Below are 115343 nucleotides of genomic sequence, written 5' to 3' on the forward strand. Positions count from 1 at the left end.
GTACAGGAACCCGGCGCCATCTTATTAATGGTGCGCGACAGCATGGTAGCGATTTCGAGATCGCATTTTGCTTCATACATCGGCTTAATCGCCGGCTGATTAATGGAAAGCCAGTAGTGCCAGTAAGAAGCATCCACGTTCCACTCTTCAAACGCGGTGGTAACGGGCAGCACGATATCAGCGTGTTGCACCGTTTCGTTGAAGAACTGATCGGCGCAGACCACCATTTCCAGTTTTTCAAACGCTTTCTTCATCTTGCTGCGATCGAAATCCTGGGCAAACGGGTTTTTACAGGCGACCCACAGCATACGAACCGGCGGATCGTTGGCCTCCAGAATCCCCTGCGCCGTCTGGTTAATATTCAGAGAGCGATCGGAGTACTGCACGGCGTCGCTGCCAGCGGCAGCCCAGAATTCACTGGTGGTGCCCGCCGCTCCCGGTATGCCAATAGCGCCCACCGGCGGCTTCTGCAGCATGGCGTTATAGTTAAAGCCCCAGGTATGCAGATGGCCATAACGCGCGCCGCCGCCTTCGACACCGATGTTGCCGGACATAGCGACAAAGGCATCGATAGCGCGAACGTTGGCGCCGCCGTTGACATGACGCTGCATCCCGTAACCAATCCAGACCGTGGCCGGCTTAACCGCCGTAAACTCTTCTGCCAGCTGGCGAATGACATCCGCAGACAGGCCGCAGATTTCTGCCGCCCATTCCACGGTGACGTTATTGCGCAGATAGGCTTCAAATTCCGGATAGCCATGAGCATCGTTGTTGACAAAATCCTGATCCACCAGGCCTTTATCCACCAGATGACGCGCCATCCCCAGCGCCAGCGCGCCGTCTGAGCCAGGCCGTACGCGCAGGTAGAGATCGGCTTTGGCGGCAGTTTGCGACAGCAGCGGGTCGATAACCACGACCTTCGCCCCTTTCTCGCGCGCCTGATAGATGTACTTCATGCTGTGCATTGAGCACCAGGCCGGGTTGGCGCCCCAGATAATGATGTATTTCGCTTTCACCATATCTTCCGGGTCGTTACACCACATGTCGCCCATGTCGTAGTTTTGCGCGTCGATACCGGCAGGCCAGCACGGCGTACCGGCAAAACGGGTGGTATAGCCAAGCGAGGACATCATCCCTTCAACGGCATAGTTCAGCACGCCAAACTTACCGGAATATTTGGTCAGCGCCAGACCGAGCATAGAACCGTCTTTTTTCTTAATCTCCAGCATCCTGGCGGCAATGCGCTGCATCGCCTCTTCCCATGAGATGCGACGCCAGTTGCCGCTACCGCGAACGTCCTGCGCCATGGGATATTTAATACGATCGGGGCTATAAACCCGGCGCGGATAGCTTAACCCTTTGACGCAAGGGGTACCGTGAGTAAATGTTGATTCCGGCGCGCCTTCCACGAAAGTAATGACCCCGTCCTTTACCCATGTCTTGAGGCTACAGGTGTCATAGCAGTTACGCGGACACGCGTTACGATAAATTTTGTACGTTTTAGGGTTAAAGGGAACAGGCGGCTGCGCAAGCGCGCATCGGGAGGTCAGTAATCCTCCGGGTAAAGCCGCAACGGCGCCCAGTGCCACTATCCCCTTTAAAAAAGAACGTCTGTTCAGATGTCCTGTCTCATTACTCATATTGATACTCTCGTTTTAATTCATCAAGCCAATAAAATAAGATGTCCGCCACCGTATATAACGTGGTCGTTTGCGCATGAGTTTTTATTTTTTCGATATATAATGGCACCCACTTTGTTAAATAGTTATTGATATATTGAGTGAGAGTAGTTCGGTATTGTGACGTTTGCCGGATATTAGCCAGTAATAGTGTGGTCAATTCCAGCACGCAGGAAATATGATCGTCAGGGATATTGCTCTCCTGATTAACCGATAATCCCAACGCTGCCATAAAATCCCGTATCTCCAGCGTCGCCTTTCCCATCACCAGCGCATCGTCCTCCAGATACACTGAAGCGAAAGGCGCAGCCAGCAGCTTGCCAGGACCAACGAATAGCGCATTAAAGTCATACTCCGCCTCCAGCCACGCCCGATCGGTAAGGTTTACCGCAGCAGTGGGATTTAATCTCACGTAGGCAGATTTCAGTGAACGACTATCATGAGAATTAAAAAAATCACGCAATGTAAGCCCTGTTTTTTCTAATTCCGTCAGTGATTCATAGATTGAATCCATGAATAAATAACCTCACATACAAATGCAATATAAATCAAGAAAAAAGAATGGGCATGTTAACGGAAGCGCTTAATCTTTCTTTGATAAAAAAACAGAAAAATTCCCGTTAAATCCGTAGAAGAGGTTTTTATTGTTTCAAAGTTTAAAAACAGAAGACCGTTGAAATAAAAAACCGTCTGTTATTAACAGACGGTTTCAGAGTATTGATAATGAAGAATGTGTTTTAGCTGGCGGCGTGCCCCAGGCATAAACAGCGCAGGCCCGAATAGCTTACACTATCGGGCCATTTACGATGGCCAGTTAACTGACCTTGCAGGTGTGCTTACTTCTTTTTATGCGATTTTGGTGCGAATCAGATAATCAAAGGCGCTCAACGAGGCTTTCGCCCCTTCGCCTGTGGCGATGATAATCTGTTTGTAAGGAACGGTGGTACAATCGCCTGCGGCGAAGACGCCCTTAACACTGGTTTCACATTTGGCGTCAATAATGATCTCGCCCATGCGGTTACGCTCAAGCGCGCCTTCCAGCCAGTGGGTATTCGGCAACAGACCAATCTGCACAAAAATCCCTGCCAGCGCGACGCTATGAATATCGCCGCTGACACGGTCACGATACTCCAGCCCCACCACTTTCGAACCGTCGCCCTTCACTTCTGTCGTTTGCGCATTCAAAATGATATCGACATTTTTCAGGCTACGCACTTTGTCCTGTAGCACCTGATCCGCCTTCATCTCCGGCGCGAACTCCAGCAACGTAACGTGTTCTACAATACCTGCCAGATCGATAGCCGCCTCAACGCCGGAGTTGCCGCCGCCGATGACCGCCACACGCTTCCCTTTAAATAGCGGACCGTCGCAGTGCGGACAATAGGTGACGCCTTTGGTGCGATACTGATCCTCGCCCGGCACATTCATATTGCGCCATTTCGCGCCGGTGGCGATGATGATACTGCGCGCTTTCAAGACTGCGCCGGACGCCGTTTCAATCTGATGCAGGCCACCTTCTGTCGCGGCCGGAACCAGTTTACTTGCGCTCTGGCTGTCGATAACGTCAACGTCGTAATCGCTAACATGCGCTTTCAGCGCGCCCGCCAGTTTCTGACCTTCGGTTTTCGGCACCGAGATATAGTTTTCGATATCCACGGTATCCAGCACCTGACCGCCGAAGCGCTCGCCCATCAGACCGGTACGGATACCTTTGCGCGCCGAGTAGACCGCCGCCGCCGCGCCCGCCGGGCCGGAGCCGACAATCAGCACGTCATACGCATCGCGTTTGTTCAGCGCTTCCGCCGCACGTTTTTCTGCGCCAGTATCCACTTTAGCGACAATCTCGGTCAGAGTCATACGTCCCTGGCCGAACTCTTTACCGTTGACAAACACCGCCGGAACGCCCATCACGTTACGTTCGGTAATTTCGTTCTGGAAGGTGCCGCCATCAATTGCCGTATGTTTAATACGCGGGTTCAGCACCGCCATCAGGTTCAGCGCCTGCACGACATCCGGGCAGTTATGGCAGGAGAGTGAATAATAAGTTTCGAATTCAAAATCGCCATCAATATCGCGAATCTGCTCCAGCAGCGACTGCGCTTCTTTTGACGGATGACCGCCGGTCCACAGCAGCGCCAAAACCAGCGAGGTAAATTCGTGGCCCAGCGGAGAACCGGCAAAGCGCGGCCCCTGCTGAGAACCTGGATTCGTAATCAGGAAAGACGGCTTGCGCACCGGCAGAGTATTGTCTTCTTTAAATGTGACTTTGTCGGACAGCTCGGCGATTTCAGCCAGCAGTTCCTTGATTTCCGCCGATTTAGCGCTGTCATCCAGCGTGGCAATCAGCTCAACAGGTTTGGTCAGTTTCTCAAGGTAAGCCCTGAGCTGGGTTTTCATATTTGTGTCGAGCATTCTTCTTCCCTCTCTGAAAACATCATCATGCAAGCCGACTTCGCGGGACTGCATTAATACAACTTGCGTCATGGTGCTGAAATGAAATGGGCGCGGGTGCGCCCATGACTGAAACAATTTCCAAAGTATTTCACGTCAGAGTAAGGCGGCTAGCCTGAGAATCCCCGGGAGCTTACTGAAGTAAGTGACCGGGGTGAGCAGGCGACGCCAACGCAGCTATGGCGTGAAAGACGACGGAAATTTAAATTTTACCGACCAGGTCTAAAGATGGAGCCAGAGTCGCTTCACCTTCTTTCCATTTCGCCGGGCATACTTCGCCTGGGTGAGCGGCAACATACTGTGCTGCTTTAATTTTACGCAGCAGGTCAGACGCGTCACGGCCGATACCTTCAGCGGTAACTTCGATCGCCTGGATGATACCCTGCGGGTCAACAACAAAGGTCGCACGGTCTGCCAGACCTTCATCTTCACGCATGTTGTCGAAGTTACGGGTCAGGGCGCCAGTCGGGTCGCCGATCATCGCATATTTGATTTTTGCGATAGTTTCAGAGCTGCTGTGCCATGCTTTGTGCGTGAAGTGAGTATCGGTTGAGACGGAATAAACGTCTACGCCCAGCTTCTGCAGTTCTTCGTAATGGTCGGCAACGTCACCCAGTTCAGTCGGGCAAACAAAGGTAAAATCGGCCGGGTAGAAGAAGAAGACGCTCCAGCGGCCTTCGGTATCTTTCTCGGTGACTTCAATGAACTCACCGTTTTTGAACGCCTGGTTTTTGAAAGGTTTGATTTTGGTGTTAATTAAGGACATCTATACTTCCTCCGTGTTTTCGTTGAGGAGTAAGTTAACGAAATTTTGCTGATTCGGCTAATGCGTTTCCATTATCAAATCAATAAGCGTTAACTAACAACCCGATTCGGGCGACATTGTGAACACTGCGCCCTGTCAGCCATCTAAAGTAAAAAGGCCGCCTGACAGGCGGCCCCATTACCTGAACTACCCGCAGGTAACTTCAGAGCCAGTACGACTCGTCTTGCAAATTACAGGCGTATTGTCTGCAATTCGAAATCCATAGCGTATATGCTGGCTAAGTGTTGCGCTCTACATTACCTTAACAAAGGCTGTAACAGCGAAAAGGATTACATCACCCCAGCACAGAAAGGGCAATCCTGCCACGCCAGCTCTTACCTATGTCTGCGATAGGCATCATCATTAATACTCTTTTCGCTTTGATCTTAAAAGGAAAAAATATGATTAAACGTACATTGCTGCTTGCTATGCTGCCCATTCTCGCCCACGCGGAAGAACTGCCTGCGCCGGTTAAAGCCATTGAAAAACAGGGCATAACAATCCTGAAATCCTTCGAGGCGCCGGGGGGCATGAAGGGCTATCTCGGAAAGTATCAGGATATGGGCGTCACGATTTACCTGACGCCGGACGGCAAACACGCGATTTCCGGCTATATGTATAATGAAAAAGGTGAAAATCTTAGCAACGCCCTGATAGAAAAAGAGATCTATGCGCCGGCCGGACGAGAAATGTGGCAGAAAATGGAAAAGGCGTCATGGATACTCGACGGTAAAAAAGACGCGCCGGTGGTGCTGTATGTCTTCGCCGACCCTTTCTGCCCCTATTGTAAGCAGTTTTGGCAGCAAGCTCGCCCGTGGGTCGAATCCGGCAAGGTACAATTACGTACGTTACTGGTCGGCGTGATTAAACCGGAAAGCCCGGCCACAGCCGCAGCGATTTTAGCCGCGAAAGACCCGGCGAAAACATGGCATGACTATGAAGCCTCCGCAGGAAAGATGAAGCTGGAGGTTCCGGCGTCCATCCCCCCGGCGCAGATGAAAGTCATTAATCAGAATCAGCAGTTAATGGACGATCTTGGCGCTAACGCGACGCCAGCAATTTATTACATGAATAAAGATAAGACGTTGCAACAGGTTGTGGGTTTACCGGAAAAAGCGCAACTGGACGCCATGATGGGGCAGCCTTAACGCAGAAATTAGCAAGGCAGAAGCTTAACCGTACCACGCCCGATAGCGCTGCGTTTGTCGGGCCAACCTCCTCCTGGCATTAACGCGACGCCAGACCAGCATATCATCCGGCACAGCTTTTTTAGACTAACGGCGTGATTATAAAAGTGTAAGTTATGTTCGTCTTTACTGTGATTATTTACTCGCTAAAATATTCATAACTGTGGTATTTTAGTTTAAATAAAATCTACATTAAGTTTAATAAACATAATTCTGGTAAATTATTGAGATTAAGTCATAATCATGGAAGATACCATGATTATGCCTGGAAGATACTATGGCTAACCTTTACGACCTTAAAAAATTCGATCTTAACTTGTTGGTTATATTTGAATGTATTTATCAACATTTAAGCATTAGCAAAGCGGCAGAAACTCTCTATATTACACCTTCTGCCGTAAGCCAGTCATTGCAACGCCTGCGCACGCAATTCAATGACCCTTTATTTATTCGTTCAGGTAAAGGAATTACGCCTACCGTAACAGGCATTAATTTACATTATCATTTAGAAAATAACCTTAACAGCCTGGAACAAACTATTAATATAATGAATCAGTCCAGTCTGAAGAAAAAGTTTATTATCTATAGCCCACAGCTGTTGATCACCCAATATGTGATGAAATTAGTTGAATATATTCGCAAAGATTCACAGGTTGAAATTGAACATCACGACATTTTGACCACTGACGAACAGCCTGAAGATCTTCTTGCCTACCGCAAAGCAGATATTGTGGTTTCAATGGCCCCGCTCAATAATCGTTCTATTGTTTGTACTCACTTTAATAAGGTGGAATGTATCCTGGCTTGCAGTGAAAACCATCCCCGGCTAGGTGAAACCGCAACTATCGACGAAATTCTACAAGAGTCATTTACGCAATTCGTCGCCCGGAAAAACGATATAAAAGATCATCATTCAGTTATCCATGATATGCTGGGGGAAAGAATAATTGGTTTCAGAAGCAAATCGCTGATAACCATCGCCAACGCCATCAGCGCCACGGAGCTTATTGGTTTTTTACCACAATCACTTGTTGACTATTACTCATCCACTATCAAACTTAAAAAAGTCTCCATACCTTTTACCATTGCTCCTGTACAACTCTATCTTATGTATAATAGAGCTTCGATGAATAATAGCGGATTTACTGAGCTCATTGAGTACATTACAAAAAAGCATGAATAAAAAGGTCAGGTAACGGGCATTAACATAAATTCAATCTATATATTTATAGAATGCATTTATTTAGTAAATATAATAAAGCATTGCAAGTTCATCTAATCTGCTTATCCTTTATGTTAATTATTTCGAATATACTGTAGTTAACACATCGGAGACTATCCAGAGATGTCGGTTTATAAAGTTCCGCTTGAGCAAAATGTTCTGGAAGCGGCTCAAGAGCGTATAATGTGGACCCTGGAAACCTTACCCCGGGTCTGCGTCTCATTTTCCGGTGGTAAAGATTCAGGACTTATGCTGCACCTGACGGCAACGTTGGCGCGCAAAATGAATAAAAAGATCCACGTTCTCTTCATTGACTGGGAAGCGCAATTCTCCTGTACCATCGCCTATATTGAATCATTACGTGAATACTACGCGGACGTTATCGAGCGTTTTTATTGGGTCGCATTACCCTTAACCACACAAAATTCCCTTTCACAATACCAGCCGGAGTGGCAGTGTTGGCAGCCGGGTGCCGACTGGGTACGACAACCGCCAGAAGATGCGATTACCGATCCGGCCTTTTTTTCCTTTTATCAACACGGCATGACCTTTGAACAGTTCGTTCGCGATTTTGCCGACTGGTTTTCAGAAAAGCGTCCTGCCGCTATGCTGGTCGGTATTCGTTCCGACGAATCCTATAACCGATTTGCCGCTATCGCTAACTCGCATAAGCTGCGCTTTGCCGACGACAAGCCCTGGACCACGTTAGCCCCTAAGGGTCACACCTGGTATATCTACCCCATCTATGACTGGAAAACCGCAGATATCTGGACCTGGTTCGCCAAAACAGGTAAACCATGTAACCCTTTGTATAATTTGATGTATCAGGCTGGCGTACCGCCCCGTTACATGCGTATTTGCGAACCGTTCGGCCCGGAACAACGACAGGGGTTATGGCTGTATCATGTTATCGAACCTGAGCGCTGGGCGGCCATGTGCGCCAGAGTCAGCGGCGTGCTCAGCGGAGGTATCTACGCCGGACAAGACAACCATTTTTATGGCCACCGGAAAATTTTAAAACCCGATCACCTTAACTGGGAAGAGTATGCGTTGCTCCTGCTACACAGTATGCCTGAAGTCACTGCTGAACATTACCGTAATAAAATCGCCGTTTATTTGCAGTGGTATAAGAAAAAAGGCATGAACACCATCCCACAGACGCAGCAGGGCGATATTGGATCGCGGGATATTCCGTCGTGGCGACGGATCTGCAAAGTTTTACTGAACAATGATTACTGGTGCCGGGCGCTGTCATTCAGTCCGACAAAACCTAAGAATTACCAGCGTTATAACGAACGTATGAAAGCTAAACGCCAGGAATGGGGGATCTTATGCAACACCGAATCACAGCCGAAATAACTCACTTTCTCTCTGAACTGCCTGAAGAAGAGAGAATCGCCGCCATTAATGAATTTAGAATGGCGATACATAACGTTAGTCCTTTTCGCGATGAGCCTGTCGATTGTGTCCTGTGGGTGAAAAACGATCATATTTCGCCTAATGACTACAACCCGAATAACGTTGCGCCGCCGGAGAAAAAACTGCTGCTTAAATCGATTGAACAAGATGGGTTTACTCAGCCGATAGTGGTGGTAAAGGCCGATGCCGAGGAGTACGAGATTGTGGACGGTTTTCACCGTCATGAGCTGGGCAAAGGAAAAACGGTCCTGAAAAGGCGTCTGAAAGGCTACCTGCCGATAACGTGTCTGGACAGAGAACGTCACGAACGCATGGCGGCAACCATTCGGCATAACCGCGCGCGCGGACGCCACCAGATCCACGCCATGTCAGAAATCGTGCGCGAACTTTCTCTGCTAGGCTGGGACGAAAGCAAAATCGGCCAGGAGTTAGGTATGGACGCCGATGAAGTCCTGCGCCTGAAACAGATCAACGGCCTGCAGGAGCTTTTTGCAGACCGTCGATTCTCCAGAGCGTGGACGGTTAAATAACTACAGTTTACACAGGCGCTCTGCGGCGGCCAGCAGCGTTGATTCCTGTTTAGCGAAACATAAACGTATAAGCTGATGCGGGAAAGGGGCGGCGCAAAAGACAGAGAGCGGAATAGCGGCGACGCCGACTTCTTCGGTTAGCCACTGACAAAACTCAACGTCATTTAGCGTCGACACTGCGCTGTAATCGATTAAAAGAAAATAGGTACCTTCACAGGGCAGCACTTTTAATCGGCTTTGCGCCAGCGCGTTAACCAGCACATCGCGTTTTTTCCGGTAAAAATCGGGTAACGCGCGATAGTGTTCCGGCGCGGCGCGCAGCATATCCGCCAGCGCCAGTTGCGCCGGCGTATTGACGCAAAACGTCAGGTACTGGTGAACTTTGCGTATTTCGGCGCTAATGGCCGCAGGCGCAACGCAGTAACCAATCTTCCATCCTGTCATATGAAAGGTTTTACCAAACGATGAAACGGCAACCGCCCGCTCTCGTAACTGAGGGTGCGCCAATACGCTGGCATGACCTTCGACGGCAAAACAAATATGTTCGTACACTTCATCGCTTAACACATAAATTTCCCGCTCGCCGATAGCCTGCCACAGCGCCTCGATATCCGCCTGACGCCAGACGGTAGCGGTGGGATTATGCGGCGTATTGAGGATCACCAGCCGCGTGCGCTCGCTAAGCAACGCCGAAAACGCCTGCCAGTCGACGCGAAAATGCGGCGGCGTGAGCGCTATGCGTTTTAACACGCCGCCGGAAAGCGCCACGGCCGGGGCATAGCTGTCATAACTGGGATCGAAACAGATAACCTCATCCCCTGCCCGCACCAGCGCGGTAATCGCCGCATACAGCGCTTCTGTCGCGCCCGCCGTGACGGTGATATCACTGACGTCATCGGGTCGATAACCATATATTTCCGCCGTTTTATCGGCAATGGCCTCCCGCAGCGCCTGCGCGCCCGTCATCGGCGCATATTGATTCGCGCCCTGCGCGACATGATAAGCCAACCGCTCGTGCAAATAACGAGGACCATCAAAATCAGGGAAGCCCTGCGATAAATTTATTGCCTGATGTTTCTGCGCCAGCGCGCTCATTTGCGTAAAAATCGTGGTGCCAAGATTGGGCAATTTGCTTTTTGGAATCAGTGGGTTATTTCTCATTATCTTCATACCCGCCAGTGATGTGGTTGTTGACACACTATCACAGGGTGTTAGTATTTGGCAATCAAGACGTTTAGATGTCTAAATATAATAACAACGGTGAGAAGACCCTAAGGACAACACAACATGAACCACACTGAAATCCGCGTCGTTACCGGCCCGGCGAATTATTTTTCCCATGCTGGAAGCCTCGGAAGACTGACAGACTTTTTCACGCCGGAACAGCTTTCCCACGCCGTTTGGGTGTACGGCGAACGCGCGATTGCCGCCGCCCGGCCTTACCTGCCGGAAGCGTTTGAACGTGCTGGCGCAAAACATCTGCAGTTTACCGGCCATTGTAGCGAACGCCATGTTGCCCAACTGGCGCACGCCTGCAACGACGATCGTCAGGTGGTGATAGGCGTCGGCGGCGGCGCGCTGCTCGATACCGCCAAAGCGCTCGCCCGCCGTCTGGCGCTGCCGTTTGTCGCTATCCCGACCATCGCGGCGACCTGCGCCGCCTGGACACCGCTTTCCGTCTGGTATAACGACGCGGGACAGGCGTTACAGTTCGAAATTTTTGATGATGCCAATTTTCTGGTGCTGGTCGAACCGCGCATTATTCTGCAGGCGCCCGATGACTATCTGTTAGCTGGCATTGGCGATACGCTGGCGAAATGGTATGAAGCCGTTGTGCTTGCGCCGCAGCCTGAAACGTTGCCTTTGACCGTAAGACTGGGCATTAACAGCGCGTGCGCTATTCGCGATCTCCTGCTGACCAGCAGCGAACAAGCATTAGCGGATAAACAGCAGCGTCGGCTGACCCAGGCATTTTGCGACGTGGTGGATGCGATTATCGCTGGCGGCGGTATGGTCGGCGGCCTCGGGGAACGCTATACCCGTGTCGCCGCCGCCCATGCGGTACACAACGGTCTGACCGTCCTGCCGCAAACGGAAAAATTCCTGCACGGAACGAAAGTGGCTTATGGCATTCTGGTGCAAAGCGCGCTACTGGGACAAGATGACGTGCTGGCGCAATTGATTGCAGCGTACCGGCGATTTCATCTGCCGGCCCGACTTAGCGAACTGGACGTGGATATTCATAACACCGCCGAGATCGATAGGGTAATCGCACATACCCTGCGCCCGGTCGAATCCATCCACTATTTACCGGTGACGTTAACGCCTGACACCCTGCGTGCGGCGTTTGAAAAAGTTGAATTTTTCAGAATATAGCCTGGTGACGTTGCGCTTATCAGGCCTGGCAACACTCAGCAGCAACGCGCGCCGCCTTTTCCACCATAGCGCGCATCCTGCCGCTCGCGGAAAAATTCTTCATAGGTCATCGGCGTCTGATCCGGATGCGTTATGCGCATATGTTCCACATAGTTGTCGTAGTCTGGCACGCCAATCATCATTTTTGCGGCCTGTCCCAGATATTTTCCGGCTTTCGAAAGCGTATCGAACATCGTTGTCACCTGTCATCCAAATGCCCTCTCCTTATTCTGGAGAGGGCTATTGATGTAAAAAGATTAGTGCGCGCCTTTCGCCTGCGTCACGATCTCATCCACATTTTCCGGCATCGGCTCATACGGCGTTTCATTCGCCGTCGGTTTATCAATCTTCAGAGCGGCCAGCGCCGTCTTAATAGAGAAGACCGCCAGCACCACGACCACCACCATAAAGAAGATGGTTAGCCCGGCATCCAGACGGTTATTGAATACCAACTGCGCAAGCTGCGATTCGGTGTACTGCGGCGGAATATTGCCGCTGTCGATCATCGCCTGGAACTTATTGGCAATGGCCAGGAAGCCGATTTTCGCATCCGGACTAAACGCTTTCTGCCAGCCCGCCGTCAGCGTACAAATCAGCAGCCAGGCCGTTGGCACCAGCGCGACCCACGCATAACGCTGACGCTTCATTTTGAACAGTACCACGGCGCAAAGCATCAGCGCCATCCCCGCAAGCATCTGGTTAGCGATGCCAAACAGCGGCCACAGGGTGTTAATACCGCCTAACGGATCGACCACGCCCTGATGGAGGAAATACCCCCACGCCAGCACGCACAATGCCGTAGCAAGCAGGTTCGCTGGCAGCGAATCGGTACGTTTCAGCCCTGGCGACACTACGCCCAACAAATCCTGCAACATAAAACGCGCCGCACGGGTACCCGCATCCACCGCCGTCAGAATAAACAGCGCTTCAAACAGAATGGCAAAGTGATACCAGAACGCCACATCCATCATGCCGCCCAACGCGCCATGTAAAATGTAGGCCATCCCTACCGCCAGCGTTGGCGCACCGCCTGCGCGGGAGATAATGGATTGTTCGCCGACTTCATTGGCAATCTGGTGTAACGTATCCGGCGTGATAGCGAAACCCCAACTACTGACCACCTGCGCGGCAGAAGCCACGACATCCGCTGTCCCCGCTGGCGCCAGTACCGCCATCGGGCTATTCATCGCAAAGTAAACGCCCGGATCGATAATACAGGCCGAGACCAGCGCCATAATGGCGACGAAAGATTCCATTAACATCCCGCCGTAGCCGATAAAGCAGGCCTGGCCTTCGTTGGCCAACATCTTCGGCGTCGTGCCGGAGGAGATGAGCGCATGGAAACCGGATACCGCGCCGCAGGCGATGGTGATAAACAGGAACGGGAACAGGTCGCCTGTCCAGACCGGTCCTGTACCATCAACAAATTTGGTCAGCGCCGGCATAGTCAGCGTCGGACGCATGATCAGAATCCCGACCGCCAGACCGACAATCGTACCAATTTTCAGGAAGGTAGAGAGGTAATCACGCGGCGCGAGCAGCAGCCAGACCGGCAGTACCGCCGCGACAAAACCATACCCCACCAGCATCCAGGTAAGTTGCACGCCAGTAAAATCAAAGTACGGCGCCCAGGTTGGGCTTGCCGCCACCCATCCGCCGGAAATAATAGCGAAAATAAGGAATACCAGCCCAATGACCGACACCTCGCCGATGCGCCCCGGACGCAGATAACGCAGGTAGATGCCCATAAAAATCGCCAGTGGAATGGTGAACGCAACAGTGTACGTTCCCCACGGGCTATGGGTCAGCGCTTTCACCACGATCATCGCCAGGACGGCCAGAATGATCACCATGATCATAAAGCAGGCCACCAGCGCGATCACCCCGGCCGTCGCGCCCATCTCCTCTTTAACCAGCTCGCCAAGCGAACGCCCATCACGCCGGGTCGAGACGAACAGCACCATAAAGTCCTGCACCGCTCCCGCCAGCACAACGCCCGCCAGCAGCCAGATCATCCCCGGCAGATAGCCCATCTGCGCGGCCAGTACCGGCCCAACCAGCGGACCTGCGCCAGCAATGGCCGCAAAATGGTGACCAAAAAGCACTTTTTTATCGGTCGGGACATAATCCAGACCATCATTATGACGTACCGCGGGCGTCATACGCGTTGGGTCAACCGCCAGCACTTTTTTGGCGATATAGAGCCCATAAAAACGATACGCAATAAGATAGACACAGACCGACGCCACCACGATCCATAGCGCGTTGATCTGTTCCCCACGATTTAACGCAATATAGCCCAGGGCAAACGCACCCAATACTGAGAGCGCTGTCCAGACGAGGTATTTCCCTGATTTATTCATAGTTGTTGTCCGTTTGGGTGTTCCAGAGAGATGTTACATTTTGTTTCTATAACACCTTTACCGTAATTAACAACACAACAACATGATAAAACCGGATCGTTACCCATTTTTTACATTACAGTGTTAACCAGATCACTTCCTTTCTTCGTTAACGCTGCAATTGCATTTTACTTTGCCAGAACTATCCCATTACCGCCGTTCCCAGGCGACAGGTGCAGCAGCGCCTCCCCTGCTCGTCAAAGAGCGTAATTTCCCAGCTTTGATTCTGCCGCCCCAGATGCAGCGGCAGGCAAACGCCGCGTACTTTCCCCTGCGAGACGGCGCGGTGGTGGGTGGCGTTTAACTCGGTCCCGACCACGCACTGCCCGTCGCGGGTCATCAGATAACCCGCCATTGATCCTAACGTCTCCGCCAGCGCTGCCGATGCGCCGCCGTGTAGCAGACCAAACGGTTGATGAGTGCGAGCATCGACGGGCATTTCCGCCTCCAGCACGTCATCGCCCAGACGGGTGTAAACAATGCCCAGATGCGCCACCAGCGTGTTCTGACTGGTAGCGTTCAATTCATCCAGCGTTAAATGCCGTTTCCAGATCATCGTCAGGCTCCCAATGTTGAACCACCGTCCACCACGATATCCTGCAAGGTAATGTGGCTGGCCAGATCGGAGGCAAGAAACAAAATGGTATTGGCTATCTCCTGCGGACGGGCGATTTTACCGAGCGGAATACCGAGCTTAAACTGTTCGCCGAAACCGCGGATACGCTGCTGTTCGGCATCTTCACTCACCCATAAAGTGCGCTGCATATCGGTGTCAGTCGAACCGGGCGACACCACATTACAGCGCACCCCGCAGCCCGCCAGCTCCAGCCCTACGGTTAGCGCCAGGCTTTTCAGCGCCGCTTTAGAGGCGCCGTAGGCGCTCATACCGATACGCGGCGTATGCGCCGCATCTGAGGCTACGGTAACAATCGCCCCTCCCTGCTGACGGCGAAACTGCGTCATCGTCTGCGAAAACAGGTTAAATGCCCCGCCCACATTGACCGCAAACGTCTGCTGCCAGTCGTCGACGCTAAGCGCATCGGTCGCTCCCATACGCAAAATACCGGCGGCGTTGACCAGCACATCCAGCAGCGGCGTTTTTTGCAACACACGCTGACACACCTGCGCAACCTGTGCGGCATCCGCCACATCCATGACTTCGGTAGCAAAGGGATAATTCTCTTGCGTAAATTCGCGATCGAAGCCGATCACCCGCGCCCCGGCGTCAACAAACGCCAGCGCCGTCGCATAACCGATCCCTTTCCCCGCCCCGGTCACCCATACCGTTTTGTCTGAAAAATCAAAGCTGGCCATTACTCTACCCCGCGAGAAAGCAGCGCCCACCAGGCGTCAATGGTCGGATTTTTCGCCAGCATCACGAAGTCGATATCGCCGTGTACTTTACGCCAGCGCGCCGCCAGCCCCATCATGCGTACTGAATCCAGGCCATAATCAATCAGGTTTTCATCATCCAGCGGCTCGTCAGTCTCATCCAGCAACGGCAGAATCAACGCCCGCAGCGCCGCTTTACTGGCAGGAACCGGCGTCGGCAGCAGCGATTCAGTCATGACGACGCGACCGGAACGCCCCGCCACATAGTTCAGCGCCATCAGATGCTCTTCCCGGCTGAAATCCGCCAGCGCATCCGCCACCATAAACGGCTTAATGTCGCGCATAAACGCATCGGTAGCGGTGGTCATACAGCCAATATGCGCATACACACCGGTAATGATGAGCTGATTGCGTCCGGTATCTTTTAACATCTGTTCCAGCGGCGAGCGGTGAAACGCGCTATAACGCCACTTCACCAGCACCGTATCCGCCTCATCCGGCGTTAAGGCTTCTACCACCTTCTGCTGTTCCGGAGAGCGCGTCAGTCCCGGTCCCCACATATCATTGAGTAACGCGCGATCTTCATCGCTTTGCTCTTTCGGCTGAGCGGTGTAATAGACCGGGATATGATGTTCCTTACAGTACTGGCGCAGAGCGGCGATATTGGCAATCACCTGGTCCATCATTGGGCAGTTGCGGCCCCAAAAGCTGACAAAGTAATCCTGCATATCGTGGATGAGCAGCGCCGCGCGCTCCGGCTCAAATGCCCAGTTCACTTTGTTGGTCGGGATATCCAGTGCGGTGGGCAGCGCGTAAGACTGTAGTTTCGGAATGGCCATCTCTCTTTCTCCTTCAGAGCGGTGAACGTGACGCCAACCGCTGGCGTAATTGTTTTTTATCGACTTTACCAACCGGCGTCAGTGGCAGTGACGCAACGCACTCCACGCGATCCGGTAATTTAAATTCCGCCACGCCCTGCTCTCGCAGGAAACGGCGTACCTGTACCGCTCGCAGCGGCTCTTTTACCACCAGATATGCGCAACTTTTTTCCCCCAGCAGTTCATCTTCCATGCTGACCAGCGCCGCATGGATCACCGCCGGGTGGCGCAGTAACAGGTTTTCTATCTCTTCGGCGGCTATCTTCTCGCCGCCCCGATTGATCTGATCTTTTTCACGCCCGTGAACGGTGATGTAGCCGTCTTGATCAATGGAGATCAGATCGCCGGAGCAGTAAAAACCGTTGGCGTCAAAGGCGCTGGCATTGTGTTGCGGACTGTTGAAATAGCCGCGAAAAGTATAGGGGCCGCGCGTCATCAGACGACCAATCTCGCCCGGCGGCAGTGGATTCCCGTCGGCATCCGCCACCCACACTTCGTCGTCCGGACACATGGGTCTTCCCTGGGTATTGATAATCCGTTCCGGGCTATCGTCCAGCCGGGTATAGTTCACTAACCCTTCCGCCATACCGAAGACCTGCTGCAACTGACAGCCAATTTCAACCGGAATACGGGCGGCCAGCGTCGCAGAAAGCCGCGCGCCGCCAACCTGCAATAACCTTAATGACGCCAGCGGCGCATTGCCGCCCCACTCCTGGATAGCCTGTAGCCATAGACTGACCGCGGGCGGCACCAGCGCCGTGGCATTAATCTGGTGTTTTTCGATCAGCGGGAAACAGAGCGTGGCGCTGGGATCGGTCGCCAGCACTACCGTTCCTTTGGCGAGAAAAACGCCCAGCGCGCCCGGCGAACTCATGGCGTAGTTATGCGCGGCGGGAATCGCGCACAGAAAACGCGTCTCCTCGTTGAAACCGCAAATCTCATTGCTGCGGCGCACGCTGTAGTAATAGTCGTTATGGGTACGGGGAATAAGCTTTGGCGTGCCGGTAGTACCGCCGGAAAGCTGAAAGTAGGCCACTTCGTCAGCAGGTGATGGCGTGGCGGTGAAATCTTCCGCCGCCTGCCGCATCGCCGCGTCCAGGCTGTGATCGCCGTCGTCGTTGCGCAATAACACCACCCGCACAGAGCGGTGTTCAGCCACAAACGTGTTGAGAAAGTCCTCCCCGGCGAACAGCGTATGTTGGCGATCGGCAATCACCAGCGTCGGCGCGATCTGCATCGCATAGGCGTTAAGTTCGGTACGTTGATGGCTAAACAGCGCCAGAACGGGCGCTACGCCAAGCTTCAACAGGGCGAAAAAGGTGATATACAGTTCCGGTACATTCCCCAGTTGCACCAGAGCGGTTTCGCCAGGTTTGATGCCCTGACGGCGTAAACTGCAGGCCAGATTATCCACGGCCTGGTTGAGCTGGCGATAGCTGAATGCGCGCTCGCCTTCAATGACCGCCGTCTTGTCGCTGTCAGCGTGGCGGGTCAGAATATCGGTCAACGGCACGTCTTGCCAGTAGCCTTTTTCACGATAACGGCGGGCAAATTCATCCGGCCAACGGGTGAAAGGTATACGCATCATCGTTCCTTAATGCAGTCCAAAAACGTTCAACATCGTAGAGAGCTTGACGCCGGTTTCCCGCCACTCGCCGACTGGCGAAGAGGCAGGGACAATCCCGGCGCCGGCGAACAGGCGCACCTGATTACCTTGCAATTTCGCACAACGAATCGTCACTACCCACTCGCCGTTTCCTTCGGCGTCGCACCAGCCGACAATGCCGCCAAACAGTTCACGATCGAACGGTTCCAGTTCAGCAATCAGCTTTTTCGCGACCTGATGGGGGAAACCGCTTAACGCAGGGGTCGGATGCAGCAGACAGGCCAGCGTCAGCGCGTTTTCTCCGGCGTTGGCCTTGCCCTCAAACGGCGTACCGAGATGCCATAGCGTCGGCGTGGTGATCAACTGCGGAGAGGAAGGTAATTGCAGTTCCGTGCTGCGATCGCGCAGGATCTGCTTCATCGCCTGCGTCACCAGCTCATGTTCATGGCGATCTTTTTGTGAAGCCAGCAGTCGGTTTCCCGCCTCGCGATCCAGAACGTCATCCGGCTGTCGGCGTGCCGAGCCTGCTAACGGCAGCGAACTAAACCGCTCGCCCTCTTTGCGTAGCAACAATTCGGGGCTGGCGCCCAGCAGAACGCCGCCATCCGCCAGTGGCACATGGAAGTTGTAACTAACTGGATTCTGCGCAACCAGCCGCTCCAGCAATGCTCCGCTATCCACCGCCACATCAGTGGTGATATCTATTAGCCGGGAAAGCACCACTTTATCGACGTCTGGCGTGGCGGTCAGCATAGCCGCGCGTGCGACCATTGCTTCAAAAGCATCCTGCTCCGGAATCGCCTTTCGCGCCGTCACCGTCAGTGGCTGATGGTCAGTAAAATAACGCGCCGTGCGCTGCTTTTGCTGGCGGGAAAAGGACTGCCACGCCATCGGGATAAATAGCGACGACGGCTGACGGGTATCAAAGGGGATCGCCCCCACCAGGATAGGGTTGGCGATGCCCTGCGATTTGGCCTCGGCAAACTGCTGGCGCAATTTCTGCTGGAAAGGGCTATCCGGCGAATCTCCGGCAACCGCAGGCTCGGTATAACGGGCGAAGCACCCGGAAGTGGTAAAACTGCGATACGGCGACATGAAGAAAAAGCGATCGGGAGCAAGCGTTGCCATTGTCTCCTGATCGTCCTCGGCCAGTGACATATCCATATCATCCTCCAATGATAAAGGCTTATATACACTTCATCTTTCAAGCTGCCTCTTTGTTGGCTGCGCTCAGAAACCCCGGTCACACAGTTATCTATGCTCGCGGGGATTTCTTCCCTTGCCGTTGCGATGCTTCTTGAATGATTTTGTGTATAATAATGATTATTATTTCTATTTTTAGTGCGCTAACCTAAGAGTAAAACGTCGCTCTGTCAACTCTGGTCATGAGTTAAATAGCACTAAGGCTTGCATCTCGCTGCTGCTGACATGAAAATGAGAAGCATTAACTTTATTAATAACAGGACGCTATTGTGAGACTCCCCGCCTTTTATCGTTGGCTGCTTTTAGTGGTTGGTTTATCAATTTCAGGAATATCCTTAGCCCAGGACGCCGGTTGGCCCCGGCAAATCCAGGACAGCCGCGGCGTTCATACTCTGGACCACAAACCCGCGCGTATCGTCTCTACCAGCGTGACGTTAACAGGCTCGCTGCTGGCGATTGATGCGCCCGTCGTCGCCAGCGGGGCCACTACGCCGAATAACCGCTTTGCTGACGATCAAGGGTTTATGCGTCAGTGGAGCGACGTAGCAAAGGCTCGCCATGTCGCCCGGCTGTATATCGGCGAACCGAATGCCGAAACGGTCGCCGCGCAAATGCCGGATCTCATTTTGATTAGCGCCACCGGCGGCGACTCCGCGCTGGCGCTTTACGATCAGCTCTCCGCTATCGCGCCGACGCTCGTCATCAATTATGACGATAAAAGCTGGCAGAGTTTGCTCACGCAGCTTGGCGAGATCACCGGTCAGGAGAAACAGGCCGCCGCGCGAATAGCGGAATTTGAGGCGCAACTGACGACGGTTAAACAGCGAATCGCCCTGCCGCCGCAGCCGGTTAGCGCGCTGGTGTATACCCCTGCCGCGCATAGCGCCAATCTGTGGACGCCAGAATCAGCACAAGGCAAGCTATTGACGCAGTTAGGCTTTACGCTGGCGACATTGCCCCGAGGGCTGCAAACCAGCAAAAGCCAGGGTAAGCGCCACGATATCATTCAGCTTGGCGGTGAAAATCTGGCCGCCGGGTTAAACGGCGAATCTCTTTTCCTGTTTGCCGGCGACAACAAAGATGTCGCGGCCCTTTACACCAATCCGCTGCTCGCGCACCTGCCAGCGGTGCAAAATAAGCGCGTCTATGCCCTGGGCACGGAGACGTTCCGTCTGGATTATTACAGCGCAACGTTGCTGCTTAACCGGCTGGCCGCCCTGTTTTAGCCTTATCGGAGTCTTATCCGACTGACCAGACCGATTTTGTCAGTCGGATAAACGCCTCTTCATCAGCCAGCATCGCTAACCGGCGGCGTCTGGCGAAAACGACGTAGCTCGCCCAGCACTAACAGCAGCAGCAAACCAATAATTACCAGCCCGAATCCACTCACGCTCGCGGAAGCGACCGGCGTCATCATTGCGCCAAGACCGCCTAACAGCGCCGCGCCGATAGCGTCTCCCGTGACGTTTTGCGCGGTCCACAAGCCATTCATTCGCCCCAGCATATTTTCCGGCGTCTGGGTTTGCAGCAGGGTATATTGTAATAACGAACTGATGGCGCTAAGCCAGCCAAACAGCGCCAGACAGATAACACCTGCGATCCAGACCGGCATGATGGCGAACAGCCCCACCGCCAGAAAAGAACCCACTGTCGAAACCAGCATAATGAGCCCCGGACGAACGCTATGCGCCAGTTGTCCGCTGGTCAGCGCGCCAATGGCCGCCCCCAGCGGAATTGCCGCATACAGCAAACCGATTTGCGCCGCCGACATCTGCCAGCTCATCGCCAGCGCCGGATAGAGGACGCGTACCGCGCTTGCCATCGTCACCAGGCCGCCAAGCAGCGCAATACCGCCGATAAGCGGACTGGCGAGCAAAAAACGAAATGCCGCCAGTAACGCGATAAATGGATTTTCCCGCGGCTGCGGAGGGACAGGCAGTCGCGGCAGCGTCAGTAACGGCAATAGCGTAATAAACGTCCCGGCGGCCGCCAGCCCATAGTTCCAGGCTACACCGCCGCTGGCAAGCAATATGCCCCCCAACATCGGCGAAATAACCGATCCCAGACGTACCGTCAGCATGGTAATCGCGCCGGCCTGCATCAGATTTTCTCTTCCGACCAGCGCTGGCGTCGCCGCCAGTAACGCGGTCACGCCCAGAGACGCGAAAAAGCCGTCCCACAGGCCAAGGAGATATATCGCCAGCAATGATGGTTCCGGCAGCAGCGCGTTCACGCACAGGCCAATAAAGCCAATACCGCAAGTACCGCGCGCCAGCAGAATCACCTTTTTACGTTCGTAGCGATCGGCCAGTACGCCGCCCACCATTAAGCCAATAAACATGGCGCCGCCGGTTAACGTTACCGACAGCCCTACCTGCCAGGTGGAGTGCGTCATCATTTGGATCTGTACCGGAACCGCCACGCCAAGCAGCCCCAGCGAGACAATAGAGATAAAACGGGCCAGAAATACTGCGCGAAATGCAGGGTGCGTCTTCAACAGGCTGAGATTGAGCAGCCAGGATTGTCGATTCATTACAACGCCTTAATGCGAGTTTTTTTAAATATCCATTCAATGGCTGCACATGCTAACATAACCAAATAAGATAGATAACGATAATTACTATCATTATCAGGGAAGTTACTATGTCATGCTCATTTTCCGTGACGCGCGCGTTTGCCGTGCCCGGATTGTTGTTATTACTGAGTCTCGCCGCGGTTTTAAGCCTGGTCATTGGCGCGAAACCGCTGCCCGCCGCCGCCGTGCTGGAGGCGTTCACCGGCGTATGCCAAAGCGCCGATTGCACCATCGTCCTGGATGCGCGTTTGCCGCGTACGCTGGCCGGATTACTGGCAGGCGGCGCGTTGGGTCTCGCCGGGGCGCTCATGCAAACACTTACTCGCAACCCGCTCGCCGACCCGGGGATTCTGGGCGTTAACAACGGTGCCAGCTTCGCCATTGTACTGGGCGCGGCGCTGTTTGGTTTCTCCACGCCGCTGGAACAGCTTTTCATGGCATTTAGCGGCGCGCTTATCGCATCGCTGATTGTCGCCTTCACCGGTAGTCAGGGCGGCGGCCAGTTAAGCCCGGTCCGCCTGACACTGGCGGGCGTGGCGCTTGGCGCGGTACTGGAAGGACTGACCAGCGGCATCGCGCTGTTAAATCCAGAGGTCTATGACCAGCTTCGCTTCTGGCAGGCGGGATCGCTGGACATTCGCAGCCTGCAAACGTTGAAAGTCGCGCTTGCGCCCGTGGTTATCGCAGGGATCGTGGCGCTATTTCTGAGCCGAGCGCTGAACAGCCTGAGCCTCGGCAGCGATACCGCGACGGCGCTGGGGAGTAAAGTGGCGCGCACCCAACTTATCGGTTTACTGGCGATTACCGTCTTGTGCGGCAGCGCAACGGCGCTGGTTGGCCCTATCGCCTTTATTGGTCTGATGATGCCGCATATGGCGCGTTGGCTGGTGGGCGCAGACCACCGCTGGTCGCTGCCAGTGACGCTACTGGCAACCCCTGCTCTGCTGCTTTTTGCCGATATTATTGGTCGTCTGTTGGTGCCGGGCGAACTCCGCGTATCGGTTGTCAGTGCATTTATCGGCGCGCCGGTACTTATTTTTCTGGTACGCCGTAAATCGAACGGAGGCGGCCTGTGATGTTTCTTTCTCGTCGGCTTATCGTAAGCTGCCTGCTTCTGGCGGCTGGCTGCTTCGCCATTGGTTTATGGAGCCTGCAAAGCGGCGCCGTGCCTCTTGAGACCGGGCAGATTATTGCCGCGCTGTTGGGCGACGCGCCGCGTAACATCACCCTTGTCGTAACCGAATGGCGACTACCGCGCGTATTAATGGCGTTGCTGATTGGCGCTGCGCTTGGCGTCAGTGGCGCGATTTTTCAGTCGCTGATGCGTAACCCGCTAGGCAGCCCTGATGTGATGGGCTTTAATACCGGCGCCTGGAGCGGCGTACTGGTCGCAATGGTCCTGTTTGGCCAGCATCTTACCGCGATCGCGCTGGCGGCAATGGCGGGCGGTATCGTCACGTCATTGATTGTCTGGCTGCTCGCCTGGCGTAACGGGATTGAAACTTTCCGGCTGATTATCATCGGTATCGGCATCCGCGCGATGTTAGTCGCCTTTAATACCTGGCTTCTGTTGCAGGCGTCGCTGGAAACGGCGCTCACCGCCGGCTTATGGAACGCCGGGTCGCTCAACGGTCTGACATGGGCAAAAACCTGGCCTTCGGCGCCGCTGATTATTGTGATGCTGACAGGCGCCGCGCTGCTGGTGCGTCGTATGCGGCTGCTGGAGATGGGCGATGACAGCGCCTGCGCGCTGGGTGTTAGCGTGGAGCGGTCACGCCTGATGCTGATGCTGGTGGCGGTGTCGCTCACCGCTGCGGCTACGGCACTGGCTGGCCCCATCTCGTTTATTGCCCTTGTCGCGCCGCACATCGCCCGCCGCCTTAGCGGCACAGCGCGCTGGGGATTAACCCAGTCAGCGCTGTGCGGCGCGTTATTACTACTGGCCGCCGATGCATGCGCGCAGCAACTGTTTATGCCTTATCAGCTTCCAGTGGGCGTGGTCACCGTCAGCCTCGGCGGTATTTATCTTATCGTCTTGTTAATTCAGGAGTCCCGCAAAAAATGACCGAATCCGTAGCCCGTTTGCGCGGCGACCAGTTAACGCTGGGTTATGGCAGCTATACCGTCGCAAAAAACCTTAATGTTTCGATTCCGGACGGCCATTTTACCGCCATCATCGGCCCTAACGGCTGCGGCAAGTCAACGTTGCTACGCACGCTAAGCCGTCTGATGACGCCTGTTGACGGCCATGTCTGGCTGGATGGCGAACAAATACAGCGTTACGCCAGTAAAGAGGTGGCGCGGCGCATCGGATTGCTGGCGCAAAACGCCACTACGCCGGGCGATATCACCGTACAAGAGCTGGTCGCCAGAGGGCGTTATCCGCATCAGCCGTTATTTACCCGCTGGCGCAAGGAAGATGCCGACGCCGTCGCCAGTGCCATGCGTGCAACAGGTATCACCTCACTGGCGACGCAAAGCGTAGATACTCTGTCCGGCGGCCAACGTCAGCGGGCGTGGATAGCCATGGTGCTGGCGCAGGAAACGTCCATCATGCTGCTGGATGAGCCGACAACGTGGCTGGATATTAGCCATCAAATTGATTTGCTGGAGTTGTTAAGCGATCTCAACCGCGAAAAAGGTTATACGCTCGCCGCCGTCCTGCACGACCTGAATCAGGCCTGCCGATACGCCACGCATTTGATTGCATTACGCGAAGGTAATATTGTCGCACAGGGCGCGCCGAAAGAGATTGTTACCGCAGAGCTTATCGAAAAAATCTATGGGCTGCGCTGTATGATTATCGACGATCCGGTTGCCGGGACGCCGCTGGTGGTACCGCTGGGGCGGCGATAGTCGTTCACACAGATGACAAAGCCGGATAATCGCTATCCGGCTTTTCGTTTAAATCAGACTAACCGTTCATCTATCGCCAGCGCGTTTTCCATTTTACGCGAGACCATCGCGTGACGCAGTAATACGCCGCCGCAGGCCATCATACCGCCAATCAACGCCGCCAGAATAATAATGATCGCTTTACCCGGGCCATCTTTTTTCACTGGCAGAGACGGCGACAGTTGATATTTAAACGGGGTAAACTTCACGTCGCTCACATTCATTGCCGCCAGTTGTTCAACATGGTATTGACGGTTACGCAAATCACCGTCGATCTCGGCCACGTCCGTTACCCCTTTTTCAATTTCCAGTTTGCGGGAAATACCATCCGCGCCGAGAGAAATAGAAAAATCCGGATCATCTTTTACCGCCTGACCATTACTGTAAACCGGTCTCTTAATGCCGGCGGCGTTGGCGATTTCCAGCGAATAATGGAGACGTTGAATATTGGCATCAAGCTGGTTTTTGAGACGCACCCGATCCATCGCCAGCTTTTCCTGCTCATAGCGGGTTTTGATTTCCAGCTGGTTACGAATATTTTCCAGCGTCTCTTCCACGACGATATCAGAGATGTACTGAATATAGCCAGCCAGCACTTTTTGCGCTTCTTCCCGCGTCGGCGCGGTAAAACTCAACGTCCACGACGTGAATAATGATGTTTCATTTTTCTTGCTGGCATTACTGTCCACTGCTTTCATTTTTTCGCTCAGCACGACAATCGCCCGGTGAAGATCCTGCTCGTCTATTTGCGCGCCTTTTAATTGATCCATGACATACGGAGAAGAACGAAGATATTCTTCCAGCAGCGAGGGCGAGCTAAACTTTTTAATAAACAGATTAAAGACGCTGGCCCGATCAACGCTTACCTCCATATCCAACACGCGCAGCGCGGTCAACGTTCTCTCCAGTCCCTGCCACTGTACCGACTCCGCCGGTGTGACAATCGCCTGGCTGGTCCATTTTTGCGGCAGCAAAAAGGACAGAAGTAACCCCACGCACGCAAAGGCGAAAACGGTAGCAAGAATACGACGTTTCGCCTGCCATAACACCTCTATAAGGCTAAACAAATCGATTTCATGACTGTTGGCGGGCGGCAGTGAGTAACCTGCAAGTGACTGATGTTTTTCTTGTTTTACATTAAGAGATGGCATGCCGTATGACCTGAAAACTTTATCCAATGAAAGAACACATTCCTGTCAGAGATTCTAACAGCAAGTCAGAATTATCCGAAACACTCTTTGCGCGCCAGTGCCCGAAAAGCTAAATATTCGGAATTAAACTTGCCTGTAGCATGTATCACTTATGTTAAAAGAATTAATCGTTGCAATAAAAAACCCATAATAATTAGTAATTATTATGGGTTTCAGGATTTAATTTGTTAAAGGCAGAAACAACGCCCGTTATTTATTAATGAGCTCGCTGATGATGGGCCCGATAGTTTCAAAAGCGGAGGGAGAAATAATATCTACATGCGCGCACGGCTGGTGATAAATAGCCAAAGACGCTATCCACGGCGACCAGCTCTGTTCAGGCGATACGCCTTCCGGCACCGTTTTATCCGCCACAAAGAGCGTAGCATGTCCATCAAACGGTACGCTATGCGCCGTCGTCAGCAAACGGACGGCATCCGCATAATTGCCTTCAATGGCGGTAAATAAGGCTTCGGAGGCATTTCCCTGCTGAGCGGCGACAAACGCTGCGCGTTCACGTTCAATTTCCGCCAATACGTCCGGATTGAGGCCATTCGCCTCTTTTTCCCGCCAGTTTTGCGTTTCCGGCGGCCAGGTGTCCAGTAACCCCAAAAACGCTACGGTTTCGCCGCGCGCGCGCAACCGGGCGGCGATCCCTTGCGCCAGCGTCCCGCCCAGCGAATAGCCTAATAAATAATAAGGGCCATGCGGCTGCCGGGCGAGCAAAGTCGCCAGATGATGTTCACATACCTCATCAAGGGTGGTTGCGGTTTGCATAGGGCCAGCGGGGCGCGGCGACTGAATCCCCATAATCGACCACGACGGGCTAAGATAGCGTGATAATACGCTAAATTGCCAGGCGAACCCCGACGCCGGATGGAAACAAAATAACGTTGGACCATCGCTTTCACGCAGCGGCAACAGCGGCCCGAACCCCAGATTGCGCGAGCGTTCGTCATCGTCAGTATCGAGCAGCTTACTCAACTGCGCCACGTCAGACGCCACCATCACCTGACCCGGCGTCACCTGACGGTTAAACGTCTGGCTTAGCTGCGCGGCCAGTTTCATCGCCAGCAGCGAGTGTCCGCCCAGCGCAAAGAAATCACTTTCAACGTCGTTAATCTCACAGCCCAGCAGGCGGGAAAACGCCGCGGCGACAGCAATCTCCGTTGCGGACTGCGGCGCACGCCCTTTCACGCGTGGCGTCAGGTCCGGCAGCGGCAGGGCTTTGCGATCCAGCTTGCCATTAGCGCTAAGCGGCAAGCTGGCCAGTTGCAACAGCACAACTGGCACCATATGCGCGGGAAGTTTTTGGCGTAATTTTTCCTGCAGCGCCGGTAAATCCAGCGGCAAACCGGAGTGCGACACCAGATAGCCGACCAGTTGCCGGGCATCCCCGCCCGTCGCCGCCGCCTGATTAAAGACGCAGGCATGTGCTACCGCCTGTTCAACATCCGGCAGCGTTTGCATGACGCGGTCAATCTCGCCCAGTTCAATACGTTGACCCCGAATTTTGAGCTGATCGTCGCTGCGCCCCAGGTACTCCACCGCGCCGGAATCCAGCCAGCGCGCCACATCTCCGGTACGGTACATCCGTTCGCCTGGCGCAAAAGGATCGGCGATAAAACGGCTGGCGGTAAGATCCGGACGCCCCAGATAGCCCTGCGCCAGTTGGATACCGGTAAGATAGAGATCGCCAGCCACGCCCGGCGGCACCGGCTGCATATGCGCATCGAGAATACGTAAACCGGTATTCCAGACGGGATAACCAATCGGGATGCTGTTGCCGTCAACAGCCGCCAGCTCATCGCCACAGGCCGGATACCAGCTCACATCCACCGCGGCCTCCGTTGGCCCGTACAGATTGTGTAGCGGCGCGTTGGTTAACGTCTCCCATTCGCGGCACAGCGCCGTCGGCAGGGCCTCGCCGCTACAGAAAACGCGCTTTAAGGAAGCGCAGCTTTTCCCAGCCGACGCTGGCGTGAGCGAGGCAATAAAGGCCGCCAGCATCGACGGCACAAAATGGGTGGTCGTGACGCCGTATTGCGCAAAGAACCGCTGCATCGCGAGCGGGTCGCGGTGCGCTTCCGGTTCAGCCATCACCAGTTTCGCCCCGGCGATAAACGGCCAGAAAAACTCCCATACTGAGACGTCAAAACTGCACGGCGTTTTTTGCGCTACTACATCATCCGCCGTCAACGGATAGTGATCCTGCATCCACAGCAACCGGTTGACTATCGCCGTTTGTCCCACCATCACCCCTTTCGGCCTGCCCGTCGAACCAGAGGTGAAAATGATGTAAGCGGTATGATGCGGTAACGACAGCCCCAGCGGAGTGGCGTCACTGACCGGTAGCGGTTGGCTATAACACAAATATTCCATCCCCGGAATATCGTGAAAGCGCGCCAGCTGCGCCTGAGTCGTAATTAACAGTTTCGGCTGCGCATCTTCCAGCATCATTCGCAGCCGATCGTCAGGATAACCGGTATCCAGCGGCAGCCAGGCGGCGCCCGCCTCGACAATGCCATGCAGCGCTAAGGTCAGGAAAACCGACCGCGGCAACGCCACCGCCACGCTATCGCCAGGCTGAACGCCGCGTTCCCGCAGCGCGTACGCCAGCGCCACAACCTGTTCGCGCATTTCACGGTAGGTAAAGTGATAATGCGCATCTGCCAACGCGGAAGCCTCTGGCGTTTTTTGCGCCTGCTGCGCCACCAAATCGCTAAGCGTGGCGGCGGGAATCGTTACCGCCGTATTATTAAGGTGTGCTAATTGCGTTTGTTCTTCCGCCAGCAGCATTTGCGCATCGCCGCAGCGCAGCGCCGGGTTATCCGCAAACTGCGTGATAAGCGCCATCAATCGTAAGGCATGGCGGGAGAGCGTGGCGTCATCGTAACGCTGTGCATTCGCCAGCAATTCAATATCCAGACCGCCGTTTTCATCCGGAAAAAGCGCCAGTTCAAGATCGTTAACCGGCCCCGTCGCCAGGGTATGGGTTTGCGCCTGTATGCCAGGAAGATCCAGATGATAATCAAACACTTTTATATTGAGCACCGGGCCAAATAGCGGCGTCTCCCCTGCGGCTCGCCCGCTATCGCGTACAATCTGTTCGGCGTCGTAACGCTGGTGGCGGCGCATCTTCTTTAACTGCGCCGCAAGACGCTTCGCCAGCGTTGGCAGATCTTCCGTCGCATGAAGGTTAACCGCCAGCGGCAACACGTTAAGGACAGGCCCGGTCGCCGTTAACGCCGCCGAGCCCATCCGCCGCATAAAGATAAATCCGGCGGCATAATCCATTCGCCCGCATAATCGTCCCAGCCACAACGTCACCAGCGCCAGGGCAAGATCCGCTCGCGGTATCTCAGGCATGTGCGCCGCCAGTTGGCGAAACGCCCCCGCCGGCGCGCTCAATTTCATACGCAGAATATCCGCGCTCGCCGACCGCCCCGGCAGCGGCGCGGCAGAAATTGACGCCGGCGGCGGCAGCTCGCGGCGCTGCTGCGCCCAGAAGGCGCCGTCACGCTGCCAGGCCTCGCTCTGGCGATAGCGCTGATATTCCTCGACCACATCCGCAAAGGGGGTAAAAGGCGACTCCGGCGTAGGGGCGTCGCTCTGCCAGGCGCGATAAATCGCCGCAATCTGGCGGGTTATCGCCGGGAAGCTAAAGCCATCCACCAGCAAATGGTGATAGCGCTGATACCAATACCAGCGGGTATCATCAATGCGGATTAACTGGTGAAAAGCCAGCGGCTTACCGCTATCTGCGCGCAGGTTTTGCCGTAAATCCGCCTGCATTAACGTCAGCGCCGCGTGATGCGGATCGGGCTGGTCGCGTAAATCGGCAATCGGGGGCTCGCCGAAGGTGCGCTCAGGATCTATCCATTGCCAGACCTCGCCGTTCTCTTCGGTAAAACGCATCCGTAGCGTATCCGCCTGTTGCATCCCTACCGCTACCGCTTTTGCCAGCAAGGGGGCATCCAGCTCGCCATTCAGTTCCACGTAGTGCGCCACGCTCCAGGCGGAGGGTAAATCAGAGAGTTTTTCCGCCATCCAGATCCCCGGCTGAGCGGCGACTAATGGTAAACGCTGCGTCATTTCGCCTCCTGCTTATCGGCATAATGCGCCGGATTCAGTGTTGTCCAGCGCGTATTAAGCCACTGCTGGCACGCGTCCTGCGATTGCGGTTCGCATACCACGTCCCATCCTGCGGGAAGCGCGCACGCCGCTGGCCAAAGGCTGAATTGACGCTGCGTATTTTGCAGGATGTAAAACTGTCCCTGCGGATTATCGAAGGGATTACTGAATTCCATACTCAACTCCTGTCATAGACATGTGCCCGGTTAAAGCGTGTCGATAAGCGGCTGCCAAAGCAGCATCAGCCCTTGCGTTAGCCCGCCGCGCCAGCAAAGCGCATCGTGTCCGCCGTCAACCTGACGCCAGAAAATGGACTGCTGCGAGGTATTCAGTTGGGCATAAAGCGCCTGATTCGCCTGAAACACGATCGGCTCACGCACGCCGGCTTCCAGTACGATACGCAGTCCGCGCGCGCATAATGCGCCGGTTTTCAGCCGGGTAATGACTTCCCCCTCCGGCGGGGTGATGCGATGGGGCCACCAGAACGATCCTGACTGGCTTAGTACACAGCCAAAACGCGTCGGCCAGTTCAGGCCGGCATACAGCGCCGACAGGCCGCCAAAACTCTGTCCGGCGACCACCGTTCGCCCGGCATCATCGCTAAAAGGCGTCACGGCTCTGACTTGCGGCAACAGTTCCTGCTGCACCGCCAGCCAGAAATCGGCATTGCAGGGCAACTCCTGGCTGCGGTGTTGAGTATCAATCGCGTCAATCAGCAGATAGACGGCACCGGGAAGCAAGCGTTGATGAGTCAGCGAGGCGAGCGCGGGCCAGACGGGCATATTTTCCGCCCAGAATTGACCGTCCAGCAGAATAGCCAACGGTCTTTCCTCCGGCGCCTCGTCTCCGGTCGTCAATATCCATACGCGGCGGGAGTTACCCAGACGTTCGCTATGCCACTGCATCATCAAAGGCGGCGAGTACGGCGTTTCAGGACGATCCCATCCCGGCTGAAGGGGCACATCCGGCATTTCCAGCGCTGAAACCGAATGACCACGTCCTCCCCGCCAGCTTTGCGAATTAAGCGGGTCGGCAATCGCCTGCGGTAATAGCTGTCGCCAGCCTTCACGCAGTGCGTTCCGATCGGGCGTTTCGCCCGTCACAAAAGCGGCAAAAACGTCATCGCGTTCGGTAGGAATAAAACAGTAGCTGCCGCGCCAGTTAGCGCTAAGCGCCGTGCTCCAGCGCCAGACATCCGTTCCGGCAATACGCGCCATCGTCTGAGGCTGCGCGTTTTGATGATGATCGGTTACGCCAGTGATGTAGACCCAGACACGCCGTATCGGGGAGTGTGTTTCGTTTCCCTGCGGGTCGCGCCACCAAAAAGTGACCCGATAATTTCCGTCTTTTTCCCGTATCCATTCCGGCCCGGTTTTCGTCCTCCACCAGGCCTCACTTCCCGTTGCCAGCGCCTCTTTCATTATAACCCTGTGTTTATTATGAATTTTGTATATAAAAGGTGAAATATATTGATAATATTATTGATAACTATTTGCATTTGCAATAGCGTATTGTCGCGCTATGGGACGCGCGAACACAATTTCACCACCCGGCCAATGCCTTTGACGGGCGCTTTGGCTTATGTGGCTAAAGAAAAGCAGGATATACAATGAACAAGAAGATTCATTCCCTGACCTTACTGGTCAATTTAGGGATTTACGGGGCCGCTCTGCCCGTGATGGCGGAAGAAAAAACCGATAGCGCTGCGCTCACCAATGAAGACACCATCGTGGTGACCGCTGCCCAGCAAAACCTACAGGCGCCAGGCGTATCCACCATCACCGCCGATGAGATCCGCAAAAATCCGCCCGCGCGCGACGTGTCAGAAATCATCCGCACCATGCCAGGCGTAAACCTGACCGGCAACTCCACCAGCGGTCAGCGCGGGAATAACCGCCAAATCGATATTCGCGGCATGGGGCCGGAAAACACCCTCATCCTGATAGACGGTAAACCCGTCACCAGCCGTAACTCGGTGCGCCTGGGCTGGCGCGGCGAACGCGATACCCGTGGCGATACCGCGTGGGTGCCGCCGGAGATGATCGAACGCATTGAAGTGCTGCGTGGCCCTGCCGCCGCACGCTACGGTAACGGCGCGGCGGGTGGCGTGGTCAATATCATTACCAAAAAAGGCGGTAGCGAGTGGCACGGTTCCTGGAATACCTATTTCAACGCGCCGGAACATAAAGACGAAGGCGCGACCAAACGCACTAACTTTAGCCTGAACGGCCCGCTGGGCGGGGATTTCAGCTTCCGTCTGTATGGCAACCTCGACAAAACGCAGGCGGATGCGCGTAATATTAACCAGGGGCATCAGTCTGAACGTACCGGGAGTTACGCCGACACGCTACCGGCAGGACGCGAGGGGGTCATTAACAAAGATATCAACGGCGTGGTTCGTTGGGATTTTGCTCCGCTTCAGTCTCTGGAGCTGGAGGCCGGTTACAGTCGCCAGGGCAACCTCTATGCCGGTGATACTCAGAACACCAATACGAACCAACTGGTGAAAGATAATTACGGAAAAGAGACGAACCGCCTCTATCGGCAGAACTACTCTCTGACCTGGAACGGCGGCTGGAATAATGGCGTAACCACCAGTAACTGGGTGCAATACGAACATACCCGTAACTCCCGGATGCCGGAAGGCCTGGCAGGCGGCACCGAAGGAATTTTCGATCCCAAAGCATCGCAAAAATATGCCGATGCCGATTTGAATGACGTCACCCTACACAGCGAAGTGAGCCTTCCTTTCGATCTGCTGGTCAATCAAAACCTGACGCTGGGTACCGAATGGGCCCAACAGCGTATGAAAGACGAGCTCTCCAACTCGCAAACCTTTATGGGGGGAAATATCCCGGGTTACAGCAGTACCAATCGTAGCCCCTATTCAAAAGCGGAAATTTTCTCTCTGTTTGCTGAAAACAACATGGAACTGACCGACAGCACCATGCTGACGCCGGGGCTACGTTTCGATCATCACAGTATTGTGGGGGATAACTGGAGCCCGTCGCTGAACCTGTCGCAAGGTCTGGGGGATGACTTTACCCTGAAAATGGGGATCGCCCGCGCTTATAAAGCCCCGAGTCTGTACCAGACTAATCCAAACTATATTTTGTACAGTAAAGGTCAGGGTTGCTACGCGACTGGCGCGGGTACCGGCATCGGCTGCTATATGATGGGTAACGATGATCTGAAAGCCGAAACCAGCATCAATAAAGAGATCGGTCTGGAATTTAAACGCGATGGCTGGCTGGCCGGCATCACCTGGTTCCGCAATGATTACCGCAATAAGATCGAAGCGGGTACGGTGCCGTTGCAGCGTATCAACAACGGCAAAACGGATGTCTATCAGTGGGAGAACGTACCGAAAGCGGTCGTTGAAGGTCTGGAAGGCACGTTAAACGTACCGGTTAGCGACACCGTCAACTGGACGAATAACGTTACGTATATGCTGCAGAGCAAAAACAAAGAGACCGGCGAACGCCTGTCGATTATTCCACAGTACACGCTTAACTCAACCCTGAGCTGGCAGGTACGTCAGGACGTTTCTCTGCAATCGACCTTCACCTGGTACGGCAAACAAGAGCCGAAGAAATATGATTATCAGGGCAACCCCGTTACCGGAACAGATAAGCAAGCGGTCAGCCCATACAGTATTGTTGGCCTGAGCGCGACCTGGGACGTGACCAAAAATGTCAGCCTGACCGGTGGCGTGGATAACCTCTTTGACAAACGTCTGTGGCGTGAAGGTAACGCGCAAACCGTCAGGGATACTCAAACTGGCGCTTATATGGCGGGCGCTGGCGCGTACACCTATAACGAACCGGGACGTACGTGGTATATGAGCATTAATACCCATTTCTGATGGCAACCTTCCCTCCCTCATTCGGGGAGGGAATTAGCAAAAAACGATGCGGACATCTCATTTTCCTCTTCCCTTTGCCGGACGCAGGCTGCATATCGTCGACTTTGATGCGAGCAGCTTTCACGAACACGACCTGTTATGGCTGCCTCATCACGATCGGCTCCGGTCTGCCGGACGCAAGCGTAAAGCTGAACATCTGGCAGGCCGCATCGCCGCCGTTCATGCGCTACGCGAGGTGGGAGTCAGGGCGGTGCCCGGTATTGGCGACAAGCGACAGCCGCTATGGCCGGACGGCCTATTTGGCAGCATCAGCCACTGTGCGTCAACGGCGCTGGCCGTCATATCCCGACAGCGTGTCGGCATTGATATAGAAAAAATCATGAGTCAGCACACGGCGACAGAGCTGGCGCCGTCCATTATCGATAGCGATGAGCGCCAAATTCTCCAGGCGAGCTCGCTCCCTTTTCCACTTGCCCTGACGCTGGCTTTCTCCGCCAAAGAGAGCGTTTATAAAGCCTTTTCAGACCGCGTCACGCTCCCGGGATTCGATAGCGCAAAAGTTACCTCGCTTACCGCCACGCACATCTCGTTACATCTGCTGCCAGCCTTTGCCGCCACGATGGCTGAACGTACCGTCCGTACAGAATGGTTTCAACGTGGCAATAGCGTTATTACTCTTGTTTCTGCAATAACGCGCTTTCCCCACGACAAGAGCGCTCCCGCTTCTATACTTAGCGCAATACCCCGATAAATGAGATCACTATGGCGCTGAATGATTTTCACGTTTCTGAACCTTATACGCTTGGTATTGAGCTGGAGATGCAGGTGATCAATCCACCTGGCTACGATTTAAGTCAGGACTCTTCTACACTGATCGACGCCGTTAAGCCCCAACTTACTGCGGGAGAAATTAAGCACGATATCACCGAAAGTATGCTGGAGATGGCCACGGGCGTCTGCCGCGATATTGACCAGGCGGCGGCCCAACTTTCTGCCATGCAGCACGTTATTTTACAGGCGGCGTCGGAACACCATCTCGGCATTTGCGGCGGCGGTACGCACCCTTTTCAAAAATGGCAGCGTCAGGAGGTCTGTGATAATGAGCGCTATCAACGCACGCTGGAAAATTTCGGCTACTTAATTCAACAGGCGACGGTTTTCGGCCAGCATGTCCACGTCGGCTGCGCGAACGGCGACGATGCGATTTATCTTTTACACGGGCTGTCGCATTTTGTGCCACACTTTATTGCGCTCTCCGCCGCGTCTCCCTATATGCAAGGATCTGACACCCGTTTTGCCTGCGCGCGCCTGAATATTTTTTCCGCTTTTCCCGATAACGGTCCCATGCCGTGGGTCAGTAACTGGCAAGAGTTTGCCGGACTATTTCGTCGTCTGTCTTACACCACGATGATCGACAGCATCAAAGATTTGCACTGGGATATCCGCCCCAGCCCGGCCTTTGGCACGGTAGAAGTTCGGGTGATGGATACGCCGCTCACCCTTGATCATGCCATCAATATGGCAGGGTTGATTCAGGCGACCGCGCACTGGCTGCTGACCGAGCGTCCCTTTAAACCGCAGGAACAAGACTATCTGTTATATAAATTCAACCGTTTTCAGGCTTGCCGCTATGGTCTGGAGGGCGTGCTAACCGATGCCTATACCGGCGACCGCCGTCGCCTGGCAGATGATACGCTGCGTCTGCTGGACAACGTTACCCCCTCTGCGCGCAAGCTGGGCGCCGACAGCGCCATTGACGCACTACGTCTGCAGGTGAAAAAAGGCGGTAACGAAGCGCAATATATGCGGGAGTTTATTGCCGACGGCGGATCGCTGATAGGCCTGGTACAAAAACATTGTGAAATCTGGGCGGGACAATAGACAGCATATTTGCCTTACCAGGCGATATCCCGGACAATGGCGTTTTAACTTACGTTTAACAAAGCCATGAAACACCCGCTTGAATCATTGATGACCGCTGCCGGTATTTTGCTGATGGCGTTGCTCTCCAGCCTGCTGCTGCCCGCCCCTTCGCTCGGCCTTGCGCTGGCGCAAAAACTGGTCGGGATCTTTCATCTTATGGATCTCAACCAGCTTTATACTTTGTTGTTTTGTTTATGGTTTCTTTTGCTCGGCGCGCTGGAATATTATGTTATTCGCTTTATCTGGCGGCGTTGGTTTTCGCTGGCCGATTAAACATTTCAATGCGTACGGCCATGCTTTTCTTTACGATAAGCGCCTGGCGGCAGGTTGAACGTGCGGGTAAAAATGCGCGTAAAGGTTTGCTGCGAATCAAAACCATACTTTAGACAAATATCATACACCTTCTGGTCGGTGTCGCGCAGGTCGCGCGCCGCCAGTTTTAGCTTACGTTCACGCACGTAGCGCCCCAGACTCTCCCCTTTGTACTGCATAAAAAGGCGCTGCAGGTGCCACTTGGAATACCCCGCATGACGGGCAATATCATCAATACGTAACGGCTGATTCAAATTATCATCAATCCACTCGACAATCGTGTCGATAACCTGAGCGGAAATGGTCATCGTGCTCTCCCCTCTATCAAACTCGTCAGCGGCTCCCGCACCGCACATTTACGGCAACAGCAATAAGCATAGTAATAACCACACAAATTGTGAGACGGCTTATCGCATGGCCTGCAATATGCTTTTCTACCACTTCATGCGGCAGCCCTTGATTATGAGTGAGTAAGCACTCATTATAGAAAGCAAAGATACGCCGTCAAGGTACTTTTCAAAGGTTGACATTCACCGTTGCGACGCGACAACGGGCATGATTCAATCATGTTTTTCCAGACATAAGGGTAACGTGTAGTGGCTCGTCCGAAGAGTGAAGACAAAAAACAAGCATTACTGGAAGCGGCAACCCAGGCGATAGCGCAATCCGGCATCGCTGCCTCAACGGCGGTGATTGCGCGTAACGCAGGTGTTGCAGAAGGAACATTGTTTCGCTATTTCGCGACCAAAGATGAGCTGATTAACACGTTGTATTTGCATTTAAAGCAGGATCTCTGCCAGTCAATGATAATGGAGCTGGATCGATCCATTACCGATGCCAAAATGATGACTCGTTTTATCTGGAACAGTTACATCAGTTGGGGTCTGAACCATCCCGCGCGCCATCGGGCGATCCGTCAACTGGCCGTCAGCGAAAAGCTCACCAAAGAGACGGAACAACGGGCCGACGATATGTTCCCCGAATTGCGCGATTTATGTCATCGTTCCGTTTTGATGGTGTTTATGTCGGATGAGTACCGCGCCTTCGGCGACGGCCTTTTTCTGGCGCTGGCTGAAACAACAATGGATTTCGCCGCGCGCGATCCCGCTCGCGCTGGCGAATATATTGCGCTGGGATTCGAAGCCATGTGGCGCGCGCTGACTCGCGAGGAGCAATAATGGACGGTCAAACACTGCACGCCTGTGCAAAACGCTTTGCGCTGGAACTGCCTTTTACCGAACACTGCTGGCCTTTCGGCCCACAGTACGATGTGTTTAAAGTCGGCGGCAAAATATTCATGCTTTTCACTGAACATCACTGCCGTCCAGTGGTGAACCTGAAGTCGGATCCCCAAAAATCCCTGGTAAATCAACAAATTTACCCCAGCATTGCGCCTGGCTATCACATGAATAAGAAACACTGGATTTCAGTCTATGCGGGCGAGGATATCACCGTCTCGCTACTCAACGATTTGATAAATGACTCATGGAATCTGGTCGTAGACGGGCTGCCTAAAAGAGAGCAACTGCGCCTGCGGCCGCGCTGATGCAATAACCGTTTCCGCATTTTCCTCCCTTATCTTTTTACCGATAACCCGGTACCCTGCTGATACAAAAGGGTACTAAACCAACCAGGAGCATTTATGGATATCGTTTCTGTCGCCTTAAAGCGCTACTCCACTAAGGCGTTCGATCCCAGCAAAAAACTGACCGCCGAAGAAGCGGATAAAATAAAAACACTACTACAGTACAGCCCCTCCAGCACCAATTCCCAGCCGTGGCACTTTATTGTCGCCAGTACGGAAGAGGGCAAAGCGCGTGTCGCAAAATCCGCCGCCGCCAATTATGTGTTTAACGAACGTAAAATGTTAGACGCCTCCCATGTGGTGGTCTTCTGCGCAAAAACCGCAATGGATGACGCATGGCTTGACCGCGTCGTCGATCAGGAAGAAGCCGATGGCCGTTTCGCTACGCCGGAAGCTAAAGCGGCAAATGATAAAGGTCGCCGCTTTTTCGCCGATATGCACCGCGTCTCGCTGAAAGATGACCACCAGTGGATGGCGAAACAGGTCTATCTGAACGTCGGTAACTTTCTGCTGGGCGTCGCCGCGATGGGTCTCGACGCCGTCCCCATTGAAGGTTTCGACGCCGAGGTGCTCGACGCTGAATTTGGTCTGAAAGAAAAAGGCTATACCAGTCTGGTCGTGGTGCCGGTCGGCCATCATAGCGTCGAGGATTTCAACGCCGGGCTGCCGAAATCACGTCTGCCGCTTGAAACCACACTGACGGAAGTTTAATCCCCTGCCTAAGCCGGACGCCCGTCCGGCTTTTTTCACCTTTCTGCCAGGTTCCTCAATGATCAATGGCGCGAAGTGCCAGGTTTTACATCGCTAGTGTTAACTTCCTCTTTCAACCTATTGAAAATAAATAATATTTAAAACTGGCACGCCGTTTGCCATATCTGGATACCCCTATCTGGATGAAGGAGAAAACGGCGTGACACCGGTTTGCGCCTACGATGGCGATATTGTCACCACGGGGTTGGTCCTCCCTGGCGTGTCATCAAAATCGGGCGCTAAACCCAACGTTATAACGGGTTTGATTGCCATCGCTTAACCCTGCCGTTTGCGACAGCCCGGCGAAAGCGGACACCGTTGCCGACAGCGGAAAATCTGCGCCAATCGCGATATCAACCCAGTTTTTATCCTGCGCTTTTCCGTCGCGGCTAAACGTCAGCGCGGTCGATTTAAGGCCGCCGTTCGCCACATACGTATCATCGCCAAACTGACGGCGATAATTAATCTGCGCCCAGGAGTGAATGATGCTGTGGCGGAGATCCAGACGCCAACCAGCGCTACCCACCTGCGAATGGGCGTTTTGGTCGCCAAAACGCATTGATGTACTGGTATTGAGCTTCTCGCTATAACCATTAACGTGGCTGTAATCCCATGCATATTGCAGCATCGGTCCGGTCGTTAACCACGGCATCATGACAAAATCATAACCGCTGGTTAACCTCGCGCCCCACAGCCGACCGTTGGTTTCGCCCTCTTCCACCCGTCTTAGCGCACCGAGCGTTATACTGCGCTGGATGTTACTGAATTTAGCGGACAGATAGTGTAAATCGCTATCCAGCCACGCCTGACCAGCGCGTAAATGGCTGAATACGGCGGCCTGAAAACCGCGGGCATCATAACGATAATTATCGTCAGGATGTTGCTTATCCAGAGAACCGGCTATCAGCCCTCCCAGCAGTACCTGCTCGTTAAGCTGATAATCGACGCCAACCGTCAGATTATTATGATTACCGTTCCCGTCGGCCTCATTATTATCATAACGTTGATATCCCCCGCTGTATCCGCCGAACATGCCCAGTGAACCAACAGGATTTTCCCCCTGGCGAAGCTGCTGATAACGGCTGTCAAGCGTGGTACGACTGCCTTGCGCCATCGACTGAACGCTTTGGTTCAGGTATGTCGCCTGTACCGGCGCGGCAATGATCGACTGGATATATTGCGCAATAATGGTATGGACCTGCGGACCGGGATGTAAATGATCGGCAAACAGATAGTCCTGCGACGCATTAAATCCAGGCATTGCCGAGGAGCACGCCGAAGCGGATACGCCCGGCGGGCAGGCCATACCTACGGTATTTGTCAGACCAAACGCCTGCGGGTTGGCAAGAATTTCCTTAAAGAGGCCGTTGATATCGGCACGGGCTATATTGCCGCCGTGTTGCTCCAGCCCCTTCTCTTCCATCTGATTATAATAATCGGTCAGAGCTGACGCCTGCTCTGCCGCCGTTTCATAGCCCGCCAGCAGTTGCTCAACGAGCAGTTGCTGAATAAACGGATTGCTGCTTACCGTTGCAGCCGCCGCCAGCAACGCCTTGCGGATCGCCTGTTGTCGACTGGCGAAATCGGGCGTAGCACCCTCCGCCAGCGCGTCTAACGCCGCTTTTAACGCCGGAGGCGCCGCTGCGCCCAGCCCGGCGGTGATTACCGCCTCCAGAAGCATTGGCGTCGCACTAATATCCGGTACGTTTGGCACCACAACCAGCCCGGCGCCGGCATCCAGTAACAGTCCTACCTGCGCCGCCGCGTTAGTGGCGCTATTACCGGCTATTTGCTGTGCCATGGTTGGTTGCGCGATGGCCGCCGCCAGATCGTTTCCGCCGACCCAGTGAATATACAAACCGTTGTGGTCGGCTTTTCCCCCCGTTTTGGCAAGCCACTGCCGTACCTGATCCGCGGTATTATCCTGCGGGTTTAATTCCGGGGTCGCCGTCGCGCCGCCGGCGGCATAATTAGAACCGCCATTGTTGGAAGGGCTTAATGCCAGCCCAAATCGTTCGGCCAACTGTTCGTCGTAGAGCTTATTTTGACCACTATCCCAGGTCCAGCGACCGTTATTCCCGGTATCGCTAAGGCTATCGCCAAATACCGTAAGAGAGTCAAACGCACAGGCAGATAATGGCGCGGCCAGCGCCAGCGAGAGTATGCCGTATTTTAGCAGGGTACGCTTTTGGGTCATCCGATGTTCCTTAATGTTATTGTTGAGAGGTACGACGGTGCTAATCATCATCCGACAGAAACATTGCAATCGTTTTAAGCATTCTGGTTAAAATGTTTTCATCCATTGTTGACGAACTGGCGCCTGTTCAAAAAAATGGGGTGGCGTAAAATAACGACGTTTATGGGGCGCTGGATAAAATATAGCGTATGGATAACCCCTGAAGCGCTTTTACCCGTCTGTTGCTGATTATGCCTGAAGCGCGAGCGTCCTGATTTGCATAAATGCCATTCAGCAGTCATCATAGGCTGCTGTTTATAAAGGAGAGATTATGCAGGAATTGATATCCCAGGTAGAAGATTTAGCGGGAATTGAAATGAATCACACCACGTCGCTGGTGGTGATATTTGGTATTATTTTTCTGACGGCAGTTGTCGTGCATATTATTTTGCACTGGATAGTACTGCGCGCTTTCGAAAAACGTGCCAGCGCCAGTTCCCGCCTGTGGCTGCAAATTATTACCCAGAATAAATTATTCCATCGTCTGGCTTTTACGCTGCAAGGCATCATTGTCAATATTCAGGCCGCGCTCTGGCTACAAAAAGGCAGTGAGGCTGCGGATATCCTGACGACCTGCGCGCAGTTATGGATTATGACCTACGCCCTGCTGTCGTTATTTTCTCTGCTGGACGTGATTTTCAATCTATCGCAAAAATGGCCCGCCGCCTCTCAGTTACCGCTAAAAGGAATATTTCAGGGTATTAAGCTCATCGGCGCAATTATCGTCGGCATTCTGATGATCTCACTACTGATTGGCCAGTCACCAGCAATTTTAATCAGCGGGCTGGGCGCGATGGCCGCGGTATTAATGCTGGTCTTTAAAGACCCGATTCTTGGCCTGGTTGCCGGTATACAGCTTTCCGCCAACGATATGCTCAAACTGGGCGACTGGCTGGAAATGCCGAAATATGGCGCAGATGGCGCGGTCATTGATATTGGTTTAACCACGGTAAAAGTACGCAACTGGGATAATACCATCACCACCATTCCCACCTGGTCGCTGGTTTCCGACTCGTTCAAAAACTGGAGCGGCATGTCTGCGTCCGGCGGACGCCGGATTAAACGCAGCATTAATATTGACGCGACCAGTATCCATTTTCTGGATGATGATGAAAAACAGCGGCTGTTAACCGCGCAACTGTTAAAGCCGTACCTTACCAGTCGTCATCAGGAAATCGATGAATGGAATAAACAACTGGATGCGCCGGAATCAGCCTTAAATCACCGCCGAATGACCAATATCGGGACATTTCGCGCCTATCTGAACGAATATTTACGCCACCATCCGCGCATCCGTAAAGACATGACGCTGATGGTACGCCAACTGGCGCCTGACGATCATGGTTTGCCGATAGAGATCTACGCCTTTACCAATACCGTCGTGTGGCTGGAATATGAGAGCATCCAGGCCGATATTTTCGACCATATTTTTGCCGTGGTGGAAGAGTTCGGCTTGCGTATTCATCAGACGCCGACCGGCAGCGATATTCGCGCGCTGTCAGGGACATTGCGGCATTAATGGATTGCCCGATCGCATGAGCATGGGATCGGGCAAAAAAGTTAATGAGCCTTACGGCGCAAAACTGTAAACGCGATAAACAGGAATACAATCCATACCGGCAGCAAAATCGCCGACAATCGCATATCGTCCATCGTACACATTAACACCAGAATCAGCGCCAGAAACGCAATGCACAAATAGTTTCCGGCGGGATAGAACAGCGCCTTAAATTGCGTCTCGCGCCCTTTACGACGCATCGCCGCGCGAAAACGTAAATGCGCGAGACAAATCATTATCCAGTTTAGCAATAGCGTCGCGACAACCAGCGCCATCAACAGGCTAAACGCTTTTTGCGGCAACAGATAGTTGATCAGCACCACCAGCGAGGTAATCGCTCCGGAAAGTATCAGCGAGTTCACCGGCACGCCGCGATGGCTGACGCGGGTTAAAAATTTCGGCGCATTGCCTTGTACGGACAGGCCGAACAGCATTCGGCTGTTCGAATAAACGCCGCTGTTATACACCGAAAGCGACGCGACCAGAATAACGAAATTCAGCGCCGAAGCCACCACATTACTGTCCAGGTTATGGAAGATCATCACAAAAGGGCTGCTATTGGATTTCACCTCTACCCACGGATAGAGCGCCAGCAACACCACCAGCGAACCGATGTAGAACAGCAAAATACGGTATACCACCTGATTCACCGCTTTCGGAATGCTTTTTTGCGGATCGCGCGCTTCCGCCGCAGTAATGCCGATCAGCTCCAGTCCGCCAAAAGAAAACATAATCACCGCCAGCGACAGAAGCAAACCATGCCAACCGGTAGCGAAGAAACCGTTATAACGCCAGAGGTTATCAATGCTGGCATGTTCGCCGCCGTGGCCGGAGAACAGCAGCCACAGACCAAAACCTATCATGCCGATAATCGCCAGCACTTTAATGAGCGCGAACCAGAATTCCGTTTCGCCATACAGACGAACGTTCACCAGATTTACGGCATTAATGATAATAAAAAATGCCGCCGCCCAAATCCATGTTGGTACGTCAGGCAGCCAGTACTGCATATAGATGCCCGCCGCGGTCAGCTCCGCCATCCCGACCAGCACAAACATGACCCAATAGTTCCAGCCCGACAAAAAGCCCGCAAACGGCCCCCAATATTTCCAGGCGAAGTGGGCAAACGATCCGGAAACCGGCTCTTCCACGACCATTTCACCCAACTGGCGCATAATGAGAAAAGCGATAATCCCGGCAACGCCATAGCCCAACAAAACAGCCGGCCCCGCCATTTGAATCGCCGGGCCGATGCCCAAAAACAGTCCGGTGCCAATGGCGCCGCCCAGCGCGATTAGCTGAATATGGCGGTTTTGCAACCCCCGTTGAAGCGTCGGTTCATTCTTCGACGCGGCATCCGACACGCTGGCGCCGGATGCAGTTGACGCGTTTTTCACGTCCTACCCCTGTATCGTTTTTATTGAGGGGCACCTTTTAACATTTCGCTCTCGCTGCCGCAAGGCGCAATCGTTTGTCAAGGCTCAACTCCGGACGTTAACGTTATTGTGTAAAAAAAGATGTCGCGGGCAGTAAAAAGAAAAGAGTGCGCGCCGATATAGAACGTTACGGGTGACAGACGCCGAGTATAAAATATGTGAATAACTCTGGACGAAAAGTACGACACCCTACAGAATACATTTAGTATTTTTTCAGTATTTTCAAAAAGGTGAATCAGACCTGGTATCTGTTATCCGTTTTTGAGCCACGCCAGGCATCAACGTCATGAATAAGATCATCAAACGTTTAGAGATCATCAAAAGCGCCATCGAACTTGAGGACGAAGAGATTATCCGTCAGCAGCTCATCTACCTGAAAAATGAGCCGCAGGATGCCGTAATCAGCGCCATTGCCCAGGCGATTGAAGCTCGTAGATTCAGTGACGCCATGCAAGAGATCGCCGCCTGGCTACAGGCTCAACGGGCGCTCTCGACGTGGCAAGATCCCTCTATTGCCGCCAGTAAACTGGAGCTGAAAGCACTTGAAGCCCAACTTCGCGATCTGATTGACAAACGAAATGCGCGGGTACAAATCCTCGACGATTTCAACGACCTCTATCATCTGCGTCTCGGGCCGTTGATGAGCCGTATTCTGGAGTTGCGTAAACAGCTCGCGGTGAGTATGCAGCGTAAGCAAGAAGCCGAAATAAAACGCCGGGAAAAGGATTATCAATCCTGCCTGCAATTTATTTCCCAGGCCGTGGATCAACTGGCAACGCTAAAACAGCAGTGGACAGGATTGAATGCCGCCTCGCGCGAAGCGGTGGGCATCCGTCAGCGAATCCAGCAGCAGACGGAATTAATTACCGCGTTGCTGGCGGAAATTCGCGAGCTGGAAGCGGATTTTTCCCATCAGGACGACAGCGCATTCCGCCAGGCGCAGGAAAATGCGGAACAGGACTATCACCAGTACCGGGAGCAGCAGCAGGAAGCGCAATTCCGCTACGCCCGCGATCAACGTTTGTCGGCTGACGAACGCAGTGAATTAAAACGTTTGTGGCGTCAGGCCAGCCGCCTGTGTCACCCGGATGTAGTCGCCGATGAATTGAAAGAAAAAGCGCACCAGATGATGGTACAGCTTAATCAGGCGCGACAGAATGCCGATCTGGCGGCAATTCGCGCGTTATTGACGCAGCTGCAAAGCGGCCTGGAACCGATGATGGCAAGCGACAGGCTAAATAACCTGGAACATCTGCGCCATAAAATACGCCAGCTCCGCACACAAATCGACGCGCTGTTGAAAGAGATAACGCAACTGGAAACGGAAAACGCCTGGCGGCTCGCCTCTTCCGTTGCGGATAAGGAAGCCTATTTCTCCGAGCAGGAACGGGCGCTAACCGAAATTCGCAATACGCTGGAGGCGCAGGTTCAACAGGTGGAACAGGAACTTCTGTCAGGGTAGTTCATCAACACATTGTCGGATGGCGCAAGCGCCACCCGACGAATCGCGGCATAAAGAGGGTAAGAGGGTCGCTACTGTCGCTGTAAAAGTAACGAACGGGCGGAGTCCGCCATGATCATCACCGCACCTGCCAGCATTAACGTATCTTTTAATACCAGCCGCCCGGCGCCCGATAAATACGGAAAACCATAATGCGCATCGCCCAGCGGCATAACCCAGGCCTCCGGCGTGGTGATTAAAAACGACAGCGTGACAAATGGCGTCAGGAATGCCAGCACGCCGCCTGCCAGCCCTAACCAGCGGCTGACAGGGTTAGCCAGTACCAGCGCCGCGATAATCAATTCCACCACGCCCAGACCATCCGAAAACGCATACGTATTATTGGCGGTTTGCCAGGCGCGTTCCTCCGGCTTTAGTTCGCCCTCATGAGTCAGATGCTGACGATATTCTTCCGGATGTTCATAGAAAAAAGACATAAACGGGCTGTTCGCTACAAACGGGGTAATACTGTCTGCCTCATAGGGCACAAATTTTAGTAGCCCAATCCAGATAAAAACGATGGCGATACTCAGGCGAATTAATGTTAATCCCAGCCGATCCCCCTGACTTAACAGACGAAGATATTTATCCATCTCAGGCTCTCCTTATTTATATAATATCGCAGTGGCGTAACCCGTATTATCAATACGCATGGACGTAATTTTCCATGACGACGCCTGTTTACTTTGCGCCAGTCTGGCAATAGCGTCTTCAAGCATTGACGGCGTTGCTGACACCGCAGAAACGCTGATATATTCAACGTCAGTTAGCGGCTGGGCGGAGGCGGAAAACGCCAGCGGCGCAGCCAATAATGAAGCAATAAGTGTGGTAACTTTTAACATCGAGATTTCCAGTCGTGGGTTATTTCAATGGTGTTATAATACGTTACGCCTGACTAAAGCCTTTTCTTTCAGACGCCAGCATATTTGTCCTGGCGTATTTTTATAGCCTGACAGGCAAAAAAAAGCCCTGATTAACAGGGCTACGTTATTTATGTTTTACTTAATGAGAGAGAAGAGATCGTTTAAAGACTCACTCATTGTAGGATGGGTAAAGATCTGGTCGCGTAACACCGTATAAGGTAAATCTGCATCCATAACGGTTTTAACGATATTAATCATTTCATGAGAATCGACGCATAACAATGACACCCCTACGATACGCTGCGTATTCACGTCCACTACCGCTTTTAGTACGCCACGGGTATCGTTCATAACACGGGCGCGAGGGATCGCCGCCACCGGTAATGTCACCACCTGCACCGTTGCGCCGCTTGCCCGCGCTTGTTCTTCCGTCAGCCCGACACGAGAGAGCGGCGGCGTCATAAAGACGGAATACGGAACGTTCTGGCGATCGCGGGTACTGCGTTTGCCATCTCCCAATAATCCGTCGCGTACAATACGAAAATCATCCAGTGAAATATAGGTAAACTGCAACCCACCGGTAACGTCGCCCATCGCCCAGATATTGTCCGCCGTGGTACGCAGGTAATCATCCACGATGATCCCGCCGCGTTCGTTCACCGCCACGCCGGCGTTCTGCAACTGTAAGCCAGCCGTCGCCGGTTTTCGCCCCGACGCCACCAGCAGGGCATCCACAAGATGCGCGCCTTCCGACGTTTCTACTTGTACCGCGCCCTCCTTTGAGGATACGGCCTGTACGTTGGCGTTTAAAATCAGCTCGACGCCCTTTTCCTGTAAAATACGGATAATTGCCTGCGCGATATCCCGATCTTCACGAGGCAGGAATTGCGGCGCTGCTTCAAAGATAGTGACCTTCGTACCGAAGTTGGCGAACATTGAGGCAAATTCAAGGCCAATATAACCACCGCCTAAAATCCCCAGCCGCGCCGGGCGCTGGCTCAGGCTGAGTAACCCGGTACTATCGAACACCCCCGCCGTCGTTGTTAAGCCCGTAATAGCCGGGATCACCGACTCTGCGCCAGTATTAATGAAGATCTTTTCTCCCCGTAACACCCGCTCGCCGTCCGCCTGAAATACCCGTAAGGTATGGTTATCAATAAACTCCGCCCTTCCCTCAATCACATCGACATTGTCCAAGTCGGCAAGATTATGAAAATTTTTGTCGCGTAAAAAATTTACGACCGCCGCTTTGCGTTGCATGGCGACAGAAAAATCGCCCTCACGTTCCGCATCATGCACCAGCGTTTTCGTTGGAATACAGCCAATGTTGATGCAGGTTCCGCCGAACATACTGGCGGACTGTTCGATAATCGCCACGCGCCATCCCGTCTTCGCCAGAGTTGCCGCCAACGTTTTTCCTGCCTTGCCAAAACCAATAATGAGCGCCTGATACTGTGTCATCTTCTTTCTCCGCCAAATCACCATCTGTTTGTCAGGACAAGTATAAATAACGTCAAAAAAGACAGGGTTATCCGCAACGCGTCATTTTTTGTCTTATCGTCTAAATTGGCGGTTAGCAAAAACAAGAGTAGAAATGACATCAAGTCCGAAATATAGTGAAAATAGACAGAAATGGTTATCCCTATTTTTGAAAAAGAATCTGTTCTGGAGTCTATATGGATGCGCTTAGTCGGCTATTGACGCTTAACGCCCCTCAGGGCTCAATCGACAAGAATTGCCCGTTAGGCGGCGACTGGCAGTTGCCGCACGCCGCTGGCGAGCTATCGGTGATTCGCTGGCATACCGTTACGCAGGGCGAAGCGCAACTGGAAATGCCTACCGGCGACGCCATGACGCTTACGCCGGGAAAGGTGGTGATTCTGCCGCAAAACTCCGCCCACCGTTTGCGCCAGTCTGGCGAAGCACCGACACATATCGTGTGCGGTAGTCTACGTCTGCACGCGACGTCACGTTATTTCCTTACCGCGTTGCCGGAAGTGTTATGTCTTGCCCCGCCGCCGCATAGCCCCGCCAGTATCTGGCTTAACGCCGCCATTTTGCTGTTACAGCAGGAGTCAGAACGCCATTTACCTGGCGCTGATGTCTTATACAGTCAGCAGTGCGCCACGCTGTTTACCCTCGCCGTTCGCGACTGGCTATCGCAGGCTGGCACAGCGAAAAGCGTGCTCAATTTATTGCTGCATCCCCGGCTGGGCCGCGTGATCCTTCACATGCTGGAAACACCGGCGCATCCCTGGACGGTCGAAACGCTGGCGCAACGGGTACACATGTCGCGGGCGAGCTTCGCCCAGCTATTTCGCGACGTGTCCGCGACGACGCCCTTAGCCGTGTTAACAACGCTGCGCCTGCAAATCGCTGCCCAGACCCTGTCGCGTGAAGCGCTGCCGGTGATGGTGATTGCCGAGTCGGTAGGTTATGCGAGCGAATCTTCTTTTCACAAAGCTTTTGTCCGTGAATTCGGTTGTACACCAGGCGAATACCGCAAACGGGTCAACGCACTCGGACGATAAACGTATGCTGAACCCGCCTGCAGTTTGACGCCGCAGGCGGGCGGCACACGTTATGCCGCAAGGCGACGATGCCTGCGCAGCCACATCAGCTTGTAGGCTGCCGGAATGATGAACAGCGACAGCAACGGCGCGGTAATCATGCCGCCGATCATCGGCGCGACAATACGGCTCATCACCTCAGAACCCGCGCCGGTCCCCCATAAAACAGGCAGCAGACCGGCGATAATCACCGCTACCGTCATGGCTTTTGGCCGCACCCGGAGCACCGCCCCGTGGTAAAGCGCCTCATCGAGTTTTTCTGCCGAAAAGGTGTTGGGAGCTTGCGCTTTGAAGGCCGCGCCTACTGGATCACCGGCGATCCCATCATGCTGCGCAGAGCCATCAGTAATTGACTCTCTAATACGATGCGCTATACGCCGCCGGGTAAAACCATTACTCTTCAGATAAAAGAAGCGGACGACCAGATACATATTATTGTTGAAAACCCCGGTACGCCAATCGCGCCGGAACATTTGCCGCGCCTTTTCGATTGTTTTTATCGCATTGATCCCTCCCACCAGCGTAAAGGGGAAGGCAGCGGTATAGGCCTGGCAATTGTAAAATCCATCGTCATTATCCCGTCACGCGCCAGACCCAACGACTGTTTTATTATTTCTCTTATTAACCCACACCGGAGAAATAAGATAAATAAGTTTACATCCCTTTTAGCTGTCGTTTTTTTATTTCAGCTGGCGTAAACGCCGCAGAGAAAATGGAATCCCGCCAATTATCCGCCACGGCGCATGAGATGATGAATAACGGTGACGCCTTCGCGCATCAGCAAATGGCTCAGACACAGAAACCCAGCGCCCCGGCTACTGTGGAAAATGCGACACCCTTTTCTGAAATGGACGACTATGAAAAAGCAATGGTCATCCATCAATCGATGAATAATGCCCATTCTTTCGCCCACGAGATCCAGGCTGAGGAGCACCATAAACAGATTAAACGCAATTAGTTATTTGCATATTAGCGTCACGTACTGCGGATGGCGCAACGTCGCCGCCGCAGAAGCTTACGGATTAACATAATTTTGAGAGGTTAAATGGCGCGCCCTGCAGGATTCGAACCTGCGACCCACGGCTTAGATGTTTCTGGAACTACCTGAGCTAACAACAAGTTATCCCATTACTACGGCACTCACACTCGTCCCATCCTCGAAAAACATGCAAAGCCTTGCAAGCCGATGCAAAGCTTTGTGTGTCCCGTTTTTGTCCCAAACCACTTAGCAATCAGCAGCCCCAATTGATCGGTAACAACGATCAATTAATAAGATAACAATAACTTTAAACTATCAAATAACACATTATTGATCGTTTATATCGATCAAAGCAATTTGTAGTGCTACACTTCAGACCTTTCCGAATCCGCTGATTTTCATAATGTTGAAGTTATTCGCTAAGTACACATCGATCGGTGTTCTTAACACGCTTATTCATTGGGGCGTATTTGCTTTTTGTGTGTATGGGATGCATACGCATCAGGCGTTGGCGAACTTTTCCGGTTTTGTTATCGCCGTATCGTTCAGCTTCTATGCCAATGCGCGCTTCACCTTTAACGCCAGCACCACCACGCTTCGCTACATGATGTACGTGGGATTTATGGGAACACTGAGCGCCGTTGTTGGCTGGATGGCTGACAAATGTTCCCTGCCGCCACTCCTTACTCTTGTCACCTTTTCAGCTATCAGCCTGATATGCGGATTCATTTATTCAAAGTTCATTGTCTTTAGGGATGCGAAATGAAAATCTCGTTAGTCGTTCCGGTCTTCAATGAAGAAGCCACGATACCTATTTTCTATAAAACGGTTCGCGAGTTTGAAGAGCTGAAACCGTATGAAGTTGAGATTGTTTTCATCAACGATGGAAGCAAAGATGCGACTGAATCAATAATTAACAAAATAGCTGCATCTGATCCGCTCGTTATTCCGCTTTCGTTTACGCGAAACTTCGGTAAAGAACCTGCTCTTTTCGCGGGTCTCGACCATGCAACCGGGGATGCGGTCATTCCTATTGATGTCGATTTACAGGATCCGATAGAAGTTATCCCTCATCTCATTGAGAAGTGGCAGGCTGGCGCGGATATGGTGCTGGCTAAGCGCTCAGACCGCTCAACTGACGGGCGCATGAAGCGTAAGACAGCTGAATGGTTTTATAAGCTGCATAATAAAATCAGCAATCCGAAAATTGAAGAGAACGTCGGTGATTTCCGGTTAATGAGCCGTGAGGTCGTCGAAAATATTAAACAGATGCCAGAACGTAATCTGTTTATGAAAGGCGTTCTGTCATGGGTGGGCGGCAAGACTGATGTAGTTGAATACGCCCGCGCTGAGCGTATTGCCGGCGATTCAAAATTCAATGGCTGGAAATTATGGAATCTGGCGCTGGAAGGAATAACTTCTTTCTCAACATTTCCGCTCCGTATATGGACTTACATTGGATTGTTTATTGCAGGTATGTCATTCCTTTACGGTGCATGGATGATTATTGATAAATTAATATTTGGAAATAATGTTCCTGGCTACCCGTCTCTTCTTGTTTCTGTACTTTTTCTGGGTGGCGTTCAATTGATAGGAATAGGTATTCTTGGGGAATATATTGGAAGGATTTACATAGAAACAAAAAAAAGGCCTAAGTACATAATTAAGAATGAGAAGAAAAATGGTTAACAATAGATTAAAAATGGTAATTGCTATCCTTATAGTTTTCTCGTTGGTGTATTCAATAGGATTTATCACACCAATGAACTCTGATGACTATACTTATGCCCTAAGAGAGCTTTCGCTTTCTAGCGTAAAAATGCACTATTTAGGATGGAGCGGAAGGGTTGTGTCAGATACGATCAGCACATCTCTATTAAAGTTTTTCTCCCCGCATATTTACAATGCAATAAACTCAGCAGCGCTAACATTAATGGTGTTGTGCTGGACAATGATCCCAGCTACATTAACAAAGTCGTCACCGTCCCCATATGTGATGATTTTCTTATTTTTCTTATACTTCATTGCAAATCCAGCCCTCGGTCAAACTAACTTCTGGCTTGTTGGGTCAGCAAATTACTTATGGACCAACATGTTCATTGCCATTTATATACTAATTTCTATATATTTAAGCAATGGTAAAAAATCCAATGTAATACTCTTTGTATATGCCATATCATCGATATTTGCAGGTTGCTCAAATGAAAATACATCTCTTGTAGTTGTATTAATTTCTGTAGTATATTTCTTTATAATGAATAGGAATAAATATTTACTGATTGGCGTATTCGGATCTGCAATAGGCGCGGGGGTTCTCCTGCTGGCTCCGGGAAACCTATCCCGTGCGTCTACAATACAAGACTGGTACAATCAACCAATTGCATGGAGGGTTCTTGAGCACTTTTCAGAAAGGCTGCCATCAGCAATGGGGGCATATTGGCAGGTCTATATTGCATTTATAATACTACTAATCTCTGTAGTGTTATCAAGGAATAGTAGCAGCAAACTTATGTTTGGAAGCTTTTTATTCATACTGGGTGCAATTGCTGCAAATGTTGCGTTCCTTGCATCTCCTGCAATGCCCAGCAGGGCTCTCAATGGAGCACTCTGCTTTATGATTCTTTCGATTTCCTTTGTTGCTCATTCTGCATTTACGAAATTTAACAAGGCTTCCATTTATTTATCTGTTACTACATATGCAATGGCTTTTTTATATTTCATTCCATCATACATCCTCTATTACTCATCAATTAAATCAATAAGCAAACAAACGGAGATTAGGGAAGAAATAATAGACAGGGCGAAACATAACAAACAAGATCAAGCGATAATTCCTGATTATTACTTTCCACCGGTACTGCATGCAGGCCCAAGTCTTGATACGTTTAACAGTGAAGCAATGTCTAGATACTACGGGATTGATTTGAAAATAACTGCTCCAGGATTTTTCGACTATTCACGAGCCTTTAATTTCAAGCCTCTTAATATTAACGCAAAAATATGTAACAACGTTTATATAAAATCATTATGGATATATAAACAGCAAATGGGCATTAAAACATTTGTAATATTTGAGTTTAATAAGAATCCTGCTGATTCTCTTGATGAGAATACAGCGATGTTCATTAGCTTTAAAACAAAGGATGGAAAAATTATAAATGCAGATGTCGACAAGAAGACATTCCAAATAGACGGAAGATGGCTTTCCGGGCGGGCGATTAACGGCATAGATTCAAATGAATTAGAATCAATTACATCTGGGACATGGGACGTTAGAACAGGGGCGAGGACAAATGAGAATATTACGGAAATAATTAAATAACATTCATGTATAATTAATGTTCCCCGCCACCAATGGGTAACGGGCGGCGGGGATTCCTACATATCGTATGTCACAAATGCCCCATCAGGTTTCTTAGCAAGAAGTCGCAATGCACCATCAGTCCCAAAAAAGAACCCAACGGAGCCATAGTGCATTAATCCAGACTCCGGCAACTGACCAATACACGCAAGGATACGCATGTGCCCAAAGCCCATCCGGTTCAACTCCACCACAGATGCAGGAACACCGTCTTTTAGTGCGGATAAACTGCCCCCTACTGGTTTCACTACCGGGTAAAGGAACCTGACAATCTGCGGTCAATGTGAATCGCCACAGGTTTAACAGACACCTCAGAGCCATTTAAGATGACTTAAAGAGAGGTGCCCATGAGCGGTAAACGTTATCCCGAAGAGTTTAAAATTGAAGCGGTAAGACAGGTTGTTGAGCGTGGCCATTCTGTTTCCAGCGTCGCAACACATCTCGATATTACTACCCACAGTCTTTACGCCAGGATAAAGAAGTACGGGTCGAACTCCTCCACCAATAAAGAAATAAAGAGCAGTCAGATGATCAGACCGAAATCCGCCGACTCCCGAAAGAGTTGAAGCGGGTTACTGACGAACGGGACATATTAAAAAAAGCCGCAATAGATTCAATTGGTCACTGCAACCATGAATGACAAAAGATAGAGTCCTGAATGCGCTTCTGATGGCCGTGTGGCGACGTAATCACCCGCTATGAATGGCAGTCGATCCTGAAATCGCACGGACTGGAGAGCAGAATGAGCCGTCGTGGCAACTGTCATGACAATGCGGTTGCAGAAAGCTTTTTCCAGCTACTGAAGCGTGAACGGATAAAGGAAAAGATCTACGGAACGAGAGACGAAGCCAGAAGCGATATTTTTGATTACATAGAAATGTTTTATAACAGTAGACGCCGGCATGGTTCGAGCGAACAGATGCCACCGGCTGAATATGAAAACCTATATCATCAACGACTCAGAAGTGTCCAGGTTATCCGTGGTGATTCACAGATATGCTCACCTTGCGCCTAATCATTTAACGGAACACGCGAGGAAAATAGACGACATTTTTGGTGATGATGTCCCATATGAGAATTAAAGAGGCGTAACCAGTTGATATATAAGTGGCGCGCCCTGCAGGATTCGAACCTGCGACCCACGGCTTAGAAGGCCGTTGCTCTATCCAACTGAGCTAAGGGCGCCTTGTGAAGTGAAGACTTCGTGTAGACGAAACGCGAGAATTATACGGTCAGGTACTCCTGAGTCAATGGCTTTTGTTCTGGTTGCTGACTAAGTGTACGAATATCGTCTTTTCTGGCGCAATGCCAGGTTCCAGGAAATCGCCTGGACACATCTCAGCACGCATAAAGTGGGAATTAAGGCCGCCAGTATTTAGATAATCAATCAGTTTCTTTAATATTTCACCATGATTCACCTGCCGTGTAGGATATTTTTTATGCTGAGTATCGCTATTAAGGAACAAAACAGTCACTTTGAGCATGGGTTGAAAATCATCATGACGCGTCTGGCGAATCAATGGCAGCAGAAAATTGACTTTCTGCCGCCAGAAGAGATAGATAATGCCGATATCGCTTTCCTGGCCCTGGATGATGATTGGTTCAGCGCAGGCTGTTACCAGATACCTATGCATACCCAACATCAGCTACGGGTAATTATTTGTAATAAATGCGATAAAGAAAAGCTCATGTTCAGACCATGTCTGTATATGCTGCCGCATATTTATCGGGAAGATGATGTTGAAGAAATTACCCGGAAAATGATATTGATCTTACATAAGCGAGCGCTTCGACATAGCGTCCCTTCTGGCATTTGCCACTACTGCACGACTCGTCATTTTTCAGTAACAGAACGTCACCTGTTAAAACTGATCGCCAGCGGTTATCATTTAAGCGAAACGGCTGCTTTACTTTCACTTTCTGAAGAGCAGACAAAGTCACTCCGCCGGAGCATTATGCGCAAATTACATGTTAGAACGGAGCAGCAGTTTTTAAAGTATATTAGAGTTAACCTTCATTTCTTACTCAGTAAGTAAACTCACTTAACTTTTTACAAGGCTTACGAAATATCTCACCAATAATTAAGTAACGATACCTACAGGCATTTTTTTAACGCTGCCACAATGATGCTCATAATATCCTGATAGATTCAGGGGTCGAAAATATATGACTGTATCATAAATGCCTGGAGGAGTGTTTGGTGGCACAGGGTACTTTATTAAAGGAAAGGATAAATCCCCCACACCTGGCATCTTCGCCAACACGCCATTCATATCTCAACAGCGGATTGTTAAAATCTGAGCCAATCGTTCATCTCTCAACTGCGCAATTAATCGGCTATGAGGACCTGACGCAATTTCCGTCAGAACATGATAGCGAAGTTTTTTTTCAGCAGTTAATGCTGATGGAAGGCATTGAAACATCAGAGCAACGAAGCATTGCTTTTTACGCTGGTGCAACGATGGGACAAGGTTATTTATGGCCAGCCATATTACCAGATATATATTAGAGCAATGGAAAAAGCAGGATGCGCAGCGTACCACGCAGGGAAAGACACCGCCGTTTAAGAAATGCCAAAGACTGCGCCTGCCGTTATCACTCTCCAACGCCGCAGATATTTGATCGCCTTGAGTTACTGGACCAACAGCTTAATTATGCCTTGCCGGTTGGTATCATTTCCCAGGCAATAATTACAACTGATAACTACCTCGGCTATTCATTGAGTCACTACTTATTTTCCGGAAAACGTACCGCAGCATTCCGCTCATTAGATGACATTTCTTTGTGGATTGAAAAGGGGTCGCTCAGACAACTGATTGTAGATATGGAGACGCTACCTGTCTCCTGTATTGAGGCGCTTAACCAGCTACGCGCGCTCAGTTGGCAACAAAGCGATATCCAGATTTACCTGCTGGTATCAGATAAAACCGCCGCTATAACACAGTTTATCCGTATGGCTGGGCGTTTTTTTGTTCTGTCACGACGACAAAATCTGGCTTCAGTACGCGAAGCCTTGTTATCAGCCGCCGAACCTCGCTTATCGGAAAGCTTTAGCCGTACTGACTGGTTGATGATTGAAACTTTAGCGCAAGGTGCCTCTTTAAAAGAAATAGCACGTCAGCAAAGCGTATCTTATCATCGTGTAGTTTACCGGCTTAAACAACTTATCACCCTCCTTAACCTTCCCCACAGGCAAAGCTTTCTTCGGCTGATCCAGCAGCTAAACGTTACTTTCCACGATATTTTTTAACGGAGTAACGTTTTGGCGAATAAGATTTTTTAAGAAATTACTTATTTTCACTTCCATTAAATGTAAATATTTCACATAAAATTAATATTTACAACTCGTCCTGGTAAGCGATAAAAATTTTTTTCTTACATCGTCCCCTGTCCCTCCTCGTTTTTTGAGGTCTCCAGCGTCAACATCTTTCTGTTATTACATAACAAATACTAAACAATTAGTCTTTCATATTATTTTTATACTTAAAAACAACAGTTTAAACTACTCAATGTCAACTCCAAAGAAAATAGCTCCACCACGAACAAATTTTCTATAACGCCACAGAACATCCTACCCGCTATCCATAATTCGCATTTCGCAAGACTTTTCCGAGAAATCAGACCAGGTATAATCCATATTGTTTTTACTTAATCAGAAATTTCTTTTTTGTTGGTGCGAAATGGACATTCCACATATTTATTACTCTTACGCAAAATAGCCAGTCAACAGGGAAGTCTCATTCTTTATTATTGCTCCACTGTGTGGTGTGTAGATCTGGCTATTTCACAATCTTTAAGGTGTCTGACGCTTATTCTAAAACGAAGGACGCATAACAGTCTGAGGCATACAACAATGAAACCTGCATCTGTTATCATTATGGACGAACACCCTATTGTAAGAATGTCGATCGAAGTTTTACTCGGTAAAAATAGCAATATTCAGGTTGTCCTGAAAACGGATGATAGCCGAACAGCGATAGAGTATCTGCGCACTTATCCTGTTGACCTTGTCATTCTGGATATTGAATTACCGGGCACCGACGGCTTTACCTTACTTAAACGAATCAAATCTATCCAGGAACATACCCGGATACTTTTTTTATCGTCGAAATCAGAGGCTTTTTATGCCGGAAGAGCAATAAGAGCGGGCGCAAACGGATTTGTAAGTAAACGCAAAGACCTCAATGATATTTATAATGCGGTAAAAATGATTTTATCCGGCTATTCTTTTTTTCCATCTGAGACGCTTAACTTTATCAGTAATACCCGTCCCCCCAAAGGCGGGCACCATGATATGCCACTTTCTAACCGCGAAGTCACCGTGCTGCGCTATCTGGCCAATGGAATGTCTAACAAAGAAATTGCCGAGCAACTTTTATTGAGTAACAAGACTATCAGCGCGCATAAGGCCAATATATTTTCTAAACTTGGCCTTCACTCTATCGTTGAGCTTATCGATTACGCCAAATCACACGAATTATTGTAAATGTACTCCCGGCGAATTATCGTTCGGGAGCCACAATAACGGACACTAATTGTAATTGATCAGGAAGGTCGCATCCGCGTTAGCAAGTCCGGGCTGCACGCCATCGGCTAAGGCGATATAGTTCGCATAGAATTTCAGGGTAGCATTGCCGTTGTTGTCAATATCGACGGCCTTGCTGGCCTGTTCAAGCGGCAATCGACGTTGATCGCCATCGCGAATTTCAATCGCCAGTTTTTGCGCCATTTCCGTATCAGCAAGCGCCAGTAATGCCGTGCCGGGCGCTGGCGTCCCGGAAAACGTTATAGACGCCGACCCCGGCGGGCAGCCTTCAAGTTTTAGGCTAAAGGCTACTGGTTGCGTGGCGTCACCGACGGCGTGAAGCTGTTTTGTCGGCCAGGTGCCGAGATTAACCGACTTGTTACTGTCGCCCGCCACCACGGCGCAGGTAAAATCCACCACGTTACCGCGCAGTTCAATATTCACTTCGCCCAGAGATGAGGTGGCCTGACTCAGCGGGCTTAACAAAACACAACCGATAGCGATGAAAACGCGCCGAAGGATCATTATGCCTCCTTAATCATAATCGACTCGTAGATAGCCGCGCGCAGTAAACGGCCCTTCCGCCGGTTTATTCCCCGTCACGCTGATCGGCCAGGCGCGAATACCTACGCGAGCGGCGGCGTTATCATCAAGATGAAACGGAATTTTACTCGACAAATTATTGGGTGTGAGCGGCGTACCGTTGCTATTAGCAACTACAAAACCTAAATCCGGATTATCGGACACCATCGCCTGCCCTGAGGCCTTTTCGGCTTCAAGCCGCATCGATAAATAGGCCTGCGCCGCGACGTTGGTACATTTGATAGCGATGGTTTTCGTTTGCGGCGTGACGCCTTGCGGACGATTACCCGCTCCCGCCTGACTAAATAACGACGCGCCGATATCGCCGAAATCAAACTCCACGACCTGTCCGGCATTCACTTCGCAGTTTTGCGGCACTTCTACTTTGCCACTGTAGCTAATGGTATATACCGGCGTGCTCAACGCGTCGCCGGTAGAGGTCGTCACATAGACGGTAAACATTGTCTGGCGAGGGATCGTCACCATATTAATAAAAGGCCGTATCACTTTTAATTTAAAAACCAGCTTTGAGTCCTGCACGCCAAACGGCATTTGCTGCGACACGTTAGAGTCGACGCCCATGCGAATATAGTTACGGGGCGGATAAAATACGCCAGCGACACTATCGGTGATGCTCATCGCGCCCAGAAGGTAGTCATTCAACTTGAGGTATTTAAAATTTCCTTCGGTGCTTCGTACCGGTAATTCTGATACATAGCTTCGGTAGGTATAATTTACCGTTGTCCCCGCCGGGCACGTCGCGTTTACGCCGACCCAACCTGATTTTTCCGGTAGCGTAACCACCTGTCCCGGCTGATTATTGCCGCTGGTGAAAACATCTGACAGGTCGTAAAAGATATCGGTCGCCGTCCCGTTTGAATTGCGGCAAACCGTCGCCAGCGCGGGATGGGTGAAAAAGAGCGCGGTCCCCGCCAGCAATAGCGCTGAGTATATTTTCATCTCTATTTTTCCTTTTATGACGCCGGACGGATACAGGTCGCGCTGGCTATCGTAATCGCCTGCTTCAGACTATCCTCCGCCAGGGCGTAAGGGGCGATACAACGCGCGTTTTTCCCCTCTCCCCACTGGATGAACAGTTCACCTTTTAGCGGCAAGCCGCTCAGATAAATTTGCCCGTCATCGCCGACCATACTGGTAATGCCGCTGGCGGTTTCTCGTACTATCGCGCCAAACGGTAACGGACGTCCGCCAAGCCTCGCGGTAATGATGGCCCTTACGCCTATCCGCGTATCAAAAGCGGCCCGCACCAGCGCGCCCTCTGTCGGCACCACGCTGCTGACGTTATTCTCGACATCGGTATGGTTGTCCATCGTGTTGGTATCTAACGCGACGCGGTTATAGCGATATACCGTGGCGTAGGGCATTACCGCATAGCCCCGCCAGTCCGTTTTCACGCCGGTCTGGTTTTCGATGCGCACGCCTTTCGCTCCCGGCGCTTTAATCAAGACATTGGTATCGCCCAACGGTTGGCTAAACGTAATACCATCCGCATGACCGACCACGCCGCCGGAAAGTTGCCAGTTATAGTCATGCTGATCGCGATCGTAGTTATATCCCACGCCCAGCGTGCCATACGTCGCCTGCCAGCTAGCGCTGGCGCTGCCGCTATAACCATTGCTACTGCTACGCCCTTGCGTCACGCTGTAGCTCAGATTACGTCCTTCCAGAAGCGTGCCGCCCACGCCGGTCTGCCAGCTATTGTCGCCGTCGCGGTTGCGGTTGGCGTTAAACGTGGCATAAGTACGATCAAGAAGAGTGTCGCGCGCATAGCGCCGTCCGGTCAGAACGCTAAACGGAACGGACATATTGAATGCCAGAATGCGGTCGGTGCCTGAGATCCCCACCGACTCGCTCCACGACCATGACAGCGAATAACTTATGCCTTGCCATCCACTGGCGTATCCCAGTTGATACCAGGTATTGGTATCCGCCGTATTCCAGTAATTTTGTTGACTGCCGGAAAGATACAGTGACCCGTAATCCCCCAGGTTTTGCGAAATATTGACCTGAAAGCGGCCTTTTTTGCTGTAGCGGAGATTGTGGTAGCTCTGCGCCATCGGCACTTTATGGCGGCGTCCGTCGCTATCGTATTCGTAGTCGTACCCTTCCATACTGCGGTATGCCACATCATCCAGGGTGTAAAATCCGCGCGTGGAATAGCGGTAACCCAGCAATTGAAAATTAGTCCCGTAATTATTCAGCGATTTGGCGTACAGAAAACGCAACGATTGCCCCTGATGGGTGCTGTCATCTGCCAGTTGGCTACGCGCATGTGTGACATCGACCGACACGGCTCCCCAGTCGCCCAAATTTCGCCCCGCCCCGACCACCACGGCACGGTAACGATCGGCAAGTTGCGTACCGCCGTAAGCCGTCAGCCCCGCAGGCAGGCCGGCAATCACCGTTCCCTGGAAAAAGAATGGCGAAGACTGCTGACTATTGCCGCTGCGAAAATCCCCGGCCACCAGGTCATACTTCACCCTGCCCTCACGCTGCAATAGCGGAACGGTAGAGTAAGGCACCGTGTAACGTTGTTGGCTACCGTCTTTTTCATCTACCGTCACCTCAAGGTCGCCGCTGGAAGAGGTAGGATTAAGATCGGTAATCGCAAACGCGCCCGGCGACACATAGCTTTGGTAGATAACATACCCGTTCTGTCGTATCGTCAGCTTTGCCGCCGTCCGGGCGATCCCTCTGACCGTGGGGGCGTAGCCTTGCAGGCTATCGGGATACATATTGTCAGAAGAGTACAGCCGCGCTCCGCGAAAGCCGACGCTATCGAAAACATCGTTCCCGGTATTGCTGTCCCCCATGACCAGTTCGCTTTTTAGCGGAATGATGGCGCGCTGTACCCAGGTGCCAATGTTGTTCCAGCGTTGCGAATGATAGCCGTCCCCCTTCGAATAGTTCCAGGCTCCGTTATTACGCAGCCGCCAGGGGCCATAGTTCAAACCACTCAACAGACTCAAAAAATAGCTATCGCTGTCTGTTCCGCGGCTACCGGCAAAACTGTAATTAATGAGTGCGGCGGGTATCCCTTCATCCCACTCCTCCGGCGGGATATAGCCACGCGCGCTGTTGAGCAATGACGCCTGCGGCAAGCTAATATTTAAGCGCATCGACGCGAAATCGAACGCGACCTCCGCGCCCGGGATTTTCTCAGGAAGGTGAATACACGTGGTATCGACGCCTTTATCTGAGACAGGGAACGCCGCGGTATTCACGCCCAGCCGTTTAATCCACTCCGGTGTAAAACAAGGCATCAGGCCGCCGGATTTATCGCCGGCGCCCACGGCGCCCGCCTCAAAACGGATATCCTGCGTCGCTACGAATTCGTCGTTACGCCAGATATCCACCCGGTAAATACCGGGAGGCTGATGATTACCTTTTTCAAAGCGAGATAAATCCGCCACAGACGCGGTATCCGCCGACAAAAACGCAGGGTTGAAATAACTTTCGCCGCGGCTCGTCAGCGGACACAGCGCCGCCAACACCGACAGCGCCACGCCGCTTAACGGTGATACATAGCCGGGAAATCGCCCTGCAAACCAGGTTGTCTTCTTCATCGTGTTCTCGTGTGGCTTCACGCTCTCTGCTTAACCGAGACTGGCCGTTGTCGCCGACGTCAATGCGCCGTAATCATTGACGGTCTGAAATGTCACGCTGCCCTGCGCGCCAGTCGGTAAGGGAATTTGCATGTCGCTTTTTGGCGCGATCATCACGTTATCAATCTTTTTCGCGCCCACGCTGATATTGACCAGCGTGAGGTAATAAGCAGATGGGTTGGTTATCTTGAGATGGTTGCCGACACGGGAAAATTTCAGCAAGGTCGGCGCATCTTCCGGCGTCTGCGGCAAATTCGCCGGACGCACGAACAGTTTGATGCGCGACAGAATCGCCAGTTGCAGAACGTTTTTTCCTTCAATATGACTTTTATCGACCGACGGGATGGCTTTCACGTTCATCCAGAACAACGACTCCCGATCCCCGGGTAGCGGTTGCCCGGCGTAGATAATACGCAGCGTGTTTTCGCTTTTGGGTTCGCTGACGAATAAAGGCGGCGTAACGATAAACGTTTTTTCTTTCTGCCCGGCGCTATTTTCGATCCATGAATTGACGAGGTAACGTTCTTGAGTATCGCTATTACTGATTGCCAGAGAAGTCTGTTTCGCCGCCGAGGGATAAATAACGCGCGTGGCGCCTAATGCAATCCCCCCCGCCGCCTGTACGTTCAGCGAAGTAAATAACGTGAGAAGAACAATAAAGCCTAATTTTATACTATTCAGCATGGTAAAAAATACCTTTTGCATTGAGTCACGTCGGCAAGAAAATTCATGGGTAAACCAGCGTAAACCACACTTCTGAATGAATTCGTCCCGGCGTCATATTTTCTGAAATTGCCCGATAGCGGGCAGTAAAATGCAAAGTCATTTCTGACGTTAAAATGGGCGTATAATGAAGCGGTAACGTGTTAGGTATGATTTGCCGCTGCTGGTCATCAAATAATGCCAGGCCGATTCCGGCATTACCGATACCCTCGCCGCTGGCCAGAAAAACATGGGGATCTTCCGCAGGCGTAACGCCGGCAAACGCAATGCCGACATGACGCCAGACCTCCGCGCTACAGGAGATTAACCGTAACGAAAATGGAACGCTGACGGGAGCGAAGCTGCCAGGACCGGTAAACGCATTCGTGCGGTACTGTCCCATCAGTACGCGCAAATCCTGGCTTTCAGTGGCGACAGCGCAGCCGCCATTGACCAGTTGTCCGCGCAGGTGAATACGCCCACTCTCTACCATTACCGGCTGCGCAATGACGGGCGACATCAAAATAAGCCCCACTAGCGCCGCGCCTTTCCTTATCATCTGCTATGTTCTCTTTTATCCCCGATAGCCTCTTCCGTTGAGGCGCCTCCCTTCCCTGGCGTTCCCAGACGGGATTATTCGTATTTCATGATAAAGGTGGCGTCGGCATTAGCCTGGCCTGGCGTCGTGGCGGTGGCGGTTGCCTTATAGCGTGCGGTAAAACGCAGCGTATTGGTGCCTTCAACCAGCGCCTGCTTCGCCGAGAAGGTCGCGCCGTCCGGTTTCAACGGTGAGGAGGTGTTATCAAGAATCTCAATCCCGACGCCGGTTGCGGTAGTGCTATTGTCCGCAGAGGAGACAGCCAGCAAATTAGGGTTGGTGTTATCTGCCTGACCAGAGAAAGCCACGGCAGCGGTAGCCGCCACTTTCGGATCGCAGTCATTCAGGACGATGGAGAAAGGCACCTGCGCGGTCGTATCATCAATCGCCGTAAAGCTGGCGGTACGGTATTGACCCAGCGTCACCGTTTGATCGGCGGATTTAGTGCTAACGGCACAGGCTGCATTAACCAGTTTACCTTCGAAATGAATAGTACCGCCACTCACGCTCACCGGAGTAGGATCAGCCGCAACCGCTGCGCCAGCGACAAACATCAGACTCGCAATAGTAGAGGTCATTAATTTATGTTTCATGGATTTCCCTTGAATTACACACACCCGGTTTCGGCATCCTGTCGGCTCCGTTTGAATTATTATCGACATAGCATGTCAGAAAAGTTATCTCTTCATCCTGTAAAGATAGATATCGCGGATTAATTAGTTTTCTGTTTCTCCCCTGAGTATCAGACGCAGTAATTAATCTTTGCGAATATGACATTTCGTCACGGTAATAAATTAAACATTTCGCTAAATAAAAAATAGCCGCAAACTCTTTTAATGACCTAAGCTAATTCTTATTGGGATATAAGAAGGGTCTAATCTTATTTTGTATAAAATGTCGCATTATGCCGCCCGATGCTATTAACGGCGAGGGATTACGGTAACCATAACCAGGGTGATGAATTGTTTCTTTTTGGTTAATCATGGCTCGCTTACTGGTCACGTCTCAGTATCGTCAACAGACGGGGGAGACGTCGCGTTTGCATCGGAAACACAAACGTTAACTGACAGCGAGGCCCGCTTCTGACAAAATAGCGTCATCCCCTTTGACTTGAAGTAACAGATGGAATCTTCTCTCTGATGGCAGCAAAGATTATTGACGGTAAAACGATTGCGCAGCAGGTGCGATCTGAGGTTGCTCAAAAAGTTCAGGCACGCGTCGCAGCAGGTCTTCGCGCTCCCGGCCTGGCTGTGGTGCTGGTCGGCAGCAATCCGGCCTCACAGATTTATGTCGCAAGCAAACGTAAAGCGTGCGACGAAGTGGGATTCGTCTCCCGCTCCTATGACCTGCCAGAAACCACCAGCGAAGCCGAACTGCTGGCGCTTATCGATACTCTGAATGCAGATAACACGATCGACGGTATTCTGGTGCAGTTGCCTTTACCGGCAGGCATCGACAACGTTAAAGTGCTGGAGCGTATCGCGCCAGATAAAGACGTAGACGGTTTTCATCCTTATAATGTCGGTCGTCTGTGCCAGCGTGCGCCGCGCCTGCGTCCCTGTACGCCCCGCGGTATTGTGACCCTGCTTGAGCGTTACAACATTGATACCTACGGCCTGAATGCGGTGGTCATTGGCGCGTCCAATATCGTTGGACGCCCAATGAGCATGGAGCTGCTGCTGGCTGGCTGTACGACTACCGTTACGCACCGCTTTACCAAAGATCTGCGTCACCATGTCGAGCATGCTGATTTGCTCATTGTCGCCGTAGGTAAACCGGGCTTTATTCCCGGCGAATGGATTAAAGAAGGCGCAATTGTGATTGATGTCGGTATTAACCGTCTGGAAAATGGCAAGGTCGTTGGCGACGTCGTGTTTGACGAAGCCGCGGCGCGCGCGTCATACATCACGCCAGTTCCGGGCGGCGTCGGCCCGATGACGGTCGCTACGCTTATCGAAAACACGCTGCAGGCGTGCATTGAATATCACGATCCACAAGGAAAATAACATGGCGACATTCTCTTTAGGCAAGCACCCGCACGTCGAGCTGTGCGATCTGCTCAAGCTGGAAGGCTGGAGCGAAAGCGGCGCACAGGCGAAAATCGCCATTGCCGACGGGTTGGTGAAGGTTGATGGCGCGGTTGAAACGCGTAAACGCTGCAAAATTGTCGCCGGGCAAACCGTTAGCTTTGAAGGCCAAAGTGTGAACGTCGTGGCCTGATACAGAGTGCCGGATAGCGACGCAAAGCGTCTTATCCGGCCTGATTACGCTGTCTTTTCAGATAATCATCCACTTAATCCTCTGCGTTCCAACTGCTAGCATGGCTATTTCCCTGTGAACCATCGCTATGCCTACCGTTATCACCCACGCCGCCGTTCCCCTGTGTTTTGGCGCAGGCTTAGGCCTGAAAGTTATCCCTCCTCGCCTGCTGTTTGCCGGTGTTGTGCTGGCGATGCTCCCCGATGCCGACGTGCTGGCCTTTAAATTTGGCATCGCCTACGGCAACGTTTTCGGCCATCGCGGATTTACCCACTCTTTACTTTTCGCATTCGTCCTCCCCCTGTTGTGCGTACTCGCGGGACGACGATGGTTTCGAGCTGGGCAGGTGCGCTGCTGGCTGTTTTTAACCGTTTCATTGTTGTCGCACAGCCTGCTGGATTCGATAACCACGGGTGGTAAAGGCGTCGGCTGGCTGTGGCCGTGGTCAGATGAACGTTTTTTTGCGCCCTGGCAGGTGATTAAAGTCGCGCCGTTCGCGCTTTCAAGCTACATCACGCCGTATGGACATCAGGTCATTCTCTCAGAATTGCTGTGGGTGTGGTTGCCGGGAAGTATTTTAGTGTTATTTCTATGGGTACTTAAAACGCATATTAAAAGGAATCAATATGAATAAAATGACATTCGCCGCCGCGGTCGTCTGTTTCTCATTTTCCCACGCCAGCTATAGCGAAGAAATGTCTGCCACTGGCTGGTATGCGGCATCGTCTGCGGTTGTCAGCGTGGGCAGTTCCGCACTGGTTAGCGGAATTATACTCTCCCCCGTACTGCTGCCGCTCAACCTGATCATTGGATCTGTTGTCGAAAATAAAAAGCAAAAAACCGCGCTGATAACCACTAAGTCTCCCGATAACAAAGACATTAAAATGCAAGTTCCGCTACATGTCGTCAAAGAAGGCAACCTCAAAGCAGGTGATAAAGTCACTCTGGAAAAAACGCAGGAAGGCACCGGCGCTTATTTGAAAAAAGAGGGCAAAGTCCTTGCCCATATGGTAAATCAGGACGACGCAGGACTTTCCAGCAACCAGACGGTACCGGCCAAATGAAGCGATTCGCGTTTGCCCTGTGGCTCAGCGCAATCTCGCTCAACGCTTATGCAGACAGTGCTAACTGTCACCAAAAAGCAAACACGCCGGAGAGCATCGCAGCGACAATGGATCAGGCGTTACAACTCAAACAGCAGCTTAACAGTCAACCCGATCCGGTCGTCATTCTGGTTCGCCAGGGGCAAGATATGTCGAGCCGACATTTAACCTGGTCACATGCTGGCTATGCCATGCGCGAGCCAAACGGAGACTGGCGGGTTTACCATAATCTGAATACTTGCGGAACCGCTGAATCAGCGCTCTATATACAAGGTCTGTATGAGTTTCTGGCTGATGACCTGGTGAATCAGAGCATTGCCGTTTTGCGCCCGCGTTCAGATATCGCGACGGCATTACAAACGCTCTTACATAGCGCTATCAAACTCAATCTCTTCCACAGTCCCCGCTATAACCTAATTGCGTGGCCTTTTTCCGGCCCTTATCAGAATTCGAATGGCTGGCTTCTCGAAGTGTTTGCGCGAGCAAACGATGCGCAGGTTTGGTCACGTAATGATGCCCGCCGCTGGTTGCAGCTTCAGGGTTATCAACCCTCTATCGTTAGTGCTGGCACTTTTGAACGATTAGGCGCAAAACTGTTCACCCCTAACGTTTTCACCGACGATCAGCCAGCAGAATTGCTGCGAAAAGGAAATGTGGGGCTAAACAGCGGCGACAGCGTCATCCGCTTTATTGCCCATTACAGCCGGGCAATGCCCGGGTGTGAACATCAGAATCTGGGGGAGTCGGTGTGTGTTTATCTTTCGCCCGGTGCGAAAAAATAAAAAACAGGCCGTTCTATGCAAATAGAGCGGCCTGTAAAAGCGCTTACTTACGCCGCCAGGTGGTGCCCTGCGGGCCATCTTCCAGAATAATACCCATTTCAGTGAGACGATCGCGCGCCGCGTCCGCCGCCGCCCAGTCTTTCGCTTTACGGGCATCCAGACGCTGTTGAATCAAGGCTTCAATTTCCGCAACTTCACCGTCATCCGCCTGCGCGCCGCTTTGCAGGAAAACATCCGGCTCCTGCTCCAGCAGTCCCAGCACGCCGGAAATCTTCCGCAGATGAGACGCCATCGCATTCGCGGCGGCCATATCTTCGCCCTTCAGACGGTTGACTTCACGCGCCATATCAAACAGGACGGAGTAGGCTTCCGGCGTATTGAAATCGTCATTCATCGCCTCCACGAAACGCGCTTCAAACGCCTCGCCGCCCGCCGGGGCCGCTGATTTATCCGTTCCACGCAATGCAGTGTATAGCCGCTCCAGCGAGGCGCGCGCCTGCTTGAGGTTCTCTTCGCTGTAGTTCAGTTGGCTACGGTAATGCCCGGACATCAGGAAGTAGCGCACGGTTTCCGCATCGTAGTATTTCAGCACGTCGCGCACGGTAAAGAAGTTGCCCAGCGATTTGGACATCTTCTCGCGATCCACCATCACCATACCGGAGTGCATCCAGTAGTTGACGTATTCGCCGTCATGCGCGCAGGTAGACTGGGCAATCTCGTTTTCATGGTGCGGGAACATCAGATCAGAACCGCCGCCGTGAATATCAAAATGGTTGCCCAACTGCTTGCAGTTCATCGCCGAACATTCAATGTGCCAGCCCGGACGCCCTTCGCCCCACGGCGACGGCCAGCTCGGCTCGCCCTCTTTCGACATTTTCCACAGCACGAAGTCCATCGGGTTACGCTTCACGTCAACGACATCCACGCGCGCGCCCGCCTGAAGCTGCTCAAGATCCTGACGGGAAAGCTGCCCATAAGTCGGATCGGTCGGTACATCGAACATCACATCGCCGTTATCCGCCACATAGGCGTGCCCTTTCTCGATTAAGGTGCGGGTGAGCTCGATAATTTCCTGAATATGGTGCGTCGCACGCGGCTCGCTGTCCGGACGCAGAATATTCAGCGCGTCAAAGTCCTGATGCATTTCCGCAATCATTCTGTCGACCAGCGCGACAAAACTTTCGCCGTTTTCATTGGCGCGTTTAATAATTTTATCGTCGATATCGGTAATGTTACGCACATACTTCAGCTTATAACCGAGAAAACGCAAATAGCGTGCGACAACGTCAAAAGCGACAAACGTGCGTCCGTGGCCAATGTGGCAGAGATCGTAAACGGTGATACCACACACGTACATGCCGACTTCCCCGGCATGAATGGGTTTGAATTCCTCTTTTTGGCGCGTCAGTGTATTAAAAATTTTTAACATCGAAGATTCCGTATAGACGTGTGTGGGTAATAATCTCCGTATGATACATATTATTCGTAATCGAAGCAGCACACTTTGCAAGGTGATCGCAGCTTACGGTTATGCTATAACAAGCCCCTATATGTGCCCCATTGCGGGCTAAAGCACCACTCTCTTGGAACAGGATGCAAAAATGGTTACTTTCCACACTAATCACGGCGATATCGTAATAAAAACCTTTGATGATAAAGCGCCTGAAACAGTTAAAAACTTCCTGGACTACTGCCGCGAAGGTTTTTACAACAACACCATTTTCCACCGTGTGATTAACGGTTTTATGATTCAGGGCGGCGGCTTTGAGCCGGGCATGAAACAGAAAGCCACCAAAGAGGCGATCAAAAACGAAGCCAACAATGGTCTGAAAAATACCCGTGGTACGCTGGCAATGGCGCGTACTCAGGCACCACACTCGGCTACCGCGCAATTCTTCATCAACGTGGCAGACAACGACTTCCTGAACTTCTCCGGCGAAAGTCTGCAAGGCTGGGGCTACTGCGTCTTTGCGGAAGTCGTAGAAGGTATGGACGTGGTAGATAAAATCAAAGGCGTCGCCACTGGCCGTAGCGGTATGCATCAGGACGTACCAAAAGAAGACGTCATCATTGAAAACGTGACCGTCAGCGAGTAATCGTGGCGACACTGTTTATTGCAGACTTGCATCTGCAAACGGAAGAACCGGCGATCGTCGCCGGTTTTCTGCGTTTTTTAGCCGTAGAAGCCCGTCAGGCCGACGCGCTGTATATTCTTGGCGATCTCTTCGAAGCCTGGATTGGCGACGACGACCCCAACCCGCTACATCGTGAAATGGCCGTTGCCATTAAATCGCTGGTTGATTCCGGCGTCCCCTGCTTCTTTATTCACGGTAACCGTGATTTCCTGATTGGCAAACGCTTTGCCCGCGAAAGCGGCATGATTCTACTGCCGCAGGAAAAGGTGCTCGACCTGTATGGCCGCAATGTATTGATTATGCACGGCGATACGCTCTGTACCGATGATGCCGGTTATCAGGCGTTTCGCGCCAAAGTCCATAATCCGTGGATTCAACGACTGTTCCTTACCCTGCCGCTGTTTATCCGCCGCCGTATCGCCGCCAGAATGCGCGCCGGCAGTAAAGCCGCCAACAGCAGCAAATCGCTGGATATTATGGACGTCAATGCGCAGACCGTCGTCGCCGAAATGGAAAAACACCGCGTACAGTGGCTGATTCACGGTCACACCCATCGCCCGGCGGTGCATGAACTTTCCGCCAACGACCAGCCCGCATTCCGCGTGGTGTTAGGCGCATGGCATCATGAAGGTTCAATGGTAAAAGTCACGCCGGACAACGTTGAGTTAATCGCCTTCCCCCTGTAAATGTTCGTCGAATCGTCCGTTACGGCGTACACGCAACCGTTTTCCTTGCCTGATTATCATGCTATTCTCTGACACCTCAAAAGCAGCGTGTCCCGCACCACAGGAGTTTTAAGACGCATGTCTTCCCGCAATAATCCGGCGCGTGTCGCCATCGTGATGGGGTCCAAAAGCGACTGGGCTACCATGCAATTCGCCGCCGAAATTTTTGAAATTCTGGATGTCCCGCACCATGTAGAAGTGGTTTCCGCCCATCGCACCCCCGATAAGCTGTTCAGCTTCGCCGAAACGGCGGAAGAGAACGGATATCAAGTGATTATTGCCGGCGCGGGCGGCGCGGCACATCTGCCGGGAATGATTGCGGCAAAAACGCTGGTCCCGGTACTCGGCGTACCGGTACAAAGCGCTGCGCTAAGCGGTGTGGATAGCCTCTACTCCATCGTGCAGATGCCGCGCGGCATTCCGGTGGGTACGCTGGCGATCGGTAAAGCCGGTGCCGCTAACGCCGCACTGCTGGCAGCGCAGATTCTGGCGCAACACGACGCGGAACTGCATCAGCGCATTGCCGACTGGCGCAAAGCGCAAACCGATGAAGTTCTGGAAAATCCCGATCCGCGGGGGACGCTATGAAGCAAGTTTGCGTTCTCGGCAACGGGCAACTGGGCCGAATGCTGCGCCAGGCGGGCGAACCGCTGGGTATCGCCGTCTGGCCGGTTGGCCTGGATGCAGAGCCTACCGCCGTGCCGGTACAGCAGAGCGTCATTACCGCAGAGATTGAGCGCTGGCCGGAAACCGCGCTTACCCGCGAGCTGGCGCGCCACCCGGCATTCGTCAATCGCGATGTATTTCCGATCATCGCCGACCGTCTGACACAAAAACAGCTTTTCGATAAACTGGGACTCGCGACCGCGCCGTGGCAGCTGCTGACAAGCGCCGACGAGTGGTCCGGCATCTTTGACCGCCTGGGCGAACTGGCGATTATTAAGCGTCGCGTTGGCGGCTACGACGGTCGCGGGCAGTGGCGTCTACGCGCGGACGAAACCGGGCAACTGCCGGATGACTGCTATGGCGAATGTATTGTTGAGCGCGGCATCCATTTTTCCGGCGAAGTGTCGTTAGTCGGCGCGCGCGCTCATGACGGCAGTACCGTGTTTTACCCGCTGACGCACAATTTGCATCAGGACGGCATCTTGCGGACCAGCGTCGCGTTCCCACAGGCGAACGCCGAACAGCAGGAGCAGGCGGAATCGATGCTGTCAGCAATTATGCAGGCGTTGAACTACGTCGGCGTAATGGCGATGGAATGTTTTATCACGCCGGAAGGCCTGCTAATCAATGAACTGGCGCCGCGCGTGCATAACAGCGGACACTGGACGCAAAATGGCGCCAGCATCAGTCAGTTTGAATTGCATTTGCGCGCGATTACCGGCCTGCCGTTGCCCGCGCCGGTGATTAACGCCCCGTCGGTGATGATCAACCTGATCGGCAGCGAGCTGAATTACGACTGGCTGAAGCTGCCGCTGGTACATCTGCACTGGTATGATAAAGCGGTACGTCCAGGGCGAAAAGTCGGCCATCTGAATCTGACCGACAGCGATACGTCACGTCTTAGCGCCACCCTGGAAGCGCTCTCTCCGCTCCTGCCGGGCGAATACGCCAGCGGCATTATCTGGGCGCAAAGTAAGCTTAAATAACACATAAAATGCCGGGAGAATGATCTTCCCCTTTCCCGGCTCCTCCCTCAGCGCGTAAAATCTCGCTATTGCTGTTTTGTTTTTCGGGATTACACATGAACGATGGAACGGACTATCGCGCGCTCCTCCTTGCCGATACGCCTTTAATTGATGTACGCGCGCCGATTGAGTTTGAACAGGGCGCCATGCCGGGCGCTATCAACCTGCCATTGATGATGGATGACGAGCGGGCCGCCGTCGGCACCTGCTACAAACGTCAGGGCGCGGATGCGGCGTTAGCGTTGGGGCATCGGCTGGTTTGCGGCGACATTCGCCAGCAGCGGCTTGAGGCCTGGAAAGCCGCGTATCAACGTTTCCCCAATGGGTATCTGTGCTGCGCGCGCGGCGGTCAGCGGTCACATATCGTACAACGTTGGCTGCAAGAAACAGGGATTGACTGCCCGCTTATTGAAGGCGGCTATAAAGCGCTGCGTCAGACAGCAATTCAGGCGACCTGGCAACTGGCGCAAAAACCGATACTTTTAATTGGCGGCTGTACGGGCAGCGGCAAAACGCAACTGGTGCGACAACAGCCCAACGGCGTGGATCTGGAAGGTCTCGCGCGTCATCGCGGCTCCTCTTTTGGCCGCACGCTGAAACCCCAACTCAGCCAGGCCAGTTTTGAAAACAAACTTGCCGTTGAATTGCTGAAAATTAACGCGCGTCAGACGTTAAAAAGGTGGGTACTGGAAGATGAAGGGCGAACGATCGGCGCCAACCATCTGCCTGAGTGTTTACGCGAAAGAATGGCGCAGGCCCCCATTGCGGTAGTGGAAGATCCGTTTGCGCTTCGTCTGGAACGACTGCGTGAAGAGTATTTCATCCGTATGCATCACGACTTCACCCACGCCTACGGCGATGAAGCCGGTTGGCAGGCGTATAGTGAATATCTTCATCATGGACTGTTCGCTATTCGCCGCCGTCTGGGGTTGCAACGCTTTGCCGAACTGACGGACACGCTGGATAGGGCGCTGGCGGAACAATTATCCAGCGGCAGCACCGACGGCCATATGTCATGGCTGGTTCCGCTACTTAACGAATATTACGACCCAATGTATCGCTATCAACTGGAGAAAAAAGCCGCGAATATCGTTTTTCGCGGCACATGGCAAGACGTTGCCAACTGGCTAAAAGCGCAATAGTTTATTTTTATTGCCGGCTGACGCTACATTGAGCCGGCTTAGTGTCTGTCGCGCTTGTCGGCACGTTTTGCCAGCCAGTCGCCCAGCATCTGAACGACCTGAACCAGCACAATCAGCGCCACTACGGTAACAACCATCACTTCGGTTTCGTAACGGTAGTAGCCATAGCGAATCGCCAGGTCGCCTACCCCGCCGCCGCCGACAATCCCGGCCATCGCCGAGTAGCCGATTAAGCTTACCAGCGTAATCGTCAGGCCGCGCAGCAGCCCTGCGCTGGCTTCCGGCAACAGTACGGTACAGATAATACGCATCGGACTAGCGCCGAATGCCAGCGCCGCCTCAATAATCCCTTTATCGACTTCACGGAGCGCGCTATCTACCAGGCGTGCATAAAACGCGATTGCGGCCACCGACAGCGGGACGGAGGCTGCAATCGGGCCAATCGTATTACCCAGCAAAAGCTGCGTTAGCGGCAGTAACAGCACCAGTAAAATAACAAATGGCACCGAGCGGATAATATTCACCAGAACCGAGGCGACGAGATAAATAAAACGGTTCTGCCAGAACAGATGACGATCGGTGACAAAAATCAGAAAACCGAGCGGTAGACCGCCAAGAATCGCCAGCACCGTTGAAATACTCAACATCTGGAAAGTTTCATTGAACGCCAGCGTTAAATCCGGCAATAAATCATCCACGGATCACCTCCACCTGTGCGGTACGTTGACGGATATGCTCCACGGCGGCGGCCACCGCCGTTGGATTATGCGGCGCGGTTAATTGCACTACCAGAATGCCCAACGCGCGTTCGCCGATATATTCAATCTTGCCATGCAGGATATTGACCGCGACGCCAAACTTGATCGCCACCTCCGACAGTACCGGCTGCTCCGCCGAATCGCCGATAAACAAAATTTTCAGCAACTGCCCGGGCAGGTGTTCCCGTAAACGTTCCGGCAGGGTCAAATTAAGGGTATGAGACACCAGTTGCTGTGTGAAAGCGTGTTGCGGGTGGGCAAACACATCAAACACCTCGCCCGACTCTACAACCTTACCGCCCGACATCACCGCCACGCGATCGCAAATAGATTTGATCACGTTCATTTCATGGGTGATCAGCACAATAGTAATCCCGAGCTGTGCGTTGATCTGTCTGAGCAGGGCCAGAATCGTGGCGGAAGTTTCCAGATCCAGAGCGGAAGTCGGTTCGTCACATAGCAACACATCCGGATGGTTAGCGATGGCGCGGGCTATCCCCACCCGCTGTTTTTGCCCGCCGCTGAGCTGTACCGGAAAACGGTTCGCTTTATCGGCAAGGCCCACCAGCGTTAAAATTTCCGCCACCCGCGGCGCGATTTTGCTGCGTTCCCAGCCAGCCGCTTTCAGGCTAAACGCAACGTTTTGCGCCACTGTCCGGGTATGCATTAAGTTAAAATGCTGGAAAATCATACCAATACGTTGCCGCGCCTGGCGTAACGCTTTTCCGTCCAGCGCCGAAATTTCCACGCCGTTGACGTTGACGCGCCCCTGGCTGGGACGCGTTAAGGCATTCAGGGTACGCAGCAGAGTGCTTTTTCCTGCGCCGCTGGTACCAACAATGCCAAAAATCTCGCCCGCGGCGATATGCAGGCTCACATCATCCACCGCGCGCGTGGGGGTACCGCGACCGGCGGTAAAATCGACGCAGACTTTTTCTATTTCAATCATATTCACCTCAGAAATTGGGGATGGCCACCGCTGCGATCAGGGTGTCGCGGTCATCCATTCCGGTTTCTGGAAGGCGCTATAAATATTCTTTGGATCGTCGATGACCGCGCGATAAGCCGGCGATTTCACCGCCTCGACAATATCTTTGGCAAACGGCTTATCGGCATCTTCACTGCGTACCGCAATGATATTTTTCAGATTCTCATCCAGGTGTTCCTGCTTAATCGCGCTGGAGAGATCCAGTCCTGCCGCCACCGCAAAGTTCCCGTTAACCAGCGCGCCGGTCACGCCATCCAGCGTGCGCGGTAGCTGTGCGGCTTCCAGCGGTTTGAAAACCAGTCCTTTTGGATTGCTGGCGATATCTCGTTCAGAGGCTTTGGTCGGATCGATATTGTCCTTAATCGTGATCAGCCCCAACGATTGCAGGAAGCGAAGGCCGCGCGCCAGGTTGGTCGGATCGTTGGAGAGGGTAATAATGTCCCCTTTTTTAAGCGCATCCAGACTGTTGATTTTACGTGAATAGAAGCCCATCCCGGCGGTCGGTACCACAATAAGTTTGCTGAGCTTCAGCCCTTTGTCAGTGGTGAATTTGTCAAAATAGAGGGTATGTTGAAAGAGGTTGGCGTCGATGCTGCCATTAGCTAACGCCATATTGGGCTGGACATAGTCGCTAAACTCGCGCACCACGACCTTATACCCTTTTTCTTTTAATGTCGGCGCAATCGCCTGCTTCACCATATCGCCATACGGCCCTGGCGCGACGCCAAATACGATCGTTTGCGGGGAACCATCGGCATGGGCAAACTGTAATCCGCAGGCCAGTAATAGCGTGCTGGCCGCAATGCGTAAACTCTGACGCAATCCCATAATTTCTCCATTTTAAATAGTGTGATGCTGTGCCGGATGCCGTTCATGCGGCATCGTCTGTTTTGGCCCAAACGAAAGGCTATTTCTTAACATGACACAGATCACAGCCTGCTGTCCTTGAAATTATTTCATGATGTTTCCTGGTGTGTCGTTAAATGTACGAGGCAGGCGCTCAGGCGTGTGTCAGGCGGGAATGGCGTAAAGGGAAATGCCGGATAAGAGGTCTTAACGCCAACATCCGGCAGAGGAAAACGCTTTAGAAATCGTAACGCAGACGCACCAGGTTCATATCGCCCAGATTGTCAGTGCTGGAGGTGAAAACATGTTCATAATCAACGCGGAAACCATAATCCAGTTGGAAGGTGATCCCCACGCCGTTATCGGTGCGCAGATAGTCGCGGCCATTCACATATTCAATGCGGTCGCCCATAAAGTACGGTTGAATAGCTTTCACGGCATACTGACCAATCGGGAAAGCGTAACCGACAAAATATTCCAGACCCCACGCATCGCCGGCAAAGTAATCATTCACAGACACTTTTTTGGTCGTCATAAAGTTCTGATACCAACCGCCGCCTGCGGCGATAGTCCAGTTTTCCGGCGTCCAGCTTAACGCGGTACCGACAATATTTTGATCGTAAGTTTTATTGCCGTTGCCGCGCATCTCCGCACGGGTATAGTTCCATGCCGTCCCCCAGGTCAGATCGTCGGTGAGATGGTAATCCGCGCCTAAAGAACCGCCGCCTTTACGTTTGTAATTCAGACCGTTATTGGCATTATAATCGTCGCTGAACAGATAAGACGCGTAGAGATCGACATTACCAATGCTTTTCTTATACTTCAATGATTTACGCGTGCGATAAGAACCATCGTAGTCGCCGTTAATCCCGTTGCCCGGCGCCTGACCTATCATGTCGTAATCCCAGATATCGGTTTTTGCGCCCACCACATCGTAATAAATGCTGTTCTGTTGACCGAAGGTCAGCGTTCCCCACGTCGCGCTCTTGAAGCCGGTATACAGCATACGGCGAGTGGTATCAGTCGCGCCCTTCGCATAATGGTTATCCCAGTCAAATACCGCAGGGATATTGACGCCCAGCTCGTAATAGCTAATCCAACTGATATCATCAAACAGATAGTAATCCGCGGCGAAGCGGAAACGCGTCCCGCCATCAAAACCATTACGTTTATAACCGTTCGCGCCGTCATTGCCGGTCATATTCTGGAACTGCGGACGAATACTCCCGCCGACGGTGAAATTGAGTCGGCTGAGTGGATTACCCGCCTGGGGATCTTGTTTTAAAACGGTGATTTCCGCCTGAGTAGCGAAAGGCATGAAAGCCACTGCCGCGCCGATCGATGCCGCCAACGCTGTTATTTTAATTGTCATTATATTTTCCTTGATAGATAGCCAATCCAAATCATTTAGCAGGCAAATAATAACTGTTATAAAACCTTACGTGTTGTGTATTTTTTAATGATTTGTGCTACTAAAAATCAAGGAGTTATCAATTTGTGCGACTAAAAAAGTACGCGCCGTTTTAAAAACCGGCGCGAAATTATTCACATCATGAATCATCCGCTAAACTGGCGGAATAGCGCTTTGCCTTTCAGCAAACGAACGCCAAGCCAGCCGCCGCATACGGAAAGCAGCAGCGCGCCGCAAAACGGCAGTGCGCCCCATAAACGCCAGTCCGGCTCCCAGGGGAAATCAAAAACGTTGATTTGTAAGATCGCCAGCGCCGTTTCCGCGCCAATCGCGGCGACCAGCCCGGCAACTAATCCCAGCATGGCGAATTCGCACCAGAGTGTGGTACGCAACAGTTTCTTTCCGGCTCCTAACGTGCGCCACACCACCAGCTCCTGATGACGCTGACGCATCCCGACCTGCACCTGAGCCAGTAATAGCAACATGCCGCAGAGGGTGACTAGCACAACCATCACCTCCAGCGCCCGGCTGACCTGCTCCAGCACCTGTCCCACCTGTTTCAGGATCGCCCCGATATCTAACAGGCTGACGGTAGGAAACTCGCGGTTAAGCTGCGTTAACATGCCGTTGCCATTCTCCCAGCGAAAACTGGTCAACCAGCTTTGTGGTTGCCCGTCCAGCGCCCCGGAAGGAAAAATGAAGAAAAAGTTGGGACGCAGGCTTTCCCAGTCCACTTGACGCAGGCTGGTGACTTTAGCGCTAAATGCCTGGGTATCGCCCATAAAGGTTACGCTATCGCCGAGTTTGACGTTCAACCGCTTCGCCAGCCCCTCTTCCATAGAGACTTCGCCCGGTTTTGGCGGCCAGTGACCGGCGACCAGCGGATTATGCGCCGGGCGCGTATCCTGCCAGGTCAAATTCAGTTCACGGTTGAGCGACTCATCCTGCTGACCTTCCGTCGGATTACCATTTATCCTGGTTAACCGCGCCCGCACAATCGGATAAAACGTCTGCGGAATCACCTGATGTTCCGCCAAAAAGGCTTTCAGCGGCGCGACCTGCTCTGAAGCAATATTGATAAGGAAATAGTTCGGGCTTTCCGGCGGGAGCTGCTGTTGCCAGCGATCAAGGAGGTCGCCGCGCAGCACCAGCAAGAGCGCCAGCAGCATAAACGAAAGCGAAAACGCCGAAAGCTGACTCAACGTTGACCACGGCTGACGCAGAAGTCGGCTGACGGCCAGACGCAGCGGTAGCGACGTCAACGTCATGCCGCGCAGCACGTTAAGCAGCATCCAGCCCACCAGACCGCACAGCAGCGCCAGTATCACTGCACCCGCCAGAACCGCCCACAACAGCATACTTCCGCCCATCAATCCGGCGAGCAGCGCCACCACGACGGCGCAGGCGACAGGCAAATAAATTTTTAACGGCCAGACGCGAGCGACAACATCGCGGCGCAGCACCCGTAGCGGCTGGGTCGCCAGCAACAATCGATAAGGTCGTAAACCGACCAGCAGAGAGATGACCGTCATCGCACCCAGCGCCCACAGCCAGGGCCACAGGCTGGCGGGCGGCAAATCGGCGGGCAATACCGGTTTTAGCAGCACCAGCAATATGTTTTCAAACAGTAACCCAATCGCGCCTCCCGTGACGGCGGAAAGCCCCAGCACCATCAACCACTGTCCGATGATAAGTTTACGCAACTGGGCCCGGCCCGCGCCCAACGTTTTTAAAATCGCCACCAGATCGTAGCGGCTACGGCAGTAATGGCTCATCGCCACCGCGACGGCAGCTACCGCCAGCAGTAGCGTTAATAACGCCGAAAGCAGCAAAAACTGCTGCGAACGTTCGAGCGATTTCCCCAATGCCCCGTCATCCTGCTCCAGTCCGTACCAGCGATGTTCCGGTTTAAGCTGCGGTAACAGCCAGCTTTCATAGCCAGCAAGCTGTTGCGGCGTTCCGCCGAATTTATACCTCCACATCACGCGACTCCCCGGCTGTATCGCACCGGTTTTTGCCACATCGGCCATATTCATCATCAGACGCGGCGCCATCTGAAAAGGGTTAAACCCGGAATCCGGCTCCTGCACCACTTCACCGGCAATACGCAAGGTCACGTCGCCGACATCAATGGTATCGCCCGTTTTCAAATTAAGCAGCGCCATCAGACGCGGCGCCAGCAGTACGCTACCCGGCTGCGGTTTCACTCCGTCAGGACGGGTTTGCAATTCGCCGTACATCGGATAAACGCTATCTACCGCCTTCACGCTGGCCAGTTGCGGCGTATCGCCGGCAAACGTCATGGTCGCAAAGGTTAACTGCTCGCCCACGTTAAGACCGCGTTTACGCGCCTCTTCAAGCCAGGCTTTCGGTACCTCCCGCGAACTTTGCAGCGTCCGATCGCCTGCCATAAACTCGCGGCTTTGCTGACTTAACCCTTTTTCCATCCGGTCGCTGATACTGCCGAGCGCCAGTACGCAGGCCACCGCCAGGCTCAACGCCAGCCAGACAATAATCAGCGACGGCGAGCGCCATTCGCGCCAGAACCAGCGAGCTATCATGCCTCCTCCTGTAACTGACCGTTGACCAACCGCAGCCGCCGGTCGCAGCGCGCCGCCAGCGCCGGGTCGTGCGTCACCAGAATCAGCGTGGTGCCGTGTTCGCGGTTAAGCGAAAATAGCAGGTCGGCGATTTTATCTCCGGTCTGACGGTCAAGGTTGCCCGTCGGCTCATCGGCAAACAGCACATCAGGACGCCCGTTAAACGCGCGCGCCAGCGCTACGCGCTGCTGTTCGCCGCCAGAAAGCTGTGCCGGAAGGTGGTCAAGCCGTTTTCCCAGTCCCAGTTGTTCGAGCAGCGCTTTCGCCCCCGCCTTACTCTGACCGCTGTTTTCACCGCGTAGCAGGGCCGGTAGCTCAACGTTTTCCAGCGCGTTAAGCGTAGGAATAAGCATGAAGGATTGAAAAACAAAACCGACATGCTGAGCGCGAAGCTGCGCCCGCGCCTCTTCGTCCATCTGGTGAAGCGGTTTCCCGACCAGACTGACCTCTCCGCTACTGCCGTCATCCAGTCCGGCGAGAATCGCCAGCAGCGTAGATTTTCCCGATCCTGATTCGCCAATCAGCGCAATGGTTTCGCCGCGTTTGACAACCAGTTCAACTCCGGTAAGGATGGAAAGCTCATGCTCACCCTGACCGACGGACTTCCTGAGACGATGAACTTCAACACTGTTTTCCGCTGGCATTTGCCCTTCCTGTTTTTGATCCTGTTAACTTTCCGTGCCGCCGCCGCAGACACCTTATTAATTCTGGGCGATAGCCTCAGCGCCGGTTACCGTATGGCCGCCAGCGCGGCATGGCCGTCGCTCCTTAATGATAAATGGCAAAACAAAACGTCGGTCGTTAATGCCAGTATAAGCGGAGATACCTCGCAGCAGGGACTGGCGCGTTTGCCGGCACTGTTGCAACAGCATCACCCGCGCTGGGTAGTGGTGGAGCTTGGCGGCAACGATGGCCTACGCGGTTTTGCGCCTGCGCAAACCGAACAGACGCTACGTAAAATCATTCAGACGGTGAAAGCCGCCGATGCCCAACCGTTACTGATGCAAATTCATCTGCCCGCTAACTACGGTCGCCGTTATAATGAATCCTTTAGCGCCATTTATCCTAAGCTCGCCAAAGAGTTCGATATTCCTCTGTTACCGTTTTTTATGGAAGAGGTATATCTGAAACCGCAGTGGATGCAGGATGACGGCATTCATCCCAACCGCGACGCCCAGCCGTTTATTGCCGACTGGATGGCGAAGCAGTTGACCCCTTTTCTCTCCTGAATAATTCGAGTTGCATGAAGGCGGCACGTAAGAGAATGTCCAGGAGCATAGATACCTATGTGACTGGAGTAAACGAACGCACAGGCAACTTGAAGTATGACGGATATAGTTAACCACGACTCTTAAATCAACGGAGATCCTGACAGGTAAAGTTATGCAAAAATCGGTCTTAATAACAGGATGTTCCAGCGGAATCGGTCTGGACAGCGCGCTTGAACTTAAACGCCAGGGCTTTCAAATCCTGGCGGGCTGCCGCAAACCTGATGATGTCGCCCGGATGAACAGTATGGGATTTACCGGCGTGTTGATCGATCTCGACTCCCCTGAAAGCGTGGATCGTGCCGCCGATGAAGTGATCGCCCTGACCGATAATCGTCTGTATGGGATCTTTAACAATGCCGGCTACGGCGTGTATGGCCCCCTTTCCACCATCAGCCGTGAGCAGATGGAGCAACAGTTTTCCAGTAATTTCTTCGGCGCGCATCAGCTTACTATGCGCTTACTTCCCGCCATGTTGCCGCATGGCGAAGGACGCATTGTGATGACCTCATCGGTGATGGGGCTGATTTCCACCCCAGGGCGCGGCGCTTACGCCGCCAGCAAATATGCGCTCGAAGCCTGGTCTGACGCGCTACGTATGGAGCTACGGCACACAGGCATTAAAGTGAGTCTGATAGAACCGGGACCAATTCGTACCCGTTTTACGGATAACGTTAACCAGACGCAGCGTGATAAACCGGTAGAAAATCCCGGCATCGCCGCACGTTTCACCCGCGATCCTGACGCGGTAGTAGCGAAAGTGCGTCATGCTTTTGCAAGCGATAAACCCAGGCTGCGCTATCCCGTTACGCTGGTCACCTGGGCAGTGATGGCGCTGAAACGCCTATTGCCGGGCCGGATGCTGGATAAAATTTTACAAAGCTGAGTTGAAGCGCGCCCGTCAGCCCCCATGTAAACGTGACACAGACAAAAGAGAGCGACGCCATGTCCGTACAGAACATTGTCAATATTAATGAATCCAACCTGCAGCAGACCTTAGAGCAGTCCATGACCACGCCGGTACTGTTCTATTTCTGGTCTGAACGCAGCCAACACTGTCTGCAATTAACGCCAGTGCTGGAAAGTCTGGCTGCCCAGTACCACGGTCAGTTTATTCTGGCAAAGCTGGACTGCGACGCCGAACAGATGATCGCCGCTCAGTTTGGTCTGCGCGCCATCCCGACAGTCTATCTGTTCCAGAATGGCCAACCGGTCGATGGTTTCCAGGGACCGCAGCCGGAAGAGGCGATCCGCGCTCTGCTGGATAAAGTACTGCCGCGTGAAGAAGAGCTAAAAGCGCAACAAGCGATGCAGTTAATGCAGGAGGGCAACTATGTTGACGCGCTGCCGTTGCTCAAAGACGCCTGGCAGCTCTCTTCGCAGAACAGTGAGATTGGCCTGTTACTGGCGGAAGCGCAAATTGCGCTGAACCGCTCTGAAGAGGCCGAAGCGGTGTTAAAAACTATCCCGCTACAGGATCAGGATACCCGTTATCAGGGGCTGGTTGCGCAGATCGAACTGCTTAAACAGGCGGCGGATACGCCGGAAATTCAGCAACTTCAGCAGCAAGTCGCGGAGAATCCGCAGGATGCGGCTTTGGCAACGCAACTGGCGTTGCAGTTGCACCAGGTCGGACGTAATGAAGAAGCGCTGGAATTGCTGTTCAGCCATCTGAGAAAAGATCTTGCCGCCGCCGAGGGACAAACGCGCAAAACCTTCCAGGAGATCCTTGCCGCGCTCGGCACCGGCGACGCGCTGGCGTCGAAATACCGCCGCCAGTTGTACGCGCTACTGTATTAATCCTCTCTTGCCTGATGGCGCGCTTATCTGGCCTACCTGTCGTCCTCAGGCCGGATAAGGCGCTTGCGCCATCATCCGGCCACTATCATGATTTCTTGAGCGGCATCACTACCAACTGATGACGCGAATTATAGAACTTCCGGTAGGTTAAATAGCAGGCAATGATGGTAGACAGGCTGGCTGTCGACAACAGCATAAACGTTACCATAATTTGATATTTAATCGCTTTTACCGGATCGATCCCGGCAAAAATCAGCCCGGACATCATCCCCGGCAGGCTCACCAGCCCAACGGTCTTTGCCGAGTCGATCGTCGGGATAAGCGATGCGCGGATACTATCGCGGATAAGCCCGGCGGAGGCCATTTTCGGCGTTGCGCCCAAACTTAACTTTTCCTGGATTTGCTGCTGCTCGCTGTGAAAACGCAGCCCCAGTTGGTTGTAGCACAGCCCTACCGCCACCATCGCATTGCCGGCGACCATGCCAGCGATGGGAATCACCTGCATCGGCGCAAATTCAATCGAACCGGTAAGCACCAGTACCGTCAGCGTTAGTCCGGCGCCGACGGTGATGGCGATAAACGAGGAGAGAAATGCCTTATCGATATATTTACTGCGCTTTTGCGCGTTCCATGCGGCGTTAAAACAGATGAACAGCACCATCAGTAGCGTCAGGGCGGCATGATTAACGCCAAAGATGTATTTCAGTACATAGCCGACAATAATGAGCTGTATCACCGCCCGGCATACGCTCCACAGAATATCTTTTTCCAGCGCCAGCTTTTCCTTGTGACTGATGAGCATCGCGACCACCACCAGCAGCATCGATAACGCCAGCGAGGTATTGGTAATATTATGCTCGTTCATAACGCGCCTCCTGCATCTCTCCGGCAGATGGCGTTAACGTTATCACCTTATCCGCGTGTTGAATTTCATCTTTATCATGCGTTACCCACAAGACAGCGACCTGCTTATCGCGAACATAGCGATGAATAATATCATTCACATTCCGTTTGTTATGTTCATCCAGCGCGCTGGTTATTTCGTCGAGTAACAGTATTTTCGGCAGAAACTGTAGATTACGAATTAGAGCAATACGCTGTTTTTCCCCGCCGGAAAGTGCGGCAATCGGTTTTTGCAGAATCGTCTCCGGCAGTTCAAAACGCGCCAGATCGTCTGCGAAGGCTGTCGGCTGCGGGCGCTGATGGCGAATTTGCCAGGGAAAAATCAGGTTATCGTAAACCGTATCGCCAAATAGCGCTGGCGTCTGAGCGCAATAAGAAACCTGCTGGCGATAGGCTTCCGGACTCAGAGTAGTAATATCCTGCCCCTCAAAAAGAATCACGCCGATATCAGGGCTTATTAACGAGGCCACCATTTTCAACAACGTACTTTTTCCGCAGCCAGAAGGACCGGTAATTAACTTAAATTCGCCGCGTTGCAGCGTAAAACTGATGTTATTCACTATTTTTGTCGTCGCAGTCCGGTAACCGACCTGCTTTAACTCAAGCAACATGCTACGTTCTGTCATTTATTGCGCATCCGTTGTTCATATTTTTATAGCGATAGTGTATCCCTGTAATTAATAAGGGGGGAACATGCTTTACTGAATCAGGTATAATTCGCTTAATTCGTCAGCAAAATCGGTTTATGGACAACGCAACAGGAGGTTTAGCTATGCTCATTCTTATCCCTATTCTCATTTTCGTCGCGCTGGTGATCGTCGGCGCGGGCGTCAAAATCGTTCCGCAGGGATACCAGTGGACGGTGGAGCGCTTTGGACGTTACACCAAAACCCTGCAGCCGGGATTAAGCCTTGTTGTACCATTTATGGACAGAATTGGCCGCAAGATCAATATGATGGAGCAGGTGCTGGATATTCCGTCGCAGGAGGTGATCTCAAAAGATAACGCCAACGTCACTATCGATGCGGTCTGTTTTATTCAGGTTATCGATGCACCGCGCGCCGCTTATGAAGTCAGTAACCTGGAACTGGCGATCATTAACCTGACCATGACCAATATCCGTACGGTGCTCGGTTCGATGGAGCTGGATGAAATGCTCTCCCAGCGCGACAGCATCAACACGCGGCTGCTGCATATTGTCGATGAAGCCACCAATCCGTGGGGAATTAAAGTTACCCGTATCGAAATTCGCGATGTCCGCCCGCCCGCGGAATTGATCTCCTCGATGAACGCCCAGATGAAAGCGGAACGTACCAAACGCGCCTATATCCTTGAGGCCGAAGGGGTACGTCAGGCGGAAATACTGAAAGCCGAGGGGGAAAAACAGTCGCAGATTCTGAAAGCCGAAGGCGAACGTCAGTCCGCTTTCCTGCAGGCGGAAGCCCGCGAACGTTCCGCCGAAGCGGAAGCCCGCGCTACGCAGATGGTGTCTGAAGCCATCGCCGCCGGGGATATTCAGGCGATAAACTACTTCGTGGCGCAGAAATACACCGAAGCGTTACAGCAAATCGGCTCGGCGAATAACAGCAAAGTGGTCATGATGCCGCTGGATGCCAGCAGTCTGATGGGCGCTATCGCCGGGATCAGCGAGCTGGTTAAGGACAGCGCCAGCGAACGGAAAAAAGCATGATAGCGATGATTCTGGTGCATCCGCATATCTTCTGGCTTAGCCTCGGCGGCCTGTTGTTGGCTGCGGAAATGCTCGGCGGTAACGGCTATTTGCTGTGGAGCGGCGTGGCGGCAGTGATTACCGGCTTAACCGTCTGGCTCTTACCGCTCGGCTGGGAATGGCAGGGCGTGCTGTTTGCGGCCTTAACGTTACTGGCGGCCTGGCTTTGGTGGCGCTGGCTGGCGCGTCGCGTGCGGGAACAAAAGCCGACCGACAGCCGCCTTAACCAACGCGGACAACAACTGGTAGGCCGCCGGTTTATGCTTGATGCCGCGTTAGTGAACGGACGGGGTCATATGCGTGTCGGCGACAGCTCGTGGCCGGTATGCGCTGACGAAGACCTGCGCGCAGGTACGCATGTCGAAGTGATCGCCGTGGAAGGCATCACCCTACGCATTCGCGCCGTTTAATCAACGTGGCTTTTGCGCCTTGTGATGACAGCAGCCGGAAAGATTATCAATAATCGGGCAGTCGGCGCTGTCATCGCCGGGACAACTCTCCGCCAGCGCCAGCAATTGATCGCGCATTGATTGCAGCTCGCTGATATGGCGCTCGATCTCCGCGACCTTTTCCAGCGTCCGCTTTTTCACATCTGCGCTATGGCGTCGCGGATCGTTAAACAGATTGACCAGTTCGCCACACTCTTCCAGATTAAACCCCACCTGCCTCGCCTGTCGCAGCAACGTCAGCTCGTTTAAATGCTTCTGCGTGTAGGTGCGATAACCATTTTCGCTACGTAATGGCGGCGTCACCAGCCCTTTCTCTTCATAAAACCGAATGGCTTTGCTGGTTAAACCGGTTTTTTTCGCCACATCGCTAATATTCATATTTCCCCCTTGACCTTAACCTTGCTGGAAGGTTTAACCTTTATCACAGTGAGTCACTACGATTACTAAGGTCAATGAATTGATGACCAATCATAAAGGAGTTTTTACTATGTCTCAAACTATCGACCTGACCCTGGACGGTTTGTCCTGCGGTCATTGCGTTAAACGCGTGAAAGAAAGTCTTGAACAACGTCCGGATGTTGAGCTGGCGGACGTCACCGTAACCGAAGCGCACGTTACCGGTACCGCCAGTGCGGACGCGTTAATTGAAACCATCAAACAAGCCGGGTATGGCGCGACGTTAAGCCACCCAAAGGCTAAACCGCTGACGGAGTCATCAATCCCGTCGGAAGCACTGGCAGCGGTTCCTCATGAGCTTCCGGTAGCGACGGCCGATGAAGAAAGCCAACAGTTGCTGTTAAGCGGCATGAGCTGCGCCAGTTGTGTCACCCGCGTACAACATGCGCTACAAAGCGTACCGGGCGTCACGCAGGCACGGGTAAACCTGGCGGAACGCACTGCGCTGGTGATGGGCAGCGCGTCCGCCGCTGATTTAGTGCAGGCGGTGGAAAAAGCCGGCTACGGCGCAGAGGCGATTGAAGATGACATCAAACGCCGCGAGCGCCAGCAGGAAACCGCCATCGCCACCATGAAACGTTTTCGCTGGCAGGCCATCGTCGCTCTGTCGGTCGGTATACCGGTCATGGTCTGGGGGATGATCGGCGATAACATGATGGTGACCGGCGACAACCGCAGCCTGTGGCTGGCTATTGGCCTGATCACGCTTGCGGTGATGGTCTTTGCGGGCGGTCATTTTTACCGTAACGCGTGGAAAAGCCTGCTGAACGGCACGGCGACGATGGATACGCTGGTGGCGCTCGGCACCGGGGTCGCCTGGCTCTACTCCATGAGCGTCAACCTGTGGCCGCAGTGGTTCCCGATGGAAGCGCGGCACCTTTATTACGAAGCCAGCGCGATGATTATCGGTCTGATTAATCTCGGACACATGCTGGAAGCGCGCGCCCGTCAGCGTTCCTCAAAAGCGCTGGAAAAATTACTCGATCTCACCCCGCCCACCGCACGCGTCGTGACAGAAGACGGCGAAAAAAGCGTCCCGTTGGCGGACGTTCAGCCAGGGATGCTACTGCGGCTCACTACCGGCGATCGCGTGCCGGTGGATGGCGAAATTACCCAGGGCGAAGCCTGGCTTGATGAAGCCATGCTGACCGGCGAACCCATTCCGCAGCAAAAAGGCGAAGGCGACAGCGTTCATGCCGGTACCGTCGTCCAGGACGGCAGCGTCCTGTTCCGCGCCAGCGCGGTGGGCAGTCATACCACGCTGTCACGCATTATTCGCATGGTACGCCAGGCGCAAAGCAGTAAACCGGAAATTGGCCAACTGGCCGATAAAATCTCTGCGGTATTCGTTCCCGTAGTCGTGGCCATTGCGCTGTTCAGCGCCGCTATCTGGTATTTCTTCGGGCCGGCGCCGCAAATTGTTTATACGCTGGTCATCGCCACCACCGTACTGATTATCGCCTGCCCTTGCGCATTAGGCCTGGCGACGCCAATGTCGATTATTTCCGGCGTAGGCCGCGCTGCCGAATTCGGCGTGCTGGTACGCGACGCCGATGCCCTGCAACGCGCCAGTACGTTGGATACCCTCGTTTTTGATAAAACCGGGACGCTGACGGAAGGCAAGCCGCAAGTGGTGGCGGTAAAAACCTTTAACGGCGTTGAGGAAGCTCAGGCATTACGTCTGGCAGCCGCGCTCGAACAAGGCTCCAGCCACCCGCTGGCCCATGCGATTCTGGAAAAAGCCGGCGACGATAAACTGCCTCAGGTGAACGGTTTCAGAACGCTGCGCGGACTGGGCGTCAGCGGTGAAGCGGAAGGTCATCAACTGCTTCTGGGGAACCAGGCGTTGCTGAACGAACAGCACGTCGCCACGGATGATATGACGGCGGAAATCACCGCGCAGGCCTCGCAAGGCTCTACTCCGGTCCTGCTGGCGATTGACGGTAAAGCGGCGGCGTTACTGGCGGTACGCGATCCATTGCGCAGCGATAGTATTGCCGCGCTTGAACGCCTGCACAACGCCGGATACCGTCTGGTGATGCTCACCGGGGATAACCCAACGACGGCTAACGCGATTGCCAAAGAAGCGGGTATTGATGAAGTGATTGCGGGCGTTCTGCCGGATGGCAAAGCCGATGCGATTAAACGTCTGCAAAGCCAGGGTCGTCAGGTTGCGATGGTCGGCGATGGTATCAACGATGCGCCCGCGCTGGCGCAGGCGGACGTCGGTATCGCGATGGGCGGAGGCAGTGATGTGGCGATTGAAACCGCGGCGATTACGCTGATGCGCCATAGTCTGATGGGCGTGGCGGATGCGCTGGCCATTTCGCGCGCGACGTTGCGCAATATGAAGCAAAACCTGCTTGGCGCATTTATCTACAACAGCATTGGTATCCCGGTGGCCGCCGGTATTCTGTGGCCGTTTACCGGTACCTTGTTAAACCCGGTAGTAGCGGGTGCGGCAATGGCGCTGTCTTCCATTACCGTCGTCAGCAATGCCAACCGGCTATTGCGCTTTAAACCGAAAGCGTAAAAAGTCCTATCAGGCAGCATTAGCTGCCTGATATATTATTAAGCCATCAGTAATTTACCGTATCAATATATAAAAATTTAACCGCACATCCTGTAGAAAAATAAAAAACAACATTTTATAATGTTTTTTTGAATCATAAGGATGTGTTATTTATGTTTAGAAAAGCAGTTACGCTTCTTTTCCTGCTTTCTCCCGCAGTTAGTTATGCAGGATTATTTGATTCCACTCCAGAGTTAAAATGTGGCAATGATAATGCAGTCACGGCGGCAAAAGAGTGGATTTACAATGAAGCATTAGGTCGTTTACAGCAAGACTATATTAAAGCGCCTTCCACGCTTTTCTTCGATATCCCCCAGACTCAGTACGAGCAGCAACTCCGGGCTATTCCTGTTCAATTCAGTAATGTAATAACGCAAAATCCTCAATCAGAAAATGCCAACCTACGAATTTGCTCGGCTACCGTCGCCATGGGTATTCCTCAGTCATTGTTTAAAGTAATTAAATACTTACCAGATACTCTATTCTATATTTCACAAGGGAATGGACAGGTAATAAACAATACGGTGACCTGGAAAGAGGTTAACTACAATATCCAGCTTGCTGACAACAACAAAGATATTGTCGTCACCCCGGTGAAAAAAACCGATAAATTGGCGTGGTCTATTTATGTAATGGCAAGAATGACGGTATCTGGTGATAATCTCATAAAGAAAAAAAATAGCTCACTGATTGAAATCGCAGCAAAGAAATTTGAGAGTAGAGATCGCGAGCTTAATCAGGTCTGGAATTCACTACCCGCCTCTGCCCGAACGGCATTAAAACAAGAGCAGCGAGTCTGGGTGACCAAAAAAGAGCAGCAGTGCGGCAAACTTAGCGATGCAAAATCCGAGGCCATACCTGCTGAAAAGCGCATCAGTATTTATACATGCCAGCTTGAAATGACCATCGCCAGAACGGCCTATCTCGACGGCAGCGAACTACCCGACTGATCGTTGACCTCCAGTCAGGGCGCATTGCGCCCTTTTCTCCAACGCGCTAGCATGAGCTTTTTCAAAGGGAGCGCGTATGGAGCTATTAAATCAACTTAAACGTTTATGGCGCGCGCTGCGTGGTACCCCAAATAGTTGGCCTGCTATCGATCTCTCCCTGCCCGGCGGTCGTCATCTGCATCTGGTTGGCAGTATTCATATGGGGACGCGCGATATGGCTCCTCTTCCAGCAAAGCTGGTGAAAAAGCTACGCCAGGCCGACGCGCTGGTCGTTGAAGCGGATATTTCCGGTAACGAAACGCCATTCAGCAATCTCCCCAAATGTCCGCCGTTGGTCGAACGTCTCAGCGCCGGGCAGCTAAGCGCACTGGAAAAACGGGTCAGCGAGTTGGGTATGCCGCTGATCCATTTTGATAATCAACCTTTATGGCAGATAGCTATGGTGCTACAGGCCACGCAGGCGCAACGGCTGGGATTGCGCCCGGACTATGGCATTGATTATCAGCTATTACAGGCTGCCCGCGAAGTGTCGCTGCCGGTGCAAGAGCTGGAAGGGGCGAAACACCAGCTCGAACTACTCTGCGATCTGCCCGATGGCGGGATGGCTCTGCTCGACGACACGCTGACGCACTGGCACACCAACGCACGGCTTTTGCAGGTGATGATCGGCTGGTGGCTTGAGCAGCCGCCGACCAGCGTCGGCGCTTCGCTCCCCAGAACGTTTAGCCAGCCGCTGTATGATGTACTGATGGTGAAACGCAATGAAGCCTGGCGCGACGCGCTGCTGGCACTGCCGCCGGGACGCTACGTGGTAGCCGTAGGGGCGCTACATCTGTACGGCGAAGGCAACCTACCGCAAATATTGAAATAAAAAAATGGCCAATATCGCTATTGGCCCGTCAAAGAGGAATTTCATCGTTATTATTATCCCGACGCTTTCGCTTCGGATCTTCAGATTGTCGCTCAAAGTTGCCGCAACTGCCAAGACCTAATGCACAAGATTATACTATTTTTTAGTCCGCTTTCGGGCGTATGCTGATGGCAAATCACGTCTGTAGTAAGAAGGAACGTTATGACACCCGCAGTTAAGTTACTCGAAAAGAATAAGATTCCGTTTAACATTCACACCTACGATCACGATCCGAATGAAACTAACTTTGGCGATGAAGTGGTGCGTAAGCTCGGGCTAAACGCCGATCAGGTGTATAAAACGCTTTTGGTTGCCGTAAATGGCGATATGAAGCAACTGGCCGTCGCCGTGACGCCTGTAGCCGGGCAGCTGGATTTGAAAAAAGTCGCCAAAGCTCTGGGCGCGAAAAAGGTCGATATGGCCGACCCGATGGTGGCGCAACGCACCACGGGATATCTGGTTGGCGGGATCAGTCCGCTGGGACAGAAGAAACGGCTGCCCACGCTGATTGACGCGCCAGCCCGCACGTTTGCCACTATTTATGTTTCCGGTGGTAAACGCGGGCTGGATATTGAACTGGCGGCTGACGATTTGGCCGCCATACTGGGTGCTAAATTCGCTGATATCGCGCGTCGGGATTAAGCCTGCGTAAAATACATTGCCGGATAGCGGCGCAAACGCCTTATCCGGCCTACAGCAGACATAATCCGTAGGCCTTAAGGCTGCGCGCCATCAGGCAGAAATGGCTATCCGTACCGCTACAGCCAGCTCACCTCACCCTTTGGCGTAAACGCCGCCGCATCCAGCGGTGAATTTTGCTGAATAAACTCTTTCAGCACTTCCGCGTCAATAAACCCGGTATTCACGTAGCCCGGTTTGTTATCAATGCGCGGATAACCATCGCCGCCCGTGGCGTTGAAACTCAGCGTCGCCATGCGATAGGTTTTGGCCGGATCAACAGGCTCGCCTTTGATTTTCAGATCGGTGAGCTTGCCCTCTTTGGCGACAAAGCTCACATTGGCGAACTGTGGATAGGCGCCGGAGTCCGGTTTCATCTGCGCTACGGCGGTGAGATAATCAACCACCTCTTTGCCGCTCATATCGGCATACACCACAATGTTGCCGAATGGCTGTACCTTGAGCACGCTTTTATAGGTAATATCTCCCGCCTCAATCGAGTCGCGAATACCGCCGCCGCTCATCACGCCAAAATCGGCGCCGGTGCGCGCGATCTGCGCAGCCAGAATCACCCGTCCCATATTGGTCTGGACAAATCTGACCTTACTGCGATCGCCTTCAAGAAGGCCATTCACGCTACCAATTTTCACCTCCAGTTGCGCTTTACCTTTATTCTGGAACGGCGTTAATAACGAGAGCATTTGCGGATTTTCGGCGATTTCCGGCGTGTAAAGTACACGCTCGCTTTTCCCGTTATCCCAGGTCACTTTTTTCTTGAGATTTACCGGAATAAGCTGGTAGTTAACCATTTTCATCTCGCCGTTACGGAATTCGAAATCCGCGCGGCCCACATATTTACCCCACTCATGCGCCTGCACGATCCAGATGCCATTTTGCTTATCCGGCGCGCAGGGCGTTCCCGGTACGTAATTCACCTGTTTTTTATTTTCCGACGCCATGCATACCGGGTCTTGTGAGTGACCGCCCACAATCATCGCCAGCGAACCGGCAGGCAGGCTACGCGCCATCTCAACGTCGCCCGGCGCATTCGAACCGTGATCGCCGTTGTCATAATGTCCCATATGCGTGGTCGCGATAATCACGTCTGGTTTTTCATTCATATTAAGTTCCTGAATCACCACCTTTGCTTCTTCAGCAGGTTTACGAAACTCAATATCAGTGAAATATTCCGGGTTGCCTATTTTCGCCGTGTCATCGGTGGTTAAGCCGATTACCGCGATTTTTATATCCTGGCGTGTAAAAATAGCCCACGGCTTAAACAGACGCTCGCCGGTACTTTTTTGATAAATATTGGCGGAAAGAAAGGGAAACTTCGCCCACTTTTCCTGCTGGCGCAATACGGTGAGCGGGTTATCAAATTCATGATTACCGACGGCCATAGCGTCGTAGCGAATCAGATTCATCCCGCGGAAATCGGGCTCCGCATCCTGGAGATCGGATTCCGGCACCCCGGTATTAATGTCGCCGCCGGATAACAACAGGACGCTTCCCCCCTCTTGCGCCACCTCTTTACGGATACTGTCCACCAACGTTTTTTGCGCCGCCAGACCATATTCGCCATATTCGCTGCGCCAGAAGTGACCGTGGTGATCGTTGGTATGCAGGATAGTAATTTTATAGGTTTTATCTTTTTCGTAAGCCTGTGCAGGCTGAGTCGTCAGCGCGAACGCCGCCAGTAACGCCAGCGCCACACCCCGTTTCAAAAATTTCATCTTTCTCTCCCTGACTCAATATCAACCGCAGAAATTACCTTTCCTTGCAATAATAGACAAATATGTTTTCAGAATTGAGACTTCCTTCAAACACATTTCACAGGTATGTTAGGCAAGTAATAATTACACATCCTACTATCTCCAACATCGCATAAAATTTAAGTGACTTTCTATGGCCATGAGTGAACCAACCCAGCCGTTAGCCGGCGCGCCCGCAGCGGCCGCTAAAGCACGTACTTCGTTTGGTATTTTGGGCGCGATCAGTCTTTCCCATCTGCTGAACGATATGATCCAGTCGCTAATCTTAGCCATTTATCCCCTGTTGCAGGCGGAGTTCTCGCTGACCTTCGTCCAGATAGGTTTGATCACCCTGACGTTCCAGCTCGCCTCATCGCTGCTGCAACCGGTCGTCGGCTACTGGACGGATAAGTATCCCATGCCGTGGTCGCTGCCTGTCGGCATGTGTTTTACCCTGAGCGGGTTGGTACTGCTGGCAATGGCGGGAAGTTTTGGCGGCGTATTGCTCGCTGCGGCGCTGGTGGGTACCGGCTCGTCCGTTTTTCACCCGGAATCGTCCCGCGTGGCGCGCATGGCCTCCGGCGGACGTCATGGTCTGGCGCAGTCTATCTTCCAGGTCGGCGGAAACTTCGGCAGTTCATTGGGCCCGCTGCTGGCCGCCGTGATTATCGCGCCCTATAGCAAAGGGAATGTCGCCTGGTTTGTGCTGGCCGCGCTGCTGGCGATCGTGGTGCTGGCGCAGATCAGCCGCTGGTATGCAGCCCAGCACCGGATAGCGAAAGGCAAGCCAAAAGCGATAATCGCTAACCCGCTGCCGCGCAATAAAGTCGTGCTGGCGGTCAGCGTGTTATTGCTACTCATTTTCTCGAAATATTTTTATATGGCGAGCATCAGTAGCTATTACACCTTTTATCTGATGCAAAAATTCGGATTATCAATACAAAACGCGCAGCTCCATCTGTTTGCCTTCCTGTTTGCGGTGGCTGCCGGGACGGTAATCGGCGGGCCGGTGGGCGATAAAATCGGCAGAAAATATGTGATTTGGGGCTCTATTCTCGGCGTCGCGCCGTTTACCCTTGTTTTACCCTACGCCACGCTGTACTGGACGGGGATTTTAACGGTGATTATCGGCTTTATTCTCGCGTCGGCGTTTTCCGCCATTCTGGTGTATGCCCAGGAGCTGCTGCCAGGACGCATCGGTATGGTTTCCGGCCTGTTTTTCGGGTTTGCCTTCGGAATGGGAGGCCTGGGCGCAGCGGTGTTGGGGCTGATTGCCGACCATACCAGTATCTATTTAGTTTATAAAATCTGTGCTTTCCTGCCGCTTCTGGGGATACTGACCATATTCTTACCTGATAATCGACATAAAGCGTGATTTTATGGCGGTTAAAGGTACGCTTTAACCGCCTGTACATCCTGATGCCATCTTGCTTTGTCCATCCCATACTTATCACTTTTACGTTCCGTGCTCTTTTTGCCTTCAGATCGTATCTTTTTATAAAACACAACCATTTTTTATAAACATCCTGATTGAAATTGTCATAAACTATTACCCGGAGTTTTGGAGTCCAGCAACCAAAGGAGACGGAATGCATCACGCTACCCCGCTTATCACCACCATTGTCGGCGGCCTTGTGCTCGCTTTTATTCTCGGCATGATTGCCAACAAATTGCGTATTTCTCCACTGGTGGGATATCTGTTAGCGGGCGTTCTGGCGGGACCTTTTACCCCTGGTTTTGTTGCGGATACCAAACTGGCGCCGGAGCTGGCGGAGCTCGGCGTGATTCTATTGATGTTCGGCGTCGGGCTGCATTTTTCGCTGAAGGATTTGATGGCGGTAAAGTCTATCGCCATTCCCGGCGCTGTCGCTCAGATAGCGGTGGCGACGCTGCTGGGTATGGCGCTTTCCGCCGTGCTGGGATGGTCATTAATGACCGGCATCGTTTTTGGGCTCTGTCTGTCTACCGCCAGTACCGTCGTCCTGCTGCGCGCGCTTGAGGAGCGACAACTCCTTGATAGCCAGCGCGGGCAAATCGCCATCGGCTGGCTGATTGTCGAAGATCTGGTGATGGTGCTGACGCTGGTCTTGCTGCCCGCCGTTGCCGGCATGGTGGAAAAAGGCGATGTCGGCATAGCCTCGCTGGCAGTCGATATGGGGATAACCATTGGTAAAGTGGTGGCGTTTATCGCCATCATGATGCTGGTCGGACGCCGCCTGGTGCCGTGGATTATGGCCCGCAGCGCCGCCACCGGCTCGCGCGAATTATTTACCCTTTCCGTACTGGCCCTGGCGTTAGGCATTGCGTTTGGCGCGGTAGAACTGTTTGACGTCTCTTTTGCGCTGGGCGCGTTCTTCGCTGGAATGGTGCTTAATGAGTCGGAACTGAGTCACCGGGCGGCGCACGATACGTTGCCGCTGCGCGACGCCTTTGCCGTCCTGTTTTTTGTTTCCGTCGGCATGTTGTTCGATCCGTTAGTCTTGATTCAACAGCCGCTGGCGGTGCTGGCGACGCTTGCTATTATCGTCTTTGGCAAATCGATCGCTGCATTTTTCCTGGTGCGTATGTTCGGCCACTCGCCGCGAACCGCGCTGACCATTGCCGCCAGCCTGGCGCAAATCGGCGAGTTCGCCTTTATTCTCGCCGGACTCGGCATGGCGCTCAACCTGCTGCCGCAAGCGGGACAGAACCTGGTGCTGGCAGGCGCTATTTTGTCGATTATGCTTAATCCCGTACTGTTTACCCTGCTGGAGAAGTATCTGGCGAAAACCGAAACGCTGGAAGAGCAAACTCTGGAAGAGGCTATCGAAGAAGAGAAGCAAATTCCGGTGGATATCTGTAATCATGCCCTGCTGGTGGGTTTTGGCCGCGTAGGCAGTCTGCTGGGAGAAAAATTACTGGCGGCGGGGATTCCGCTGGTGGTTATCGAAACGTCCCGTACCCGCGTGGATGAGCTGCGCGAACGCGGGATTCGCGCCGTGCTGGGCAACGCCGCTAACGAAGAAATCATGAATCTGGCGCATCTGGACTGCGCCCGCTGGCTGTTGTTGACCATCCCCAACGGTTACGAAGCCGGCGAGATTGTCGCCTCAGCGCGAGAAAAAAGTCCTGATATCGAGATAATCGCCCGCGCGCACTATGATGATGAAGTGAAATATATTACCGAGCGGGGAGCCAATCAGGTAGTGATGGGCGAGCGAGAAATTGCCCGGGCGATGTTGGAACTGCTTGAAACGCCGCCCGCAGGTGAAGTCGTCGCCAGTTAAGGGTTTGCCGGACGGCCCGATGCGCGCAGCGCCATCGGGCAAGACAGATTAGCGATCCCAGTACGACTCTTCCAGGCTGTCCTCACGCTCCGGCAGCCCGCGTGTCAGACGCGGAGAATGCTGGTTCAGTACCTGATAACTGACACGGTTAGCATATTTACACACCTGCGCCAGCGACGAATAGGTCAGCCAGGTGAATTTGTGCTTACTGGAGTTCGGTACGTTGCTACGATGGTAACTGTTCGCCGTAATATCGTGCAGCAGCGCCGCCAGCGCACCATCGCCCGCGCCGTTGGTGTTCATGATTTTTTCCGGCCCGCCCATATACGGCGCAATATGCGAATAAACGCGCAGCGGATTAATACAATCTTTATGGCGCATTGCCCGGCTAAATTCATACTGGTTAAATTCAGCAATAGCCCCTGGCAGCAGCGGATGCTGGGTTTTACGTTTTGCTTCCTCTTCGGTGAAGCCCGCCATATATAACCCTATCGGCCCGGCGGTGCATAACACCAGGTCGACCCAGTCCAGCGCCTTATCCGCCGCCAGCAGCGGGTCGTTTTCGCCGGTCAGCGCTTCCGCTTCTTCTTCGTTCATTGCCAGAATCGAGACATTCTCTTTGAGAAACGCCTGCCACCACTGCGGATTATCGGCGATCACAAATTTGGTGCCCAGCGTCATGACAACCGGCACGTTATGCTTTTTCGCGTATTCGATCGCTTTCATCGTCGCGTCAGGCATCGGTTCGCCAGGCTTACAGCGCACCAGATATGAGGTCAACACCAGCGCGGAAGCGCCAGCGATCACCGCTTCCGGAATACTTTCCGCCCGTAACTGATTCATATGGCCGGGGCTGATAGCGAAGGTACGCTCGCCGGATTCGCCAATCAGCGTGAAACAGCGGCCAATCGGGCCATCTACGGCTTGCAGATAATTCAGGTCGGTACGGCTGGAAGTATTACACAGGTAGCGATAAGCGTAGCTGCCAATCTCAATATTGCTGCACATCACGCCCAGTAACACCGAACGGTCATCCGCCAGTACCGAGTAATTATGCATCGTATTGCCTATGGTGCCGCCAGCAAACTGATGGGTGATCAGATTTTCCCGCGTCAGTTCCTGATACAGCTTCTCCGCCACCTCGTTTTCTATCACCAGAGAATGCCCGGCGCTTAATCCATAGCGTGTAATAAAATCGTCATCCACTTTCGCCTCAATATCCACCAACGTCTGGTCGATACCGACGACCCAGGAGGCGTTGGTTTCCTGTTCTGGCTGAATTTGTTGCAACAACGGGTCACGCGCATTGACGGGAAAATAGTGTTTGGATTTACGTTTACCGGGAAATTTCATGATTGTGCTTACGGATGAATAACGGAGCGCTGCATGGTAGCACATTCCCCCCGCTGCGCGCGACGGACGATGGCGTTTCAATATCGGACGACGAGATCGCAGTTTCTCCGGCCGCGTTTTTTACAATGGTTCACTTTCACAAGGAGCGTTTTATGAAGCCGGAAAATAAAATTCCCGTACTCACCCGACTGTCAGACGAAATGACAGCCGTCGTAAACTTCCAGCAACCAGACCTTCCTCCCTGGCCTGCCGATGGCGATATTGAGACCCAGCGTCAGTATTATCTTCTTGAGCGCCGTTTCTGGAATGCCGACGCGCCGTCCATGACCACCCGCACCTGCGTCGTCCCTACGCCTTATGGCGATGTAACAACCCGGCTCTACTCGCCGCAGCCGACCAGCCAGGCCACCTTATACTATCTGCACGGCGGCGGATTTATCCTCGGTAATCTGGATACGCATGACCGGATAATGCGTCTGCTGGCGCGTTATACCGGCTGCACCGTGATCGGTATTGATTATTCGCTGTCGCCGCAAGCGCGTTATCCGCAGGCCATCGAAGAAACCGTCGCGGTATGCAGCTACTTCTCTCAACATGCCGATGAATACTCGCTCAACGTGGAGAAAATCGGTTTCGCCGGGGATTCCGCAGGCGCCATGCTGGCGCTTGCCAGCGCGCTCTGGCTACGTGATAAGCACATTCGCTGCGGTAACGTTATCGCGATTCTGTTGTGGTATGGGCTGTATGGGTTGCAGGACTCGGTAAGCCGCCGTCTGTTCGGCGGCGCGTGGGACGGCCTGACGCGTGAAGATCTGGACATGTACGAAAAGGCCTATCTGCGTAACGAAGAAGATCGGGAATCGCCCTGGTATTGTCTGTTTAATAACGATCTCACGCGCGATGTGCCGCCCTGCTTTATTGCCAGCGCGGAGTTTGATCCGCTCATTGATGACAGCCGCTTGCTGCACCAGACATTACAGGCGCACCAGCAGCCCTGCGAATACAAAATGTATCCCGGCACGCTGCACGCCTTTCTGCACTATTCGCGAATGATGACAATCGCCGACGATGCCTTGCAGGACGGCGCACGCTTCTTTATGGCGAGGATGAAGACGCCGCGTTAACGGTACGGCGCCGTGAGTTTCAGCATCATATCAATATGTTCCGGCGTCGCGTTCAGCGCCGGAATGTACGCATATTTTTTACCGCCCGCTTCAAGGAAGATCTCGCGATTCTGTTCCGCTATCTCTTCCAGCGTCTCCAGACAATCCGCGGCAAATCCCGGACACATGACCTGAATATGGCCAGTCCCCTTTTCACCCAACATTTTTAGCGTTTCATCGGTGTACGGCGTCAGCCACGGTTCACGGCCAAAGCGCGACTGGAACGTCATCATTACCTTTTCCGGCGGCAGTCCCAATGCGGAAACCAGTTCGCGCGTGGTATCGCGACAGCGCTGCGGGTAGTCATCGCCTTCATCCGCATAACGTTGTGGAATGCCGTGATAGGAGAGCAGAAGCACATCCGGCTCGCCGTGTCTGGCGAACGACTCACGCGCGCTTTTCGCCAGCGCATCGATATAAGCGCCGTCATCCGCGTAATCGCGAATAAATGAGATACCGGGAATACGACGTTTACGCGCCAGTATCCGCCCCAGTTCGTCCCAGACTGCGCCCACCGTTGAGCAAGAGTATTGCGGGTACAACGGCAGCACGACGATATGGTCGACGTCGCTTGCTAACAGTTCATCGACAGCGCTTTCCAGCGAGGGCGAACCGTAGCTCATCCCCAGCGCGACGGGCGTGTCTGGCAACCGCGCGGCCAGCGCCTGTTGCTGTTCGCGGCTATATACCATGAGCGGCGAACCGCCATCCATCCAGATAGATTGATAGAGTTTCGCGACGCGCGGCGAACGCAGCGGTAAAATAACGCCACGCAGCAGCGGCCACCACAGCAGACGAGGAGTATCCACCACGCGTCTGTCGCTTAAAAATTGTTTCAGGTAGCGCTTTACCGCTTCGGGAGTTGGGGCATCTGGCGTGCCAAGGTTAGCCAGCAGGATACCGGTTTTCGTCTGACGCATTGCCGCCTCTTATCTATTCAAATTGTTGATAATTGTAGCGGAAAAGTGATAAAGAAGAACTAATTGCTGCGAGAGGTAAGACGAGAATTTGCCGAATGGCGCTAACGATGCCAGTAGGCCGGATAAGGCGTTCAGGCCGCATCCGGCACCGATTGCCTGATGGCGTTACGCTTATCAGGCCTGCGGGATAATGGCAGGCCTGATAAGCGGTTCACTACGCGAAAAAATTAACCGAGGATTTTTTCCAGCGCTGCGCGCACGTCGGCAACGGCCTGCGTACCATCAACTTTAGCGTATTTGGTGTTGCCCGCTTCCGCTTCTTTCTGGTAGTAGCCAATCAGCGGCGCGGTCATCTGATGATATTCCACCAGACGTTTGCGAACGGTCTCTTCCTGATCGTCTTTACGGGTGGTCAGATCTTCGCCGGTGACGTCATCTTTGCCTTCCACTTTCGGCGGATTAAACTTTACGTGGTAAACGCGGCCAGAGGCGGCGTGTACGCGACGACCCACAATACGGTCAACGATCAGTTCGTCCGGTACGTCGAATTCCAGCACGTAATCCACCACAATACCCGCTTCTTTCATCGCGTCAGCCTGCGGGATCGTGCGCGGGAAACCGTCCAGCAGAAAACCGTTACGGCAGTCTTCCTGGGCGATACGCTCTTTAACCAGCGCAATCACCAGTTCATCGGTCACCAGTTTACCGGCGTCCATGATATCTTTCGCCTGTTTGCCCAACTCGGAGCCTGATTTCACTGCGGCGCGCAGCATATCGCCAGTGGAGATTTGCGGAATACCATATTTCTCCATGATGAACTGAGCCTGAGTTCCTTTACCCGCGCCCGGAGCGCCAAGCAGAATAATACGCATTACGAAAATCCCCTCAAAGGTTGTCGATATTTTTTAAAAAGCGCTAAACGATACCACCATCACGCATTTCGCTCAAGGAAGCCGCCTGATGCTGAAACGGTTAACGAAGAGAAATCCAGAAAAGAGAAGGCATTATAAAAAATGCCGGATAGCGCTGGCGCTTATCCGGCCTACAAACAGTACTCGCCCGTAGGCCGGATAAGATGCTTCGCGTCGCTATCCGGCAGTCACAAAACAGTACCCGTCCGTAGGCCGGATAAGATGCTTCGCGTCGCTATCCGGCAATCAGATGAGCGTTATCAGGACACCAGCAACTGGTTCATACGGCGGATAAACTGGTTCGGATCTTCCAGCGTACCGCGTTCAGCGAACAGCGCCTGATCCAGCAGCAGCTCGACCCACTCTTTAAACTGCGCTTCATCCTCGGTATCGGCAGTGCGTTTGACCAGCACATGATCCGGGTTGAGCTCAAAGATGTATTTCACTTCCGGCACGGACTGACCGGCCGCGGCGAACAGTTTCGCCATCTGGGTGCTCATTTCATCCGCATCGGTGGTGACAATCGCCGGCGTGTCGGTTAAACGATGCGTCAGACGCACCTCTTTCACGCGATCGCCCAGCAGGGTTTTGACACGCTCCACGAACGGCTCAAGCGCCTTTTCCGCTTCTTTCGCGTTTTCGTCGACTTCATCCGCCAGTTTTTCGATGGACTCATCGGCTTTAGCGACCGACTGGAATGCTTTACCGTCAAACTCGGTCAGGTAGTTCATCATCCACTCGTCGATGCGATCGGAGAGCAGCAGCACTTCGATGCCTTTCTTACGCAGCAGTTCCAGGTGCGGGCTGTTTTTCGCCGCCGCATAGCTGTCTGCGGTGATGTAGTAGATTTTTTCCTGCCCTTCTTTCATCCGGGAGACGTAATCTTCCAGCGACACGGTCTGGGCGGAAGAGTCGGTATAGGTGGAGGCAAAGCGCAACAGTTTGGCGATCGCTTCCTGGTTGGCGTGATCTTCCGCCGGGCCTTCTTTCAGCACCAGACCGAACTGTTTCCAGAAGGTTTGATATTTTTCCGCGTCGTCTTTCGCCAGTTTTTCCAGCATTTGCAGAACGCGTTTGGTCAGGGCGCTGCGCAGATTACGCGTTACCGTGCTGTCCTGCAGGATTTCACGGGAGACGTTCAACGGCAGGTCGTTAGAATCAATCAGGCCGCGCACGAAGCGCAGATAGTTCGGCATGAACTGCTCGGCATCGTCCATAATGAACACGCGCTGTACGTAAAGCTTCAGACCATGTTTGTGATCGCGGTTCCACAGATCCCACGGCGCCTGCGACGGGATATACAGCAGGCTAGTGTACTCCTGCTTACCTTCCACGCGGTTGTGGCTCCAGGTCAGCGGATCGGTGAAATCATGCGCGATGTGCTTGTAAAACTCGTTGTACTCGTCGTCTTTAATTTCCGACTTGTTACGGGTCCACAGCGCCTGGGCCTTGTTGATTTTCTCCCAGGAAATCACGGTTTCGCCGTCTTTTTCTTCCCGTTTTTCAATCTCTACCGGCAATGCGATGTGATCGGAATATTTACTGATAATCGAGCGTACGCGCCAGTCATCGAGGAATTCATCTTCGCCTTCACGCAGGTGTAAGGTGATTTCCGTACCACGGTCATTTTTGGTGATATCGGCAACGGTGTATTCGCCTTCGCCTGCCGATTCCCAGAACACGCCATTTTCCGGCTTGTCGCCTGCCGCACGAGTACGTACGGTCACTTTATCGGCCACAATAAACGCGGAATAGAAGCCTACGCCAAACTGACCGATGAGCTGGCTATCTTTCGCCTGATCGGACCCCATTGATTCGAGGAAAGATTTGGTGCCGGACTTGGCAATGGTGCCTAAGTGGTCAATCACCTCATCACGATTCATCCCCACGCCGTTATCGGCAATGGTCAACGTACGCTTATCTTTATCGAAAGAGACGCGCACACGCAGCTCGCCATCTCCTTCATACAGGTCCGGGTTTGACAGAGCGCGGAAACGCAGCTTGTCCGCCGCATCTGAGGCGTTAGAGATGAGTTCACGCAGGAAGATTTCTTTATTGGAATAAAGAGAATGGATCATCAGGTGCAGAAGCTGTTTAACTTCTGACTGAAAACCACGCGTTTCTTGTCCTTTCATGTGGATAGACCTCAACAATGCCATTTTTAATGGTAAAAATACGTTGAGGGTGAGATGGGGACAAGCGGGTGTGATTTCAAGCGGAGGCCGCGAATGCCGCCTCCGTTTGTTCAGAAAATAATCTTATGGCGTCCCGCCAGCGAGTGGGACAGCGTCGTACCGTCGACCATCTCCAGTTCGCCGCCAACCGGCACGCCGTGGGCGATACGACTGGCTTCGACGCCGGCCTCCGCGCACAGCTCGGCAATATAGTTCGCGGTAGCCTCCCCTTCAACCGTCGGGTTGGTCGCGAGGATCAGCTCGCTGATTTTTTCTGACGCCAGCCGCTGTTCCAGACGATCGAGACCGATATCATCCGGCCCGATGCCGTCCAGCGGCGACAGGTGGCCCATCAGCACGAAATACCGCCCGGAAAATTGCCCGGTCTGCTCAATGGCGTAGATATCCGCAGGACTCTCCACCACGCAAATCTGGCCGTTTTCCTGACGCCGCGGGTTCGAACAGATATTACAAACATCCTGCTCGGTAAAGGTGCGGCAGTCGGCGCAGTGGCCGATTTCCGACATCGCCCGGGTCAGCGCCTGCGCCAGGCGCATTCCGCCGCTGCGATCGCGCTGCAACAGGGTAAACGCCATCCGCTGCGCCGACTTAGGGCCGACGCCCGGAAGGCAGCGCAACGCTTCCATAAGCTGAGTTAACAGCGGACTGGTTTGCATCAGAATGGCATCTTAAAGCCTGGCGGCAGTTGCATACCGGAAGAGACGGAGGCCATCTTCTCTTTTTGCGTCTCTTCAATGCGGCGCGCCGCATCGTTGAAGGCCGCAGCGACCAGATCTTCCAGCATCTCTTTGTCATCTTCCAGCAGGCTTGGGTCTATTTCCACGCGGCGGCAGTTATGCGCGCCGTTGATGGTAACCTTCACCAGACCCGCGCCGGATTCGCCGGTCACTTCCAGCTGCGCAATCTCTTCCTGCATTTTCTGCATTTTTTCCTGCATCTGCTGGGCCTGTTTCATCAGATTGCCCAGACCGCCTTTTCCAAACATAAGCTCTCTCTCTTGATGGTTCACAATCGCAAGCCAGGCTTACGATCAAATGGGGCGGATACTCTCTTCATCCAGCTCGGCGTCGAAGAATCGACGCAGCGTCTGAATGTTATTATCCGCGATAATTGACTCACGCGCTTGCGCGAGTTTCTCTTCATAAATAGCCTGACGCCATTCCAGCGGCGTACGCACCGCGGGATTATCATCTTCAACGATGGTCAGTTCAACCGTCGTTCCCGTCAGATCGCTGAGCGCTTGCGCCAGCTTTTGCTGCGCGCCGCTGGAATTGAGGTGCCGCTGCGTCGAGCGCAGATGCAGACAAACCGCGTTGCCGTTCTGCTCCTTCCAGGCATTAAGCGCCACCTGCTCCACCAGCTTAGGCAAAGAAAGCTGGCTTACCTGCGCCGCCCACGGATCGCGCTCAATCGCTTCCGCCGCCAGTTTAGCCGCCAGCTCCGGCGTTTTTTCATGCTCCAGAGCTTTCTTAAGCGCTTTTGGCGTAGCCACCACTTCTTTGGTTTGTACTACCGGCGTGGTGGCCTTCCAGCGATAAGCCTCTTTCTTTACTGGCGCCGTTTCCAGCGCAGACGGCACCGGGCGCGCCTGTACGCGCTCCGAAACCGAGGCCAGCCGCTCCAGCGCAGAGTTATTCACCGGCCGCGCGCGGGATGCGGCTGCCGGTTCACTCTTTTTTGTTTTGGTTACTCCCTGCGCGCGCTGTAGCTGATTGCGCGCCGCCAGCACCTGACTGGTAGACGCCGGCAGCGGCGCTGGCGATGTCTGCGGCGCGGGCGCCGACTGCTGCTGCACCTGTGGCGGCGTCATTACCGCCGTTGGGGCCACGGGCGCAAAAGACTGCCGCGGCGTTTCAGGCTCCGGCAAGGGCATACGCGGGTGAAACGCCAGCGCACGCAGTAACGTCATTTCAACGCCCATCCGCCGGTCCGGCGCCCAGGGCAATTCTTTGCGACCAATCAACAACGTCTGATAGTAGAGCTGAAGATCGCCGGGAGGCACCGTCCGGGCAAGTTCGCGCATCCGTTGCTCGATAGCCGCCATATCGCTGCCTAACGCGGCAGGCGAAAGTTGCACCATCGCAATACGGTGCAGCAGGCTAAGCATTTCGACCAGCAGCGCTTCCCATTCAATACCGCGCGCCGCCGCCTCGTTGATAAGCGACATGACGCGTTCGCCGTTAGCGTCAACCACTGCCTCGACTAATGACAAAGCCTGGTCGTCGTCCAGCGTACCGAGCATGGCGCTTACCGCCTGCGTCGAAACCTGCCCGTCGCCGCTGGCGATCGCCTGGTCAGTCAGACTTAATGCATCGCGCAGGCTGCCGTCAGCCGCACGTGATAACAACTGCAACGCGCGGGGTTCGTGAGCGATATGTTCCTCATTGAGAATATGCTCAAGCTGATGGCGAATCTGTTCAACATCCAGAGCTTTGAGATGAAACTGTAGGCAGCGCGACAAAATGGTCACCGGCAGCTTCTGCGGATCGGTGGTCGCCAGTAAAAATTTCACATGCGCTGGCGGCTCTTCAAGCGTTTTAAGTAGCGCATTAAAGCTGTGGCGCGACAGCATGTGGACTTCATCGATCAGATAGACTTTAAAGCGACCGCGCGCAGGCGCGTACTGGACGTTATCCAGCAGGTCGCGGGTGTCTTCGACTTTGGTACGCGATGCGGCGTCAATCTCAATGAGATCGACAAAACGCCCCTGCTCAATTTCCCGACAGTTATCACAAACGCCGCACGGCGTCGCGGTAATACCGGTTTCGCAGTTCAGCCCCTTCGCCAGCAGCCGGGCGATAGAGGTTTTACCGACGCCGCGCGTGCCGGAAAAAAGATATGCGTGATGAATGCGCCCTAACGACAAGCCGTTCGCCAGTGCGGTCAGCACATGTTCCTGGCCGACGACGTCAGCAAAGGTTTGTGGGCGCCATTTTCTGGCTAAGACCTGATAACTCATTGGCAGGCTCTGAAACGCTGGAAGGTGGATTCATAGAAGGGTAATGCTAACACAACCTCGCCGATACAGCGAGGTTGTCTCTCTGGCTAAAATAGCAGTGCGGATAGCCTGAATCAATGCCCTGGAAACGGCACCAGGCTATAACAGGTAATCCCCTGCTTTTCCAGACGCTGCTCGCCGCCCAGATCGAACAAATTGATGATGAACGCCGCATCGGTGACTTTCCCGCCCAGACGACGGATCAGCTTCACGGTCGCCTCAATGGTGCCGCCAGTCGCCAGCAGATCATCCACGACCAGCACGTTGTCGCCAGGTTTAATCGCGTCGACATGGATTTCCAGCTGATCGGTGCCGTACTCTAATTCATAGGTCTCGGCAATAGTTTCACGCGGTAATTTGCGCGGTTTACGTACCGGAACAAAACCAACGCCCAGCCCAAGCGCAACCGGCGCGCCAAACAGGAAGCCACGCGCTTCGGTGCCGACCACTTTGGTGATACCCGCATTTTTATAACGCTCAACCAACAGTTCAATACTGAGCGCGTAGGCTTTCGGGTCTTCCAGTAAGCTGGTGACATCACGGAAAAGAATGCCCGGTTTCGGGTAATCCTGAATGCTTTTGATGCTGTTTTTGAGAAACTCAAGCTGCTGTGCAGTCGCGGTCATGGATATATGCCTGCTAAGTACGGTGTTACTCACGGCGCAATACTTTTCAGTCAGGGGTAACGCTCGGTTACTCTTTGACCGCCTGCGCCTGTGCTCGAAAACGGTCGAATTTACTGGCTGTGAACGACAATTGCAACAGCGATTCGTGTGCTTCAGCGCTTTTGTTGCTTTTCATCAATCACCGGTATCCGCCACATAAAAATCAGCAGGCAGGCCAAAATAACCAACAGCAGCACCCGCACCCACATCATATTCACCAGCCACAGCGAGATACCAAAGGTCAGCAATATCAACGCGATCGCTCGCGGTTTCGCTCCCGGCGGCATGGCCCGATAGCGCTGCCAGTGGCGCAGATAACCGCCAAACCATGAGCGGTATAACAACCAGGCATGGAAACGCGGCGACGAGCGGGCGAAACACCAGGCCGCCAGTAAAATGAACGGCGTTGTCGGCAACAGGGGCAAAACCACGCCCAATGTCCCTAATACTACCGCCAGCCAGCCAATGATGATTAAAATAGTACGTTGCATAATGCGAATCGTTATCAAACAGAAGGCTACTGTAGCACAGCCTGTCTTATTTTCATCGGGGTGTTGAATTGAAAACCGCTATGCTGTTACAGACGCTGAAAGAGAGGCTGGCGACGCTACGCCAACGCTGCGCGCCGCTGGCGCAACATGCGACGTTAAGCGCGCGCTTTGACCGACATCTTTTCCGTACCCGCAGTACTCTGTTGCAGGGATATCTGGAAGAGGCTGACGCCAATCTCGCCGCGTTGCGTCAGGCGGTAAAACATGAGCAACTGCCGCAAGTCGCCTGGCTGGCGGAACATCTGGCTTCGCAACTGGAGGCGATATCGCGTGAAACCGCCGCCTGGTCGCTGCGCCAGTGGGACACCGCAGCGCCAGGGCTTGGCCGTTGGCAGCGCAGACGAATACAGCATCAGGAGTTTGAACGTCGACTACTGGCGATGACACAGGAGCGCAAAATTCGTCTGGCGCAGGCGACCAGCCTTGTCGAACAACAAACGCTGCAAAAGGAAGTCGAGATCTATGAAGGACGGCTGGCGCGCTGCCGACATGCGCTGGAGAAAATAGAAAACGTACTGGCGCGTTTAACCCGTTAATCCTGGAGAAAGTATGTCGCTTGAAAATGCCCCTGATGAAGTCAAACTGGCCGTGGATTTAATTGTGCTGCTTGAAGAGAATCGCTTACCGGCACGAACGGTGCTACGCGCGCTGGAAATAGTTATGCGTGATTATGAAAACAAGTTAAAAAGTACGGAAGACGACTCGCAAACAGAGTAATTGCCCTCTGGTTTGTCCTCGTTGTCGCTGACAGAGTGGTCGCTACAGTCAGGCAACAAGGGACGGGTCATGGAACGTCTACCCACCACGCCGCACGATGCGGTATTTCGACAGATGCTGATGCAAAAAGAGGTCGCCCGCGACTTTCTGGCTCTCCACATGCCAGAAGACTTTCTTGCAATCTGCGATCTGGATTCACTGAAGCTGGAGTCAGGGAGTTTTGTTGAAGACAATTTACGCAGCCGCTATTCAGATATCCTCTACTCTCTGCATACCCAACACGGCCCCGGGTATGTTTACGCGCTCATTGAACATCAGAGCAAATCAGACCGGCTGATGGCTTTTCGCCTGATGCGTTACGCCATTGCCGCCATGCAGCGTCATCTGGATGCCGGTCATGATACCTTGCCGCTGGTGGTACCAATCCTCTTTTATCACGGTCCGGAAAGCCCGTGGCCCTATAGCCTTAACTGGCATAATATGTTTGTGAAACCGGATATGGCGAAGGCCTTATACAGCTGCGAATTTGCGCTGGTCGACCTGACGATAATGCCGGATAATCAGCTTTTGCAGCATCGGCGGATAGCGATGTTAGAGCTCCTGCAAAAACATATTCGTCAACGCGATTTAAGCGAACTGCTCGACCCCCTTATCACGCTTTTAACGCAGGATCATTTGACGGACACACAGCTCAGTGTGCTGATCAACTATATGTTGAAAGCAGGAAACGCCGCAGAACCCGGGGCGCTGATTCGTCAACTGGCGCAGGGCGCGCCGCAGTATAAGGAACAACTGATGACAATAGCGGAATGGCTGGAAGAAAAAGGCCGAACGGAAGGGTTGCAAAAAGGCCTTGAGCAAGGGTTAGCACAAGGCCGTGAGGCCGAAGCGCGCGCTATTGCCCGCAAAATGCTTGCCAACGGGCTGGAACCCGGGCTCATCGCCAGCGTCACCGGCATTACGCCGGAAGAGCTTTCTACGCTTTCTCATTAGCGGCGCCACGCGCACTCATAAAGCGCGCAGCCCACCGCCTTTTAGCTTGCCGTAGGCGCCAGATCGCCGCCGTTGAGATCGCGCTTCACTTCAGTGACTTCGTCGCCCTTCGCGTTATGCAGATGCACCTCAAGCTGGTTAAAGGCGATATTGATATCATTTTCACGGCACAGTCGATCGATCGCGCGGTTCAGTTCATCCACCGTATGGCTACGATCGCGCAATTCACGCACGTATAAACGCAGTTCATGATCCAGAGTGCTGGCGCCAAAGGTGGTGAAGAATACGGCAGGTTCCGGATCGTGCATCACCTTCGGATGCTCCATCGCCGCCTGTAGCAGGACTCTTTTCACTTTCTCCAGATCCGAGCCATAAGCCACGCCAAGCCGGATCACCAGACGGGTCGTGGTATCGGAGAGGGACCAGTTAATCAGCCGCTCCGTCACGAACGCTTTGTTCGGAATGATCACTTCTTTACGATCAAAATCGGTAATAGTGGTAGCGCGAATACGAATCTTACTGACCGTGCCGGAGTAGGTGCCGATCGTTACCGTATCGCCAATGCGTACCGGACGTTCGAAGAGGATGATTAAACCCGAGACAAAGTTACCGAAGATCTCCTGTAGCCCAAAACCGAGACCCACCGACAACGCCGCCGCCAGCCACTGGAGTTTATCCCACGAGACGCCGAGCGATCCGAATACTGTCATCGCGCCAACAGCGATAATGACGTAGTTAAGGATCGTGGTGATCGCATACGAAGCCCCCTGGCGCATATTCAGGCGTGAAAGCACCAGCACTTCCAGCAGGCCGGGTAAGTTGCGGATGAGCGCCCAGGCCACCATCGCGGCAATAATGGCGAATAGCAAGCTGCCCATCGTCACGCTTTTCACCACCGCAGCGCCAGCTTCGGAGCCGTTGTAGTGCCACAGCGTGATGCTATCAAGATAGCTGAATACGGTGATCAAATCGGACCAAATCGCCCAGAACATAACGCCGAACAGGGCAAGCATTAGCAGCATCGTGATACGTAATGTTTGCTGGTTAATCTGCTCCAACGCGATGGCGGGTTCTTCCTGTGGCTCCGCGCCTTCCGCTCCCTCTTTTACCAGGTTCTGACGACGAGCCAGCGCGCGTCGCCAGGCAATCCGGCGCGCCGCTACGCTTAACCCGCGCAGCACCGTTTGATAAAGCAGGTTCCAGATAATGACCAGATAGACGGTTTCAATCCAGCGTCCCGCCAGGCGCAGCGTGGTATAGAAATAGCCGGTCGCCGTTAATACCATTAACGCCACCGGAATAATGGAAAGAATCGTCACGGTCACCAGTCGAATGCCGTGAGATTCTTTATCGCGCCAGCTTTCCCGGCACAGTGGCCACACCAGCAATGTTATGACCAGCAGATTGAGGAAAATAACCGCCTGCCCCAGCACGTCATCCATCAGATTCAGCGGCGACAACTCCGCCACCACAGACCAAAAGTGCAGCGGCAGCAATGCGAGGCTAATGCGTACAATCTGGCGACGCCAGTGGCTGGTCAACTGCGCCGGCATACCAAAATGGCGTATCGCCACGCCCTCTTTTTCCAGCACCTTCCAGCACAGTCCAAAGACCAGCCAGAACATCGCGAGCTTTTTACTAAAGGCCCAGAGCAGATCGCTGATATTTAGCTGCATGGTCAGCAGGATCAGTCCAAGCGCGAGGATAATCAGGCACACCGGCAGCGCGCGGATCAGATCGATCAGAATAGCTTTTGGCGTATTGAGCTGACTATCGTTACGCAGCGATCCCACGGCGGCGGCCAGCTTCTGTTGATACGCTTTTAACCATTTCAGACGCCAGCGGATTAAACCGGCGATGAGCAAGAGCGGCAACCCGGCCAAAAAAGCAATAAATACCGCGGGCCAGGCTTTTTGCCAATTCACCGTGATTTTCATGGCGCTGAATTGCTCTTTTAACGTTTGGGGGAACGCTTTAAGCCAGTCCCAGTCCATAGGGCGGTTACTGTTCACCCAAAAAATCTGCTGCGTCAGAATGGCTTTCAGATTTTTCGAGACGCTCATCAACTGCTGCTGGTTAACTTGCAGGTTAATCGCCATCATCAGCTGGTTACCCAACTGTTTATTTAGCTGATCCAATAGCTCACGGCGCATCTCCACCACCTGAAGCAACGCATCATGAACTTCATCATTCACCTCGCTGGTATGCCCCTCCTCCAGCTTGTCGACAAAGGCATCGCTTTGGAATAAGGCATCACGCTGCTGGTTGATTTCAAACTGCTCCAGACGCAAATCCGCAATGCGGTTGGTCATATCTTCGAGTTCGTCGGCGGAGGGCAGGGTTTGCTGCTGTTGATAAAGAATACGCGACAGCAACAGGCTGCCTTTTAAGACGGCAATCTGTTCTTTGATATTTCTTTCCGACTGCAGCGCGCGATCGAGCCAGTTTTTTACTTTAATGTTTTGCTGCATCAACATATTGCCGTTTTCGGTCGCGACAATCAGACGCTGGCTGAGTTGATGGTTAATATCCAGTTCCTGTTTTACCAGTGGGTTCGCCTGGATACGCGCCGTTTCGTCCGGCGAAATGGCCTCCTGGGCCGTTTTTTCCGTTAGCGTAAGTCGTTTACTGTTGACCGCCTCCTGTAAAAGTTGAAGCTGATGTTCAAGGCGATTACTGTTGGCCGTCACGTAATCCCGCTGTTTTTGCAGGGTGTCCTGCAAAACGGTATTCCCTTCAAGACTCTTACGTTGCTGGTCGATCTGCGCATTAAGCAGCGCCTGTTTTGCCTGTAATAACACCTGTTGGCTGGGGCGAAGCGCGGCTTCCCCGACGTTATTGCCGTCCAGACGGTTACGGATTTGCTGTATTTGCTGCGAGGCGGTATACATGGCGTTTTGCACGCGCTCAGGCTGGGTCTGTAGCGAAACAAGCTGGCTGTTATAAGCGGCAAGATCGTTTTGCGAATTTTGCAAATCATCCAGTACCTGCGCCACACGCAGCTCAAGCTGACGTAACGAAAGCGCACTCAGCGTTTTTCGCATTTCATCATCATTATCGACATCGCTCAGCGCATTCAACGCAGCCGTCGCCTGGCGCATTTTTTCAGGCGCCTGCGCCACCTTCTGCCGTAGCTGTACGGTCTCCTCTTTTACCCGCTCGATTTTCTCCAGCGTAGCTAACGTATCAATAAGGTCCTGCTGGACGAGCTTATCCTGGGCGGAGAGATCTTTTTGCTTATTCAGCGTATCCAGCTGGTTTTGCACATCCGCTTTTGACGGCAGGTCGCCATTCGTTTGCCCCCGGGCAAATGCCAGAGACTGACAGGACAGCAGGATAATAAGGACGCTAATTGTAATAAAAACAAAATGCTGTGAACGTTTATAAAGCTGCAACATAGTCATGAGAATGAAGTGTCTGAACCGGCAAGCAGACCGGAAATAATTGAGTCGCAAGAATATCACGCCTGTAACAAACAGAATAGCGACACAGAAAATGTCCAGGAGTTTTCCTGGAATATTATCAGGGGGAGCCGGTGACCGTCGACGCGCGCAGCGTCGGACACAATTGATACATCTCCAGCAGGATCGTGACGTAGGCGCGAGCTTCTTTTTTTAAATCAAACGATTGCGGAGCAAATAACCAGTTTTCCATGAGCCCTGAAATAAAGCTGCGCATCAGTATCGCCGCACGACGGGTCAGCAGATTTTCAGGCAGCATTTTAGCATTAATACAATGTTTTAACGTTTGTTCAATCCGATCGTAACTTTCCAGACAAAGGCTACGTTGCGCCTGTTGAACCACAACCATTTCTCCGACAAACTCACATTTATGGAATATAATCTCCATCAATAAGCGGCGTCGTTCTTCTGTTACAGTAGCTTCAAGAATATGAACTAAAATTTCTCTTAATACAGATAGTGGATCGTCGGGGAATTTTGCCTGATACTCAATCTCAAGCTCACCAATATTGGATTCTGATAGCTCCCAGATCTCACTGAATAAATCCGACTTATTTTTGAAATGCCAATAGATTGCGCCGCGCGTCACGCCAGCAGCGTTCGCAATCTCCGCCAGCGAGGTTGCTGATACGCCTTGCTGCGAGAACAAACGCAGGGCCACATCCAGGATGTGTTGTCGTGTCTCCAGCGCTTGTTGTTTGGTTTTTCGTGCCATATGTCGGTGAATTTACAGGCGTTAGATTTACATACATTTATGGATGTATGTACCATAGCACGACGATAATATAAACGCAGCAATGGGTTTAAGGACCTTTGACCATTGACCAATTTGAAATCGGACACTCGAGGTTTACATATGAACAAAAACAGAGGGTTAACGCCTCTGGCGGTCGTTCTGATGCTCTCAGGCAGCTTAGCGCTAACAGGATGTGACGACAAACAGGACCAGCAAGGCGGCCAGCAGATGCCAGAAGTTGGGGTTGTCACACTAAAAACGGAACCACTGCAAATCACAACTGAACTTCCGGGTCGTACCGTTGCTTACCGTATCGCCGAAGTTCGCCCGCAGGTAAGCGGCATTATCCTGAAGCGTAATTTCGTTGAGGGAAGTGATATCGAAGCGGGAGTCTCTCTCTATCAGATTGATCCTGCGACCTACCAGGCGACTTACGACAGCGCTAAGGGCGATCTGGCAAAAGCGCAGGCCGCCGCGAATATCGCTGAACTGACGGTGAAGCGTTATCAAAAGCTGCTGGGTACGCAGTACATCAGTAAGCAGGAATACGATCAGGCGCTGGCTGACGCGCAACAAGCGACTGCCGCCGTTGTCGCAGCAAAAGCCGCCGTTGAAACCGCACGTATCAACCTGGCGTATACCAAAGTCACCTCACCGATTAGCGGTCGTATTGGTAAGTCATCCGTAACGGAAGGCGCGCTGGTACAGAACGGTCAGGCGTCGGCGCTGGCGACAGTGCAGCAGCTGGACCCTATTTATGTCGATGTGACCCAGTCCAGCAATGATTTCCTGCGCCTGAAGCAGGAGCTGGCAAATGGTTCGCTGAAGCAGGAAAACGGCAAAGCGAAGGTCGATCTGGTGACCAGCGACGGTATCAAATTCCCGCAATCCGGTACGCTTGAGTTCTCCGACGTGACCGTTGACCAAACCACCGGATCTATTACTTTGCGCGCCATCTTCCCTAACCCGGATCACACCTTATTGCCAGGAATGTTCGTTCGCGCACGTCTGCAGGAAGGGACAAAACCGACGGCATTACTGGTTCCACAACAGGGCGTTACCCGTACTCCACGCGGCGATGCCACGGTGCTGGTGGTTGGCGCTGATAACAAAGTGGAAACCCGCCAAATCGTCGCAAGCCAGGCGATCGGCGATAAGTGGCTGGTGACTGACGGGTTGAAAGCGGGCGACCGCGTAGTCGTCAGCGGGCTGCAAAAAGTACGTCCTGGCGCACAGGTTAAAGTGCAGGAAATTACCGCGGATAACAAACAGCAAGCCGCAAGCGGTGATCAACCTGCTCAGCCCAGGTCTTAACTTAAACAGGAGCCGTTAAGACATGCCTAATTTCTTTATCGATCGCCCTATATTTGCGTGGGTGATCGCCATCATCATCATGTTGGCAGGGGGGCTCGCGATCCTCAAATTGCCGGTAGCGCAATATCCGACGATTGCGCCACCAGCAGTGACGATCTCCGCAACCTACCCTGGCGCTGATGCGAAAACGGTACAGGATACCGTCACGCAGGTTATCGAACAGAATATGAACGGTATCGATAACCTGATGTATATGTCCTCCAACAGTGACTCCACGGGGACCGTGCAGATCACGCTGACCTTTGAATCCGGTACCGATGCGGACATCGCGCAGGTTCAGGTTCAGAACAAGTTGCAACTGGCAATGCCGTTACTTCCCCAGGAAGTACAGCAACAGGGCGTGAGCGTTGAGAAGTCCTCAAGTAGCTTCCTGATGGTAGTGGGCGTCATTAACACCGACGGCACCATGACCCAGGAGGATATTTCGGATTACGTTGCCGCCAATATGAAAGATCCGATCAGCCGTACCTCTGGGGTGGGCGACGTCCAGCTGTTTGGTTCGCAATATGCGATGCGTATCTGGATGAATCCGACAGAGCTGACCAAATACCAACTGACGCCGGTCGACGTGATTAACGCGATCAAAGCGCAGAACGCCCAGGTCGCAGCAGGTCAGCTCGGTGGTACGCCGCCGGTAAAAGGCCAGCAGCTTAACGCATCGATTATTGCCCAAACGCGTCTGACCTCAACGGATGAGTTTGGCAAAATCCTGCTGAAGGTGAATCAGGATGGCTCTCAGGTTCGTCTGCGGGATGTAGCGAAAATTGAGCTTGGCGGCGAAAACTACGACGTCATCGCGAAATTTAACGGTCAGCCAGCGTCAGGTCTTGGCATCAAACTGGCTACCGGCGCCAACGCGCTGGATACCGCTACCGCTATTCGCGCCGAACTGAAAAAAATGGAACCGTTCTTCCCGCCAGGGATGAAAATCGTCTACCCGTATGACACCACGCCGTTCGTGAAGATCTCTATTCATGAAGTGGTAAAAACGCTGGTCGAAGCGATTATCCTCGTGTTCCTGGTGATGTACCTGTTCCTGCAGAACTTCCGCGCGACGTTGATTCCGACTATTGCGGTTCCGGTGGTGTTGTTGGGAACCTTTGCCGTGCTTGCGGCATTCGGTTTCTCGATAAACACGCTGACGATGTTCGGGATGGTGCTCGCCATCGGCTTGCTGGTGGATGACGCCATCGTGGTGGTCGAGAACGTCGAACGTGTTATGACGGAAGAAGGCCTTCC

106 protein-coding genes, 1 tRNA gene, 4 pseudogenes and 1 other annotated feature (2 of these 112 running past the window's edge) are annotated in these 115343 nt (G+C 53.0%); of the genes and pseudogenes, 58 read left to right on the forward strand and 53 right to left on the reverse strand.

Going from position 1 to position 115343, the window contains the following annotated elements; all coding sequences use genetic code 11:
* The 4 genes from ACLJPE_RS08125 to ahpC form a co-directional block, all read right to left on the reverse strand.
* A protein-coding gene (locus ACLJPE_RS08125) for a molybdopterin-dependent oxidoreductase (protein WP_039512951.1) crosses the window boundary here: on the reverse strand, positions 1-1640 show its 5' portion. Its footprint begins 640 nt before the window's first position; only the first 1640 of its 2280 coding nucleotides appear in the window; it begins with the start codon at positions 1638-1640; the stop codon falls past the left edge of the window.
* Positions 1633-2193 (reverse strand): molecular chaperone, encoded by a 561-nt coding sequence (locus ACLJPE_RS08130; protein ID WP_000377437.1) that lies wholly within the window; start codon positions 2191-2193, stop codon positions 1633-1635. The genes ACLJPE_RS08125 and ACLJPE_RS08130 overlap by 8 nt, the downstream gene beginning before the upstream one ends.
* A gap of 332 nt (positions 2194-2525) precedes the next feature.
* Entirely contained in the window at positions 2526-4091 is a 1566-nt protein-coding gene (gene ahpF, locus ACLJPE_RS08135; RefSeq protein WP_000887644.1) for an alkyl hydroperoxide reductase subunit F, read from the reverse strand.
* A gap of 241 nt (positions 4092-4332) precedes the next feature.
* Entirely contained in the window at positions 4333-4896 is a 564-nt protein-coding gene (gene ahpC, locus ACLJPE_RS08140) for an alkyl hydroperoxide reductase subunit C (protein WP_000052802.1), read from the reverse strand.
* Between the two features lie 440 nt (positions 4897-5336).
* Here ahpC and dsbG point away from each other — a divergent pair, with 440 nt between their 5' ends.
* From dsbG to ACLJPE_RS08160, 4 genes are all read left to right on the forward strand, one after another.
* Positions 5337-6083, forward strand: a complete 747-nt coding sequence (gene dsbG, locus ACLJPE_RS08145) for a thiol:disulfide interchange protein DsbG (RefSeq protein ID WP_000597125.1) — start codon at positions 5337-5339, stop codon at positions 6081-6083.
* A 316-nt stretch (positions 6084-6399) separates the two neighbouring features.
* Positions 6400-7305 (forward strand): DNA-binding transcriptional repressor CitR, encoded by a 906-nt coding sequence (gene citR, locus ACLJPE_RS08150; RefSeq protein WP_000002491.1) that lies wholly within the window; start codon positions 6400-6402, stop codon positions 7303-7305.
* A 162-nt stretch (positions 7306-7467) separates the two neighbouring features.
* Positions 7468-8703, forward strand: a complete 1236-nt coding sequence (locus ACLJPE_RS08155) for a phosphoadenosine phosphosulfate reductase (RefSeq protein ID WP_000118135.1) — start codon at positions 7468-7470, stop codon at positions 8701-8703.
* Positions 8676-9293, forward strand: coding sequence for an IbrB-like domain-containing protein (locus tag ACLJPE_RS08160; RefSeq protein WP_001164698.1), 618 nt, complete (start codon positions 8676-8678; stop codon positions 9291-9293). Before ACLJPE_RS08155 ends, ACLJPE_RS08160 begins: the two co-directional genes overlap by 28 nt.
* Here ACLJPE_RS08160 and ACLJPE_RS08165 read toward each other — a convergent pair whose 3' ends face one another.
* The gene (locus ACLJPE_RS08165; protein ID WP_001245597.1) at positions 9294-10454 is read right to left on the reverse strand and encodes a pyridoxal phosphate-dependent aminotransferase; all 1161 of its coding nucleotides are present in this window, start codon (positions 10452-10454) and stop codon (positions 9294-9296) included.
* A gap of 126 nt (positions 10455-10580) precedes the next feature.
* Here ACLJPE_RS08165 and ACLJPE_RS08170 point away from each other — a divergent pair, with 126 nt between their 5' ends.
* Positions 10581-11669 (forward strand): oxidoreductase, encoded by a 1089-nt coding sequence (locus ACLJPE_RS08170; protein ID WP_001016871.1) that lies wholly within the window; start codon positions 10581-10583, stop codon positions 11667-11669.
* 35 nt (positions 11670-11704) lie between these two features.
* On the opposite strand, the gene ACLJPE_RS08175 is transcribed toward ACLJPE_RS08170, so the two are convergent.
* The 7 genes from ACLJPE_RS08175 to entC all read right to left on the reverse strand — a co-directional run bounded on the left by ACLJPE_RS08175 (position 11705) and on the right by entC (position 19090).
* Positions 11705-11902, reverse strand: coding sequence for a YbdD/YjiX family protein (locus ACLJPE_RS08175; RefSeq protein ID WP_000460619.1), 198 nt, complete (start codon positions 11900-11902; stop codon positions 11705-11707).
* Between the two features lie 63 nt (positions 11903-11965).
* A complete protein-coding gene (gene cstA / locus ACLJPE_RS08180) occupies positions 11966-14071 on the reverse strand; it encodes a pyruvate/proton symporter CstA (protein ID WP_001043108.1) in 2106 nt (701 codons plus the stop codon).
* Positions 14072-14252: 181 nt separating this feature from the next.
* The gene (gene entH / locus ACLJPE_RS08185; protein WP_000637966.1) at positions 14253-14666 is read right to left on the reverse strand and encodes a proofreading thioesterase EntH; all 414 of its coding nucleotides are present in this window, start codon (positions 14664-14666) and stop codon (positions 14253-14255) included.
* Positions 14667-14668: 2 nt separating this feature from the next.
* Positions 14669-15424, reverse strand: coding sequence for a 2,3-dihydro-2,3-dihydroxybenzoate dehydrogenase EntA (gene entA, locus ACLJPE_RS08190; RefSeq protein WP_023213782.1), 756 nt, complete (start codon positions 15422-15424; stop codon positions 14669-14671).
* The gene (locus tag ACLJPE_RS08195; protein ID WP_001007166.1) at positions 15424-16281 is read right to left on the reverse strand and encodes an isochorismatase; all 858 of its coding nucleotides are present in this window, start codon (positions 16279-16281) and stop codon (positions 15424-15426) included. Before ACLJPE_RS08195 ends, entA begins: the two co-directional genes overlap by 1 nt.
* Positions 16282-16294: 13 nt before the next feature.
* Positions 16295-17905 (reverse strand): (2,3-dihydroxybenzoyl)adenylate synthase EntE, encoded by a 1611-nt coding sequence (gene entE / locus ACLJPE_RS08200; RefSeq protein ID WP_001222461.1) that lies wholly within the window; start codon positions 17903-17905, stop codon positions 16295-16297.
* Between the two features lie 9 nt (positions 17906-17914).
* Positions 17915-19090 (reverse strand): isochorismate synthase EntC, encoded by a 1176-nt coding sequence (gene entC, locus ACLJPE_RS08205; protein ID WP_039512945.1) that lies wholly within the window; start codon positions 19088-19090, stop codon positions 17915-17917.
* 308 nt (positions 19091-19398) lie between these two features.
* On the opposite strand from entC, the gene fepB reads away from it, so the two are divergent.
* Entirely contained in the window at positions 19399-20355 is a 957-nt protein-coding gene (gene fepB, locus ACLJPE_RS08210) for a Fe2+-enterobactin ABC transporter substrate-binding protein (protein ID WP_023213781.1), read from the forward strand.
* A gap of 62 nt (positions 20356-20417) precedes the next feature.
* Here fepB and entS read toward each other — a convergent pair whose 3' ends face one another.
* Entirely contained in the window at positions 20418-21662 is a 1245-nt protein-coding gene (entS, locus tag ACLJPE_RS08215; RefSeq protein WP_001081661.1) for an enterobactin transporter EntS, read from the reverse strand.
* Between the two features lie 110 nt (positions 21663-21772).
* Between entS and fepD the strand changes: the two genes are divergently transcribed.
* Genes fepD through fepC form a run of 3 tightly spaced genes read left to right on the forward strand, consistent with a single transcriptional unit; the run spans position 21773 to position 24560 of the window.
* Positions 21773-22780: a Fe(3+)-siderophore ABC transporter permease gene (fepD, locus tag ACLJPE_RS08220; protein ID WP_001277869.1), complete on the forward strand. Its 1008-nt coding sequence runs from the start codon at positions 21773-21775 to the stop codon at positions 22778-22780.
* Positions 22780-23769: an iron-enterobactin ABC transporter permease gene (gene fepG, locus ACLJPE_RS08225; RefSeq protein WP_000480064.1), complete on the forward strand. Its 990-nt coding sequence runs from the start codon at positions 22780-22782 to the stop codon at positions 23767-23769. Before fepD ends, fepG begins: the two co-directional genes overlap by 1 nt.
* Complete coding sequence (fepC, locus tag ACLJPE_RS08230; RefSeq protein WP_000140622.1) at positions 23766-24560, forward strand: iron-enterobactin ABC transporter ATP-binding protein; 795 nt, start codon at positions 23766-23768, stop codon at positions 24558-24560. Before fepG ends, fepC begins: the two co-directional genes overlap by 4 nt.
* Positions 24561-24613: 53 nt before the next feature.
* Here fepC and wzz(fepE) read toward each other — a convergent pair whose 3' ends face one another.
* From wzz(fepE) to fes, 4 genes are all read right to left on the reverse strand, one after another.
* Complete coding sequence (gene wzz(fepE), locus ACLJPE_RS08235) at positions 24614-25750, reverse strand: LPS O-antigen length regulator Wzz(fepE) (protein WP_039512940.1); 1137 nt, start codon at positions 25748-25750, stop codon at positions 24614-24616.
* 249 nt (positions 25751-25999) lie between these two features.
* Complete coding sequence (gene entF / locus ACLJPE_RS08240) at positions 26000-29884, reverse strand: enterobactin non-ribosomal peptide synthetase EntF (protein ID WP_023232980.1); 3885 nt, start codon at positions 29882-29884, stop codon at positions 26000-26002.
* Positions 29881-30099 (reverse strand): MbtH family protein, encoded by a 219-nt coding sequence (locus tag ACLJPE_RS08245; RefSeq protein WP_001529054.1) that lies wholly within the window; start codon positions 30097-30099, stop codon positions 29881-29883. Before ACLJPE_RS08245 ends, entF begins: the two co-directional genes overlap by 4 nt.
* Before the next feature lie 30 nt (positions 30100-30129).
* Entirely contained in the window at positions 30130-31344 is a 1215-nt protein-coding gene (fes, locus tag ACLJPE_RS08250) for an enterochelin esterase (RefSeq protein ID WP_039512936.1), read from the reverse strand.
* Between the two features lie 188 nt (positions 31345-31532).
* Between fes and ACLJPE_RS08255 the strand changes: the two genes are divergently transcribed.
* The 4 genes from ACLJPE_RS08255 to ACLJPE_RS08270 all read left to right on the forward strand — a co-directional run bounded on the left by ACLJPE_RS08255 (position 31533) and on the right by ACLJPE_RS08270 (position 35984).
* Positions 31533-33788: a TonB-dependent siderophore receptor gene (locus ACLJPE_RS08255; protein ID WP_017466026.1), complete on the forward strand. Its 2256-nt coding sequence runs from the start codon at positions 31533-31535 to the stop codon at positions 33786-33788.
* A 46-nt stretch (positions 33789-33834) separates the two neighbouring features.
* Positions 33835-34539 (forward strand): enterobactin synthase subunit EntD, encoded by a 705-nt coding sequence (gene entD / locus ACLJPE_RS08260; protein ID WP_023232982.1) that lies wholly within the window; start codon positions 33835-33837, stop codon positions 34537-34539.
* Positions 34540-34550: 11 nt separating this feature from the next.
* On the forward strand, positions 34551-35669 hold the full coding sequence (locus tag ACLJPE_RS08265; protein ID WP_001196908.1) for a YbdK family carboxylate-amine ligase: 1119 nt from the start codon (positions 34551-34553) through the stop codon (positions 35667-35669).
* 66 nt (positions 35670-35735) lie between these two features.
* Positions 35736-35984, forward strand: coding sequence for a DUF1158 family protein (locus ACLJPE_RS08270; protein ID WP_000682497.1), 249 nt, complete (start codon positions 35736-35738; stop codon positions 35982-35984).
* Positions 35985-35989: 5 nt separating this feature from the next.
* Here the strand turns inward: ACLJPE_RS08270 and ACLJPE_RS08275 are convergent, their stop codons facing one another.
* The gene (locus tag ACLJPE_RS08275; protein ID WP_000155633.1) at positions 35990-36331 is read right to left on the reverse strand and encodes a RamA family antibiotic efflux transcriptional regulator; all 342 of its coding nucleotides are present in this window, start codon (positions 36329-36331) and stop codon (positions 35990-35992) included.
* A 288-nt stretch (positions 36332-36619) separates the two neighbouring features.
* On the opposite strand from ACLJPE_RS08275, the gene ACLJPE_RS08280 reads away from it, so the two are divergent.
* From ACLJPE_RS08280 to nfsB, 3 genes are all read left to right on the forward strand, one after another.
* A complete protein-coding gene (locus ACLJPE_RS08280; RefSeq protein WP_000113609.1) occupies positions 36620-37201 on the forward strand; it encodes a TetR/AcrR family transcriptional regulator in 582 nt (193 codons plus the stop codon).
* A complete protein-coding gene (locus ACLJPE_RS08285) occupies positions 37201-37569 on the forward strand; it encodes an MmcQ/YjbR family DNA-binding protein (RefSeq protein WP_000348989.1) in 369 nt (122 codons plus the stop codon). Before ACLJPE_RS08280 ends, ACLJPE_RS08285 begins: the two co-directional genes overlap by 1 nt.
* Positions 37570-37665: 96 nt before the next feature.
* Positions 37666-38319, forward strand: coding sequence for an oxygen-insensitive NAD(P)H nitroreductase (nfsB, locus tag ACLJPE_RS08290; RefSeq protein ID WP_000355866.1), 654 nt, complete (start codon positions 37666-37668; stop codon positions 38317-38319).
* Positions 38320-38584: 265 nt separating this feature from the next.
* On the opposite strand, the gene ACLJPE_RS08295 is transcribed toward nfsB, so the two are convergent.
* Positions 38585-40555: an autotransporter domain-containing esterase gene (locus tag ACLJPE_RS08295; RefSeq protein ID WP_023197012.1), complete on the reverse strand. Its 1971-nt coding sequence runs from the start codon at positions 40553-40555 to the stop codon at positions 38585-38587.
* A 310-nt stretch (positions 40556-40865) separates the two neighbouring features.
* Here ACLJPE_RS08295 and ACLJPE_RS08300 point away from each other — a divergent pair, with 310 nt between their 5' ends.
* Positions 40866-42113 carry a mechanosensitive ion channel family protein gene (locus tag ACLJPE_RS08300; protein WP_001156971.1) on the forward strand — a complete coding sequence of 416 codons (1248 nt, stop codon included), beginning with the start codon at positions 40866-40868 and terminating at the stop codon, positions 42111-42113.
* A gap of 41 nt (positions 42114-42154) precedes the next feature.
* Here ACLJPE_RS08300 and pheP read toward each other — a convergent pair whose 3' ends face one another.
* Positions 42155-43549 carry a phenylalanine transporter gene (pheP, locus tag ACLJPE_RS08305; RefSeq protein ID WP_000786283.1) on the reverse strand — a complete coding sequence of 465 codons (1395 nt, stop codon included), beginning with the start codon at positions 43547-43549 and terminating at the stop codon, positions 42155-42157.
* Between the two features lie 325 nt (positions 43550-43874).
* Between pheP and ACLJPE_RS08310 the strand changes: the two genes are divergently transcribed.
* On the forward strand, positions 43875-45050 hold the full coding sequence (locus ACLJPE_RS08310) for a DnaJ family molecular chaperone (protein WP_001033457.1): 1176 nt from the start codon (positions 43875-43877) through the stop codon (positions 45048-45050).
* A 71-nt stretch (positions 45051-45121) separates the two neighbouring features.
* Here the strand turns inward: ACLJPE_RS08310 and rclC are convergent, their stop codons facing one another.
* From rclC to rclA, 3 genes are all read right to left on the reverse strand, one after another.
* On the reverse strand, positions 45122-45682 hold the full coding sequence (gene rclC, locus ACLJPE_RS08315) for a reactive chlorine resistance membrane protein RclC (protein WP_000362177.1): 561 nt from the start codon (positions 45680-45682) through the stop codon (positions 45122-45124).
* 12 nt (positions 45683-45694) lie between these two features.
* The gene (gene rclB, locus ACLJPE_RS08320; RefSeq protein ID WP_000922170.1) at positions 45695-45931 is read right to left on the reverse strand and encodes a reactive chlorine resistance periplasmic protein RclB; all 237 of its coding nucleotides are present in this window, start codon (positions 45929-45931) and stop codon (positions 45695-45697) included.
* A 156-nt stretch (positions 45932-46087) separates the two neighbouring features.
* Positions 46088-47413, reverse strand: coding sequence for a reactive chlorine resistance oxidoreductase RclA (gene rclA, locus ACLJPE_RS08325; RefSeq protein ID WP_023212918.1), 1326 nt, complete (start codon positions 47411-47413; stop codon positions 46088-46090).
* A gap of 215 nt (positions 47414-47628) precedes the next feature.
* Between rclA and rclR the strand changes: the two genes are divergently transcribed.
* Positions 47629-48483 carry a reactive chlorine-specific transcriptional regulator RclR gene (gene rclR, locus ACLJPE_RS08330; RefSeq protein ID WP_023232984.1) on the forward strand — a complete coding sequence of 285 codons (855 nt, stop codon included), beginning with the start codon at positions 47629-47631 and terminating at the stop codon, positions 48481-48483.
* 50 nt (positions 48484-48533) lie between these two features.
* Here rclR and ACLJPE_RS08335 read toward each other — a convergent pair.
* A pseudogene (locus tag ACLJPE_RS08335) lies at positions 48534-48800 on the reverse strand (efflux RND transporter permease subunit); the annotation flags it as partial.
* A 3-nt stretch (positions 48801-48803) separates the two neighbouring features.
* On the opposite strand from ACLJPE_RS08335, the pseudogene ACLJPE_RS08340 reads away from it, so the two are divergent.
* The 8 genes and pseudogenes from ACLJPE_RS08340 to ACLJPE_RS08375 form a co-directional block, all read left to right on the forward strand.
* A pseudogene (locus ACLJPE_RS08340) lies at positions 48804-49097 on the forward strand (ATP-binding protein); the annotation flags it as partial.
* A 137-nt stretch (positions 49098-49234) separates the two neighbouring features.
* On the forward strand, positions 49235-49480 hold the full coding sequence (locus ACLJPE_RS08345) for a copE1 (protein ID WP_023212915.1): 246 nt from the start codon (positions 49235-49237) through the stop codon (positions 49478-49480).
* Between the two features lie 424 nt (positions 49481-49904).
* Positions 49905-50267, forward strand: a complete 363-nt coding sequence (locus tag ACLJPE_RS08350; RefSeq protein ID WP_000915523.1) for a GtrA family protein — start codon at positions 49905-49907, stop codon at positions 50265-50267.
* Positions 50264-51190, forward strand: a complete 927-nt coding sequence (locus ACLJPE_RS08355) for a glycosyltransferase family 2 protein (RefSeq protein ID WP_001528973.1) — start codon at positions 50264-50266, stop codon at positions 51188-51190. Before ACLJPE_RS08350 ends, ACLJPE_RS08355 begins: the two co-directional genes overlap by 4 nt.
* Positions 51171-52823, forward strand: coding sequence for a putative glucosyltransferase GtrC1 (gene gtrC1 / locus ACLJPE_RS08360; RefSeq protein WP_077912240.1), 1653 nt, complete (start codon positions 51171-51173; stop codon positions 52821-52823). The genes ACLJPE_RS08355 and gtrC1 overlap by 20 nt, the downstream gene beginning before the upstream one ends.
* A 386-nt stretch (positions 52824-53209) precedes the next feature.
* The gene (locus ACLJPE_RS08365) at positions 53210-53428 is read left to right on the forward strand and encodes an IS3 family transposase (RefSeq protein WP_001575776.1); all 219 of its coding nucleotides are present in this window, start codon (positions 53210-53212) and stop codon (positions 53426-53428) included.
* 70 nt (positions 53429-53498) lie between these two features.
* Positions 53499-53877: pseudogene (locus ACLJPE_RS08370) on the forward strand (IS3 family transposase); the annotation flags it as partial.
* Positions 53846-53944, forward strand: a pseudogene (locus tag ACLJPE_RS08375) (hypothetical protein); the annotation flags it as partial. The pseudogenes ACLJPE_RS08370 and ACLJPE_RS08375, both read left to right, overlap by 32 nt.
* Before the next feature lie 26 nt (positions 53945-53970).
* Here ACLJPE_RS08375 and ACLJPE_RS08380 read toward each other — a convergent pair.
* A tRNA-Arg gene (locus ACLJPE_RS08380) sits at positions 53971-54047 on the reverse strand.
* 254 nt (positions 54048-54301) lie between these two features.
* Here ACLJPE_RS08380 and fimW point away from each other — a divergent pair.
* The 4 genes from fimW (at position 54302) to fimZ (ending at position 57348) form a co-directional block, all read left to right on the forward strand.
* Positions 54302-54898, forward strand: a complete 597-nt coding sequence (gene fimW, locus ACLJPE_RS08385) for a fimbria biosynthesis transcriptional regulator FimW (protein ID WP_000948630.1) — start codon at positions 54302-54304, stop codon at positions 54896-54898.
* 161 nt (positions 54899-55059) lie between these two features.
* Complete coding sequence (locus ACLJPE_RS08390) at positions 55060-55371, forward strand: hypothetical protein (protein ID WP_023197011.1); 312 nt, start codon at positions 55060-55062, stop codon at positions 55369-55371.
* A gap of 18 nt (positions 55372-55389) precedes the next feature.
* On the forward strand, positions 55390-56112 hold the full coding sequence (fimY, locus tag ACLJPE_RS08395) for a fimbria biosynthesis regulator FimY (RefSeq protein ID WP_001258112.1): 723 nt from the start codon (positions 55390-55392) through the stop codon (positions 56110-56112).
* 603 nt (positions 56113-56715) lie between these two features.
* Positions 56716-57348 carry a fimbria biosynthesis transcriptional regulator FimZ gene (fimZ, locus tag ACLJPE_RS08400; protein WP_000801272.1) on the forward strand — a complete coding sequence of 211 codons (633 nt, stop codon included), beginning with the start codon at positions 56716-56718 and terminating at the stop codon, positions 57346-57348.
* A 45-nt stretch (positions 57349-57393) separates the two neighbouring features.
* Here fimZ and sfmF read toward each other — a convergent pair whose 3' ends face one another.
* From sfmF to fimA, 6 genes are all read right to left on the reverse strand, one after another.
* Entirely contained in the window at positions 57394-57912 is a 519-nt protein-coding gene (sfmF, locus tag ACLJPE_RS08405) for a fimbria assembly protein (protein ID WP_023212914.1), read from the reverse strand.
* 9 nt (positions 57913-57921) lie between these two features.
* Complete coding sequence (fimH, locus tag ACLJPE_RS08410) at positions 57922-58929, reverse strand: type 1 fimbria D-mannose specific adhesin FimH (protein ID WP_023212913.1); 1008 nt, start codon at positions 58927-58929, stop codon at positions 57922-57924.
* Between the two features lie 14 nt (positions 58930-58943).
* Positions 58944-61556, reverse strand: coding sequence for a fimbrial biogenesis usher protein (locus ACLJPE_RS08415; RefSeq protein WP_039512921.1), 2613 nt, complete (start codon positions 61554-61556; stop codon positions 58944-58946).
* Between the two features lie 30 nt (positions 61557-61586).
* Positions 61587-62279 carry a type 1 fimbria chaperone FimC gene (fimC, locus tag ACLJPE_RS08420; protein WP_001519112.1) on the reverse strand — a complete coding sequence of 231 codons (693 nt, stop codon included), beginning with the start codon at positions 62277-62279 and terminating at the stop codon, positions 61587-61589.
* Between the two features lie 43 nt (positions 62280-62322).
* The gene (gene fimI / locus ACLJPE_RS08425) at positions 62323-62856 is read right to left on the reverse strand and encodes a type 1 fimbrial protein subunit FimI (protein ID WP_000619610.1); all 534 of its coding nucleotides are present in this window, start codon (positions 62854-62856) and stop codon (positions 62323-62325) included.
* Between the two features lie 74 nt (positions 62857-62930).
* Positions 62931-63488 carry a type 1 fimbrial protein subunit FimA gene (fimA, locus tag ACLJPE_RS08430; protein WP_000681026.1) on the reverse strand — a complete coding sequence of 186 codons (558 nt, stop codon included), beginning with the start codon at positions 63486-63488 and terminating at the stop codon, positions 62931-62933.
* A 546-nt stretch (positions 63489-64034) separates the two neighbouring features.
* Here fimA and folD point away from each other — a divergent pair.
* From folD to ACLJPE_RS08455, 5 genes are all read left to right on the forward strand, one after another.
* Positions 64035-64901: a bifunctional methylenetetrahydrofolate dehydrogenase/methenyltetrahydrofolate cyclohydrolase FolD gene (folD, locus tag ACLJPE_RS08435; RefSeq protein WP_000729165.1), complete on the forward strand. Its 867-nt coding sequence runs from the start codon at positions 64035-64037 to the stop codon at positions 64899-64901.
* 1 nt (position 64902) lies between these two features.
* A complete protein-coding gene (ybcJ, locus tag ACLJPE_RS08440; RefSeq protein WP_000190278.1) occupies positions 64903-65115 on the forward strand; it encodes a ribosome-associated protein YbcJ in 213 nt (70 codons plus the stop codon).
* A gap of 127 nt (positions 65116-65242) precedes the next feature.
* Complete coding sequence (locus ACLJPE_RS08445) at positions 65243-65788, forward strand: metal-dependent hydrolase (protein WP_001143505.1); 546 nt, start codon at positions 65243-65245, stop codon at positions 65786-65788.
* Positions 65781-66218, forward strand: a complete 438-nt coding sequence (locus tag ACLJPE_RS08450) for an STM0539 family protein (RefSeq protein WP_001038576.1) — start codon at positions 65781-65783, stop codon at positions 66216-66218. The genes ACLJPE_RS08445 and ACLJPE_RS08450 overlap by 8 nt, the downstream gene beginning before the upstream one ends.
* The gene (locus ACLJPE_RS08455; RefSeq protein ID WP_001529075.1) at positions 66215-67039 is read left to right on the forward strand and encodes a DUF2145 domain-containing protein; all 825 of its coding nucleotides are present in this window, start codon (positions 66215-66217) and stop codon (positions 67037-67039) included. The genes ACLJPE_RS08450 and ACLJPE_RS08455 overlap by 4 nt, the downstream gene beginning before the upstream one ends.
* Positions 67040-67082: 43 nt before the next feature.
* Here the strand turns inward: ACLJPE_RS08455 and cysS are convergent, their stop codons facing one another.
* Complete coding sequence (gene cysS / locus ACLJPE_RS08460; protein WP_031602063.1) at positions 67083-68468, reverse strand: cysteine--tRNA ligase; 1386 nt, start codon at positions 68466-68468, stop codon at positions 67083-67085.
* 172 nt (positions 68469-68640) lie between these two features.
* Here cysS and ppiB point away from each other — a divergent pair, with 172 nt between their 5' ends.
* The 5 genes from ppiB to mnmH all read left to right on the forward strand — a co-directional run bounded on the left by ppiB (position 68641) and on the right by mnmH (position 72732).
* Complete coding sequence (gene ppiB, locus ACLJPE_RS08465; protein WP_000255991.1) at positions 68641-69135, forward strand: peptidylprolyl isomerase B; 495 nt, start codon at positions 68641-68643, stop codon at positions 69133-69135.
* Positions 69136-69137: 2 nt separating this feature from the next.
* Positions 69138-69860: a UDP-2,3-diacylglucosamine diphosphatase gene (gene lpxH, locus ACLJPE_RS08470; protein ID WP_000212281.1), complete on the forward strand. Its 723-nt coding sequence runs from the start codon at positions 69138-69140 to the stop codon at positions 69858-69860.
* 117 nt (positions 69861-69977) lie between these two features.
* A complete protein-coding gene (gene purE / locus ACLJPE_RS08475) occupies positions 69978-70487 on the forward strand; it encodes a 5-(carboxyamino)imidazole ribonucleotide mutase (RefSeq protein WP_000098736.1) in 510 nt (169 codons plus the stop codon).
* On the forward strand, positions 70484-71551 hold the full coding sequence (gene purK / locus ACLJPE_RS08480) for a 5-(carboxyamino)imidazole ribonucleotide synthase (RefSeq protein WP_000815601.1): 1068 nt from the start codon (positions 70484-70486) through the stop codon (positions 71549-71551). Before purE ends, purK begins: the two co-directional genes overlap by 4 nt.
* Positions 71552-71646: 95 nt before the next feature.
* Positions 71647-72732, forward strand: a complete 1086-nt coding sequence (mnmH, locus tag ACLJPE_RS08485) for a tRNA 2-selenouridine(34) synthase MnmH (RefSeq protein ID WP_000997740.1) — start codon at positions 71647-71649, stop codon at positions 72730-72732.
* Between the two features lie 38 nt (positions 72733-72770).
* On the opposite strand, the gene ACLJPE_RS08490 is transcribed toward mnmH, so the two are convergent.
* The 6 genes from ACLJPE_RS08490 to ybbA form a co-directional block, all read right to left on the reverse strand.
* Positions 72771-73430: a methionine ABC transporter permease gene (locus ACLJPE_RS08490; RefSeq protein WP_000342247.1), complete on the reverse strand. Its 660-nt coding sequence runs from the start codon at positions 73428-73430 to the stop codon at positions 72771-72773.
* Positions 73423-74439 carry a virulence-associated ABC transporter ATP-binding protein SfbB gene (gene sfbB, locus ACLJPE_RS08495; RefSeq protein ID WP_000569660.1) on the reverse strand — a complete coding sequence of 339 codons (1017 nt, stop codon included), beginning with the start codon at positions 74437-74439 and terminating at the stop codon, positions 73423-73425. Before sfbB ends, ACLJPE_RS08490 begins: the two co-directional genes overlap by 8 nt.
* 36 nt (positions 74440-74475) lie before the next feature.
* The gene (locus ACLJPE_RS08500; protein ID WP_001642920.1) at positions 74476-75306 is read right to left on the reverse strand and encodes a MetQ/NlpA family ABC transporter substrate-binding protein; all 831 of its coding nucleotides are present in this window, start codon (positions 75304-75306) and stop codon (positions 74476-74478) included.
* A 256-nt stretch (positions 75307-75562) separates the two neighbouring features.
* Positions 75563-76696 carry a porin gene (locus ACLJPE_RS08505; protein WP_000152866.1) on the reverse strand — a complete coding sequence of 378 codons (1134 nt, stop codon included), beginning with the start codon at positions 76694-76696 and terminating at the stop codon, positions 75563-75565.
* A gap of 185 nt (positions 76697-76881) precedes the next feature.
* Positions 76882-79296, reverse strand: a complete 2415-nt coding sequence (gene ybbP / locus ACLJPE_RS08510; protein WP_000561765.1) for a putative ABC transporter permease subunit YbbP — start codon at positions 79294-79296, stop codon at positions 76882-76884.
* Positions 79293-79979: a putative ABC transporter ATP-binding protein YbbA gene (gene ybbA / locus ACLJPE_RS08515; protein WP_001110598.1), complete on the reverse strand. Its 687-nt coding sequence runs from the start codon at positions 79977-79979 to the stop codon at positions 79293-79295. The genes ybbP and ybbA overlap by 4 nt, the downstream gene beginning before the upstream one ends.
* On the opposite strand from ybbA, the gene tesA reads away from it, so the two are divergent.
* The 3 genes from tesA (at position 79950) to cnoX (ending at position 82403) form a co-directional block, all read left to right on the forward strand.
* On the forward strand, positions 79950-80564 hold the full coding sequence (gene tesA / locus ACLJPE_RS08520; RefSeq protein ID WP_001010574.1) for a multifunctional acyl-CoA thioesterase I/protease I/lysophospholipase L1: 615 nt from the start codon (positions 79950-79952) through the stop codon (positions 80562-80564). The two genes, ybbA and tesA, sit on opposite strands and share 30 nt — an antisense overlap.
* A 154-nt stretch (positions 80565-80718) precedes the next feature.
* The gene (locus ACLJPE_RS08525) at positions 80719-81489 is read left to right on the forward strand and encodes an SDR family oxidoreductase (protein ID WP_001172804.1); all 771 of its coding nucleotides are present in this window, start codon (positions 80719-80721) and stop codon (positions 81487-81489) included.
* Positions 81490-81548: 59 nt separating this feature from the next.
* Positions 81549-82403 (forward strand): chaperedoxin, encoded by an 855-nt coding sequence (gene cnoX, locus ACLJPE_RS08530; protein WP_000116066.1) that lies wholly within the window; start codon positions 81549-81551, stop codon positions 82401-82403.
* 85 nt (positions 82404-82488) lie between these two features.
* On the opposite strand, the gene fetB is transcribed toward cnoX, so the two are convergent.
* Positions 82489-83268 carry an iron efflux ABC transporter permease subunit FetB gene (gene fetB, locus ACLJPE_RS08535; RefSeq protein ID WP_001002130.1) on the reverse strand — a complete coding sequence of 260 codons (780 nt, stop codon included), beginning with the start codon at positions 83266-83268 and terminating at the stop codon, positions 82489-82491.
* On the reverse strand, positions 83255-83932 hold the full coding sequence (gene fetA / locus ACLJPE_RS08540; RefSeq protein WP_000140192.1) for an iron efflux ABC transporter ATP-binding subunit FetA: 678 nt from the start codon (positions 83930-83932) through the stop codon (positions 83255-83257). Before fetA ends, fetB begins: the two co-directional genes overlap by 14 nt.
* 146 nt (positions 83933-84078) lie before the next feature.
* On the opposite strand from fetA, the gene ACLJPE_RS08545 reads away from it, so the two are divergent.
* Entirely contained in the window at positions 84079-84996 is a 918-nt protein-coding gene (locus tag ACLJPE_RS08545) for an SPFH domain-containing protein (RefSeq protein WP_000906146.1), read from the forward strand.
* Entirely contained in the window at positions 84993-85445 is a 453-nt protein-coding gene (locus tag ACLJPE_RS08550) for an NfeD family protein (protein ID WP_000561177.1), read from the forward strand. The genes ACLJPE_RS08545 and ACLJPE_RS08550 overlap by 4 nt, the downstream gene beginning before the upstream one ends.
* On the opposite strand, the gene cueR is transcribed toward ACLJPE_RS08550, so the two are convergent.
* Positions 85446-85862: a Cu(I)-responsive transcriptional regulator gene (cueR, locus tag ACLJPE_RS08555; protein WP_001026760.1), complete on the reverse strand. Its 417-nt coding sequence runs from the start codon at positions 85860-85862 to the stop codon at positions 85446-85448.
* A gap of 109 nt (positions 85863-85971) precedes the next feature.
* On the opposite strand from cueR, the gene copA reads away from it, so the two are divergent.
* From copA to ybaK, 4 genes are all read left to right on the forward strand, one after another.
* Positions 85972-88473, forward strand: a complete 2502-nt coding sequence (copA, locus tag ACLJPE_RS08560) for a copper-exporting P-type ATPase CopA (protein ID WP_000083921.1) — start codon at positions 85972-85974, stop codon at positions 88471-88473.
* 152 nt (positions 88474-88625) lie between these two features.
* Positions 88626-89462: a lysozyme inhibitor LprI family protein gene (locus ACLJPE_RS08565; RefSeq protein ID WP_023232988.1), complete on the forward strand. Its 837-nt coding sequence runs from the start codon at positions 88626-88628 to the stop codon at positions 89460-89462.
* A 76-nt stretch (positions 89463-89538) separates the two neighbouring features.
* On the forward strand, positions 89539-90333 hold the full coding sequence (locus ACLJPE_RS08570; RefSeq protein WP_023212905.1) for a TraB/GumN family protein: 795 nt from the start codon (positions 89539-89541) through the stop codon (positions 90331-90333).
* A gap of 201 nt (positions 90334-90534) precedes the next feature.
* A complete protein-coding gene (gene ybaK / locus ACLJPE_RS08575; RefSeq protein WP_000186618.1) occupies positions 90535-91014 on the forward strand; it encodes a Cys-tRNA(Pro)/Cys-tRNA(Cys) deacylase YbaK in 480 nt (159 codons plus the stop codon).
* Between the two features lie 116 nt (positions 91015-91130).
* On the opposite strand, the gene ushA is transcribed toward ybaK, so the two are convergent.
* Positions 91131-92783 carry a bifunctional UDP-sugar hydrolase/5'-nucleotidase UshA gene (ushA, locus tag ACLJPE_RS08580; RefSeq protein ID WP_023232989.1) on the reverse strand — a complete coding sequence of 551 codons (1653 nt, stop codon included), beginning with the start codon at positions 92781-92783 and terminating at the stop codon, positions 91131-91133.
* Between the two features lie 172 nt (positions 92784-92955).
* Between ushA and ACLJPE_RS08585 the strand changes: the two genes are divergently transcribed.
* Positions 92956-94176, forward strand: coding sequence for an MFS transporter (locus ACLJPE_RS08585; RefSeq protein WP_039512910.1), 1221 nt, complete (start codon positions 92956-92958; stop codon positions 94174-94176).
* Positions 94177-94390: 214 nt separating this feature from the next.
* On the forward strand, positions 94391-96067 hold the full coding sequence (gene ybaL / locus ACLJPE_RS08590) for a YbaL family putative K(+) efflux transporter (RefSeq protein ID WP_000546202.1): 1677 nt from the start codon (positions 94391-94393) through the stop codon (positions 96065-96067).
* Between the two features lie 48 nt (positions 96068-96115).
* Here the strand turns inward: ybaL and gsk are convergent, their stop codons facing one another.
* A complete protein-coding gene (gene gsk, locus ACLJPE_RS08595) occupies positions 96116-97420 on the reverse strand; it encodes an inosine/guanosine kinase (protein WP_039512907.1) in 1305 nt (434 codons plus the stop codon).
* Between the two features lie 152 nt (positions 97421-97572).
* Here gsk and aes point away from each other — a divergent pair, with 152 nt between their 5' ends.
* The gene (gene aes / locus ACLJPE_RS08600) at positions 97573-98544 is read left to right on the forward strand and encodes an acetyl esterase (protein ID WP_023212903.1); all 972 of its coding nucleotides are present in this window, start codon (positions 97573-97575) and stop codon (positions 98542-98544) included.
* Here the strand turns inward: aes and hemH are convergent.
* The 8 genes from hemH to ACLJPE_RS08640 form a co-directional block, all read right to left on the reverse strand.
* Positions 98541-99503, reverse strand: a complete 963-nt coding sequence (hemH, locus tag ACLJPE_RS08605; RefSeq protein WP_001250078.1) for a ferrochelatase — start codon at positions 99501-99503, stop codon at positions 98541-98543. The two genes, aes and hemH, sit on opposite strands and share 4 nt — an antisense overlap.
* Before the next feature lie 227 nt (positions 99504-99730).
* Positions 99731-100375, reverse strand: coding sequence for an adenylate kinase (gene adk, locus ACLJPE_RS08610; RefSeq protein WP_001220237.1), 645 nt, complete (start codon positions 100373-100375; stop codon positions 99731-99733).
* A 299-nt stretch (positions 100376-100674) separates the two neighbouring features.
* A complete protein-coding gene (gene htpG / locus ACLJPE_RS08615) occupies positions 100675-102549 on the reverse strand; it encodes a molecular chaperone HtpG (RefSeq protein WP_001543201.1) in 1875 nt (624 codons plus the stop codon).
* 110 nt (positions 102550-102659) lie between these two features.
* Positions 102660-103265 carry a recombination mediator RecR gene (gene recR / locus ACLJPE_RS08620; RefSeq protein WP_001195023.1) on the reverse strand — a complete coding sequence of 202 codons (606 nt, stop codon included), beginning with the start codon at positions 103263-103265 and terminating at the stop codon, positions 102660-102662.
* The gene (locus ACLJPE_RS08625) at positions 103265-103594 is read right to left on the reverse strand and encodes a YbaB/EbfC family nucleoid-associated protein (RefSeq protein WP_000467098.1); all 330 of its coding nucleotides are present in this window, start codon (positions 103592-103594) and stop codon (positions 103265-103267) included. Before ACLJPE_RS08625 ends, recR begins: the two co-directional genes overlap by 1 nt.
* A 45-nt stretch (positions 103595-103639) precedes the next feature.
* On the reverse strand, positions 103640-105568 hold the full coding sequence (gene dnaX / locus ACLJPE_RS08630) for a DNA polymerase III subunit gamma/tau (protein ID WP_023212901.1): 1929 nt from the start codon (positions 105566-105568) through the stop codon (positions 103640-103642).
* Positions 104243-104307, reverse strand: a sequence feature (DnaX frameshifting element). (Overlaps the previous gene by 65 nt.)
* 113 nt (positions 105569-105681) lie before the next feature.
* Positions 105682-106233, reverse strand: a complete 552-nt coding sequence (apt, locus tag ACLJPE_RS08635) for an adenine phosphoribosyltransferase (RefSeq protein WP_000127350.1) — start codon at positions 106231-106233, stop codon at positions 105682-105684.
* A 152-nt stretch (positions 106234-106385) separates the two neighbouring features.
* A complete protein-coding gene (locus ACLJPE_RS08640; protein WP_001189860.1) occupies positions 106386-106763 on the reverse strand; it encodes a DUF454 family protein in 378 nt (125 codons plus the stop codon).
* 68 nt (positions 106764-106831) lie between these two features.
* Here ACLJPE_RS08640 and priC point away from each other — a divergent pair, with 68 nt between their 5' ends.
* From priC to ACLJPE_RS08655, 3 genes are all read left to right on the forward strand, one after another.
* A complete protein-coding gene (gene priC, locus ACLJPE_RS08645) occupies positions 106832-107359 on the forward strand; it encodes a primosomal replication protein N'' (protein ID WP_023212900.1) in 528 nt (175 codons plus the stop codon).
* A gap of 13 nt (positions 107360-107372) precedes the next feature.
* A complete protein-coding gene (gene rsmS, locus ACLJPE_RS08650) occupies positions 107373-107540 on the forward strand; it encodes a pleiotropic regulatory protein RsmS (RefSeq protein WP_000051161.1) in 168 nt (55 codons plus the stop codon).
* 69 nt (positions 107541-107609) lie between these two features.
* Complete coding sequence (locus ACLJPE_RS08655) at positions 107610-108533, forward strand: Rpn family recombination-promoting nuclease/putative transposase (RefSeq protein ID WP_023207518.1); 924 nt, start codon at positions 107610-107612, stop codon at positions 108531-108533.
* A gap of 41 nt (positions 108534-108574) precedes the next feature.
* Here ACLJPE_RS08655 and mscK read toward each other — a convergent pair whose 3' ends face one another.
* Together mscK and acrR are read right to left on the reverse strand one after the other, a co-directional pair.
* Complete coding sequence (gene mscK, locus ACLJPE_RS08660; RefSeq protein ID WP_000178238.1) at positions 108575-111937, reverse strand: mechanosensitive channel MscK; 3363 nt, start codon at positions 111935-111937, stop codon at positions 108575-108577.
* Positions 111938-112055: 118 nt separating this feature from the next.
* Entirely contained in the window at positions 112056-112709 is a 654-nt protein-coding gene (gene acrR / locus ACLJPE_RS08665) for a multidrug efflux transporter transcriptional repressor AcrR (RefSeq protein WP_000101756.1), read from the reverse strand.
* 141 nt (positions 112710-112850) lie between these two features.
* Here acrR and acrA point away from each other — a divergent pair, with 141 nt between their 5' ends.
* A complete protein-coding gene (gene acrA, locus ACLJPE_RS08670) occupies positions 112851-114044 on the forward strand; it encodes a multidrug efflux RND transporter periplasmic adaptor subunit AcrA (protein ID WP_001039202.1) in 1194 nt (397 codons plus the stop codon).
* 22 nt (positions 114045-114066) lie between these two features.
* Positions 114067-115343 carry the 5' end (the start) of an efflux RND transporter permease AcrB gene (gene acrB, locus ACLJPE_RS08675; protein WP_039512904.1) on the forward strand. The gene runs 1873 nt beyond the window's last position, so the window shows 1277 of its 3150 coding nt (coding positions 1-1277); the start codon lies at positions 114067-114069; its stop codon lies beyond the right edge, outside the window.

The organism is Salmonella sp. SAL04196 (assembly GCF_046550835.1).
Classification (GTDB): Bacteria; Pseudomonadota; Gammaproteobacteria; order Enterobacterales; family Enterobacteriaceae; genus Salmonella; species Salmonella enterica.

Bases quoted from the DNA above. Each gene is read 5' to 3' on its own strand.
- ACLJPE_RS08130 (WP_000377437.1), bottom strand. From the start codon at position 2,193: ATGGATTCAATCTATGAATCACTGACGGAATTAGAAAAAACAGGGCTT.
- ahpF (WP_000887644.1), bottom strand. From the start codon at position 4,091: ATGCTCGACACAAATATGAAAACCCAGCTCAGGGCTTACCTTGAGAAA.
- ahpC (WP_000052802.1), bottom strand. From the start codon at position 4,896: ATGTCCTTAATTAACACCAAAATCAAACCTTTCAAAAACCAGGCGTTC.
- dsbG (WP_000597125.1), top strand. From the start codon at position 5,337: ATGATTAAACGTACATTGCTGCTTGCTATGCTGCCCATTCTCGCCCAC.
- citR (WP_000002491.1), top strand. From the start codon at position 6,400: ATGGCTAACCTTTACGACCTTAAAAAATTCGATCTTAACTTGTTGGTT.
- ACLJPE_RS08155 (WP_000118135.1), top strand. From the start codon at position 7,468: ATGTCGGTTTATAAAGTTCCGCTTGAGCAAAATGTTCTGGAAGCGGCT.
- ACLJPE_RS08160 (WP_001164698.1), top strand. From the start codon at position 8,676: ATGCAACACCGAATCACAGCCGAAATAACTCACTTTCTCTCTGAACTG.
- ACLJPE_RS08165 (WP_001245597.1), bottom strand. From the start codon at position 10,454: ATGAGAAATAACCCACTGATTCCAAAAAGCAAATTGCCCAATCTTGGC.
- ACLJPE_RS08170 (WP_001016871.1), top strand. From the start codon at position 10,581: ATGAACCACACTGAAATCCGCGTCGTTACCGGCCCGGCGAATTATTTT.
- ACLJPE_RS08175 (WP_000460619.1), bottom strand. From the start codon at position 11,902: ATGTTCGATACGCTTTCGAAAGCCGGAAAATATCTGGGACAGGCCGCA.
- cstA (WP_001043108.1), bottom strand. From the start codon at position 14,071: ATGAATAAATCAGGGAAATACCTCGTCTGGACAGCGCTCTCAGTATTG.
- entH (WP_000637966.1), bottom strand. From the start codon at position 14,666: ATGATCTGGAAACGGCATTTAACGCTGGATGAATTGAACGCTACCAGT.
- entA (WP_023213782.1), bottom strand. From the start codon at position 15,424: ATGGCCAGCTTTGATTTTTCAGACAAAACGGTATGGGTGACCGGGGCG.
- ACLJPE_RS08195 (WP_001007166.1), bottom strand. From the start codon at position 16,281: ATGGCCATTCCGAAACTACAGTCTTACGCGCTGCCCACCGCACTGGAT.
- entE (WP_001222461.1), bottom strand. From the start codon at position 17,905: ATGCGTATACCTTTCACCCGTTGGCCGGATGAATTTGCCCGCCGTTAT.
- entC (WP_039512945.1), bottom strand. From the start codon at position 19,090: ATGGATATGTCACTGGCCGAGGACGATCAGGAGACAATGGCAACGCTT.
- entS (WP_001081661.1), bottom strand. From the start codon at position 21,662: ATGAATCGACAATCCTGGCTGCTCAATCTCAGCCTGTTGAAGACGCAC.
- fepD (WP_001277869.1), top strand. From the start codon at position 21,773: ATGTCATGCTCATTTTCCGTGACGCGCGCGTTTGCCGTGCCCGGATTG.
- fepG (WP_000480064.1), top strand. From the start codon at position 22,780: ATGTTTCTTTCTCGTCGGCTTATCGTAAGCTGCCTGCTTCTGGCGGCT.
- fepC (WP_000140622.1), top strand. From the start codon at position 23,766: ATGACCGAATCCGTAGCCCGTTTGCGCGGCGACCAGTTAACGCTGGGT.
- entF (WP_023232980.1), bottom strand. From the start codon at position 29,884: ATGACGCAGCGTTTACCATTAGTCGCCGCTCAGCCGGGGATCTGGATG.
- ACLJPE_RS08245 (WP_001529054.1), bottom strand. From the start codon at position 30,099: ATGGAATTCAGTAATCCCTTCGATAATCCGCAGGGACAGTTTTACATC.
- fes (WP_039512936.1), bottom strand. From the start codon at position 31,344: ATGAAAGAGGCGCTGGCAACGGGAAGTGAGGCCTGGTGGAGGACGAAA.
- ACLJPE_RS08255 (WP_017466026.1), top strand. From the start codon at position 31,533: ATGAACAAGAAGATTCATTCCCTGACCTTACTGGTCAATTTAGGGATT.
- entD (WP_023232982.1), top strand. From the start codon at position 33,835: ATGCGGACATCTCATTTTCCTCTTCCCTTTGCCGGACGCAGGCTGCAT.
- ACLJPE_RS08265 (WP_001196908.1), top strand. From the start codon at position 34,551: ATGGCGCTGAATGATTTTCACGTTTCTGAACCTTATACGCTTGGTATT.
- ACLJPE_RS08270 (WP_000682497.1), top strand. From the start codon at position 35,736: ATGAAACACCCGCTTGAATCATTGATGACCGCTGCCGGTATTTTGCTG.
- ACLJPE_RS08275 (WP_000155633.1), bottom strand. From the start codon at position 36,331: ATGACCATTTCCGCTCAGGTTATCGACACGATTGTCGAGTGGATTGAT.
- ACLJPE_RS08285 (WP_000348989.1), top strand. From the start codon at position 37,201: ATGGACGGTCAAACACTGCACGCCTGTGCAAAACGCTTTGCGCTGGAA.
- nfsB (WP_000355866.1), top strand. From the start codon at position 37,666: ATGGATATCGTTTCTGTCGCCTTAAAGCGCTACTCCACTAAGGCGTTC.
- ACLJPE_RS08295 (WP_023197012.1), bottom strand. From the start codon at position 40,555: ATGACCCAAAAGCGTACCCTGCTAAAATACGGCATACTCTCGCTGGCG.
- ACLJPE_RS08300 (WP_001156971.1), top strand. From the start codon at position 40,866: ATGCAGGAATTGATATCCCAGGTAGAAGATTTAGCGGGAATTGAAATG.
- ACLJPE_RS08310 (WP_001033457.1), top strand. From the start codon at position 43,875: ATGAATAAGATCATCAAACGTTTAGAGATCATCAAAAGCGCCATCGAA.
- rclC (WP_000362177.1), bottom strand. From the start codon at position 45,682: ATGGATAAATATCTTCGTCTGTTAAGTCAGGGGGATCGGCTGGGATTA.
- rclB (WP_000922170.1), bottom strand. From the start codon at position 45,931: ATGTTAAAAGTTACCACACTTATTGCTTCATTATTGGCTGCGCCGCTG.
- rclA (WP_023212918.1), bottom strand. From the start codon at position 47,413: ATGACACAGTATCAGGCGCTCATTATTGGTTTTGGCAAGGCAGGAAAA.
- rclR (WP_023232984.1), top strand. From the start codon at position 47,629: ATGGATGCGCTTAGTCGGCTATTGACGCTTAACGCCCCTCAGGGCTCA.
- ACLJPE_RS08345 (WP_023212915.1), top strand. From the start codon at position 49,235: ATGGAATCCCGCCAATTATCCGCCACGGCGCATGAGATGATGAATAAC.
- ACLJPE_RS08350 (WP_000915523.1), top strand. From the start codon at position 49,905: ATGTTGAAGTTATTCGCTAAGTACACATCGATCGGTGTTCTTAACACG.
- ACLJPE_RS08355 (WP_001528973.1), top strand. From the start codon at position 50,264: ATGAAAATCTCGTTAGTCGTTCCGGTCTTCAATGAAGAAGCCACGATA.
- gtrC1 (WP_077912240.1), top strand. From the start codon at position 51,171: ATGAGAAGAAAAATGGTTAACAATAGATTAAAAATGGTAATTGCTATC.
- ACLJPE_RS08365 (WP_001575776.1), top strand. From the start codon at position 53,210: ATGAGCGGTAAACGTTATCCCGAAGAGTTTAAAATTGAAGCGGTAAGA.
- fimW (WP_000948630.1), top strand. From the start codon at position 54,302: ATGCTGAGTATCGCTATTAAGGAACAAAACAGTCACTTTGAGCATGGG.
- fimY (WP_001258112.1), top strand. From the start codon at position 55,390: ATGCGCAGCGTACCACGCAGGGAAAGACACCGCCGTTTAAGAAATGCC.
- fimZ (WP_000801272.1), top strand. From the start codon at position 56,716: ATGAAACCTGCATCTGTTATCATTATGGACGAACACCCTATTGTAAGA.
- sfmF (WP_023212914.1), bottom strand. From the start codon at position 57,912: ATGATCCTTCGGCGCGTTTTCATCGCTATCGGTTGTGTTTTGTTAAGC.
- fimH (WP_023212913.1), bottom strand. From the start codon at position 58,929: ATGAAAATATACTCAGCGCTATTGCTGGCGGGGACCGCGCTCTTTTTC.
- ACLJPE_RS08415 (WP_039512921.1), bottom strand. From the start codon at position 61,556: ATGAAGAAGACAACCTGGTTTGCAGGGCGATTTCCCGGCTATGTATCA.
- fimC (WP_001519112.1), bottom strand. From the start codon at position 62,279: ATGCTGAATAGTATAAAATTAGGCTTTATTGTTCTTCTCACGTTATTT.
- fimI (WP_000619610.1), bottom strand. From the start codon at position 62,856: ATGATAAGGAAAGGCGCGGCGCTAGTGGGGCTTATTTTGATGTCGCCC.
- fimA (WP_000681026.1), bottom strand. From the start codon at position 63,488: ATGAAACATAAATTAATGACCTCTACTATTGCGAGTCTGATGTTTGTC.
- folD (WP_000729165.1), top strand. From the start codon at position 64,035: ATGGCAGCAAAGATTATTGACGGTAAAACGATTGCGCAGCAGGTGCGA.
- ybcJ (WP_000190278.1), top strand. From the start codon at position 64,903: ATGGCGACATTCTCTTTAGGCAAGCACCCGCACGTCGAGCTGTGCGAT.
- ACLJPE_RS08445 (WP_001143505.1), top strand. From the start codon at position 65,243: ATGCCTACCGTTATCACCCACGCCGCCGTTCCCCTGTGTTTTGGCGCA.
- ACLJPE_RS08450 (WP_001038576.1), top strand. From the start codon at position 65,781: ATGAATAAAATGACATTCGCCGCCGCGGTCGTCTGTTTCTCATTTTCC.
- ACLJPE_RS08455 (WP_001529075.1), top strand. From the start codon at position 66,215: ATGAAGCGATTCGCGTTTGCCCTGTGGCTCAGCGCAATCTCGCTCAAC.
- cysS (WP_031602063.1), bottom strand. From the start codon at position 68,468: ATGTTAAAAATTTTTAATACACTGACGCGCCAAAAAGAGGAATTCAAA.
- ppiB (WP_000255991.1), top strand. From the start codon at position 68,641: ATGGTTACTTTCCACACTAATCACGGCGATATCGTAATAAAAACCTTT.
- purE (WP_000098736.1), top strand. From the start codon at position 69,978: ATGTCTTCCCGCAATAATCCGGCGCGTGTCGCCATCGTGATGGGGTCC.
- purK (WP_000815601.1), top strand. From the start codon at position 70,484: ATGAAGCAAGTTTGCGTTCTCGGCAACGGGCAACTGGGCCGAATGCTG.
- mnmH (WP_000997740.1), top strand. From the start codon at position 71,647: ATGAACGATGGAACGGACTATCGCGCGCTCCTCCTTGCCGATACGCCT.
- sfbB (WP_000569660.1), bottom strand. From the start codon at position 74,439: ATGATTGAAATAGAAAAAGTCTGCGTCGATTTTACCGCCGGTCGCGGT.
- ACLJPE_RS08500 (WP_001642920.1), bottom strand. From the start codon at position 75,306: ATGGGATTGCGTCAGAGTTTACGCATTGCGGCCAGCACGCTATTACTG.
- ACLJPE_RS08505 (WP_000152866.1), bottom strand. From the start codon at position 76,696: ATGACAATTAAAATAACAGCGTTGGCGGCATCGATCGGCGCGGCAGTG.
- ybbP (WP_000561765.1), bottom strand. From the start codon at position 79,296: ATGATAGCTCGCTGGTTCTGGCGCGAATGGCGCTCGCCGTCGCTGATT.
- tesA (WP_001010574.1), top strand. From the start codon at position 79,950: ATGAACTTCAACACTGTTTTCCGCTGGCATTTGCCCTTCCTGTTTTTG.
- ybbA (WP_001110598.1), bottom strand. From the start codon at position 79,979: ATGCCAGCGGAAAACAGTGTTGAAGTTCATCGTCTCAGGAAGTCCGTC.
- ACLJPE_RS08525 (WP_001172804.1), top strand. From the start codon at position 80,719: ATGCAAAAATCGGTCTTAATAACAGGATGTTCCAGCGGAATCGGTCTG.
- cnoX (WP_000116066.1), top strand. From the start codon at position 81,549: ATGTCCGTACAGAACATTGTCAATATTAATGAATCCAACCTGCAGCAG.
- fetB (WP_001002130.1), bottom strand. From the start codon at position 83,268: ATGAACGAGCATAATATTACCAATACCTCGCTGGCGTTATCGATGCTG.
- fetA (WP_000140192.1), bottom strand. From the start codon at position 83,932: ATGACAGAACGTAGCATGTTGCTTGAGTTAAAGCAGGTCGGTTACCGG.
- ACLJPE_RS08545 (WP_000906146.1), top strand. From the start codon at position 84,079: ATGCTCATTCTTATCCCTATTCTCATTTTCGTCGCGCTGGTGATCGTC.
- ACLJPE_RS08550 (WP_000561177.1), top strand. From the start codon at position 84,993: ATGATAGCGATGATTCTGGTGCATCCGCATATCTTCTGGCTTAGCCTC.
- cueR (WP_001026760.1), bottom strand. From the start codon at position 85,862: ATGAATATTAGCGATGTGGCGAAAAAAACCGGTTTAACCAGCAAAGCC.
- copA (WP_000083921.1), top strand. From the start codon at position 85,972: ATGTCTCAAACTATCGACCTGACCCTGGACGGTTTGTCCTGCGGTCAT.
- ACLJPE_RS08565 (WP_023232988.1), top strand. From the start codon at position 88,626: ATGTTTAGAAAAGCAGTTACGCTTCTTTTCCTGCTTTCTCCCGCAGTT.
- ACLJPE_RS08570 (WP_023212905.1), top strand. From the start codon at position 89,539: ATGGAGCTATTAAATCAACTTAAACGTTTATGGCGCGCGCTGCGTGGT.
- ybaK (WP_000186618.1), top strand. From the start codon at position 90,535: ATGACACCCGCAGTTAAGTTACTCGAAAAGAATAAGATTCCGTTTAAC.
- ushA (WP_023232989.1), bottom strand. From the start codon at position 92,783: ATGAAATTTTTGAAACGGGGTGTGGCGCTGGCGTTACTGGCGGCGTTC.
- ACLJPE_RS08585 (WP_039512910.1), top strand. From the start codon at position 92,956: ATGGCCATGAGTGAACCAACCCAGCCGTTAGCCGGCGCGCCCGCAGCG.
- ybaL (WP_000546202.1), top strand. From the start codon at position 94,391: ATGCATCACGCTACCCCGCTTATCACCACCATTGTCGGCGGCCTTGTG.
- gsk (WP_039512907.1), bottom strand. From the start codon at position 97,420: ATGAAATTTCCCGGTAAACGTAAATCCAAACACTATTTTCCCGTCAAT.
- aes (WP_023212903.1), top strand. From the start codon at position 97,573: ATGAAGCCGGAAAATAAAATTCCCGTACTCACCCGACTGTCAGACGAA.
- hemH (WP_001250078.1), bottom strand. From the start codon at position 99,503: ATGCGTCAGACGAAAACCGGTATCCTGCTGGCTAACCTTGGCACGCCA.
- adk (WP_001220237.1), bottom strand. From the start codon at position 100,375: ATGCGTATTATTCTGCTTGGCGCTCCGGGCGCGGGTAAAGGAACTCAG.
- htpG (WP_001543201.1), bottom strand. From the start codon at position 102,549: ATGAAAGGACAAGAAACGCGTGGTTTTCAGTCAGAAGTTAAACAGCTT.
- recR (WP_001195023.1), bottom strand. From the start codon at position 103,265: ATGCAAACCAGTCCGCTGTTAACTCAGCTTATGGAAGCGTTGCGCTGC.
- ACLJPE_RS08625 (WP_000467098.1), bottom strand. From the start codon at position 103,594: ATGTTTGGAAAAGGCGGTCTGGGCAATCTGATGAAACAGGCCCAGCAG.
- dnaX (WP_023212901.1), bottom strand. From the start codon at position 105,568: ATGAGTTATCAGGTCTTAGCCAGAAAATGGCGCCCACAAACCTTTGCT.
- apt (WP_000127350.1), bottom strand. From the start codon at position 106,233: ATGACCGCGACTGCACAGCAGCTTGAGTTTCTCAAAAACAGCATCAAA.
- ACLJPE_RS08640 (WP_001189860.1), bottom strand. From the start codon at position 106,763: ATGCAACGTACTATTTTAATCATCATTGGCTGGCTGGCGGTAGTATTA.
- rsmS (WP_000051161.1), top strand. From the start codon at position 107,373: ATGTCGCTTGAAAATGCCCCTGATGAAGTCAAACTGGCCGTGGATTTA.
- ACLJPE_RS08655 (WP_023207518.1), top strand. From the start codon at position 107,610: ATGGAACGTCTACCCACCACGCCGCACGATGCGGTATTTCGACAGATG.
- mscK (WP_000178238.1), bottom strand. From the start codon at position 111,937: ATGACTATGTTGCAGCTTTATAAACGTTCACAGCATTTTGTTTTTATT.
- acrR (WP_000101756.1), bottom strand. From the start codon at position 112,709: ATGGCACGAAAAACCAAACAACAAGCGCTGGAGACACGACAACACATC.
- acrA (WP_001039202.1), top strand. From the start codon at position 112,851: ATGAACAAAAACAGAGGGTTAACGCCTCTGGCGGTCGTTCTGATGCTC.